This is a genomic window from Streptomyces longisporus, from assembly GCF_039532765.1.
Lineage (GTDB): Bacteria > Actinomycetota > Actinomycetes > Streptomycetales > Streptomycetaceae > Streptomyces > Streptomyces longisporus.
Map to the genome: position 1 here is coordinate 1 of NZ_BAAASG010000007.1, position 115,343 is coordinate 115,343.

The 115,343-nt window shown below is 70.1% G+C and carries 95 protein-coding genes, 1 tRNA gene and 3 pseudogenes (1 of these 99 running past the window's edge); 53 read left to right on the forward strand and 46 right to left on the reverse strand.

What is annotated here, in order from left to right; all coding sequences use genetic code 11:
- A partial coding sequence (locus tag ABD355_RS11595) for a cellulose binding domain-containing protein (protein ID WP_344400116.1) occupies positions 1-408 on the reverse strand: 408 nt, incomplete at its 3' end.
- Between the two features lie 281 nt (positions 409-689).
- Between ABD355_RS11595 and ABD355_RS11600 the strand changes: the two genes are divergently transcribed.
- Both ABD355_RS11600 and ABD355_RS11605 read left to right on the forward strand, forming a co-directional pair.
- The gene (locus ABD355_RS11600; protein ID WP_344400117.1) at positions 690-2,159 is read left to right on the forward strand and encodes a cellulase family glycosylhydrolase; all 1,470 of its coding nucleotides are present in this window, start codon (positions 690-692) and stop codon (positions 2,157-2,159) included.
- Positions 2,160-2,204: 45 nt separating this feature from the next.
- Entirely contained in the window at positions 2,205-3,917 is a 1,713-nt protein-coding gene (locus ABD355_RS11605; protein WP_344400118.1) for a glycoside hydrolase family 6 protein, read from the forward strand.
- Between the two features lie 116 nt (positions 3,918-4,033).
- On the opposite strand, the gene ABD355_RS11610 is transcribed toward ABD355_RS11605, so the two are convergent.
- Entirely contained in the window at positions 4,034-4,810 is a 777-nt protein-coding gene (locus ABD355_RS11610) for a phytanoyl-CoA dioxygenase family protein (protein WP_344400119.1), read from the reverse strand.
- Positions 4,811-4,946: 136 nt separating this feature from the next.
- Between ABD355_RS11610 and ABD355_RS11615 the strand changes: the two genes are divergently transcribed.
- Positions 4,947-5,858: a class I SAM-dependent methyltransferase gene (locus ABD355_RS11615; RefSeq protein ID WP_344400120.1), complete on the forward strand. Its 912-nt coding sequence runs from the start codon at positions 4,947-4,949 to the stop codon at positions 5,856-5,858.
- A 68-nt stretch (positions 5,859-5,926) separates the two neighbouring features.
- On the opposite strand, the gene ABD355_RS11620 is transcribed toward ABD355_RS11615, so the two are convergent.
- Entirely contained in the window at positions 5,927-6,622 is a 696-nt protein-coding gene (locus ABD355_RS11620) for a glycoside hydrolase family 75 protein (RefSeq protein WP_344400121.1), read from the reverse strand.
- Between the two features lie 214 nt (positions 6,623-6,836).
- On the opposite strand from ABD355_RS11620, the gene ABD355_RS11625 reads away from it, so the two are divergent.
- Complete coding sequence (locus tag ABD355_RS11625; RefSeq protein WP_344400122.1) at positions 6,837-7,448, forward strand: hypothetical protein; 612 nt, start codon at positions 6,837-6,839, stop codon at positions 7,446-7,448.
- 94 nt (positions 7,449-7,542) lie between these two features.
- Here ABD355_RS11625 and ABD355_RS11630 read toward each other — a convergent pair whose 3' ends face one another.
- A complete protein-coding gene (locus ABD355_RS11630; protein ID WP_344400123.1) occupies positions 7,543-8,379 on the reverse strand; it encodes an aldo/keto reductase in 837 nt (278 codons plus the stop codon).
- Between the two features lie 300 nt (positions 8,380-8,679).
- On the opposite strand from ABD355_RS11630, the gene ABD355_RS11635 reads away from it, so the two are divergent.
- The 7 genes from ABD355_RS11635 to ABD355_RS11665 are packed head-to-tail and all read left to right on the forward strand — an operon-like array spanning position 8,680 to position 18,073.
- Entirely contained in the window at positions 8,680-8,829 is a 150-nt protein-coding gene (locus tag ABD355_RS11635) for a pyrroloquinoline quinone precursor peptide PqqA (RefSeq protein ID WP_344400124.1), read from the forward strand.
- A 22-nt stretch (positions 8,830-8,851) separates the two neighbouring features.
- Positions 8,852-9,568, forward strand: coding sequence for a pyrroloquinoline-quinone synthase PqqC (gene pqqC, locus ABD355_RS11640; protein WP_344400125.1), 717 nt, complete (start codon positions 8,852-8,854; stop codon positions 9,566-9,568).
- Positions 9,565-9,819 carry a pyrroloquinoline quinone biosynthesis peptide chaperone PqqD gene (pqqD, locus tag ABD355_RS11645; protein ID WP_344400126.1) on the forward strand — a complete coding sequence of 85 codons (255 nt, stop codon included), beginning with the start codon at positions 9,565-9,567 and terminating at the stop codon, positions 9,817-9,819. The genes pqqC and pqqD overlap by 4 nt, the downstream gene beginning before the upstream one ends.
- Complete coding sequence (pqqE, locus tag ABD355_RS11650) at positions 9,816-10,892, forward strand: pyrroloquinoline quinone biosynthesis protein PqqE (RefSeq protein WP_344400128.1); 1,077 nt, start codon at positions 9,816-9,818, stop codon at positions 10,890-10,892. Before pqqD ends, pqqE begins: the two co-directional genes overlap by 4 nt.
- The gene (locus ABD355_RS11655; protein ID WP_344400129.1) at positions 10,889-12,076 is read left to right on the forward strand and encodes a glycoside hydrolase family 88/105 protein; all 1,188 of its coding nucleotides are present in this window, start codon (positions 10,889-10,891) and stop codon (positions 12,074-12,076) included. Before pqqE ends, ABD355_RS11655 begins: the two co-directional genes overlap by 4 nt.
- Before the next feature lie 4 nt (positions 12,077-12,080).
- Positions 12,081-12,869, forward strand: coding sequence for a polysaccharide lyase family protein (locus ABD355_RS11660; RefSeq protein ID WP_344400130.1), 789 nt, complete (start codon positions 12,081-12,083; stop codon positions 12,867-12,869).
- Between the two features lie 11 nt (positions 12,870-12,880).
- Complete coding sequence (locus tag ABD355_RS11665) at positions 12,881-18,073, forward strand: PQQ-dependent sugar dehydrogenase (RefSeq protein ID WP_344400131.1); 5,193 nt, start codon at positions 12,881-12,883, stop codon at positions 18,071-18,073.
- 18 nt (positions 18,074-18,091) lie between these two features.
- Here the strand turns inward: ABD355_RS11665 and ABD355_RS11670 are convergent, their stop codons facing one another.
- Together ABD355_RS11670 and ABD355_RS11675 are read right to left on the reverse strand one after the other, a co-directional pair.
- Positions 18,092-19,918: an AMP-dependent synthetase/ligase gene (locus tag ABD355_RS11670; RefSeq protein WP_344400132.1), complete on the reverse strand. Its 1,827-nt coding sequence runs from the start codon at positions 19,916-19,918 to the stop codon at positions 18,092-18,094.
- 241 nt (positions 19,919-20,159) lie between these two features.
- Positions 20,160-21,668, reverse strand: coding sequence for an MFS transporter (locus ABD355_RS11675; protein WP_344400133.1), 1,509 nt, complete (start codon positions 21,666-21,668; stop codon positions 20,160-20,162).
- 120 nt (positions 21,669-21,788) lie between these two features.
- Here ABD355_RS11675 and ABD355_RS11680 point away from each other — a divergent pair, with 120 nt between their 5' ends.
- Entirely contained in the window at positions 21,789-22,769 is a 981-nt protein-coding gene (locus ABD355_RS11680) for an Lrp/AsnC family transcriptional regulator (protein WP_344400134.1), read from the forward strand.
- On the opposite strand, the gene ABD355_RS11685 is transcribed toward ABD355_RS11680, so the two are convergent.
- Positions 22,766-23,638, reverse strand: a complete 873-nt coding sequence (locus ABD355_RS11685) for a LysR substrate-binding domain-containing protein (protein WP_344400135.1) — start codon at positions 23,636-23,638, stop codon at positions 22,766-22,768. The genes ABD355_RS11680 and ABD355_RS11685 overlap by 4 nt on opposite strands.
- Before the next feature lie 141 nt (positions 23,639-23,779).
- Here ABD355_RS11685 and ABD355_RS11690 point away from each other — a divergent pair, with 141 nt between their 5' ends.
- A complete protein-coding gene (locus ABD355_RS11690) occupies positions 23,780-24,829 on the forward strand; it encodes a bile acid:sodium symporter family protein (RefSeq protein ID WP_344400137.1) in 1,050 nt (349 codons plus the stop codon).
- Here ABD355_RS11690 and ABD355_RS11695 read toward each other — a convergent pair.
- Positions 24,765-25,976, reverse strand: coding sequence for a DUF4185 domain-containing protein (locus ABD355_RS11695; protein ID WP_344400138.1), 1,212 nt, complete (start codon positions 25,974-25,976; stop codon positions 24,765-24,767). The genes ABD355_RS11690 and ABD355_RS11695 overlap by 65 nt on opposite strands.
- Before the next feature lie 114 nt (positions 25,977-26,090).
- A complete protein-coding gene (locus tag ABD355_RS11700) occupies positions 26,091-27,008 on the reverse strand; it encodes a quinone oxidoreductase family protein (RefSeq protein WP_344400139.1) in 918 nt (305 codons plus the stop codon).
- 104 nt (positions 27,009-27,112) lie between these two features.
- Between ABD355_RS11700 and ABD355_RS11705 the strand changes: the two genes are divergently transcribed.
- Both ABD355_RS11705 and ABD355_RS11710 read left to right on the forward strand, forming a co-directional pair.
- Entirely contained in the window at positions 27,113-27,550 is a 438-nt protein-coding gene (locus ABD355_RS11705) for a MarR family winged helix-turn-helix transcriptional regulator (protein WP_344400141.1), read from the forward strand.
- A gap of 19 nt (positions 27,551-27,569) precedes the next feature.
- Positions 27,570-28,097 (forward strand): isochorismatase family protein, encoded by a 528-nt coding sequence (locus ABD355_RS11710; protein WP_344400142.1) that lies wholly within the window; start codon positions 27,570-27,572, stop codon positions 28,095-28,097.
- Positions 28,098-28,194: 97 nt separating this feature from the next.
- Here the strand turns inward: ABD355_RS11710 and fdhD are convergent, their stop codons facing one another.
- Genes fdhD through ABD355_RS11735 form a run of 5 tightly spaced genes read right to left on the reverse strand, consistent with a single transcriptional unit; the run spans position 28,195 to position 34,645 of the window.
- Entirely contained in the window at positions 28,195-29,043 is an 849-nt protein-coding gene (fdhD, locus tag ABD355_RS11715; RefSeq protein WP_344400143.1) for a formate dehydrogenase accessory sulfurtransferase FdhD, read from the reverse strand.
- An 8-nt stretch (positions 29,044-29,051) separates the two neighbouring features.
- Positions 29,052-29,912 (reverse strand): 2Fe-2S iron-sulfur cluster-binding protein, encoded by an 861-nt coding sequence (locus tag ABD355_RS11720; RefSeq protein WP_344400144.1) that lies wholly within the window; start codon positions 29,910-29,912, stop codon positions 29,052-29,054.
- Positions 29,909-31,732 carry an NADH-ubiquinone oxidoreductase-F iron-sulfur binding region domain-containing protein gene (locus ABD355_RS11725; protein WP_344401176.1) on the reverse strand — a complete coding sequence of 608 codons (1,824 nt, stop codon included), beginning with the start codon at positions 31,730-31,732 and terminating at the stop codon, positions 29,909-29,911. The genes ABD355_RS11720 and ABD355_RS11725 overlap by 4 nt, the downstream gene beginning before the upstream one ends.
- Positions 31,733-31,737: 5 nt before the next feature.
- A complete protein-coding gene (locus ABD355_RS11730) occupies positions 31,738-33,663 on the reverse strand; it encodes a molybdopterin oxidoreductase family protein (protein ID WP_344400145.1) in 1,926 nt (641 codons plus the stop codon).
- Between the two features lie 10 nt (positions 33,664-33,673).
- Positions 33,674-34,645 carry a 2-dehydropantoate 2-reductase gene (locus ABD355_RS11735; RefSeq protein ID WP_344400146.1) on the reverse strand — a complete coding sequence of 324 codons (972 nt, stop codon included), beginning with the start codon at positions 34,643-34,645 and terminating at the stop codon, positions 33,674-33,676.
- Between the two features lie 226 nt (positions 34,646-34,871).
- Between ABD355_RS11735 and ABD355_RS11740 the strand changes: the two genes are divergently transcribed.
- From ABD355_RS11740 to ABD355_RS11755, 4 genes are all read left to right on the forward strand, one after another.
- Complete coding sequence (locus ABD355_RS11740; protein ID WP_344400148.1) at positions 34,872-36,206, forward strand: OFA family MFS transporter; 1,335 nt, start codon at positions 34,872-34,874, stop codon at positions 36,204-36,206.
- Positions 36,175-36,309 (forward strand): MFS transporter small subunit, encoded by a 135-nt coding sequence (locus tag ABD355_RS11745; RefSeq protein WP_266962832.1) that lies wholly within the window; start codon positions 36,175-36,177, stop codon positions 36,307-36,309. Before ABD355_RS11740 ends, ABD355_RS11745 begins: the two co-directional genes overlap by 32 nt.
- Before the next feature lie 150 nt (positions 36,310-36,459).
- The gene (locus ABD355_RS11750) at positions 36,460-37,398 is read left to right on the forward strand and encodes a beta-ketoacyl-ACP synthase III (protein ID WP_344400150.1); all 939 of its coding nucleotides are present in this window, start codon (positions 36,460-36,462) and stop codon (positions 37,396-37,398) included.
- A 138-nt stretch (positions 37,399-37,536) separates the two neighbouring features.
- On the forward strand, positions 37,537-38,214 hold the full coding sequence (locus ABD355_RS11755; protein WP_344400151.1) for a GntR family transcriptional regulator: 678 nt from the start codon (positions 37,537-37,539) through the stop codon (positions 38,212-38,214).
- Here ABD355_RS11755 and ABD355_RS11760 read toward each other — a convergent pair.
- Complete coding sequence (locus ABD355_RS11760; RefSeq protein WP_344400152.1) at positions 38,193-39,374, reverse strand: low temperature requirement protein A; 1,182 nt, start codon at positions 39,372-39,374, stop codon at positions 38,193-38,195. The two genes, ABD355_RS11755 and ABD355_RS11760, sit on opposite strands and share 22 nt — an antisense overlap.
- A 91-nt stretch (positions 39,375-39,465) precedes the next feature.
- Between ABD355_RS11760 and ABD355_RS11765 the strand changes: the two are divergent.
- Positions 39,466-39,729, forward strand: a pseudogene (locus ABD355_RS11765) (TatD family hydrolase); the annotation flags it as partial.
- A gap of 142 nt (positions 39,730-39,871) precedes the next feature.
- Here the strand turns inward: ABD355_RS11765 and ABD355_RS11770 are convergent.
- From ABD355_RS11770 to ABD355_RS11790, 5 genes are all read right to left on the reverse strand, one after another.
- Complete coding sequence (locus tag ABD355_RS11770; RefSeq protein WP_344400153.1) at positions 39,872-41,263, reverse strand: OFA family MFS transporter; 1,392 nt, start codon at positions 41,261-41,263, stop codon at positions 39,872-39,874.
- Complete coding sequence (locus ABD355_RS11775) at positions 41,260-42,654, reverse strand: OFA family MFS transporter (RefSeq protein WP_344400154.1); 1,395 nt, start codon at positions 42,652-42,654, stop codon at positions 41,260-41,262. The genes ABD355_RS11770 and ABD355_RS11775 overlap by 4 nt, the downstream gene beginning before the upstream one ends.
- A 224-nt stretch (positions 42,655-42,878) precedes the next feature.
- The gene (locus ABD355_RS11780) at positions 42,879-45,011 is read right to left on the reverse strand and encodes an acetate--CoA ligase family protein (protein ID WP_344401177.1); all 2,133 of its coding nucleotides are present in this window, start codon (positions 45,009-45,011) and stop codon (positions 42,879-42,881) included.
- 4 nt (positions 45,012-45,015) lie between these two features.
- A complete protein-coding gene (gene frc, locus ABD355_RS11785; RefSeq protein WP_344400155.1) occupies positions 45,016-46,257 on the reverse strand; it encodes a formyl-CoA transferase in 1,242 nt (413 codons plus the stop codon).
- 10 nt (positions 46,258-46,267) lie between these two features.
- Positions 46,268-47,950 carry a thiamine pyrophosphate-binding protein gene (locus ABD355_RS11790; protein WP_344400156.1) on the reverse strand — a complete coding sequence of 561 codons (1,683 nt, stop codon included), beginning with the start codon at positions 47,948-47,950 and terminating at the stop codon, positions 46,268-46,270.
- A 144-nt stretch (positions 47,951-48,094) separates the two neighbouring features.
- Here ABD355_RS11790 and sucC point away from each other — a divergent pair, with 144 nt between their 5' ends.
- The 7 genes and pseudogenes from sucC (at position 48,095) to ABD355_RS11825 (ending at position 54,324) form a co-directional block, all read left to right on the forward strand.
- Positions 48,095-49,225: an ADP-forming succinate--CoA ligase subunit beta gene (sucC, locus tag ABD355_RS11795; protein ID WP_344400157.1), complete on the forward strand. Its 1,131-nt coding sequence runs from the start codon at positions 48,095-48,097 to the stop codon at positions 49,223-49,225.
- Between the two features lie 11 nt (positions 49,226-49,236).
- Positions 49,237-50,136 (forward strand): succinate--CoA ligase subunit alpha, encoded by a 900-nt coding sequence (sucD, locus tag ABD355_RS11800; protein WP_344400158.1) that lies wholly within the window; start codon positions 49,237-49,239, stop codon positions 50,134-50,136.
- 137 nt (positions 50,137-50,273) lie between these two features.
- Positions 50,274-51,815: an aldehyde dehydrogenase family protein gene (locus ABD355_RS11805; RefSeq protein WP_344400159.1), complete on the forward strand. Its 1,542-nt coding sequence runs from the start codon at positions 50,274-50,276 to the stop codon at positions 51,813-51,815.
- A gap of 255 nt (positions 51,816-52,070) precedes the next feature.
- Positions 52,071-52,155 (forward strand) — tRNA-Leu (locus ABD355_RS11810).
- Between the two features lie 712 nt (positions 52,156-52,867).
- Positions 52,868-53,296, forward strand: a pseudogene (locus ABD355_RS11815) (integrase core domain-containing protein); the annotation flags it as partial.
- Positions 53,297-53,467: 171 nt separating this feature from the next.
- Positions 53,468-54,103: a nucleotide-binding protein gene (locus ABD355_RS11820; protein WP_344400160.1), complete on the forward strand. Its 636-nt coding sequence runs from the start codon at positions 53,468-53,470 to the stop codon at positions 54,101-54,103.
- The gene (locus ABD355_RS11825) at positions 54,100-54,324 is read left to right on the forward strand and encodes a hypothetical protein (RefSeq protein ID WP_344400161.1); all 225 of its coding nucleotides are present in this window, start codon (positions 54,100-54,102) and stop codon (positions 54,322-54,324) included. The genes ABD355_RS11820 and ABD355_RS11825 overlap by 4 nt, the downstream gene beginning before the upstream one ends.
- A 350-nt stretch (positions 54,325-54,674) precedes the next feature.
- Here ABD355_RS11825 and ABD355_RS11830 read toward each other — a convergent pair whose 3' ends face one another.
- From ABD355_RS11830 to ABD355_RS11840, 3 genes are all read right to left on the reverse strand, one after another.
- On the reverse strand, positions 54,675-55,607 hold the full coding sequence (locus tag ABD355_RS11830; protein WP_344400162.1) for a YihY/virulence factor BrkB family protein: 933 nt from the start codon (positions 55,605-55,607) through the stop codon (positions 54,675-54,677).
- Between the two features lie 43 nt (positions 55,608-55,650).
- Positions 55,651-57,210, reverse strand: a complete 1,560-nt coding sequence (locus tag ABD355_RS11835) for an FMN-binding glutamate synthase family protein (protein WP_344401178.1) — start codon at positions 57,208-57,210, stop codon at positions 55,651-55,653.
- Between the two features lie 299 nt (positions 57,211-57,509).
- Complete coding sequence (locus tag ABD355_RS11840) at positions 57,510-57,995, reverse strand: MarR family winged helix-turn-helix transcriptional regulator (RefSeq protein WP_344400163.1); 486 nt, start codon at positions 57,993-57,995, stop codon at positions 57,510-57,512.
- A gap of 145 nt (positions 57,996-58,140) precedes the next feature.
- On the opposite strand from ABD355_RS11840, the gene ABD355_RS11845 reads away from it, so the two are divergent.
- The 6 genes from ABD355_RS11845 (at position 58,141) to ABD355_RS11870 (ending at position 63,980) form a co-directional block, all read left to right on the forward strand.
- A complete protein-coding gene (locus ABD355_RS11845; RefSeq protein ID WP_344400164.1) occupies positions 58,141-59,301 on the forward strand; it encodes a PP2C family protein-serine/threonine phosphatase in 1,161 nt (386 codons plus the stop codon).
- A gap of 142 nt (positions 59,302-59,443) precedes the next feature.
- Positions 59,444-60,328 carry an STAS domain-containing protein gene (locus ABD355_RS11850; RefSeq protein ID WP_344400166.1) on the forward strand — a complete coding sequence of 295 codons (885 nt, stop codon included), beginning with the start codon at positions 59,444-59,446 and terminating at the stop codon, positions 60,326-60,328.
- Positions 60,329-60,372: 44 nt separating this feature from the next.
- Positions 60,373-60,738 (forward strand): STAS domain-containing protein, encoded by a 366-nt coding sequence (locus ABD355_RS11855; protein ID WP_344401179.1) that lies wholly within the window; start codon positions 60,373-60,375, stop codon positions 60,736-60,738.
- The gene (locus ABD355_RS11860; RefSeq protein ID WP_344400167.1) at positions 60,738-61,181 is read left to right on the forward strand and encodes an anti-sigma regulatory factor; all 444 of its coding nucleotides are present in this window, start codon (positions 60,738-60,740) and stop codon (positions 61,179-61,181) included. The genes ABD355_RS11855 and ABD355_RS11860 overlap by 1 nt, the downstream gene beginning before the upstream one ends.
- The gene (locus ABD355_RS11865; protein WP_344401180.1) at positions 61,181-62,239 is read left to right on the forward strand and encodes a SpoIIE family protein phosphatase; all 1,059 of its coding nucleotides are present in this window, start codon (positions 61,181-61,183) and stop codon (positions 62,237-62,239) included. The genes ABD355_RS11860 and ABD355_RS11865 overlap by 1 nt, the downstream gene beginning before the upstream one ends.
- A complete protein-coding gene (locus ABD355_RS11870) occupies positions 62,226-63,980 on the forward strand; it encodes a PP2C family protein-serine/threonine phosphatase (protein WP_344400168.1) in 1,755 nt (584 codons plus the stop codon). The genes ABD355_RS11865 and ABD355_RS11870 overlap by 14 nt, the downstream gene beginning before the upstream one ends.
- Before the next feature lie 46 nt (positions 63,981-64,026).
- Here the strand turns inward: ABD355_RS11870 and ABD355_RS11875 are convergent, their stop codons facing one another.
- The 3 genes from ABD355_RS11875 to ABD355_RS11885 all read right to left on the reverse strand — a co-directional run bounded on the left by ABD355_RS11875 (position 64,027) and on the right by ABD355_RS11885 (position 66,361).
- The gene (locus ABD355_RS11875; protein WP_344400169.1) at positions 64,027-64,536 is read right to left on the reverse strand and encodes a MarR family winged helix-turn-helix transcriptional regulator; all 510 of its coding nucleotides are present in this window, start codon (positions 64,534-64,536) and stop codon (positions 64,027-64,029) included.
- Positions 64,537-64,690: 154 nt separating this feature from the next.
- Positions 64,691-65,824 carry an acyltransferase family protein gene (locus tag ABD355_RS11880; protein WP_344400171.1) on the reverse strand — a complete coding sequence of 378 codons (1,134 nt, stop codon included), beginning with the start codon at positions 65,822-65,824 and terminating at the stop codon, positions 64,691-64,693.
- A gap of 81 nt (positions 65,825-65,905) precedes the next feature.
- The gene (locus ABD355_RS11885; RefSeq protein WP_232650709.1) at positions 65,906-66,361 is read right to left on the reverse strand and encodes a tellurite resistance TerB family protein; all 456 of its coding nucleotides are present in this window, start codon (positions 66,359-66,361) and stop codon (positions 65,906-65,908) included.
- Between the two features lie 401 nt (positions 66,362-66,762).
- On the opposite strand from ABD355_RS11885, the gene fusA reads away from it, so the two are divergent.
- Positions 66,763-68,838 carry an elongation factor G gene (gene fusA, locus ABD355_RS11890; protein WP_425585729.1) on the forward strand — a complete coding sequence of 692 codons (2,076 nt, stop codon included), beginning with the start codon at positions 66,763-66,765 and terminating at the stop codon, positions 68,836-68,838.
- An 842-nt stretch (positions 68,839-69,680) separates the two neighbouring features.
- On the opposite strand, the gene ABD355_RS11895 is transcribed toward fusA, so the two are convergent.
- Entirely contained in the window at positions 69,681-71,468 is a 1,788-nt protein-coding gene (locus ABD355_RS11895; protein WP_344400172.1) for a coagulation factor 5/8 type domain-containing protein, read from the reverse strand.
- Positions 71,469-71,679: 211 nt separating this feature from the next.
- On the opposite strand from ABD355_RS11895, the gene ABD355_RS11900 reads away from it, so the two are divergent.
- The 5 genes from ABD355_RS11900 to ABD355_RS11920 all read left to right on the forward strand — a co-directional run bounded on the left by ABD355_RS11900 (position 71,680) and on the right by ABD355_RS11920 (position 78,064).
- Entirely contained in the window at positions 71,680-72,996 is a 1,317-nt protein-coding gene (locus ABD355_RS11900; protein WP_344400173.1) for an ABC transporter substrate-binding protein, read from the forward strand.
- A gap of 5 nt (positions 72,997-73,001) precedes the next feature.
- Positions 73,002-73,997 (forward strand): carbohydrate ABC transporter permease, encoded by a 996-nt coding sequence (locus tag ABD355_RS11905; protein WP_344400174.1) that lies wholly within the window; start codon positions 73,002-73,004, stop codon positions 73,995-73,997.
- Between the two features lie 22 nt (positions 73,998-74,019).
- Positions 74,020-74,859 carry a carbohydrate ABC transporter permease gene (locus ABD355_RS11910; protein ID WP_344401182.1) on the forward strand — a complete coding sequence of 280 codons (840 nt, stop codon included), beginning with the start codon at positions 74,020-74,022 and terminating at the stop codon, positions 74,857-74,859.
- Positions 74,860-74,888: 29 nt separating this feature from the next.
- Positions 74,889-76,253 (forward strand): GH1 family beta-glucosidase, encoded by a 1,365-nt coding sequence (locus ABD355_RS11915; protein WP_344400175.1) that lies wholly within the window; start codon positions 74,889-74,891, stop codon positions 76,251-76,253.
- 167 nt (positions 76,254-76,420) lie between these two features.
- Entirely contained in the window at positions 76,421-78,064 is a 1,644-nt protein-coding gene (locus ABD355_RS11920) for an APC family permease (protein WP_344400176.1), read from the forward strand.
- 42 nt (positions 78,065-78,106) lie between these two features.
- Here the strand turns inward: ABD355_RS11920 and ABD355_RS11925 are convergent, their stop codons facing one another.
- The 3 genes from ABD355_RS11925 to ABD355_RS11935 all read right to left on the reverse strand — a co-directional run bounded on the left by ABD355_RS11925 (position 78,107) and on the right by ABD355_RS11935 (position 80,690).
- Entirely contained in the window at positions 78,107-78,499 is a 393-nt protein-coding gene (locus tag ABD355_RS11925) for an SCO5389 family protein (protein WP_344400177.1), read from the reverse strand.
- Positions 78,500-78,553: 54 nt separating this feature from the next.
- Complete coding sequence (locus tag ABD355_RS11930) at positions 78,554-79,510, reverse strand: ATP-binding protein (RefSeq protein ID WP_344400178.1); 957 nt, start codon at positions 79,508-79,510, stop codon at positions 78,554-78,556.
- Positions 79,511-79,913: 403 nt separating this feature from the next.
- Positions 79,914-80,690, reverse strand: a complete 777-nt coding sequence (locus ABD355_RS11935; protein ID WP_344400179.1) for a CDP-alcohol phosphatidyltransferase family protein — start codon at positions 80,688-80,690, stop codon at positions 79,914-79,916.
- 108 nt (positions 80,691-80,798) lie between these two features.
- On the opposite strand from ABD355_RS11935, the gene ABD355_RS11940 reads away from it, so the two are divergent.
- The 5 genes and pseudogenes from ABD355_RS11940 to ABD355_RS11960 all read left to right on the forward strand — a co-directional run.
- A complete protein-coding gene (locus tag ABD355_RS11940) occupies positions 80,799-81,779 on the forward strand; it encodes a zinc-dependent alcohol dehydrogenase (RefSeq protein ID WP_344400180.1) in 981 nt (326 codons plus the stop codon).
- 116 nt (positions 81,780-81,895) lie between these two features.
- Positions 81,896-82,294, forward strand: coding sequence for a 6-carboxytetrahydropterin synthase (locus ABD355_RS11945; RefSeq protein ID WP_115910305.1), 399 nt, complete (start codon positions 81,896-81,898; stop codon positions 82,292-82,294).
- The gene (locus ABD355_RS11950; RefSeq protein ID WP_344400181.1) at positions 82,291-83,502 is read left to right on the forward strand and encodes a glycosyltransferase family 4 protein; all 1,212 of its coding nucleotides are present in this window, start codon (positions 82,291-82,293) and stop codon (positions 83,500-83,502) included. Before ABD355_RS11945 ends, ABD355_RS11950 begins: the two co-directional genes overlap by 4 nt.
- On the forward strand, positions 83,499-84,488 hold the full coding sequence (locus tag ABD355_RS11955) for a class I SAM-dependent methyltransferase (protein ID WP_344400182.1): 990 nt from the start codon (positions 83,499-83,501) through the stop codon (positions 84,486-84,488). The genes ABD355_RS11950 and ABD355_RS11955 overlap by 4 nt, the downstream gene beginning before the upstream one ends.
- Positions 84,485-85,762, forward strand: a pseudogene (locus ABD355_RS11960) (lysylphosphatidylglycerol synthase transmembrane domain-containing protein); the annotation flags it as partial. The gene ABD355_RS11955 and the pseudogene ABD355_RS11960, both read left to right, overlap by 4 nt.
- 155 nt (positions 85,763-85,917) lie before the next feature.
- Here the strand turns inward: ABD355_RS11960 and ABD355_RS11965 are convergent.
- Entirely contained in the window at positions 85,918-86,724 is an 807-nt protein-coding gene (locus tag ABD355_RS11965; RefSeq protein WP_344400183.1) for a creatininase family protein, read from the reverse strand.
- A gap of 38 nt (positions 86,725-86,762) precedes the next feature.
- On the opposite strand from ABD355_RS11965, the gene ribA reads away from it, so the two are divergent.
- Positions 86,763-87,422 (forward strand): GTP cyclohydrolase II, encoded by a 660-nt coding sequence (gene ribA / locus ABD355_RS11970; RefSeq protein ID WP_344400184.1) that lies wholly within the window; start codon positions 86,763-86,765, stop codon positions 87,420-87,422.
- A gap of 70 nt (positions 87,423-87,492) precedes the next feature.
- On the opposite strand, the gene ABD355_RS11975 is transcribed toward ribA, so the two are convergent.
- The 3 genes from ABD355_RS11975 to ABD355_RS11985 all read right to left on the reverse strand — a co-directional run bounded on the left by ABD355_RS11975 (position 87,493) and on the right by ABD355_RS11985 (position 90,842).
- Complete coding sequence (locus ABD355_RS11975) at positions 87,493-88,722, reverse strand: serine hydrolase domain-containing protein (RefSeq protein ID WP_344400185.1); 1,230 nt, start codon at positions 88,720-88,722, stop codon at positions 87,493-87,495.
- A gap of 171 nt (positions 88,723-88,893) precedes the next feature.
- Positions 88,894-90,270: an MFS transporter gene (locus ABD355_RS11980; RefSeq protein ID WP_344400186.1), complete on the reverse strand. Its 1,377-nt coding sequence runs from the start codon at positions 90,268-90,270 to the stop codon at positions 88,894-88,896.
- Positions 90,267-90,842 (reverse strand): TetR/AcrR family transcriptional regulator, encoded by a 576-nt coding sequence (locus ABD355_RS11985; RefSeq protein ID WP_344400187.1) that lies wholly within the window; start codon positions 90,840-90,842, stop codon positions 90,267-90,269. Before ABD355_RS11985 ends, ABD355_RS11980 begins: the two co-directional genes overlap by 4 nt.
- Positions 90,843-90,932: 90 nt before the next feature.
- On the opposite strand from ABD355_RS11985, the gene ABD355_RS11990 reads away from it, so the two are divergent.
- Together ABD355_RS11990 and ABD355_RS11995 are read left to right on the forward strand one after the other, a co-directional pair.
- Positions 90,933-91,370: a PPOX class F420-dependent oxidoreductase gene (locus ABD355_RS11990; RefSeq protein WP_344400188.1), complete on the forward strand. Its 438-nt coding sequence runs from the start codon at positions 90,933-90,935 to the stop codon at positions 91,368-91,370.
- Between the two features lie 133 nt (positions 91,371-91,503).
- On the forward strand, positions 91,504-93,594 hold the full coding sequence (locus ABD355_RS11995; protein ID WP_344400189.1) for a tetratricopeptide repeat protein: 2,091 nt from the start codon (positions 91,504-91,506) through the stop codon (positions 93,592-93,594).
- Positions 93,595-95,039: 1,445 nt separating this feature from the next.
- Here the strand turns inward: ABD355_RS11995 and ABD355_RS12000 are convergent.
- The gene (locus ABD355_RS12000) at positions 95,040-96,815 is read right to left on the reverse strand and encodes a hypothetical protein (RefSeq protein ID WP_344400190.1); all 1,776 of its coding nucleotides are present in this window, start codon (positions 96,813-96,815) and stop codon (positions 95,040-95,042) included.
- Positions 96,816-97,054: 239 nt separating this feature from the next.
- Here ABD355_RS12000 and ABD355_RS12005 point away from each other — a divergent pair, with 239 nt between their 5' ends.
- From ABD355_RS12005 to ABD355_RS12015, 3 genes are read left to right on the forward strand one after another with little or no spacing between them, the layout of a single operon-like run.
- Positions 97,055-97,465, forward strand: coding sequence for a VOC family protein (locus ABD355_RS12005; RefSeq protein WP_266962899.1), 411 nt, complete (start codon positions 97,055-97,057; stop codon positions 97,463-97,465).
- 51 nt (positions 97,466-97,516) lie between these two features.
- On the forward strand, positions 97,517-97,951 hold the full coding sequence (locus ABD355_RS12010; RefSeq protein WP_344400191.1) for a VOC family protein: 435 nt from the start codon (positions 97,517-97,519) through the stop codon (positions 97,949-97,951).
- 54 nt (positions 97,952-98,005) lie between these two features.
- Positions 98,006-98,347, forward strand: a complete 342-nt coding sequence (locus ABD355_RS12015) for a VOC family protein (protein ID WP_344400192.1) — start codon at positions 98,006-98,008, stop codon at positions 98,345-98,347.
- 398 nt (positions 98,348-98,745) lie between these two features.
- On the opposite strand, the gene ABD355_RS12020 is transcribed toward ABD355_RS12015, so the two are convergent.
- A complete protein-coding gene (locus ABD355_RS12020; protein ID WP_344400193.1) occupies positions 98,746-100,104 on the reverse strand; it encodes an MFS transporter in 1,359 nt (452 codons plus the stop codon).
- Positions 100,105-100,294: 190 nt separating this feature from the next.
- Positions 100,295-100,960, reverse strand: coding sequence for a TetR family transcriptional regulator (locus tag ABD355_RS12025; protein WP_115910319.1), 666 nt, complete (start codon positions 100,958-100,960; stop codon positions 100,295-100,297).
- A 141-nt stretch (positions 100,961-101,101) separates the two neighbouring features.
- Between ABD355_RS12025 and ABD355_RS12030 the strand changes: the two genes are divergently transcribed.
- Complete coding sequence (locus tag ABD355_RS12030) at positions 101,102-101,983, forward strand: shikimate dehydrogenase (protein WP_344400195.1); 882 nt, start codon at positions 101,102-101,104, stop codon at positions 101,981-101,983.
- Positions 101,984-102,069: 86 nt separating this feature from the next.
- Entirely contained in the window at positions 102,070-103,869 is a 1,800-nt protein-coding gene (locus ABD355_RS12035; protein WP_344400197.1) for a bifunctional sugar phosphate isomerase/epimerase/4-hydroxyphenylpyruvate dioxygenase family protein, read from the forward strand.
- Here ABD355_RS12035 and ABD355_RS12040 read toward each other — a convergent pair.
- The 8 genes from ABD355_RS12040 to tkt form a co-directional block, all read right to left on the reverse strand.
- Positions 103,856-105,322, reverse strand: a complete 1,467-nt coding sequence (locus tag ABD355_RS12040; protein WP_344400198.1) for a membrane-associated oxidoreductase — start codon at positions 105,320-105,322, stop codon at positions 103,856-103,858. The genes ABD355_RS12035 and ABD355_RS12040 overlap by 14 nt on opposite strands.
- Before the next feature lie 82 nt (positions 105,323-105,404).
- Entirely contained in the window at positions 105,405-105,992 is a 588-nt protein-coding gene (locus ABD355_RS12045; RefSeq protein WP_344400199.1) for a histidine phosphatase family protein, read from the reverse strand.
- A 7-nt stretch (positions 105,993-105,999) separates the two neighbouring features.
- Positions 106,000-106,878: a phosphogluconate dehydrogenase (NAD(+)-dependent, decarboxylating) gene (gene gnd / locus ABD355_RS12050; RefSeq protein ID WP_344400200.1), complete on the reverse strand. Its 879-nt coding sequence runs from the start codon at positions 106,876-106,878 to the stop codon at positions 106,000-106,002.
- Between the two features lie 2 nt (positions 106,879-106,880).
- Positions 106,881-108,545: a glucose-6-phosphate isomerase gene (pgi, locus tag ABD355_RS12055; protein WP_344400201.1), complete on the reverse strand. Its 1,665-nt coding sequence runs from the start codon at positions 108,543-108,545 to the stop codon at positions 106,881-106,883.
- A complete protein-coding gene (gene opcA / locus ABD355_RS12060) occupies positions 108,538-109,473 on the reverse strand; it encodes a glucose-6-phosphate dehydrogenase assembly protein OpcA (RefSeq protein ID WP_344400203.1) in 936 nt (311 codons plus the stop codon). The genes pgi and opcA overlap by 8 nt, the downstream gene beginning before the upstream one ends.
- Positions 109,470-111,023, reverse strand: a complete 1,554-nt coding sequence (gene zwf / locus ABD355_RS12065; RefSeq protein WP_344400204.1) for a glucose-6-phosphate dehydrogenase — start codon at positions 111,021-111,023, stop codon at positions 109,470-109,472. The genes opcA and zwf overlap by 4 nt, the downstream gene beginning before the upstream one ends.
- Positions 111,020-112,165 (reverse strand): transaldolase, encoded by a 1,146-nt coding sequence (gene tal / locus ABD355_RS12070; protein WP_344400205.1) that lies wholly within the window; start codon positions 112,163-112,165, stop codon positions 111,020-111,022. Before tal ends, zwf begins: the two co-directional genes overlap by 4 nt.
- A gap of 19 nt (positions 112,166-112,184) precedes the next feature.
- Positions 112,185-114,260 (reverse strand): transketolase, encoded by a 2,076-nt coding sequence (gene tkt, locus ABD355_RS12075; RefSeq protein WP_344400206.1) that lies wholly within the window; start codon positions 114,258-114,260, stop codon positions 112,185-112,187.
- Between the two features lie 146 nt (positions 114,261-114,406).
- Here tkt and ABD355_RS12080 point away from each other — a divergent pair, with 146 nt between their 5' ends.
- A complete protein-coding gene (locus ABD355_RS12080; RefSeq protein WP_344400208.1) occupies positions 114,407-115,312 on the forward strand; it encodes a helix-turn-helix domain-containing protein in 906 nt (301 codons plus the stop codon).
- Between the two features lies 1 nt (position 115,313).
- Here ABD355_RS12080 and ABD355_RS12085 read toward each other — a convergent pair whose 3' ends face one another.
- A protein-coding gene (locus tag ABD355_RS12085; protein WP_344401183.1) for a MerR family transcriptional regulator crosses the window boundary here: on the reverse strand, positions 115,314-115,343 show its final stretch. It continues 345 nt past the right edge of the window; the window shows 30 of its 375 coding nt (coding positions 346-375); its start codon lies beyond the right edge, outside the window; its stop codon occupies positions 115,314-115,316.

Sequence of the window (115,343 nt, forward strand, 5' to 3'; positions counted from 1 at the left end):
GATCGCGAAGCTGGTGGGGGCGGTGTTGGTGCCGCTGTAACTGAACTGCGCACCGGTGGAGACCGCGGCGCCCGCGGCGATCTTCGCGTTGTACCCGGCGTCCTTCACGGTGACCGACTGGCCCGACTGGGACCAGGTGCCGTTCCATCCGTTGCCGAGCTTCTGGTTGCCGCTGTAGGCGTACGTCAGGGTCCAGCCGTCGATGGAGTCCGTGCCGCGGTTGGTGAGCGTCAGATCCGCGGTGAAGCCGGAGCCCCAGTCGTTCGTCTTGTAGTCGACACTGCACTGAAGTGCCGCCGCATGGGCGGGAGTTGTACCGGTGCCGAGCATGGTGAGCGGCAGAGCTAGGGCCGCCACCACGGCGGTCCACAACCGCCGTGCCGCTCTGTGTCTCCTTCTGGGCTGCATGTGCTGGTTCCTCCTTGCGGCTCGGAAAAGAGTGGGGGAGGGGAGGAGCAACAAGCCTTGAACCAGTGGGAGCGCTCCCATAGTGGGGACGGGGGTGGGGGTGGTCAAGGTGCTTGAAGAGTCGAAAAGATTCGACACGTTTTAGCTGAGGGAAAGTCAGGAAAGTCTGCGACTCCCCTGTCCTTTGCTGTCACTTGGCGCTAGCTTCATGGACACCAGTGGGAGCGATTCCATCAGTCGACGCGTCCGTCACGGCGCGCCCGAACTGCAAGGAGTCGCTCATGCGACACCCCCCGCGTTCAGTACTTTTAGCCGTTGCCGCCGCCGTTGCCCTGGTGGGCACCGCGGTCGCACCGGTCGTCACGGCACAGGGAGCCACCCCCGCCTGCTTGGTGGAGTACTCCGTCACCAGCCAGTGGGACAACGGCTTCCAGGGCGCCCTGAGGATCACCAACAACTCGGCGGCCGTGAGCAGTTGGAGTGTCAGCTTCGACTTCGGAGGCGGCCAGAAGGTCAGCCAGGGCTGGAACGCCAAGTGGTCCCAGTCCGGTACGACGGTGACCGCGGCCAACGAGAGCTACAACGGCTCGCTGGCCACCGGCGCGAGCGTCAGTGCCGGGTTCCTCGCCTCCTGGTCGGGGGCGAACGCCGTACCGACGTCGTTCAAGCTCAACGGGACGACGTGCAACGTCGATACGGAGCCGTCCCCGCCGCCGACCGAGCCGCCTGCCGGTGGTGCCGCACCCGCCCTGCACGTCTCCGGGAACAAGCTCGTGGACGCCGACGGCAAAGACCGCCGGCTGCTCGGCGTCAACCGTTCCGGCGGCGAGTTCATGTGCGTGCAGGGCCGGGGCCTGTGGGACGGCCCGGTCGACGACGCCGCGATCAAGGCGATCGCCGACTGGAAGGCGAACGCCGTCCGCATCCCGCTCAACGAGGAGTGCTGGCTGGGGCTTCCCGACGTCAAGCCCGAGTACGCGGGCGCCAACTACATCGCGGCCGTCAAGGACCTGGTGGCCGAGGTGGAGGCGCACGGCATGACGCCGATCCTCGATCTGCACTGGACCTACGGCCAGTACACCGGCAACTCGGCGGGCTGTTCCGACGTGCACGCCACCTGCCAGAAGCCGATGCCCGACCTGCAGTACACGCCCTCGTTCTGGTCGTCGGCGGCGAGCACCTTCAAGGCCGACCCGGCGGTCGTGTTCGACCTGTTCAACGAGCCGTATCCGGACCGGGCGACCTCCACCACCACCCAGGCGTGGCAGTGCTGGAAGGACGGAGGCACCTGCCCCGGCATCGGCTACCAGGTCGCCGGGATGCAGGACCTCGTCGACGCCGTGCGCGGCACCGGCGCCAGGAACGTCGTCATGGCCGGGGGTCTGGCGTACTCGAACGACCTCGGCCAGTGGCTGACGTACAAGCCCAACGACCCGACGGGCAATCTGGTCGCCGCCTACCACGTCTACAACTTCAACACCTGTGCGAACGAGAGCTGCTGGAACTCCACCCTCGCCCCGGTCGCGGCCCAGGTGCCGCTGGTGGCCGGGGAGATCGGCGAGAACACCTGCTCGCACTCCTTCACCGACCAGGTCATGAGGTGGTTCGACGACCGGGGCCTGTCCTATCTCGGCTGGACCTGGAACACCTGGGACTGCTCCTCCGGTCCCTCCCTGATCTCCAACTACGACGGAACCCCCACGTCGTACGGCACCGGGCTGCGTGATCACCTGCGCGCCCTCAACCCGTAAGTCCCGTATCCCGTAATTCCCGCATCGGAGAAGGAACCCGCACTCATGAGTCGTACCAGAACAGCGTTACTCGCCGCCCTGGCGCTGGTCGCCGGGACCGCCGGGACCGCGACGGCCGTCGTACCCGGCGGCGTCTCGGCGGCCTCCGTCCCCTGCACCGTCGACTACAAGGTGCAGAACGACTGGGGCTCCGGCTTCACCGCCGCCGTCACGGTCACCAACAACAGTGCCGCCAAGAGCAGTTGGGCGGTGAAGTGGTCGTACGCAGGCAATCAGAAGGTCACCAACTTCTGGAACACCAAGCTCACCCAGAGCGGGACGGCCGTCACCGCCGCCAACGAGACCTACAACGGCCAGCTCGCAACCGGCGGCTCGGTCAGCTTCGGCTTCCAGGGCTCCTACAGCGGCACCAACGCGGTGCCGACCTCGTTCACGCTCGACGGCGTGACCTGCAACGTCGCTGACGGCAGCGGCGGAGGCGGCGGGGGCGGCGGCACCAACCCGGGCGGCCGCGTCGACAACCCGTACGCCGGCGCCAAGGTGTACGTGAACCCCGAGTGGTCCGCGCATGCCGCCGCGGAGCCGGGCGGCAGCAGGGTCTCCAACCAGCCCACCGGCGTGTGGATCGACCGCATCGCCGCCATCAACGGAGTGAACGGAGGCATGGGCCTGCGCGACCACCTCGACGCAGCCCTGCAGCAGAAGGGCAGCGGCGAGGAAGTCGTCCAGCTCGTCATCTACGACCTTCCCGGACGCGACTGCTCGGCCCTCGCCTCCAACGGCGAGCTCGGTCCGACGGAGATCGACAAGTACAAGACCCAGTTCATCGACCCGATCGCCGCGATCCTCGCGGACAGCAAGTACAGCTCGCTGCGGATCGTCACCACCGTCGAGCTCGACTCGCTGCCCAACCTCGTCACCAACACCGGCAGCCGCGCCACCGCCACCCCCAACTGCGACACCATGCTCGCCAACGGCAACTACGTGAAGGGCGTCGGCTACGCGCTCGCCAAGCTCGGCGCCATCCCGAACGTCTACAACTACGTCGACGCCGGTCACCACGGCTGGCTCGGCTGGGACGACAACTTCGCGGCCTCCGCCAACGTGCTCAAGCAGGCGGCGACCAGCGAGGGCGCGACCGTCGACGACGTGCAGGGCTTCATCACCAACACGGCGAACTACAGCGCCCTCAAGGAGAACAACTTCACCATCAACGACACGGTGAACGGCACGTCCGTGCGCCAGTCCAAGTGGGTCGACTGGAACCGGTACGTGGACGAGCTGTCGTACGCGCAGGCCTTCCGCAACGAGCTGGTCTCCGTCGGCTTCAACTCCAACATCGGCATGCTGATCGACACCTCCAGGAACGGCTGGGGCGGCACCGCCCGGCCGGCCGGTCCCGGCCCGACGACCAGTGTGGACGCGTATGTCGACGGCGGGCGCTACGACCGCCGTATCCACGTCGGCAACTGGTGCAACCAGTCCGGGGCCGGCCTCGGTGAGCGTCCGCAGGCCAGTCCGGCGGCCGGGATCGACGCGTATGTATGGATGAAGCCTCCGGGTGAGTCCGACGGGTCCAGCTCCGCCATTCCGAACGACGAGGGCAAGGGGTTCGACCGCATGTGCGACCCGACGTATACGGGCAACGCCCGGAACAACAACAACATGTCGGGTGCGCTGCCCAACGCTCCGCTGTCGGGGCACTGGTTCTCGGCGGAGTTCCAGCAGCTGATGCAGAATGCGTACCCGCCGTTGTAGGAAGTGGGTTGCGCTGAGATGGGAACTGCAGGCCGTCTGTTGCCGGTCGCGCCCACGCGGCGGTAGCCGCACATCAAACACAGCCCCGCGCCCCTGAAGGCACAGGCCGCCCGGGGTCAGCCCCCGTTGGCCAGACCCCGGCGGATTGCCGACTCCACCGGCGAGTAGTCGCCGTCCGGCCGTTCCAGTTCATAGGGGACGGCCGGCATCAGTGGTGGCTGGGCCATGAAGCGGGGGCGGGTGCCGTGGTTCGGCTGGGCCGCGTGGACCAGGAAGGGGTGGCAGAGGTAGACGTCGCCCGGGCGGCCGGTGGCGTGTGCGACGGGGCGGTGTGCGGAGGCCTCGACGACCTGGGGGGCGATCTCCAGCATGGAGACGCCCTCCTCGCCGTACGGCTCCAGGACGGGAGGTATGTCGAGGTGGGAGCCGACCCGGATGCGGGTGGGCGCGTCCTGTTCGGTGACCTCGGAGAAGAGGAACAGCATCAGCAGGGCGCGATCGCGTGAGCGCAGGTTGGTGTGGTACCAGCGGGACTCGACCCCGTCGGGCAGATAGCTCCCCTCGATGTGCCAGCCCGCGTCGTCCGGCTCCTCCTCGTGCGGGAACCGCAGCGGGAAGCTGCCCAGGGAGTAGCGCGGCAGCCAGCGGCCCTCGCCCACCAGCAGATCGAACGCCTCATGCAGAACATGGGAGTTGACGGCTGCGGCGAACGGTCCCTGGGCCATGCCGCCCACCCAGACCACCGGGTCCTTCCAGGTTGCGGGGTCCTCGGAGTCGTACCCCGTCTCCTTCCACAGCAGCCGAGCGCAGTCCTCGGCGACCCGTGGCGGAAACGCCCCCTCGATCCTCACGAACCCGTCCGCGAGGAACCTCTCCACCAGTGCGTCGTCCATCGGGCCATCGTGGGTGACACGGTCGGCCGTACGCATCTGATTTTTGCCGCCGCTTTTTGCCATGACGGCAACAGCACTGGCCCTCACACGGTGCGTCGGCGCACTCTGGGCGGCACCCGGAGAGAGGCTGACCACCATGGCGCACGGACACCACCAGCACGGCACGCACGGCCACGGCACGCACGGCCACGGCCACCACGACCACACCGACATCGACTGGGCCGAGATGGCCCCGATGCTGGAGTCGCAGGCGGAGCTGTTCACGTCCCTGTACGAGCGGGCCATGACCTGGCTGACCGACAAGCAGACCGAACCCGGGCTGATCGTCGACGCGGGCAGCGGGCCCGGTGTCGTCGCCTGTCTGCTCGCCGAGGCATTCCCGGGGGCCCGGGTCGTTGCGGTCGACGGCTCGGCGCCGCTCCTGGAGCGGGCCCGTGCCCGGGCCGACCGGGTGGGGGTGGGCGATCGCTTCGGCACGCTCACCGGTGAACTGCCCGGCGTACTGGACGAGTTGGACTACCCCGCCGATCTGCTGTGGGCCAGCCGCAGCCTGCACCACATCGGCGACCAGCGGGCCGCCCTGGCCGCCTTCGCCGCGCGGCTCGCGCCCGGCGGCACACTCGCGCTCATGGAGGGCGGACTGCCCGCGCGGTTCCTGCCGCGCGACATCGGGATCGGCCGCCCCGGTCTGCAGGCCCGCCTCGACGTGCTGGAGGAGGAGTGGTTCGCCGAGATGCGGTCCAGCCTGCCCGGTGCGGTCGCCGAGACCGAGGACTGGCCGGCCCTGATGGCCGCCGCCGGCCTCAGGCCCACCGGCACCCGGACCTTCCTGCTGGACCTGCCGGCCCCGGCCAAGGACCGCGCCCGCGCCTATGTCGCCGCCTCCCTCTCCCGCCTCCGCGACAGCCTCGGCGACCACCTCGACGCCACCGACCGCGCCACCCTCGACCAGCTCCTCGACCCCGACGACAAGGCGAGCGTCCACCACCGCCCGGACGTGTTCGTCCTGGCGGCCCACACGGTGCACACGGCGGCCCATGTCATGTGAGGGTGCGGCCCAACTAGCCGTAGCGAACGGCCAGTTGGGCTGCCTGGAAGCTTGAGCGCCCCCGTTTTCTAGTTGTTCTGCAAGAACTTCTTCGCCAGCTGGTCCCCCAGCGAGACCGCCGCGCTGTGGCTCTCGATGGGGGACACCTGCGAGTTCTTGAAGAGGATGTAGGTCACGCCGGAGTCGGCGCCGCCGGTCTCGGGGTTGCTGTCTATGCCGAGGGCCTGGGCGGTGGCGTACGAGGCCTCACCGATGATCTTTGTGGGGCCGGTGTCGCCGACGACGGCGTACTCGACCTTGTTGTTGTAGATCACGGCGACCACGCCGCCGCCCTTGATGCCGGAGTTGGAGTAGTTCCAGATGCTGCTGGAGCTGGGCACGACCACGTACGGCAGTGAATCGGCCTTCAGCGGCTTGCCGTTGGACTGGTGGAACGCCGTGTCGTCCTGGTACCAGGGGTCGGTGTTCTCGTTGCACTTCGAGGTGCGCTGTCCGTCGCAGTCGATGTCCATGTCGGCCTTCCAGAAGACCGCGCCGTTCTTGCCGCAGACGGGGATCGTGGCCGAGGTCTCGTCGTCCGTCTTGTACTTGCCGTTGGAGATCTGCTGACACGAGGTCACCTTGGCGAGCAGGTCGGCCGCGCTGACCGAGCCCTCCCGGGTGGACGCCGGTGCTGCCGTGGAGGAGGCGTTCGCGGGGAGCACTCCGGCGGCGAGCAGAGCGGCCCCGGAGGCCGCGGCGAGGGTCAGTGTTCGTAGGCGCACTGTGGGGGACCCTTCTGTTAGGAAAGTTTCCTTACTTGGGTGCCGTACAAGGTGGCCCTCTTTACGTGTCCTCGTCAACCCCTTGGTTCGGACGGGTCCGGACTTTCGCCGCACGGCGTCGTACCCGACCCTGATTGCAGCGGTTTGCCCGGAGGAGAAGACTGGATGGACGCAATATCCAGATATGCGCCCGACTTCCGGGAGGCGAGGCGTCATGTTCGTTCGCACGGTGTATGCGACCGGGGATCCCACGAAGGTCGACACGGCCATCAGGGCCCTGAACTCGCAGGGGCGGGATCTGCTGGAGGAGCGTCCGGGCTATCGCGGGGCCGGCATCTTCGTGGACCGGGAGCTCGGCAAGCTGCTGACGGCGAGTTGGTGGCAGTCGGAGGAGGCCCGGCGCAACAGTGACCAGGTCATGCGGGAACGGCGCGGCGGGCTGCTGGAGCCGTTCGCGGCGACGACCGCGGTGGAGAACTACGAGGCGGTGGTCGTCCATCAGGTGCGGCAGCCGGAGGCGGGCGGCGGACTGCGGCTCACCAGGCTGGAGTTCGACCCGATGGACGCGGATCTGCTCACCGAGACCTTCCGCGCGTCCGTGGTCCCCCGGCTCGACAGCCTGGCCGGGCTGGCCAGGACGTCCCTGCTGGTCGACCGGGAGCGCGGACGCGGTCTGGTCGGCGCGCTGTTCACGGACCGTCAGGCCCTCAGTGCGTCCCGCGGGGCCCAGGCGTCGGCGCGGCACGAGGGCGCGGCCAAGGCGCATGTGACCGTGATCGGACTGGAGGAGTTCGAGGTCGTGTACACGGAGGTGCGCAGCAACTGACGTTGCCCGTACGGCAGTCTGCCGGAGCTCCGGCTCCGGGCACAGGTCGGCCCCCGCCGCACGGCGGGGGCCGACCTGTGTACCGCGGCAGCCGTCAGGCCATGTTGAACGTCGACGGGTCCGGCCCCAGGCGCCGGTCCTCGTTGAGCGCGCTGATCGCCGCGAGGTCCTCGGTGTCCAGGCTGAAGTCGAAGACCTCGATGTTCTCCTTGATCCGGGACGGGGTCACGGACTTGGGGATCACGATGTTGCCGAGCTGCAGGTGCCAGCGCAGCACGATCTGGGCCGGGGTGCGGCCGTGCTTCTGGGCGATGGCGACGATCGCCGGGACCTCCAGCAGGCCCTTGCCCTGGCCGAGCGGCGACCAGGCCTCGGTGGCGATGCCCTGCTCCGCGTGGTACTCGCGGGCGGCGTGCTGCTGCAGGTGCGGGTGCAGCTCGATCTGGTCGACCGCCGGGATGACCGACGTCTCGGCGATCAGCCGCCGAAGGTGCTCGGGCTCGAAGTTGGAGACACCGATCGCGCGGATACGGCCGTCGGCGTGCAGCTTCTCGAACGCCTTGTACGTGTCGACGTAGTTGTCCCGGGCGGGGGTCGGCCAGTGGATCAGGTACAGGTCGACGTAGTCCACGCCGAGCTTGTCGAGCGACGCGTCGAAGGCGCGCAGCGTGGAGTCGTAGCCGTGGTCGCTGTTCCAGAGCTTGGTGGTGAGGAAGATGTCCTCGCGGGGGACGCCGGAGGCTGCGATCGCCTTGCCGGTGCCCTCTTCGTTGCCGTAGATCGCCGCTGTGTCGATGCTGCGGTACCCGGCCTCCAGCGCGGTGGCGACGGCCCGCTCCGCCTCGTCGTCCGGCACCTGCCAGACGCCGAAGCCCAGCTGGGGCATCTCGACGCCGTTGTTGAGGATGATCGGGGGGACCTTGCTGCTCACGAGCTCTTGATCCTTACGGTTGTCGTCAGGTGGTACTCCCATCGTCAACGATCACAGGCGGTCATGCATTCCTGACGGCAGAATCCATAGGAACTGACTGATGAGTCAGTTGACGGATCCAGGGATTGTCCGGAAATGCATCCGACGTCTTCGGTCCGGACCATTGACGCGGGCTCTTCCTCCCGCAACTCTGGATCGCGCCACCGAACGAGTGCATGAACTCGGTGCACGCATGTGAACACCTCGCACCTGTCTGGGCCTCCCCGACCCCCCACCCCTCAGGAAAGCAGGTACGGCCACATGAACGAGACCCTTCGGTATGTCCTCCGTGCGGAACAGCTTCTCCCGGAAGAGCGGGATACATCGGATGAAAACGTCTGGCAAAGCCCTGGTTATGCCGTGGTGGAGACCGCTCTCGAAGTGACCGCCTACGCCCTCGCCGACCGCTGACCGGCCGTACGGCGACCGCACCGTGACCGCGACGACCGTCCGTGCCGACGGTGCCACCGCCCGGGGAACCGACGAGTTCACCGAGCGGCTGCGCGCCGTGGCCGCGGACCGCTACCACGACCGCCACCCCTTCAACCTGCGGATGCACCGCGGTGAACTGAGCCCGGCCGAGCTGCGCCGCTGGATCGCCAACCGTTTCCACTACCAGCGCCACATCCCCGTCAAGGACGCCCTGATCCTCGCCGGGCTGGACCGGCCCGAGCTGCGCAGGTCCTGGCTGCGCCGTATCCAGGACCACGACGGCACGGCCGAGGGGGAGGGCGGGATCGAACGCTGGCTGCGCCTGGGCGAGGCGGCCGGCCTGCATCGTGACGAACTGTGGGACGGCTCCCGCGTACTGCCCGGCGTCCGCCTCGCGGTCGACGGATACGTCAACTTCTGCCGCCTGCACCCGGTCCTGGACGCGATCGCCGCCTCGCTGACGGAACTCGCCGCACCCGACCTCATGCGCACCCGTATCGCCGCCTTCGAGCGGCACTATCCCTGGATCGACCCCGACGGCCTCGCCTACTTCCGCACCCGCATCGACCAGGGCGGCCGCGACGGAGCCGAGGCCCTCTCCCTGGTCCTCGATCTGGCCCGCACCCCCGAGCAGCAGCAACGCGCGCTGACCGCCCTGGAGTTCAAGTGCGAGGTGCTGTGGTCGCTGCTGGACGCGGTGGACGGAGGCGATCCATGACCTGGCGTCCGGCACTGTCCCGCGGTGTCGTGCTGCACCACGACCGGGTGCGGGAGGCCGATCTGCTGCTGCTCCCCGAGCGGGTGGTCGTCCTGCACGGCAGCGCGGGCCCCGTCCTGCGCCTCTGCGATGGCACGCGCACGGTGGACGCCATCGTCGCGGAACTCGGCGAACGGTACCCGACCGCGCCCGTCACCGCCGAAGTCCCCGGCTTCCTCGCCGCGTTGCGAAAGGAGGGCTGGCTCGTATGACCGTGGACGCCCCCTGGGCACTGCTCGCCGAACTCACCCACGGCTGTCCGCTGCGCTGCGGGTACTGCTCCAACCCCGTCGAACTGATCGGTCGGTCAAGGGAGCTGGACGCCGGGCGGTGGTTGGACGTGTTCCGCCAGGCCGCCGAGCTCGGCGTCGTGCAGACACACCTGTCCGGCGGCGAACCCCTGCTCCGGCGCGACCTGCCCCGTATCGTCGCGGCCGCCGCCACCGCGGGCCTCTACACCCAGCTGGTCACCAGTGGCGTGGGCCTGAGCGAGCGGCGCACGGCGCAGCTCGCCGAGGCCGGGCTGCGCAGCGTCCAGCTCTCGGTGCAGCACGCCGATCCGGGGGCCTCGGAGCGCATCGCGGGCGCCCGCTCGTTCGTGGCCAAGGAGCGGGCCGCCCGGCTGATCCGCGCCTGCGGACTCCCCTTCGGCCTCAACATCGTGCTCCACCGCGCCAATCTCGACGCCCTCGACGACCTGATCGCCCTCGGCCTCGCGTGGGGCGCCGACCGTATCGAACTCGCCCACGCGCAGTTCCACGGCTGGGCCCTGCGCAACCGCGCGGCCCTGCTGCCCACCCGAGAACAGGTCGAGCGAGCCCGCGCCTCGGTCTCCCGCTGGCGCCAACTCCTCGACGGAGCAGTGGAGTTGGTGTGGGTCGCCCCCGACTGGGTGGACGCCACCGCGAAACCCTGCATGGGCGGCTGGGGCGCGGTCTCGCTCACCGTCGCCCCGGACGGCACGGTCCTGCCCTGCCCGGCCGCGGCCGCCCTGCCGGACCTCGACCCGCCGAACGTGCGCGAGCACCCACTGGCGTGGATCTGGCGGGAGTCGAAGGCCTTCAACGCCTACCGCGGCCGGTCCTGGATGCCCAAGCCCTGCCGCGGCTGCGCCCTGCGCTCCACCGACCACGGCGGCTGCCGCTGCCAGGCCCACGCGCTCACCGGAGACGCGGGCCGTACCGACCCCGCCTGCCGGCACGCCCCCGACCACCACCTCGTACGCGATCTCGTCGAGGGGCCGCGCGGCGACCTCGCGTACGCCTACCGAGAGGGAGGAACATGAGCCCCAGACGTCTGCGGACGGCACTGACGACCCTCGCCCTCGTCACCGCCGGCCTCGTCACCCTGCCGGCGGCGACACCGGCTCCGCCCGCCGCCCCCGCACCCGCCCACCTCAGGGCCGCCGCCCCCGACTGGTCCGTGGCCGTCGTCGACTCCACCATGGCCCGCTACACCCCGAGCACCCTCGGCGGCTGGTCCTACCCGGTCGGCCTCTACCTCTACGGCCAGTACCTCACGTACCAGCGCACCCACGACGCCCGCTTTCTGGCCTACATCAAGGACTACGTCGACCGTTTCGTGAAGAGCGACGGCTCCATCGACCAGTCCTTCAACAGCCTGGACAGCATGCAGGCCGGCCGGCTGCTGGTGATCCTGCACCACGAGACCGGCCAGGACCGCTACCGCAAGGCGGCCAAGAAGATCGTCGACCGCCTGAGCAGCTACCCGCGCACCGCCGACGGCGGCTTCTGGCACGCGGACTCCGCCGCCCGCGCCCACCAGCTCTGGTCGGACGGCACCTACATGGTGAACCCGTTCCTCGTCGAGTACGGCAAGGAGTTCGGCGACAGCGCCTACACCGACGACGAGGCGGCCGGGCAGCTGTACGTGTACGGCAGCCATCTGCAGGTGGCCAACGGTCTGCTCAGGCACGCATACGACGAGTCGAAGAGCGCGAGCTGGGCCGACCCGCAGACCGGGCTCGCCCCCGAGCACTGGTGCCGCGCGGTCGGCTGGTACTCCATGGCGATCGTCAATGTGCTGGACGCGCTCCCCGCGAACCATCCGCGACGGACCCAACTACTCGACATCTTCCGGAAGTTGGCGGCAGGCCTGGAGAAGTACCAGGACCCGGCGACCGGACGCTGGTTCCAGGTCATCGACAAGGGCGGCCGGAGCGGCAACTGGACCGAGACGTCCTGTTCCAGCATGTTCACCTACGCCCTGTCGCGCGGGGCTCAGCAGCACTACCTCGACCCGCACTACGCCGACGTCGCCCACCGGGGCTACCAGGGTGTGCTCGCCGAGCTCTCGACCGGCCCTGACGGCCGTACCGACCTCGCCGACATCTCCGTCGGCACGAACGTCGGCGACTACGCGTACTACGTCGCCCGCACCCGGGCCACCAACGACTTCCACGGCCTGGGCGCCTTCCTGATCATGAACGAGCAGCTGCGAGGTGATTAGTGTCATGAGCACATCCAGAAGGGTGCTGCTGGGCGCCGCTCTCGGTGGCGCGGCCACGGCGGCGGTCGGCCTGCCGGCCACCGCCGCCCACGCCGCCTCCTGGCAGCAGAAGTGGGCGCCGTCCGCGAGCGGTGACGGCCTCGGTGCCTTCGAGACGGTCGAGGACGACCGCGCCGACTCGCACCCCGCCGGTCATCCGCACATCTTCGCCACCGGCAACAACTGGCGCTTCAACATGCACACCGTCGACCGCGACACCTCGACGGACCGCCAGCGCCAGGAGGTCACCGGTCTGCGCAACGGCAGCGGCGGCAACTACCTCAAGTGGACCGAGGGCCAGACCTGGCGGGTCACGTACTCGATGTTCATCCCGGGCTCGCTGAAGGCCACGACCACCTTCACGCACATCATGCAGATGAAGCAGCCGGGCAACGGCACCTCGCCGATCGTCGTGCAGTCCCTGCGCCGGGTGAACGGCAAGCAGGCCATCGAGCTGAAGCTGGCCGTCGACGACATCCTCGTCGGCCGCACCGACCTGGACCCACTGCACGACAAGTGGACCGACGTCGACTTCCAGATCAAGGTCGGCAACGGCTCGGCGGGCTCGGTCCGCTGGATCCTCAAGTCCGGCGGCTCCACCGTCGTCGACGCGTCGAAGACCGGCGTCGACACCTTCCTGGCCGACCGGGTGCGCCCGAAGTGGGGCATCTACCGCTCCCTCGGCGACACCTCCGGGTCCCTGCAGGACACCTACCTGCTGCTCACCAATCTCCGCGGCTACCAACTCGTCTGAGGAACCGTCATATGAGACCCCCCACCGCACAGCGGACGGGGGCGGCGGCGATCGTGTTCTTCGTCGTCGCCGTCGTCCTCGGACTCGCCCACCCCGCCGCCCTCGCGGCCCCGCACCCCACCCCGCACACCGCCGCCGTCTACGACGTCCGTGACTACGGAGCCAGGGCCGACGGCTCCGCCAACGACACCCCTGCCATCAACAAGGCCATCACGGCGGCGAGTTCTGCCTCCGGTGGTGGCACCGTCCGCTTCCCCGCCGGCGTCTACAAGTCCCAGAACACCATCCACATGAAGAGCCATGTGACGCTCCAGCTCGACAAGGGCGCCACGATCCAGGGCTCCGGTGCCGACACCTACGACAAGGCCGAGGCCAACCCGTACGACGCCTACCAGGACTACGGGCACAGCCACTTCCACGACGCGATGATCTACGGCGACGGGCTGACCGACATCGGCTTCGTAGGGCAGGGTGTCATCGACGGCATGGGCGATCTGATCACCGGCAACCCGAAGTCCGGCGAGGCCGACAAGATCATCTCGCTGACACGGTGTGACGGACTCCGTATCGGCGACGGGCTCACCCTCCGCCGTGGCGGCCACTTCGCGGCCCTCGTCAACGGCTGCAAGAACGTGACGTCGGACCATCTCACCATCGACACCGCGAGCGACCGCGACGGCTGGAACGTCATCTCGACGACCGACGTCACGATCACCAACGCGACCATCCACGCCAACGACGACGCCCTGGTCTTCAAGAGCGACTACGCCCTCGGCGCCAAGCTGCCCAACGGCCATGTGCGGGTGAGCGATTCGACGCTCGGTGCGCGGTGCTGCAACGCCCTCATGTTCGGCTCCGAGACCTGCGGGGACTTCTCGGACTACCAGTTCGAGAAGATCCGCATCGACGGCGCGGACAAGTCCGGCCTCGGCATGGTGTCGATGGACGGCGCGAAGATCTCCGACGTCCACTACCGCGACATCACCATGACGAACGTCCACTCGCCGATCATGCAGAAGATCGGCACCCGGAAGCGCTGCGGCAACCATCCCGGCGTCGGATCGATCAGCGACATCACCTACGACAACATCACGGCCACCGGCAACAGCCCGTCCTTCAGCCCGACCCTGTGGGGCGAGACCGGCCACCGGATCAACGGCGTCACCTTCCACGACGTCCACATCACCGTGCCCGGCGGACACGCCCCCATGTCCACCTCGGTGCCCAGCAACGACCCGGGCGACTACAACCCGAAGGCCATCGGCACCCGCCCGGCCTACGGCTGGTATCTCCACAACGCCGACCACGTGCAGTTCGCCGACAGCTCGGTCGAGTTCGCGGCGGACGACGGCCGCCCCGCGGTCATCGCCAACGCGGCGAGCGACATCCGCTTCACCGGCTTCACCGCCGGGCGCGGCTCCGCCTCGCCGTACGACCTGGGCTTCCAGGACGTCGACGGGTACTGCCTGAGCGGCGTGACACTGCGGGTGTCGAGCAGTGGATCCACCGAGAACTGCACGAACGCCGTACGGCCCCGCGACCTCGAGAACCCCCGCCAGGACTTCCTCCGCAACTCCGTCGGCGGCCTCTTCCTGCACTGGGGCCTGCGCACCGCACCGGCCCACACCAGCTGCACCGCCTGGGAGAACGACGTCACGAGCGGCGGCTGGACACCGCAGTACTGGGTGAACGAGGCGCAGAAACTGCACACCCAGTACCTCGTCCTCGCCACCTTCCACAGCCGCCTCGGCTATGCCCGCCCCTGGCCGTCGAAGATCCCCGGATCCTGCTCCACCAAGCGGGACTTCCTCGGCGAGCTGATCACGGCCGCCAAGGCCAAGGGCATGAAGGTCATCCTCTACATGACCAACGACCCCCAGTGGCACGACGAGGGCGGCCACGAGTGGCTCGACTCGGCCGCGTACTCCGCCTACAAGGGCAAGAACGTCGACCTGACCACCAACGACGGCTTCGGGCAGTTCAGCTACGACAACTTCTTCGAGGTCATGGACCGTTACCCCGAGCTCGGTGGCTTCTGGATCGACAACGACAACTCCTACTGGGAGAGCCACAACCTCTACCAGCAGATCTACGACAAGCGCCCGAACTACACGCTCAGCAACAACAACGAAGACACACCGATCATGGACATGATCAGCAATGAGCAGAAGACGGGGATGACACCCGCCTACGACTATCCGCAGGCGATCTACACCGCCCAACCCCGCCTGACCGAGGCCGACTTCAAGCTGCCCTCGACCGGTGCCTGGTGGTACGACGGCACCGACCCGGTGGTGGACAAGAAGCTCACCCTGGGCCGGCTGATCACCAACGCAGGCTCCTCGGTGAAGGCCCTGATGGCCGAGACCGCCCAGGTCAACGGCAGGTTCCCGGCCAACCAGGCCGCCTTCAACACCTTCGCCGACTCCTACCTCGACCCCATCTGGGAGTCCCTGCACGACACCGAGGGCGGCGGCTACATGTACGGCGGACTGGGGCCCGGCTTCTGGAACGACGGCGCGCACGGCGTCACCACGATCAGCAAGAGCGACCCGAACCTGCAGTACGTCCATGTCCTGACGCCGCCCAGCACCAGCACCCTGCGCATCCGCGACAACGGCTACCGCATCGCCTCCGTCACCAACCTCCGTACCGGAAAAGCGGTTTCGTGGTCGCAGTCGGGCGGCGTGCTGACGCTGAGCGGCCTCGGCGACTGGGACCCGTACGACACCGTCTTCAAGGTCGCCGCCGCCGGCCGTCAGGGCATCCTCACCGGCGTCAAGGTGACCGCGAGCGCCTCCGCGAGCGGACACGCGGGATCGGCCGCGGGCGACGGCAACTACCTCACCTACTGGGACAACGACAAAACCCTGCCGGTCAGCCTCACCTTCGACCTCGGCTCGGCCAGGAAGGTGCAGTACATCGGGCTCAACCAGCGCGAGGACTCCGTCGCCTACGCCCGCTCGGACACCGAGCAGTCGGCGCGGATCAAGGACTACAAGGTGTACCTGAGCAACGACGGCACGACCTGGGGGAGCGCGGTCAAGACCGGCCGGCTCCCAAGCCACCGCGGAGTCCAGGACATCGATCTCACCGCGGCCGACGCCCGCTACGTCCGCCTGGAGGTGGACACCACCTGGGCCGCCTCCACCGACACCACCCGCTACCGGCGGCTGCGGATCGACGAGGCGTGGATCGGCACCTCGTACGCCGCACCGGCGGCGGCCCTCCCACGACTGAGCCGGGGCAGCGCGCTCGCCGGCACCGACTACCAGGCCGAGGACGCGGCCATCTCGCAGGGCACGGTGGCCACCAACCACACCGGATACACGGGCACCGGCTTCGTCGACTACACCAACGTCAAGGGCTCCTGGGTGGAGTTCACGGTGAGCGCGGCCTCCGCGGGAACCGCCGCACTCACCTTGCGCTACGCCAACGGGACCGCCACCGACCGTCCGATGGACCTGTCCGTGGACGGCACGGTGGTCGCCTCCGCCGTGTCCTTCCCGGCCACCGCCGACTGGAACACCTGGGCCACCAAGACCGTCGACATCCCGCTGACCGCGGGCACCCACAAGATCCGCGCCACCGCGACCACGGCCAACGGCGGCCCCAACCTCGACCGCATCACCCTCGGCACGGCACCCGACACCGAGGCCCCGACCCGCCCCGGCCAACCCGCCTGCTCGGCCATCGGCGAGGACAACCTCACCCTGGCCTGGGGCGCCTCCACCGACAACGTGGGCGTCACCGCGTACGACATCTACGAACACGGCAACAAGATCAGTGAGGCACCGGGCAGTTCGACCAGCAAGGCCCTCACCGGACTCACCCCCGACACCACCTACAACCTCACCGTCATCGCCCGCGACGCGGCAGGCAACACCTCCGCCGCCAGCCCGGTGGTCGACTGCACCACCAAACCCAGCTCCGACACCACCCCGCCGACCAAACCGGGCACTCTGTCCGCCTCCGACGTCAGCGCGAACAGCGCCCAACTGACCTGGGGCGCCTCGACCGACGACAAGGCGGTCGTCGCATACGACGTGCGCAGCGACACCACGGTCTACAAGACGGTCACGAGCGGTACGTCGACCACGCTCACCGGGCTCGCCTGCAACAGCCCGTACACGCTGAACGTCGTGGCCCGCGACGCGGCGGGCAACACCTCCGAGCCGAGCAACACCGTCACCTTCACGACCAAGGCGTGCGCGACCGACGGTGGCGTCCCCAGCTCCATCTCCACGCTGTCGACGGGCTGGACCATCCCCTGGGGCACCTACTGGATGCCCGACGGGCAGAGCGCACTGGTCACCGAGCGGGACGACTTCCGGGTCTGGAAGGTCACCAAGGACGGCACGAGGACCCAGGTGGGAACGGTCCCGAACGCCGTCACCACCAACGGCGAGGGCGGGCTGCTCGGCGTCGCCGTCGACCCGAAGTGGGCGACCAACCACTACGTGTACTTCATGCACACCGCCGACGAAGGCAACCGCGTGGTCCGCATGACCTACGACGGTACCCAGCTCAGCGACTACAGGATCCTGCTCCAGGGCATCAAGAAGAACCGCTACCACAACGGCGGCCGCCTCGTCTTCGGCCCGGACGGCTACCTCTACGTCTCCACCGGCGAGGCCCAGACACCCGACCTGGCACAGGACAAGAACTCCCTCAACGGCAAGATCCTGCGCATGACGACGGACGGGAAGCCGGCCCCCGGCAACCCCTTCGGCAACTACGTCTACAGCCTCGGCCACCGCAACCCGCAGGGTCTCGCCTTCGACCGCAACGGCCGCCTGTGGGAGGCGGAGTTCGGCAACAGCTCCAAGGACGAACTCAACCTCATCAAGCCGGGCGCCAACTACGGCTGGCCGATCTGCGAGGGCACCTGCAGCACCGCCGGGATGAGCAACCCCAAGGCCACCTGGAACGTCTCGGAGGCCTCGCCCAGCGGTATCGCCATCGTCCGCAACGTCGTCTACATGGCGTCCCTGCGCGGCGAGCGGCTGTGGCGGATCCCGATCAACGGGGACGAAGAGAGCGTCGGCACACCGACCGCGTACTACGTGGGCACGTACGGCCGTCTGCGGACCGTGACCAAGGTGCCGGGCGCCGACCAGCTGTGGCTGTCGACCACCAACTGCGACAACAACGGAAACCAGCCGGACGGATCGGACAAACTCTTCCGCATCGACATCAGTTGACGAAGGGTCAGGGCCTGCTCAGGCCCGGTAGAGCGCCTCGACCTCGTTGGCGTAGGCGTTCTCGATGGCCTTGCGCTTCAGCTTCAGGGACGGGGTCAGCAGACCGTGTTCCTCGGTGAACGGCTGGGCCAGTATCCGGAAGGTGCGGATCGACTCGGCCTGCGAGACGAGGGTGTTGGCGGCGACGACCGAGCGCCGCACCTCCGTCTCCAGGTCGGCGTCCCGCACCAGCTCGGCCGGCGACATCTGCGGCTTGCCGCGCATGGTCAGCCAGTGCTCGACGGCCTCCTGGTCGAGGGTGACCAGGGCGGCGATGTACGGGCGGTCGTTGCCGACGACGATGCACTGGTTGACCAGCGGGTGGTCGCGCACCCGCTCCTCCAGCAGACCGGGGGAGACGCTCTTGCCGCCGGAGGTCACGAGGATCTCCTTCTTGCGGCCGGTGATGGTGAGGTAGCCGTCCTCGTCGAGGGAACCCAGGTCACCGGTGGCGAGCCAGCCGTCGTGCAGGGTCTCGTCGGTGGCCTTCTGGTTGTTGAGGTAGCCCTGGAAGATGTTCGGGCCGTGCAGCCAGATCTCGCCGTCGTCCGCGATGTGCACGGTGGTGCCCGGGATGGGCTGGCCGACGGTGCCGTAGCGGGTGCGTCCGGGCGGGTTGGCGGTCGCGGCCGCCGTCGACTCCGTGAGGCCGTAACCCTCGTAGATCTGCACGCCCGCCCCCGCGAAGAACAGGCCGAGCCGCCGGTCCATCGCGGAGCCGCCCGTGATGGCGTTGCGGATGCGGCCGCCCATCGCGGCCCGCACCTTGGAGTAGACGAGCTTGTCGAACAGCTGGTGCTGCACGCGCAGACCGGCCGACGGGCCGGGACCGAGGCCCCAGGCCTTCGCCTCGACGGCGTCCGCGTACTTCACGGCGATGTCGATGGCCTTCTCGAACGGCCCGGCCTTGCCCTCCTTCTCGGCCTTGCGGCGGGAGGCGTTGAAGACCTTCTCGAAGATGTACGGCACCCCGAGGATGAACGTCGGCTTGAACGCCTGCAGATCCGGCAGCAGCGCGGCCGCGTTCAGCTGCGGCTGATGGCCGAAACGCACCCCTCCGCGGATCGCCGCGACCTCCACCATCCGCCCGAAGACGTGCGCGAGCGGCAGGAACAGCAGCGTCGCCGCCTCGTCGCCCTTCTTGGAGTGGAACACCGGATCCCAGCGCTGGGCGACCGTGTCCGCCTCCCACATGAAGCTGCCGTGGGTGATCACACAGCCCTTGGGCCGGCCCGTGGTGCCGGAGGTGTAGATGATCGTCGCGGTCGATTCGGGGGTGACCGCCTGCCGGTGCCGGTGCACCACGTCGTCGTCGATGTACGCGCCCGCGTCGTACAGCTCCTGTACGGCCCCGATGTCGAGCTGCCACAACTGGTGCAGCTGCGGCAGCCGGTCGATGACGCTGGCGATCGTCATCGCGTGGTCCTCGTGCTCCACGATCGCCGCCGAACACTCGGCGTCGTAGAGCATCCAGAAACACTGCTCGGCCGAGGACGTGGGATAGATCGGCACCACCTGGGCGCCGATCGTCCACAGCGCGAAGTCGAACAGCGTCCACTCGTAGCGGGTACGGGACATGATCGCGACGCGGTCGCCGAAGCGGATGCCGCGGGCCAGCAGCCCCTTGGCCAGGGCCAGCACCTCGTCCCGGAACTCCGCCGCCGTCACATCACGCCACTGCCCCTGGTCGTCCTTGCGGCCCAGGCTGATGTGCAGCGGGTCTTCCTGGGCACGCTCGAAGACGACGTCGGCCAGACCGCCCACCGGCGGTGACAACGTCAACGGAGGGTTGGTGAACTCGCGCAAACCCGCTCCCCGCTCCTCAGTGCCCGATTTAGTGCTACCCCGCACAGGGCGTGAAAGCTACCCCAGACGGCGACAGGGCGGGAGGGGGGCCGAATCCGAGCAGTGCTCGGGTACACGCTGGTCACGGCCGGAAAATGCGCTCACATCCGGAAGGGTCGGACAGAAAACTGACGGTTGAGTAAGTTTCGGTCCCGTAATCTCCACCGAATCTGTACGACCTGGTAACCGCCCCCGGCGCCCGTCAACGGGCCTGCCCGAGGGGGGCCGTCCCCTCCTCTGTCAGCGTCGGAGCGGAGGTTTCCGTTACTTCCGTCCGAGCGGGGCGCGCCGTCCTGACCAGGACGATCACCAGTGCTCCGGCGACCGTCGCGGTCAGCCCCGCCGCCACCGCCGCCGTGTTCAGCCCCGACGCGAACGCCGACCGCAGCGCATGCTCGGAGAAACCCCCGCGCAGGGCCCCGGCGGCGCCGCCGGCCAGCGCATGGGCCGCGTCGTGCGGCAGCGTGCTTTGCATGCGCGACGTGAGAACGGTGCCGTAGACGGCGATGCCGAGCGCGAGGCCGAGCTGCCGGAACGTGTTGATCGCGCCGCCCGCCATACCGGACCGCTCCGGCGGTACGGCGGCCAGCGCCGCGCCCGCGATCCCGGGCGCCGCCAGCCCCGTACCGACACCGACCAGCACCATGCCCGGCGCCAGCGCGGACGCCGTCGACCCCGCGTCCAGCACCGTCATGCAGAACTGCCCCGAGCCGATCAGCAGCAGACCGCCGCCGACCGTGATCCGCGCCGGCACCCCGTGCAGCAGCCGTCCGCCGGCCGCCGCCACCACGAACGCCGACAGCGACATCCACAGGAACACCACGCCGCCGCGCACCGGGCTCAATCCGAGCAGCGACTGCATCCATATCGAGTCGTACGCCATGAGACCGAACGCCCCCGCGTTGAAGGCCAGCGCGCCCAGCATCACCACGGAGAACGCGGGCTTGAGGAACAGCCGTGGGTCCAGCAACGGGTCGGCGCCGCGCCGCTCCACGGCCACGAAACAGACCAGAGCCACCACCGCCGCAGCGAACGTCACGAGGGTGCCCGTCTCGCCCCAGCCGTGCTCCCCGGCCCGCACCGCCCCGTACGTCAGCCCGCCCGCGAAGGCCACGAAGGTCACCGTGCCCGCCCAGTCGACCCGCCGCTCACGCGAGCCGTGCGACTCCGGTACGGCCTTCAGCGTCAGCCACACCGCGGCCACGCTCACCGGCAGATTGACGTAGAAGATCCACCGCCAGCCCGGCCCGTCCGTCAGCACCCCGCCGAGCACCGGCCCCACCGCGGCCGCCGCGCCGCTGACCGCGCCCCACACGCCGAGCGCCACCGAACGCCGCCTGCCCTGGTAGACGGAGCCCAGCAGCGGCAGCGTGGTCGCGAGCATCGCCGCCCCGCCGAGACCCTGCAGTGCGCGCGAGGCGATCAGCATCCCCGGCCCGCCCGCAAGACCGCACAGCAGCGAGGCCGTCGCGAACACCACCACGCCCACCACGTGCACCCGCCGCCGGCCCAGGATGTCGGCCGCGGCGCCCGTCCCGAGCAGCAGCGCGGCCAGTGCCAGCGCATACCCGTCCATCACCCACTGCAGATCGCTCAGCGACGCATGCAGCGACCCCGCCATGTCCGGCAGCGCGACCACCGCGATGGTCACATCCAGCAACAACATGAACGTGCTCAGGCACACGGCCGTGAGCGGCCCCCATGTACGCATGTCCTCAACTCCTGTGGTTCGTGTACGTCGGATGCGTATATCTCCGTACGATGGAGGATGAGCGGCAGATCGCAACGGAAGTCAGGCGTCTGTCGACGGAATCCGACGGGAGTTGCCGGGATGGAGATGGAATCCGATGTCTTCGACAAGCTCGACCTGCAACTGCTGAGTGCGCTGGAGGTCAACGGCCGGGCCTCCTTCAGCCGGATCGGCGCCGTGCTCGGGGTCTCCGACCAGACCGTCGCGCGCCGCTACCGGCGGCTGTGCGCCGAGGGCGGCCTGCGCGTCGTCGCACTCCGGGACGGCGATGCGCTCGGCCTGGACCACTGGACGCTGCGGCTGCGCTGCGTCCCCGACAGCGCCCAGGCCGTCGCGGAGGCGCTCGCCAAACGGCCCGACACCACCTGGATCGGGCTCGCCTCCGGCGGCACCGAGATCGTGCTCGGCACCCGGCCGCGCAACGCGGGCGACCGCGACGACCTGCTGCTGGGCAAACTCCCGCGCACTCCCCGCGTGCTGGAGATCCGCGCCTACCAGAAGCTGCACCGCTTCTTCGGCGGCCCGCAGGGCTGGTTGCAGAAGTTCTCGGCGCTCGCGCCGGAGCAGATCGAGGCCCTCACCCCCGGTCCCGTGCCCGACCCCGGCCCCGCCCGGATCGACCCGGACGACGAGCCGCTGCTCGCCGTCCTCGAACGAGACGGCCGCGCCACCTACCCCGAGCTCCAGCGCGCCACCGGCCGCTCGGAATCCGCCGTCAAACGACGCCTGGCCACTTTGATCGCCTCCGGGGCGATCCACCTCGACTGCGAGTACGACACCGAGATCGTCGGCTACCCCTATATGGCGGCCCTCTGGCTCACCGTCGCCCCCGCGGCACTCCACTCCGTCGGCGAGGCCCTCGCCGTCCATGCCCCGATCGCCCACGTCTCCGCGACCGCGGGCCCCACCAACCTCACGGCGACGGCGGTCGTCAGGAACACCTCTGATCTCTACGACTACCTCAGCGGCCCCCTCGGTCATCTGGAGGGCGTCCAGCACGTCGAGGCGACGCCGTACCTGCGCAACGTAAAGCAGCTGACGTACCGGCCGAGGCCTCGCTAACCACTGCGTCTGCGTTGCAGCCGGACCCCGCCCGCCAGGATCGTCGACGCCAGGGCGTCCGCGGCGCTCTGGGCGGCGGTGCGGCGGACGCCGTGGTCCAGGACGAAGTCGACACGGCCGAGTTCGGGCAGGCCGAAGCGGTCGGGGACGCGGACCAGGCCCGGCGGGATCAGGCCGCGGGAGTGCGCCATGACGCCGAGGCCGGCCCGGGCCGCCGCGATCAGGGCGCTCAGGCTGCCGCTGGTGCAGGCGATGCGCCACGGCCGGCCCTGCCGCTCCAGGGACTCGAAGGCGAGCGCGCGCGTGATCCCCGGCGGCGGGAAGACGATCAGCGGCACCGGCCGGTCCGCGTCCAGACGCAGCCGCTCGGCACCGATCCACACCAGCTCGTCGTGCCAGACCAGCTCGCCCCGCGGGTCCTCCGGGCGCCGCTTGGCGAGCACCAGGTCCAGCTTCCCGGCGGCCAGCTGCTCGTGCAGGATGCCCGACAGCTCGACCGTCAGCTCCAGATCGACCTCCGGATGGTCGTGCCGGAAGCCCTCCAGGATCTCCGGCAGCCGGGTCAGCACGAAGTCCTCCGAGGCGCCGAAGCGCAGCCGGCCGCGCAGCCGCGTGCCCGTGAAGAACGCCGAGGCCTGCTCCTGCACCTCCAGGATCCGCCGCGCGAACCCGAGCATCGCCTCGCCGTCCTCCGTCAGCTCCACGGAGTGGGTGTCCCGGGAGAACAGCTGCCGCCCGGTGGCGTCCTCCAGGCGACGCACGTGCTGGCTGACGGTGGACTGCCGCAGCCCCAGCCGCCGGGCGGCCTGCGTGAAGCTCAACGTCTGGGCCACGGCAAGGAAGGTCCGCAGATGGGAGGGGTCGTACATGGGATCAACGGTAGTGGCTCATCGTGAAACGCGATGACAGTCAGAGCGGTATGACGGATTCCCGATCGGCTGCCGGAGGAGGACGATGAACGGGGGCCCTCCGGCCCCGGACCCGCCGACCGCAACAGCAAGTGGAGCACCGTGAAGCGCCTGCGATGGCCGAGCTGGATACCGATCGACCCGTACATCCTGCTGCTGCTCGGGACGGTGGGCCTCGCGGCCCTGGTCCCGGCGCGCGGGACGGGCGCCGACGTGGCCTCGGGCGCCTCCACGGCTGCGATCGCCTTCCTCTTCTTCCTGTACGGCGCCCGGCTCTCCACCCGGGAGGCGCTGGACGGACTCAAGCACTGGCGACTGCACGGCACGGTCCTCGCCTGTACGTTCGTGATCTTCCCGCTGCTGGGCCTGGCCGCCCGCGGTCTCGTCCCGGTCCTGCTGACCCACCCGCTCTACCAGGGCCTGCTCTTCCTCACCCTCGTCCCGTCCACCATCCAGTCGTCGATCGCCTTCACGTCGATCGCCCGGGGAAACGTTCCGGCGGCGATCTGCGCCGGCTCCTTCTCCTCCCTCGTCGGCATCGTGATCACCCCGCTCCTGGCGGCGGCCCTGCTGGGCAGCAGCGCCGGCGGGTTCTCGGCCGACTCGCTCGTCCAGATCGTGCTCCAGCTGCTGGTGCCGTTCCTCGCCGGGCAGTTGCTGCGCCGGTGGATCGGCGGCTTCGTCGCCCGGCACAAGAAGGTGCTCGGGCTGGTCGACCGCGGCTCCATCCTGCTGGTCGTCTACACCGCGTTCAGCGAGGGCATGGTCCAGGGCATCTGGCACCAGGTGAGCCCGATCCGGCTCGGCGGACTGCTGGTCGTCGAAGCCGTCCTGCTCGCCGTGATGCTGGCCCTGACCTGGTACGGGGGCAAGGCGCTGCGCTTCGACCGCGAGGACCGGATCGCCATCCAGTTCGCCGGCTCCAAGAAGTCACTGGCCTCCGGACTGCCCATGGCGAGCGTCCTGTTCGGCGCCCACGCCTCGCTGGCCGTGCTGCCGCTGATGCTCTTCCACCAGATGCAGCTGATGGTCTGCGCGGTGATCGCCAAGCGCCGCTCGCACGACCCCGCTGCGGAAGCCGCCGAGGTCACTGCGACCGGGTCATCCGCACCGTCACGAACCGCGGTCGGTACAGGGTCACGTTCGCGTTGATGCTCGCCGAAGCGCCGCTCGTCTCCAGCCAGTTGACGTCATAGCTCAGCACCAGCCGCCCGTCGCCGCTCAGCTCGGGATGCACCTGCGGGTTGTACGCGGCGACGCCCGCCGTCGGCAGCGAGGGGCTGAAGTTCCTCGTCGGGCCGTGCCAGGGCCCGACGGGGGAGCACGCCCAGTACGAGGTCACGGTGGTCAGCCCCGCCGTCCCCGCGGCCATGGTGAACAGCACATACGCTCCGCCCGTCCGCGCCACCGAGAACGCGCTGCCCACCTTCGCCCCGCTCACCGGCCGCGGACGCAGACCCCACCCCGAACCGTCCCAGTACCGCCAGGCGGCCGCGTCCGCGAGTCGTCCCTCCGGCACCCGCGCCACATATGCCGACGAGGCCGGCCGGGAGGCGGCCTGTCCGTCGTCGCCGCCGAAGACGTACGTCCAACCGCCCTTGTCCACCAGCGTCGTACCGAACAGGATCCGACGCGAGGGATCGGGCACCAGGCTCTGGTCGAGCACCTTCACCACCGACTCGACCCGCAGCTTTGGCAGGGAGAGCGTGGCGACCTCGGTCGCGGTGGGCACCCCGTAGATCCACGGGGACTGCCCGGCAGCCCGCACCCACAACAGCACCCGGACGACCTTCTCGGAGGAACCGGGGGAGCGCGGCTCGACCCGGGCCGCGACCGGCCAGCGCCACTGGTTCTGGGCGGGATCGGGGAAGAGCGGCGCGGGAAGCGTGCTCTCCAGGCGCCCCCTGCCGTCCATCACCACGGCCGAGTTGCGCACCAGCGGGGCCGTCGTGTCCCGCCAGGCGTACGACTCGCCGACCGGGTTGGGCGGGCGGTGCACCTGGCCGAGATAGGTGTCCGAGAACAGCCACAGCACCCGCCCGTCCGGCAGCCGCACCGAGTGGGTGCCGTCGCCGCCGGTCCAGTCGTCGGTACGGCTCGCGTCGTCGCCGTAGCGCGCGAACTCGCGCGTGAGACGGTCGTCGGCCGACCACGAGGAGACCGTGTGCGGTGTGCACGTGCCGCCCTCCCGTCGGCCGTGCTGAGGGAGGGCGGTGAGCAGCACGGCCCCGAGAACCAGGGCCAGCAGCAGGCCGAGGCCGGTTCCCGTCCGCTGTCGTGCTCGTACGTCGTCGGGCACCCACGGGACGTTAGTGGCTCTTGCTCACCTGGTCCATGGGCAACCACAGCACCGCGTCCTTCGAGCAGGTCCTGGACCGCCGCGGACGGGTCGGCCGACGCACGGATGCAGACTTCAGGGGCGCAGCACCACCTTGCCCAGATTGGTCCGCGACTCGATCACCGCGTGCGCCTTCGCCGCGTCCTCCAGGGCGAACTCCCCGTGCACGGCGGGCTTCAGCGTGCCCGCCCCGAACAGTTGCCACAGCTCCTGACGCCAGCGCTCGTACAACTCCGGCTTGCCGCGGGCGATCCGCGCCATCTGGAAGCCGATCACGGACTTGGCGCCCACGAGCAGGTCGTACGCCTGGATCGTCCCGCCGCCCGAGCTGTACGCCACCAGCCGTCCGCCCGGAGCGAGCGCGGCGAGGGCAGGGGCGAGCAGTTCGCCGCCGACGGCGTCCAAGGCGTAGTCGACGGGATCGCCCCAGCTGTCGTCGCCGTACGCGACGACGTCGTCCGCGCCGAGGGAGCGCACGAAGTCCGCCTTCCCCGCATCGGACACTGCGCCCACCACCCGGGCCGCGCCCCGCACCTTCGCCAACTGCACGGCCAGCTGGCCGACTCCGCTGGCGGCGGCCGTGACCAGCGCCGTCTCGCCCGGTTCCGGGCGGGCGGCCGCCAGGGCGCCCAGGGCGACGAGGCCGCTGCGGACGAGGGCGAGCGCGTCGACCGCCGAGGCACCGTCCGGCACCGGGGAGGCCATGGCCTCGTGCAGGAGGGCGAAGTCGGCGTAGCCGTGCCCGAAGCACAGCCCGGTCACGCGGTCGCCGGTGCGGAAGCGGGCGACTTGCTCGCCGACGGCCACCACCTCACCCGCGATCTCACCGCCCAGCGGGATCGGCTCGGCGGCCTCGGTGACCTTGCGGACGACGGGGAGCGTGACGCCCACGGCCTCGCAGCGGACGAGGAGTTCGCCGGGGCCGGGCTCGGGGACCGGGGCTTCCTCCAGCAGCAAAGGGCCGCCGGTGGACTCGTAGCGGATGCGGCGCATCACACCTCCAGGGGGCGTCAGGACTCCCGACGGATTCATTGGGGCTCCCAACGATAATCCGAACTTCATTGGGAAGTCCAATGACTTTTCGCTAGGCTGTCCGCATGCCCGAAGCGCCCCTTGCCGCGATCCGCTCCCTGCCCAGCTGGCTGCTCGGCCGTGCCGCCGCGCGTGGCCGGACCCTGGTGTCCGAGGCGCTGGCCGTGGAGGGCCAGAAGATGTGGCACCACGTGGTGCTCTCCGCCGTCCGCGAGCTCGGCCCCGTCGCCCAGGCCGACCTCGGGCGCAGCGTGCAGCTCGACCCGAAGGACCTGGTCGGCGTCCTCAACGACCTGCAGTCCGCCGGTCTCGTCGTGCGCGAACCGGATCCCAAGGACCGCCGTAAGAACGCGGTGTCGCTCACCGGGGCCGGCGCGCGGCTGCTCAAGCGCTGCGAGCGGGCGGCGCGCACGGCCAACGACGAGCTGCTCGCGCCGCTCTCCGCGGCCGAACGCGACCAGTTCATGGATCTGTTGATCCGGATTTCCGGTACGGAGAGCTGACGGCGGATAACGTTCCGTCATGGCCGTATCCCTCGCCCTCGATCCCGCGCGCAGCGCCCTCGTCCTCGTCGATCTGATGGACCGGATCGTCGCGCTGCCCCTGGAGCCCCGCAAGGGCACCGAAGTCCTGTCCGCCGCCGAGGAGTTGGCGACCGCGTTCCGCTCGGTGGGCGCGACCGTCGTCCTCGTCCGGGTCGAACGCCCAGGTGTCACCGAACAGCCCCCCGGAAGCGGCTTGGTGGCCGGGCTGGCCAGGGACGGTGATCTGGAGGTCGTGAAGCGGACCATCGGCGGCTTCCAGGGCACGGGTCTTGACGACCTGCTGCGTGACCGGGGCGTCAACACGCTCGTCTTCGGTGGCATCGCCACCAACCTCGGGGTCGAGTCCACCGCCCGGGCCGCCGGAGACCTCGGCTACGACCTGGTCTTCGTCGAGGACGCGATGGCCGCGCTCACGGCGGCCGAGCACGAGGCGTCGGTGCGGCTGGACTTCCCGCGGCTGGGAACCGTGGTGACCACGGCCGAGGTGCGGTTCGTGGCGGGCTGATCCCGCAGGGCGGCGGGCGCAGCTGAGGCGGGGCCCCTGCGGCGCAGGGGGCGCTCCCCGCCGGCCGGAGCCCCGCCGCCGTGTCGCGGAGAGCCGGTCACCCCTGGGCGGCCGCGGTCCGCAGAGCGATGCGGTTCTCGCCCGCGTACACGTTCATGGAGCTGCCCCGCAGAAAGCCCACGAGGGTCAGGCCGGTCTCCGCGGCCAGGTCGACGGCGAGCGACGAGGGCGCCGAGACCGCCGCCAGGACCGGGATCCCGGCCATGACCGCCTTCTGCGCCAGCTCGAAGGAGGCGCGGCCCGAGACCAGCAGGATCGTGCGGGACAGCGGCAGGTCGCCGTTCTGCAGGGCGCGGCCCACCAGCTTGTCGACCGCGTTGTGCCGGCCCACGTCCTCCCGTATGTCCAGCAGCTCGCCGGCCTCCGTGAACAGGGCCGCCGCGTGCAGACCCCCGGTCCGGTCGAAGACCCGCTGGGCCGCGCGCAGCCGGTCGGGGAGGCTCGCGAGCAGCTCGGGTCCGACGCGGACCGGGGGAGTGTCGGCGATCGGCCAGCGGGCCGTCGTGCGGACCGCGTCGAGGCTCGCCTTGCCGCACAGACCACAGGACGAGGTCGTGTAGACGTTCCGTTCGAGGGTGATGTCGGGGATCTGCACACCCGGCGCGGTCCGCACGTCCACCACGTTGTACGTGTTCGATCCGTCGACCGTGGCACCCGCGCAGTACACGATGTTCTGCAGGTCGCCCTGTTCGGCGAGCACGCCCTCGCTGACCAGGAAACCCGCGGCCAGCGCGAAGTCGTCGCCCGGGGTGCGCATGGTGATCGCGAGCGGCTTGCCGTTCAGCCTGATCTCCAGCGGTTCCTCGGCGACGAGCGTGTCCGGGCGGGAGGAGACCGCCCCGTCGCGGATGCGGATCACCTTGCGTCGTTCCGTGACTCGTCCCATGTCGTGTCTCAGTCCCGGTTCTGTACGTGCTGGTAGCCGAAGCGGCCCTTGATGCAGAGGTTGCCGTGGGTCACCGGGTTGTCGTGCGGTGAGGTGACCTTCACGATTTCATTGTCCTGCACGTGGAGAGTGAGGTTGCAGCCCACTCCGCAGTACGCGCAGACCGTCGTCGTCTCCGTCTGTGCCGATTCGTTCCAGGTACCCGCCGCGCGCATGTCGAACTCCGACTTGAACGACAGGGCCCCCGTCGGGCACACCTCGATGCAGTTGCCGCAGTACACGCACGCCGAGTCGGTGAGCGGCGCGTCGTGCTCGACGGCGATCCGTGCGTCGAAGCCGCGGCCGGAGACCGAGATCGCGAAGGTGTTCTGCCACTGGTCGCCGCAGGCGTCCACGCACTTGTAGCAGAGGATGCACTTGTCGTAGTCGCGCACATACAGATCGTTGTCGACCTTGGGTTCCTCGTTGAGGCGGGCCGCGGTCCGGCCGAAGCGGTCCGGCTTCGCCTCGTACTCCTTGATCCATTCAGCGACTTGTGGGGTCGTCGACAAGTCGACCGAGGAGGCGAGGAGTTCGAGGACGACCTTGCGGCTGTGACGGGCGCGCTCGGTGTCGGTCTGTACGACCATGCCGGGCTCGGCCCTGCGGGAGCAGGCCGGGACCAGTGTCCTGGATCCCTCCACCTCGACCATGCAGACGCGGCACGCGTTCTTGGGCCGCAGCGTGTCCCCCTGGCAGAGGGTCGGGATCTCCTTCCCCGCCGCCCGGCAGGCATCGAGGATCGTCGAACCCTCGGGAGCGCGCACCGGCTCCCCGTCGATCGTGAACTCCAGCAGCCGGCGCGGGATCCCCAGCGGTGTCACGGTCATTCGTACGCCCCCAGACGGTCGATGGCGGATTCCACGGCGTTCCACGCGGTCTGTCCCAGACCGCAGATCGAGGCGTCCCGCATCGCGCGGCCGACCTCCCTGAGCAGGGCGATGTCGTCGGCCGCGGCGGCGCCCGTGCGCTCCGCGATCCGGTGCAGCGCCTCCTCCTGGCGCACGGTCCCGACCCGGCAGGGCACGCACTGGCCGCACGACTCGTCGCGGAAGAACTCGGCGATGCGCAGCAGCAGCCGGGGCAGCGGGACCGTGTCGTCGAAGGCCATGACGACACCCGAGCCCAGCGTGGTGCCCGCCTCACGGGTGCCTTCGAAGGTGAGCGGGATCTCCAGTTCGTCCGGTCGTACGAAGCCGCCCGCCGCGCCGCCGAGGAGCACCGCCCGCAGCCGGTCCCGCACCCCGGCCCGGGTGAGCAGGTCGCCGAGCGTCGCCCCGAACGGCAGCTCGTAGATGCCGGGCCGGTCCACGCTGCCCGAGACGCAGAACAGCTTCGGCCCGGTGGACCCGGCGGTGCCGATCGCCGCGTAGGCCGGGGCGCCCATGGTGAGGATCGGCAGGACGTTGACCAGCGTCTCCACGTTGTTCTCGACCGTGGGCTTGCCGAACAGGCCCTTCTCCACCGGGAAGGGCGGCTTCGAGCGCGGCTCGCCGCGGTAGCCCTCGATGGAGTTGAACAGGGCCGTCTCCTCGCCACAGATGTAGGCGCCCGCGCCGCGCCGGATCTCGATGTCGAAGGCGTACCCCTGGCCGAGGACGTCCTCGCCGAGGAAGCCACGCGCGCGTGCCTGCGCGATCGCCCGCTCCAGGCGGCGCAGCGCTCGCGGGTACTCGCCGCGCAGGTAGAGGTAGCCCTTATGGGCGCCGGTCGCGTATCCGGCGATCGTCATCGCCTCGACCAGCGCGTACGGGTCTCCCTCCATGATCACGCGGTCCTTGAAGGTGCCCGGCTCGGATTCGTCGGCGTTGCAGACGAGGTAGTGGGGGTGGTCGGGCTGCGACGCCGTGGCCTGCCATTTGCGGCCGGTGGGGAAGGCGGCGCCGCCGCGCCCGACCAGGCCGGAGTCGCTGACCTCGCGGACGACCCCGGCGGGGCCCAGCTCGAAGGCCCGGCGCAGGGCGGTGTAGCCGCCGTGGGCCCGGTAGTCGTCGAGACTTTCCGGGTCCACCACGCCGACCCGCCGCAGCAGGACAAGGCCGTCCTGTCCCACCTGGGGCACCGCCATCGCCGCCGGCGGTTCCTCCGGCGCCGAGTCGGGCGCACTCGCGGCGAGTACGGCCGCCTCCACCGTCGCCGGTGCCGACACGGCCGTACGCACCGGGTCGCCCGCCTTGATCGCGAGGGCCGCCGGGGCCCGCTCGCACAGGCCGAGGCAGGGACTGCGCTGGACGCTGACCCCGCTGCCCGGGCCCAGCCGCGCCTCGATCCCGGCGCACAGCTCGGGCGCCCCGGCGCCGGCGCAGGCCAGGTCCGTGCACACGTGGAGCACGGTGGCGGGACGGGGCCGCACCGAGAACATGGCGTAGAAGGTGGCGACGCCGTACGCCTCCGCCGGCGGTACGGTCAGCCGCCGGCACAGGTAGTCGAGGGCGCCCTCGCTGATCCAGCCGATCCGGTCGTTGACGGCGTGCAGCCCCGGCAACAGCAGGTCGCGCCTCTCCCGGGCGGCGCGACCGCCGCGGGCCCACCGCAGGTCGGCGTCGGAGCGGTCCGCGCCCTCCCAGGAGGACTCCGGGGGGCCCAACAGGGCGTCCACCGCGGCCCGTTCGTCGTCCGTCGGCTTGCTGTCGCCGAAGTGCAGATCCACTTGTGTCACCTCACGATGGTCGCGACGGGGAGCTTCTCGATCCGGATGGCCGACGCCTTGAACTCCGCCGTCCCCGCGATCGGGCAGTTCGCCTCGATCGTCAGCTGGTTGGTGTCCACCTCGTCGGGAAAGTGCATGGTCATGAAGGCGAGCCCGGGCCGCAGCGCCGTGTCCACCCACACGGGAGCCACCACGGAACCCCGCCGCGAGGACACCTGGACCTCCTCGCCGACCACGACCCCGTAGCGCTCGGCGTCCTCGGGGCACAGCTCGATGTACTCGCCGCGCCGGAGCGGGGAGGCGAAACCGCCGCTCTGCACACCGGTGTTGTACGAGTCGAGGCGCCGCCCGGTCGTCAGCCGGATCGGGTACTCCTCGTCGGTGAGGTCGACCGGCGGATCGTGCTGGACGATCCCGAAGGGCGCGGGCATTCCGCGCCGGGCCGGATCCTTCTCCCACAACCGGCCGTGCAGATAAGTGGGTTCGAGCTCGTCGGTGCTCGGGCACGGCCACTGGATGCCCTGGTGCTCCTCCAGGCGTTGGTACGTCATCCCGTAGTGGTCCGGGGAGACCGAGCGCAGCTCGTTCCAGACCGCCTCGGCGTCGGCGTACTTCCAGTCGTGGCCGAGGCGGGCCGCCAGTTCGCAGATGATGTCGATGTCCTCGCGCGCCTCGCCGGGCGGGGTGACCGCCCGGCGCACGCGCTGCACCCGCCGCTCGCTGTTGGTGGTCGTGCCGTCGGTCTCCGCCCAGCCGGCGGTGGCGGGCAGGACGACGTCAGCCAGCTCGGCGGTCCTGGTGAGGAAGATGTCCTGGACGACGAGGAAGTCCAGCTGCCGCATCCGGCGTACGGCCTGCTCGCTGTCGGCCTCCGACTGCGCGGGGTTCTCGCCGATGCAGTAGACGGCCTTGAGGGAGCCCTCCTCCATCGCCTCGAACATCTCCGTCAGGTTCAGCCCGTAGTGCGGCTGGATGACGGTGTCCCAGGCCGACTCGAACTTCAGCCGGGAGTCCGGGTCGAGGATGTCCTGGAAGCCGGGCAGGCGGTTGGGGATGGCGCCCATGTCGCCGCCGCCCTGCACGTTGTTCTGGCCACGCAGCGGCTGCAGCCCGGCGCCGTAGCGGCCGACCTGGCCGGTCAGCAGGGAGAGGTTGATCAGCGCGCGGACGTTGTCGGTGCCGTTGTGGTGCTCGGTGATGCCGAGGGTCCAGCACAGCTGGGCGCGCTCGGCGCGGGCGTAGGCGTGCGCCAACTCCCGTATGGCACGCGCCGGTACACCCGTCACCTTCTCGGCGAGGGACAGCGTCCACGGCTCGACGAGCGCCTTGTACTCCTCGAAGCCGGTCGTCGCCCGTTCGATGAACGCCTCGTTCGCCAGGCCCGCGTGGATGATCTCGCGGCCGATCGCGTGCGCCATCGGGATGTCGGTGCCGACGTTGAGGCCGAGCCAGCTCTCCGCCCACTCGGCGGTGGAAGTGCGGCGCGGATCGACGGCGTACATCCGGGCGCCGTTCCTGATCCCCTTCAGGACGTGCTGGAAGAAGATCGGGTGGGCGAAGCGGGCGTTGGAGCCCCACATCACGATGACGTCGGTGTGCTCGATCTCCTCGTACGACGACGTCCCGCCGCCCGAGCCGAAGGCGGCGGACAGGCCGGCCACGCTGGGGGCGTGGCATGTGCGGTTGCAGGAGTCGACGTTGTTGGTGCCCATCACGACCCGCGCGAACTTCTGCGCCACGTAGTTCATCTCGTTGGTGGCCCGGGCGCAGGAGAACATGCCGAACGCGCCGCGGTTGCGTTCGAGGCCGCGGGCCGCGCGGTCCAGTGCCTCCTCCCAGCTCGCCTGCCGGAACGGCTCGGCACGGGAGTCGCGGACCAGCGGGTGGGTGAGCCGGGTGTAGGTCTTCGGGGTCCGGTCGCGTTTCCTCATACGACACTCCTCATGCGGCGCTCCCCAGTGCGAGCAGGTCCGAGATGGCGTGCACGGTGCGCAGGGTGGGCACCTGGACGCCGGTGATCTCCGCCAACTCGACGACGGCCGCGAGCAGGACGTCGAGTTCGAGCGGTTTGCCGCGCTCCAGGTCCTGGAGCGTGGAGGTGCGGTGGTCGCCGACGCGTTCGGCGCCGGCGAGACGGCGTTCGATGGAGACGCCGACCTCGCAGCCGAGTGCCTCGGCGACGGCAAGGGTCTCGGCCATCATGGTCTCGATGACCCTGCGGGTGCCGCCGTGCAGACACATCTGCCGCATGGTGGCGCGGGCCAGCGCGCTGATCGGGTTGAAGGAGATGTTGCCGAGCAGCTTGACCCAGATGTCGCCCCGCAGCTCCGGCTCCACCGGGCACTTCAGGCCACCGGCGACCATGGCCTCGCTGAAGGCCAGGCAGCGCCTGGACACGCTGCGGTCGGGCTCGCCGATGGAGAACCGGGTGCCTTCCAAGTGCCGTACGACGCCGGGTCCTTCGAGCTCGGTTGCCGCGTAGACGACACAGCCGACGGCCCGTTCGGGCGCGAGCACCGCACTGACCGCGCCGTCCGGGTCCACGCTCTCGATGCGGTGGCCGTCGTGGGGGCCGCCGTGCCGGTGGAAGTACCACCAGGGGATGCCGTTCTGGGCGGCGATCACCGCCGTGGTGTCGTGCAGAAGGGGCTCGATCAGCGGCCCGCACGCCGCGTACGAGTTGGCCTTCAGGCCCAGGAAGACGTAGTCGACCGGGCCGATCTCGGCCGGGTCGTCGGTGGCGTGGGCGTGCGCGGTGAAGTCACCGCGCGGGCTGAGCACCCGTACTCCGTGCTGCCTCATGGCCGCCACGTGCGGTCCACGGGCGACGAGATGCACATCGGCGCCGGCGCGATGGAGCGCGGCACCGACGTAGGCGCCGATCGCACCGGCGCCGAGAACTGCGACTTTCATGACGAGGGAGCTCCGTTCGGTTCGAGGGATACCGCGGAGATGGCCGAACTGCCGAACACTGTCGACTGAATATTGTCTACAGTATGGTGACCGGGGCCACAAGCCTCCGTGCAGGGGTGGGAAAACCGGGCGGTCCGACCGTTCGGCGCTCGCCGCATACCGCTCATCGCATACGGTCGACGCGCCGCCTTCTCAACTCCCTTGCCGTTCCCTTACGTTCGGGATCATGAGTCCCCCTGTCGCACCGGCCGGCTGGAGCCGCTGGCTGGTTCCCCCCGCCGCTCTCTCCGTCCATCTCTCCATCGGCCAGGCCTACGCCTGGAGCGTCTTCAAGCCGCCCCTGGAGTCCTCGCTCGGCCTCAGCGGAACGCAGAGCGCGCTGCCCTTCCAGCTCGCCATCGTCATGCTCGGTCTGTCGGCCGCGTTCGGCGGCACGCTGGTGGAGCGCAACGGGCCGCGCTGGGCGATGACCGTCGCCCTGGTCTGCTTCTCGTCCGGCTTCCTGATCTCCGCGCTGGGCGCGGCCACCGAGCAGTACTGGCTGATCGTCCTCGGCTACGGCTTCGTCGGCGGCATCGGCCTCGGCATCGGCTACATCTCACCCGTCTCCACACTGATCAAGTGGTTCCCGGACCGGCCCGGCATGGCCACGGGCATCGCGATCATGGGCTTCGGCGGTGGCGCGCTCATCGCCTCGCCGTGGTCCACGCAGATGCTGGAGTCGTTCGGCACCGACAGCTCCGGGATCGCGCTCGCTTTCCTCGTGCACGGGCTGTCGTACGCCGTCTTCATGGCGCTCGGCGTGCTGCTGGTGCGGGTGCCGCGCAGCGAGCGGCCGGTCGAGGGAGCGCCCAGCGCCTTCCAGGGGCCGCAGGTCTCCGCCCGCACGGCCATCCGCACCCCGCAGTTCTGGTGTCTGTGGGTCGTGCTCTGCATGAACGTGACCGCGGGCATCGGCATCCTGGAGAAGGCCGCCCCGATGATCCAGGACTTCTTCAAGAACACCTCCGCCCCCGTGTCCGTCTCGGCCTCGGCCGGTTTCGTCGCGCTGCTCTCCGCCGCCAACATGGCGGGCCGCATCGGCTGGTCGTCCACCTCCGACCTGATCGGACGCAAGAACATCTACCGCGTCTATCTGGGCTTCGGTGCGCTGATGTACGCGCTGATCGCGCTGTTCGGCGACTCCTCCAAGCCGCTGTTCGTCCTGTGCGCGATGGTGATCCTGTCCTTCTACGGCGGCGGTTTCGCCACCATCCCGGCCTACCTGAAAGACCTGTTCGGCACGTACCAGGTCGGTGCCATCCACGGTCGGCTGCTCACCGCCTGGTCCACGGCCGGCGTCCTCGGGCCGCTGATCGTGAACTGGATCGCCGACCACCAGAAGGAGGCCGGCAAGAGCGGCGCGTCCCTGTACGGGCTCTCCTTCATCATCATGATCGGGCTGCTCGTCGTCGGCTTCGTCGCCAACGAACTCGTCCGGCCCGTCAACGCCCGCCACCACATCCCCGCCCCCAGGGAGGAGACCGTCGATGTCGAACGACAGCAGCCAGAGTCCGCCTGACCGGCGCCCGCTGATCGCCTTCGCCTGGCTGTGGGTGGGGGCACCGCTCGCCTACGGGGTGTACGAGCTCGTACAGAAGGCGACGAAGCTGTTCACCGGGTGACTGTTCGGAAAGTGTTCGGGCGTCCGAAGGCCTGACAGAAGCCGACAACGCCGGCGCCCGAATCCTGTCGTCTTGGCTGCCGTCGTACCCGTGAGTCACTGATCAGACTGGTGGATCCCGCTACCCAAGGCAACGAGGGGGACCACCTCAATGAACGGCTCGCGCATCGCCGCTGTCGGCCACTACCAGCCCGCCAAGGTGCTCACCAACGAGGACCTGGCGGGCCTGGTCGACACCAGTGACGAGTGGATCACGTCCCGGGTGGGCATCCGCACACGCCACATCGCCGGACCGGACGAGCCGGTCGACGAGCTGGCCGCGCACGCCGCCGCCAAGGCGCTCGCGGCGGCCGGTCTCGCGCCCCGTGACATCGACCTGGTCCTGGTCGCCACCTCCACCGCCGTGGACCGCTCGCCCAACATGGCCGCCCGGGTCGCCGCCCGGCTCGGCATCCCCTCGCCCGCCGCGATGGACGTCAACGTGGTGTGCGCCGGGTTCACCCACGCCCTGGCCACCGCCGACCACGCGGTCCGGGCGGGTGCCTCGGTGCGTGCGCTGGTCATCGGCGCCGACAAGATGTCCGACGTGACCGACTGGAGCGACCGCACCACCTGTGTGCTCGTCGGGGACGGGGCGGGGGCCGCCGTCGTGGAGGCCGCGGAGGAGCCCGGTATCGGACCCGTGCTGTGGGGCTCCGTGCCCGAGATGGGGCATGCGGTACGCATCGAGGGCACGCCCGCGCGGTTCGCGCAGGAGGGGCAGAGCGTCTACCGCTGGGCCACCACCCAGCTGCCGCCCATCGCCCGCAGGGCCTGCGAGCGCGCCGGACTCGCCCCCGAGGACCTCGCCGGAGTCGTACTGCACCAGGCGAACCTGCGCATCATCGAGCCCCTCGCCGAGAAGATCGGCGCCGTCAACGCGGTCGTCGCGCGGGACGTCGCCGAGTCCGGCAACACCTCGGCCGCGAGCATCCCGCTCGCCTTCTCCAAGCTCGTCGAGCAGGGCGCCATCTCCACGGGGGACCCGGTGCTGCTGTTCGGCTTCGGCGGAAACCTGTCGTACGCCGGACAGGTCGTCCGCTGCCCGTGACCTGCGCGTACGGTCCCATGCGACGCACTCGACCCCCCGTACCCCGGCCCCTGCGCGCCGTAGACTGTAGACGAAAGACAATCCATACTGGCTTTCCGGCTGCAGTTGCTCCGCGCTGCTCAGGAGGGGGACCGACCGATGTTGTCGACAGGACTGCCGCAGGGTGCGGTACCCAAGCTCGAACGGCCCGGCCCACTGCGTGACCGCGTCTACGAGGCGCTCCTCGAACTGATCACCACGCGCGCCCTGCAGCCCGGCCAGCACCTCGTCGAGAGCGAACTCGCAGGCCACCTCGGCGTGTCCCGGCAGCCCGTACGGGAGGCGCTGCAGCGGCTGAACACCGAGGGGTGGGTCGATCTGCGGCCCGCCCAGGGCGCGTTCGTGCACGAACCCACGGAGGAGGAGGCCGACCAGCTCCTCACCGTCCGCACGCTGCTGGAGGCCGAGGCGGCCCGGCTCGCCGCCGCCAACGCGGGCAGCGCCGGCATCGCGGTGCTGGAGGAGCTGTGCGCGGAGGGCGAGAAGGCCGTCGCCGCGGACGACGTGGACGGCGCCGTCACGATGAACGCCCGCTTCCACGCGAAGATCATGGAACTGGCGGGCAACGCGGTCCTCGCCGAGCTCGCCGCCCAGGTCGACCGCCGGGTGCGCTGGTACTACACACCCATCGCCCGCCAGCGCGGGCAGCAGTCCTGGATCGAGCACCGGGAGCTGATCGCCGCCATCTCGGACCGTGACGAGCAGCGCGCCACCCAGCTGATGCGGGAGCACACGGAGCACACCCGGCGGTCGTATCACGACCGTGCGAAGTCCTGAGGCCCCGAGCTTCTGCCGCCGCACCAGCGAGCCTCCACCGCCAGCATTGCCACCAACACGCCCACCAGGGCGAGGAGTTCGGCGACCGCTGAGACGTGGACGCCGATCAGCGTGGCGGCGAGGGCGACCGGTGCCGCGGTGGCCCGGAAGCCGACCGGACGCAGGCGCAGGACCGCGCGGAAGATCACGTCCCCGGCGAGGAAGAGCGCCACGCCGCCCGCGAGGGCCAGCGCCGGCCCCGTGTGCAGGTGCTCGGTCAGGTGGCCCAGCGTCTTCTTCACACCCGCGGCCAGGTAGGCGATGCCGAGCAGCATCGGCAGAAAGGCGTAGTAGTACGCGTTCATCGCCAGACGCCAGCGGTTCGGCGCCGGCGTGGCACGGAACGCATCCTCGGCGACCTCCTCGTCACGCACGAAGTACGTCCACCACAGCGCGATCGCGAGCGCCAGCGAGAGAAAGGCGCCGCCGAACACCCCGGCTGTGAGCGGCAGTCGGCCGATCCCGGTGCCGATCGCGATGACTGACTCACCGAACGCGACGATCAGCAGCAGACCGTGCCGCTCCACGAAGTGCGCCGGGTCCAGGCTGCCCAGCTGAACACGTATGACGGCGGCCGACCGTCCGTCCGCCCTGCCCGGTCCGTGCTCGGCCAGGAGCGGTGTCACGGACTGCAGGACCAGCGCCAGCAGCCACAGTGCGTCCGCGGCCGGCCCGTCGAAGAAGCCCGCCGCCGTCACCGACAGCGCGGCCAGCCCGTTCGGGACGCCGTACCAGATCGCGTCCCGGCCGTGGCTGCGGGTGTAGAGCGCGGTGTGCACGACCACGACCGCCAGGAAGCCCAGCCCGAAGATCACGCCGGTGTCGTCGAAGACACGCGGGATGGCCAGCGCACACACCAGGAAGGCACCCATGCCGAGCATCAGCGACAGGCGGCGGGAGGGCCGATCGGGCGGCACCTGGTTCGTCAGGTACGCGTAGGCGCCGTACATCCAGAACAGCACCACGAAGATCAGCGCGACCCGGCCCGCCGTCGCGAGCGTCAGATCGCCGGCGAGCAGGACGGTGAGCTGGGTGAGCGTGAAGACGAAGACGAGGTCGAAGAAGAGCTCAAGGGTGGTGACCCGGCGGCCTTCTTCCTGCTTCGCGGTGCTCTCCGGCATGGCGATGTCCACGTGTCCCCCCTGGACCGACGTTGATCAGATGGTATGCGGCACCCATGGGTCGAGCGGGGGACGGTGGACGTACCGTCCTTTGTCCTGGGAGTGGAGAAAACAACGCCGCGCCGTCCTGTACGCCCTGCCCCACCTCGTCACAGGCCCGGACGCTCTGGCGGTCGTCGACAAGGAGGCGAACGATCCGCGCTGCGTGCCCGGCGAACTGTCCGCCGAGGACACCGCCCTCGCCGCTCAGCTCAAGCTGGCCGCGGACCACGAACTGCCCGCGCTCGTCCACACCCCGCACCGCGACAAGCTCATCGGCCTGCGCCGCACCCTCGACGTCGTACGACCAGCCGACCCAGTCGTTCACCTTCGCACGCCGCTCCAGCGCTCACCTGCCCTCACTGCGCGAGAAATGCTGACGCAGACATGGGCGCGCACCCGTGAGGCGGCCCTCCCATCCCGGGGAGGGCCGCCTCACGCGCGCGTGCCGTCAACTGTCAGCCCGCGGGCTGCGGTTGCTGAGTCGGCGCATCCGAGCTGCTGCGCCCGGGCTGGCGCAGCAGAAGGGCGATCGCCGCCGCGACCATCGAGACGCCGCCGGCCAGCGCGTACGCCCCGTTGTAGCCCCAGGCCGCGACCACCATGGAGCCCAGGCCGCCGCCGAACAGGCCGCTGACCAGCTTTCCGCTGTACACCAGGCCGTAGTTGCTGGCGTTGTAGTTCTCCCCGAAGTAGTCCGGGGTGAGCGCCGCGAACATCGGGTAGAACGCGCCACCGCCGAAGCCGGAGAGGAAGGCGAAGAACAGGAAGAGCCACTCGCTCTTCATCTCGCCCGCCAGGATCACACCGAACTGGGCCAGTCCCAGGACGACGATGACGAACACCAGGGTCGACTTGCGGCCCCACTTGTCGGACAGCCAGCCCACCACACCGCGTCCGATGCCGTTGATGACCGCCATGACACCCATGGAGGACGCCGCCACCAGGGGGCCGAAGCCGACCTGCTTGGCGTAGTCGACCTGGAAGGAGATCCCGAAGATGGACACGCCGGCGGTCATCACGATGGAGATCCACATCAGGGGCAGCATGCCCGTCCTGATGGCCTCCTTGGGCGTGTACTGCTTCGTCGCGGGCGGGTTCTTGGCGAGGCTCTCCGCGCTCTTTCGGGCCCCGGAGAAAGTCAGCGGGTCGATGTCCGCGGGCCACCAGTTCTTCGGCGGGTCCTTGAAGAAGAACGCACAGCCGAACACCACGATCATGATGTAGCAGCCGATCAGGTCCAGCACGCGGTGGTAGTTCCCGGTGTCGAAGGCGTAGTTGAAGATGAAGATGAACGGCAGCGACCCGTAGGCGAAGCCGCCGTTGACGAAGCCGGTGCGGGCGCCGCGGCGCTCGGGGAACCACTTGCCGACCATGTTGATGCAGGTCGCGTAGACCAGGCCGGCACCGAGCCCGCCGATGACACCGAAGCCAAGGATCGCCGGCCACACGTCGCTCAGGTGTGACAGGGCGAGGAATCCGACCAGGCACATCCCGGAGCCGGTGTACATGGCCTTGCGGGCCGTCAGGATGCCCCTCTCGCGCAGCCAGCCCGCCGGGAAGGCGATGCCGGCCTGGAAGAACACCCAGACGCTGAGGATCCAGAAGGTGTTGGACTGCGTCCAGCCGTGCGCATGGGACAACGTGTCCTCCGCGGAGCCGTACGCGTATTCGAAGACACTGATGGCCATCATGGCGATCCACGGGAGGTACACCATGAGTTTGCGGGAGTGGCCGAGGATGTCCCGGTCGGTCTCGCCGATGCGGTAGACGCGCCCTCGGGCGTCGGTCACTTCACGGTAGGGACGGTTCGCGGCCGTCAGATCGGCCGAGAGCGGGTCTGCTGTCATGCTTGTGCCATCTCCTCGCCGAGCGGGTGCGGGTTGGGGACGATGCGCCGGGCCTTCGGCCGGCCCGGGGACTTCAGGAAGAGCGCCAGTACCGCGGAGGCCAGGCCGATGGAACCCGCCAGCACGAACGCGCCGTGGTAGTCCCACGCGCCGACGACGACCGCGCCCAGGCCGGAGCCGACGAGCCCGGAGACCAGCTTCGAGCTGTAGACCATGCCGTAGTTGGTGGCGTTGTTGTTCTCGCCGAAGTAGTCCGCCGTCATGGCCGCGAACAGCGGGAAGATGGCCCCGCCGCCGAAACCGGAGACCATGGAGCAGAAGAGGAAGAAGGGCATGCTGCCCATCTGGCCGGAGACCAGCACGCCGAACTGCGCCGTGCCGAGCACGATGCAGACGACGATCAGAGTGTTGCGGCGGCCGTAGCGGTCGGAGATCCAGCCGATGACACCGCGTCCGGTGCCGTTGACGACGGCCTTCAGGGACATCGCGGTGGCCACGACCCCGCCCGCGAACCCCATGTCCTTGCCGAACGGCACCTGGAAGGCGATGCCGAAGATATTGATGCCGGCCGTGCACAGCAGACAGAACCACATCATCCACAGGACGGGCGTACGGGCGGCCTCCCTCGGGGTGTACTGCTTGACCGCCGGCGGGTTCTTCTCCAGCGCCCGGCGGATCTTCGGGTCGTCGGTCAGCCTGAGCGGGTCGACGTGCGCGGGCCACCAGTTCTCCGGCGGGTCCTTGAAGAACCAGCCCGCCGAGGCCACCAGCAGACACAGGCCGACGCCCACCGTGGCGAGCACGGTCCGGTAGTTGCCCAGGTCCATGTACGAGGTGAACAGGAAGACGAAGGGCACCGATCCATAGGCGAAACCGCCGTTGACGAAGCCCGTCTTGCCGCCCTTGCGCTCCGGATACCACTTGCCGACCATGTTCACGCAGGTCGCGTAGACGAGTCCGGCGCCGATGCCGCTGCACATGCCGAAGCCGAAATACGCGACGGCCACGTTCGGCGCGTACGCCAGCGACAGATAGCCCAGCATCGTGCCGACGGCGCCGATCATCATCCCCGTACGGGCCGGCAGCCTGCCGCTCTCGCGCAGCTGCCCGGCGGGGAAGGCCACGGCCGCCTGGAAGAACACCCAGACGCCCATCAGCCAGAAGATGTGTCCGCTGCTCCACAGATGCGCCTCGTGGAGCGTGTCCTCCGCCGAGGTGAACGCGTACTCGGCGGAGCTGATGCCCATCATGCCCACCCAGGGCAGGATGACCATCCACTTGCGTGTCCGGCCCATGATGTCGACGTCTGACTCGCCGATCCGGTACACGCGGCCGTTGCGATCCCTCACCTCCCGGTACGGGACGGAGGCCGAACAGTCGGTCGTTGTCATCGTTCAGTGCCCCTTGCGTCGAAAGCTCTGGCCAGCGCCCCCTGTCCAATGCCTTTCGCGTGCGCACGGGTCCCGGGGCCGGCGGACCGCACTGTCGGCCGGCCCCGCGCTTCGCTCACCTCATGAACCGCCCCCCAACAACCCCGCCGCCCGCGCCCACCGGGCTGCGTCACGCCCGGGGGACAACCCCCGGACCCCCGGCCGCTCCAGCTCACGCGCCGGCATCACAGCAGCCCTGCCGCCCGCGCCCACCGGTACTTCGCGCCGAGCACCGCCACCGGCTTCTCGGTCGTGTACGGGTAGGCCACGACCCCTCGCTCGTAGAGGTACTGGCAGGCCTCCTCGACCTCGACATCGCCCGCCAGGGAGGCCACCACGGGCTTCTCGATGCCGCGTTCGCGGAACTCGGCCACCACGCGCGCGGTGAGCTCCGCGAAGACCATCGGGGGAGTGACGATGGTGTGCCAGTAGCCGAGGACGAGCGCGTGGATGCGCGGGTCCTCCAGGCCGAGCCGGATCGTCGCCTCGTACGTCGACGGCGGCTCGCCGCCGGTGATGTCCACCGGGTTGCCCGCGGCCCCGAAGGGCGGGATGAACTTCCGGAAGGCCTCGTCCAGGTCCGGCGGGATCTCCATCAGGGACAGGCCGTTGTCGGTCACCGCGTCGGACAGCAGCACACCGCTGCCGCCGGCCCCGGTGATGATCACGACGTTGTCGCCCTGGGGAGCCGGAAGCACCGGCAACGCGCGCGCGTACTCCAGCATGTCGTTCAGCCCCGGCGCCCTGATGACACCCGCCTGCCTGAGGATGTCGTCGTACACGGCGTCGTCGCCCGCCAGCGCCCCGGTGTGCGAACCGGCGGCCTTCGCACCCGCCGCCGTACGGCCCGCCTTGAGCACCACGACCGGCTTCTTCGGCACGGTCGCCCGTGCGGCCTCCACGAACGCGCGCCCGTCCTTGAGGTCCTCCAGGTGCATCGCGATGCACTCGGTGTGCGGGTCCTCGCCGAACCAGGTCAGCAGGTCGTCCTCGTCCAGGTCCGACTTGTTGCCCAGGCCCACGATCGCCGACACACCCGTCTTCGTGGTACGCGCGAAGCCCAGGATGGCCATCCCGATGCCACCGGACTGCGAGGTCAGCGCGACACCGCCCTTGACGTCGTACGGCGTGCAGAACGTCGCGCACAGGTCCTGCCACGTCGAGTAGTAGCCGTAGATGTTCGGCCCGAGGAGGCGCACGCCGTGCCGCTCGGCGATCGCGACGATCTCCTCCTGGAGTTCGTGCTCGCCGGTCTCCGCGAACCCGGAGGGGATCAGCACGGCGTTCGGGATCTTCTTGCGTCCCACTTCCTCCAGGGCCGAGGCCACGAACTTGGCGGGGATCGCGAAGACCGCCACATCCACCTCACCGGGAACGTCCGTGACACTCTTGTACGCCTTGCGGCCCAGAATGTCATCGGCCTTGGGGTTCACCGGATGGATCTCTCCGGCGAAGCCGCCGTCGACGAGGTTGCGCATCACCGAGTTGCCGATCTTGCCCTGCTCGCTCGAGGCACCGATCACGGCGACCGACGAGGGCTGCATCAGGCGGCGCATGGAGGTGAGGATCTCCTCGCGGGTGTACGTGCGCCGCCGCTTCGGCACCGACTCGGCGAGGATCACGCGGATGTCCGCCGCGACCGCGCCCTCGGGGGTGGCGATCACGGGGTTGAGGTCGACCTCCGCGATCTCCGGGAAGTCCGCGACCAGTTGGGAGACCCGGCGGATCTGCTCGGCGATCGCCCACCGGTCCACGCCCGCCTGCCCGCGCACCCCGTGCAGGATTGCCGCCGAGCGGATCGAGTCCAGCATCGACAGGGCCTCGTCCGCGCTCACGGGCGCCAGCCGGAACGTGACGTCCTTGAGGACCTCGACGAGCACCCCGCCCAGCCCGAAGGCGACGACCTTCCCGAACGTCGGGTCCGTCACCGCGCCGACGATGACCTCCTGCCCCTGTGGGAGCAGTTCCTGGACCTGTACGCCCTCGATGCGCGCGGATGCGTCGTACGCGCGCGCGTTCTCGACGATTTCGTGGAACGCGGCCCGGACGTCCGCGGCGCCCTCGACGCCGACGATCACACCGCCTGCATCGGTCTTGTGCAAAATGTCCGGGGAGACGATCTTCATCACCACGGGTCCGCCGAAGCGCGCGGCGTACGAGACGGCCTCCTCGACGTCGGTCGCCAGTTCCTCGCCGGGTACGGCGATCCCGTACGCGTCGGCGATCACCTTGCCCTCGGGCGCGGTGAGCGCGGTGCGCCCCTCGGCCCGCACGGTGTCGAGGAGCGACCGCACCCTCAGCTCCCGGTCTTCGGCCATCACGTCAGATCACTCCGTTCGACTTGAGCAGGCGCAGTTCCTCGTCGCCGAGGCCGAGTTCGCCGATATAGACCTCTTCGTTGTGCTCGCCGAGCAGGGGTGAACTGGTCACCTCGACGGGGGAGTCGGAGAGCTTGAGCGGGCTGCCCACGGTCGTGAACTCGCCGCGCTCCGGGTGCGGGACGGTGACGACCATCTCGTTGGCGATCAGCGAGTCGTCCTCGATGATCTCCTTGGTGGAGAGGATCGGCCCGCACGGGATGTTGTGGGCGTTGAGCCGCTCCAGCACCTCCCACTTGGGAAGCGTCGAGGACCACTCCTCGATCAGCTGGAACATCTTGTTGAGCTTGGGCAGCCGGGCCTGAGGCGTCGCCCACTCGGGGTCCTCGGCCAGCTCCGGCCGGCCGATGAGCTCGCTGATCGGCTTCCAGCCGACGGGCTGCACGATGACGTACACGTAGTCGTTGGGGCCGCCCGGCGCGCACTTGACCGCCCAACCGGGCTGGCCGCCGCCGGACGCGTTCCCGGACCGGGGAACTTCCGTGCCGAAGTCGTCGTTGGGATATTCAGCGAGCGGGCCGTGGGCCAGGCGCTGCTGATCGCGCAGCTTCACCCGGCAGAGGTTGAGCACAGCGTGCTGCATGGCCACGTTCACCCGCTGACCGCGCCCGGTGTGCTCCCGCTGGAACAGCGCCGCGAGTATCCCCGCCACGGCGTGGACGCCCGTCCCCGAGTCCCCGATCTGGGCCCCCGTCGCCAGCGGCGGCCCGTCCTCGAAACCGGTGGTCGACATCGACCCGCCCATGGCCTGCGCGACGACCTCGTACGCCTTGAAGTCGGTGTACGGGCCCTCCCCGAACCCCTTGATGGAGGCATAGACGATCCGCGGATTGATCTCCTGGATGCGGTCCCAGGTGAAGCCCATGCGGTCGACCGCGCCCGGTCCGAAGTTCTCGACCATGACGTCGGAGCGCCGGATGAGCTCGGTGAGGATCTCCTTGCCGCGCTCGGTCTTGGTGTTCAGGGTGATGCTCCGCTTGTTGCAGTTGAGCATCGTGAAGTAGAGGGAGTCGACGTCCGGGAGGTCGCGCAGCTGCCCCCGCGTGATGTCACCGGTCGGCGCCTCCAGCTTGACCACGTCCGCCCCGAGCCAGGCGAGCAGCTGGGTGGCGGAGGGCCCGGACTGGACGTGGGTCATGTCGAGGACGCGGATGCCTGCGAGGGCCTTGGCGGGCGTTCCAGTCATGCGGGCCACCTCACTTGTACATCGTCTGGTTCATGGTTCCGGGGGCGTACGCGTCCGGGTCGACCCAGACGTTGATCAGCGACGGCTTGCCCGACTCCCGGGCACGCTGCAGCGCCGGGCCGATGTCGGCGGGGTCGCGGACCTCTTCGCCGTAACCGCCCAGCAGTTGCGCGAACTTGTCGTAGTGGACGTCGCCGAGGGTGTTGCCGACCCGCTCGCGCTCCCGGCCGTACTTCTGGGCCTGGCCGTAGCGGATCTGGTTCATGGAGGAGTTGTTGCCGACGATGCCGACGAAGGGGAGGTCGTAGCGGACGAGGGTTTCGAAGTCCCAGCCGGTGAGGGAGAAGGCGCCGTCGCCGAAGAGGGCGACGACCTCCTTGTCGGGCCGTGCCTGCTTGGCCGCGAGCACGAAGGGGACGCCGACGCCGAGGGTGCCGAGCGGGCCCGGGTCCATCCAGTGCCCGGGTGACTTGGGCTGAACGACCTGCCCGGAGAAGGTGACGATGTCGCCGCCGTCACCGATGTAGATGGAGTCCTCGGTGAGGAAGTCGTTGATCTCGCTGACCAGTCGGTACGGGTGGATCGGTGAGGCGTTCGACTTCAGGCTCGGCAGCCGCTTGTCGAGCGCGGTCTGCTCGGCGGCACGCAGCTCGTCGAGCCACTCCTTGCGCTTGGCGGCCCCACCGTCGATGCGCCCGGAGGCGGCCTCGGCCACCGACTTGAGCACCAGCCCGGCGTCGCCCACGATCCCCAGGTCGATGTCGCGGTTCTTGCCCACCGTCCGGTAGTCGAGGTCGATCTGCACGACGGTCGCGTCCGGGGAGAGCCGCTTGCCGTAGCCCATGCGGAAGTCGAAGGGCGTGCCGACGATCACGATGACGTCCGCGTTGGAGAAGGCGTACCGGCGCGACAGCTGGAAGTGGTGCGGGTCGCCGGGCGGGAGGGTGCCGCGGCCCGCCCCGTTCATATAGGCGGGGATGTTGAGGGTCCGTACGAGGTCGATGGCCGCCTCGGTGCCGCGGGTCGTCCACACCTGGCTGCCGAGCAGGATGGCCGGCTTCTCGGCGTGCATCAGCAGATCGGCGAGTTTCTCGATGGCCTCGGGATCGCCGGCCGAGCGGGTCGAGGCGCGGTAGGCGCCGGACTTCGGCACGCGCGCCTTGCTCACCGGCACCTTGGCATCCAGCACGTCACGCGGGATCTCCAGGAAGGAGGGGCCCGGCGCGCCGTGGTAGCACTCGCGGAACGCCATGGACACCATGTCCGCCGCGCGGGCCGTGTCCGGCACGGCCGCCGCGAACTTGGTGATCGGCGTCATCATGTCGACGTGCGGCAGGTCCTGCAGGGACCCCATCTTGTGCTGGGTGAGGGCCCCTTGGCCGCCGATCAGCAGCATCGGGGACTCCGCGCGGAAGGCGTTGGCGACACCGGTGACGGCGTCCGTCGTGCCCGGGCCGGCGGTGACGACCGCGCAGCCGGGTTTGCCGGTGAGGCGGGCGTAGCCGTCGGCGGCATGGGCGGCGACCTGCTCATGGCGGACGTCGACGACCTCTATGCCCTCATCGACGCAGCCGTCGTAGATGTCGATGATGTGGCCGCCGCACAAGGTGTAGATGCGGTCGACCCCCTCGGCCTTGAGTGCCTTGGCAACGAGATGACCACCGGAAATCACGTCCTGGGTGTCGTCGGGCATGGCGAAGTCCTGTCCCTTCGTAGGGGTTCGAACTGCTCTCGCGGTACATTGCATACAGTCGACGAATACTGTATGAACCTTGTTATCCCGCATCCAGTGGGCGGTGTCCAGGGGGCGTGCGGCACTTTTGAGTCAGGAGCCGAAATGGACCTGTACGAACACCAGGCAAGGGAACTCTTCGAGGAGCACGGCATCGTGGTGCCGAGGGCCGAGGTCACCGACTCGCCCAAGGAAGCACGTGAGATCGCCCGCAGGTTCGGCGGTCGCGTTGTCGTCAAGGCGCAGGTCAAGACCGGTGGACGCGGCAAGGCCGGCGGTGTGAGGCTCGCCGCGGACCCGGCCTCCGCGGAGCTCACCGCACGTCAGATTCTCGGCATGGACATCAAGGGGCACACGGTCGGCAAGGTGATGCTGGCTCAACCGGTCGACATCGAGAGCGAGTTCTACGTCTCCTATGTGCTCGACCGCGCGGCGGGCCGCTTCCTCGCCATCGCCTCCGCCGAGGGAGGCATGGAGATCGAGGAGGTCGCCGCAAGCCGGCCGGAGGCGGTGGCCCGCATCCACATCGACCCCTTCGAGGGGGTCACCTCGGCGAAGGCGAACGAGATCGCCGAGGCGGCCGGACTGCCCGCGCAGACCGCCGACGTCCTCGTACGGCTCTGGGAGGTCCTGGTCCGCGAGGACGCCGTCCTCGTCGAGGTCAACCCGCTCGTACGGACCGTGCAGGGCCAGATCCTCGCCCTCGACGGCAAGGTCACCCTCGACGACAACGCCCGCTTCCGGCAGGCCCGTTGGGGCGCCGAGGGCGTGGAGCACGACGACCCGCTGGAGGCGGCGGCCGCCGCCAAGGGCCTCAACTACGTCAAGCTGGACGGCGAGGTCGGCATCATTGGCAACGGCGCGGGCCTGGTCATGTCGACCCTCGACGTCGTCGCGGGCTGCGGCGCCCGCCCGGCCAACTTCCTCGACATCGGCGGCGGAGCCTCCGCCCAGATCATGGCCGACGGCCTCGCGGTCATCCTGTCCGATCCGGCCGTCAGGTCGGTCTTCGTCAACGTATTCGGTGGGATCACCGCCTGCGACGCGGTCGCCGAGGGCATCGTGCAGGCCCTGGACAGCGTGCAGCTGACCAAACCTCTGGTCGTGCGGCTCGACGGCAACAACGCCGCCCGCGGGCGCGCCATCCTCGACGAGCGCGCGCATCCGCTGCTCCAGCAGGCCACCACCATGGACGGCGCCGCCGGCCGTGCCGCCCAACTCGCCACCAGCGGCTGAAGGAGCCCGACATGGCCATCTACCTCACCAAGGAGAGCAAGGTCCTCGTCCAGGGCATGACCGGCGGCGAAGGCATGAAGCACACCCGACGCATGCTCGCGGCCGGCACGAACGTCGTCGGCGGAGTCAACCCGCGCAAGGCGGGCCGCACCGTCGACTTCGACGGCCGCGGCGTCCCCGTCTTCGGCTCCGTCGCCGAGGGCATCCACGCGACCGGCGCCGACGTCACCGTCGTCTTCGTGCCGCCCGCCTTCGCTAAGACGGCCGTTGTCGAGGCCGCCGACGCCGGCATCGGCCTCGCGGTCGTCATCACCGAGGGCATCCCCGTCCACGACACCGTCGCCTTCCACGCCCACGCCCAGGAGAAGGGCACGCGCGTCATCGGCCCCAACTGCCCGGGACTGATCACCCCCGGCCAGTCCAACGCGGGCATCATCCCGTCCGACATCACCAAGCCGGGCCGCATCGGCCTGGTGTCCAAGTCCGGCACACTCACCTACCAACTCATGTACGAACTCCGCGAGATCGGCTTCTCGACCTGTGTCGGAATCGGCGGCGACCCGGTCGTCGGCACCACCCACATCGACTGCCTGGCCGCCTTCCAGGACGACCCCGACACCGATCTGGTCGTCCTCATCGGCGAGATCGGCGGCGACGCCGAGGAACGCGCCGCCGCATACGTCCGTGACCACGTCACCAAGCCCGTCGTCGGCTACATCGCCGGTTTCACCGCCCCCGAGGGCAGGACGATGGGGCACGCGGGCGCGATCGTGTCCGGCTCCTCCGGCACCGCACAGGGGAAGAAAGAGGCTCTGGAGGCCGCCGGGGTGAGTGTGGGAAACACACCGACCGAGACGGCGAAACTCGCGCTCGCATGTCTCGAACGTGGGCGCGCGTCCGCTCATAGTTGATGTGAGGCGACTGTGGCGCACCACCGCGTGCGTCACGGCGTCCTTCGTACGACGTCCGCGCACGGCAGTGCGAGCCGGCGCGCGACGAGCCATGCACCCCCCGCCCCCGACTGTGCACCGAGAGCGGAGAAACCCCTATGGCAACAACCCTCACCCTCAAATCAGGCACCTCCTGGGCCCACGCCTGGCAGCGCTGCCTGTCCGTCGCCCCGGAGGCCTTCCGGGACGATCGCGTCCTCAACCTCTGGAATTCCGCCTGGCAGGCCGACGGCCGGGCCCTGCCCGCCAGCAGCCCTGTCGACGGCAGCCCCATCGCCGGCCCGCCCCGCCTCGACCGCGACACCGCACACCAGGCCGTGCGCGCCTCGCTCGACCAGCACCGCGCCTGGCGGCACGTCCCCCTCGACGAGCGCCGCGCCCGCGTCGCGGCCACGCTCGACGCCCTCACCGAACACCGGGAACTGCTCGCCCTGCTCCTGGTGTGGGAGATCGGCAAGCCCTGGCGGCTCGCGCAGGCGGACGTCGACCGGGCCATCGACGGCGTGCGCTGGTACGTCGACGGCATCGATCCGATGCTCGACGGGCGCACCCCGCTGGACGGCCCGGTGTCCAACATCGCGAGCTGGAACTATCCGATGAGCGTGCTCGTTCACGCCATGCTGGTCCAGACACTGGCAGGCAACGCGGTGATCGCCAAGACCCCGACCGACGGCGGCCTCGCCTGTCTGACCCTGGCCTGTGCGCTCGCCGCCCGCGAGGGGATCCCCGCCACCCTCGTCAGCGGCAGCGGGGGCGAGCTGTCCCAGGCGCTGGTACGGGCGCCCGAGATCGGCTGCGTCTCCTTCGTCGGCGGCCGGGACACCGGCGCGGCGGTCGCCACGGCCGTCGCCGACCTCGGCAAGCGCCATGTGCTCGAACAGGAAGGACTCAACACCTGGGGCATCTGGAACCACTCGGACTGGGACGCGCTCACCGCGGTGATCCCGAAGCTCTTCGACTACGGCAAGCAGCGCTGCACGGCGTACCCGCGCTTCGTCGTCCAGCGGCAGCTGTTCGACGAGTTCCTGGCGGCGTACCTCCCGGCAGTGCGCACGCTGAAGGTGGGACACCCGCTGGCGGTCGAGCACGCCGACGACCCGTATCCGCAGCTGGACTTCGGGCCGGTCATCAACGCGGCCAAGGCCAAGGAACTGCGCGACCAGGTCGCCGAGGCCATCGACCGGGGCGCGGTCCCGCTGCACCGCGGCAGCGAGTCCGACGGCAGGTTCCTGCCCGGCCAGGACACCTCGGCGTACGTCCATCCGGTGACGCTCCTCAACCCGCCGCCGTCCTCACCCCTGCACCACGCGGAACCGTTCGGCCCGGTCGACAGCATCGTCCTGGTCGACACGGAGGCGGAGCTGCTGGCCGCGATGAACGCGTCCAACGGCGCGCTGGTGGCCACCCTCTCCACGGACGACAGGGCGACCTTCGACCGGCTGGCCCCGCAGATCCGGGCCTTCAAGGTCGGCCACGGCAAGCCGCGCTCCCGCGGCGACCGCGACGAGCTGTTCGGCGGCTTCGGCGCGTCCTGGCGCGGCGCCTTCGTCGGCGGCGAGCTGCTGGTGCGTGCCGTGACCCGGGGCCCGGCGGGAGAGCGGCTGCCGGGGAACTTCCCGGACTACCACCTCATGCCGTGACAGACGCTCGGGTGGCGCCCCCAGGGGCGCCACCCGGCGATCACCTCGGCATGGCGCGATCCCGCTGAAGGTGCCGCGCTGGACCTCGCGGCCGTAGTCGTGCGGTCACCTCGCGTGGCGGGCTCTGCTGCCCGCGCCCGGCCGTCCGGAGCCGCTGCCCGAGGGGCGGATATGCAGGTGAAGGGCACTCCGAAAGCTTGGTATTGTTGTCCATGTCGCCGCGGGGAACACCCCCGGCCAGGCGGCAGACACCTGGTCCGGGTGGCGGAATGGCAGACGCGCTAGCTTGAGGTGCTAGTGCCCTTTATCGGGCGTGGGGGTTCAAGTCCCCCCTCGGACACTCGCTACAGCGATACGCGGACAAGGGCCGCGACCTTACGGTCGCGGCCCTATCTGCGTGTTCGTAACTGATCGTGATCCCGAAGGCTTCGTAGAGTGGGTTCTTCTTCTCTTTCCTTCTTTCGAGTGGCGGCAGGTGGCGTGTCGAGCTTCTTGCGTGCCGCCTGCTTGTCTGCCTGCGCTTCGTTGATCCATTGAGTGACGACGGCGGGGCAACGGATCGGACAGGGCCCACTTGGGGTCCGTTTTTGACGTATGCGCATCAAGTTGCACTCAAGTCCTGGTGATTCTTTTGTTTTTCCTGTGGAGAGGCTTTGCTTCTCGTGTTGATCTCGGGACCTAGCGTGATGATTAGCGGGGGCCTTGACCGACCTATGCCTCCGCTCTGATGCGCACTCAAATCGCTCCGATCCAGGAGTCTTGAGCGGTTTGAAGGGGAGGGGGAGGCACATCGTGGCGAGGACGACGAGGTGGAGACACGGCCGGGCCGCGTGGAGTGGCCGGCGGATCCGTCGTACGGCGGTGGTGACGGCCGGGGTACTGATGGCGGGACTGCTGCCCGCCTCGGTCGCCACGGCGGCCCCTTCGACGCAGCGGCATGTGACGGTTCCAGCCGCTCCCCGTGACAAGCGGATCCCGTTCACCTACGCCACACCGAAGCGGCACTCCGCTCCCAAGCGGTTCAGGCACTTCGATCCCACCGGGCACGCGAAGCTGCGCTCGGACGCAACCTCCTCATGGACCTCGAGGACGCTGGCAGCAAGGCCAAGTTCCTCATCCGCGACCGCGACTCAAAGTTCACGGCCGCCTTCGACGACCTGCTTGCCGACGCAGGACTGAAGGTCGTCACCACCGGCATCCGGATACCCCTAATGAACTCGCTCACGGAGCGGTGGATACAGACATGCCGCAGGGAGCTCCTCGACCGCACCTTGATCTGGAACCGGAGCCACCTGCTCCACTCACTCCGGGAGTTCGAGGCCCATTACAACCAGCACCGGCCGCACCGAACGCTGAAGCAAGCCGCTCCGTTCCGCCCGCTACCCGAACCGAGCAGCCTGCCAGAGACGAGCAGGGACCTGGAGGTGCGCCGACGGGACCGGCTGGGTGGAACCCTACGTGAGTACGAACATGCGGCTTGACCAGGCCGGATGATTAATCGGCACCCGCAGGTCCCGCTCCCCGTGGCGCCCGAAGAGGACGACATCTGTACTGGCCCATACGAATGATTCACCAGCGCCGCAGGGTGAACGATGGCACTGTGTGGCCCGAGTCGGCGGTCGGCGGCCGCGCGCGACCCTACGTTGACTCGTGTGACGCTGAGTTACGCCTTTGTGAACCTGAAGCCCGGAGTGGGAAAGACGACCAGCGCGGTCTGGTTGGCCCACGCACTTCACGAGTTGGGCATCCCGCCGTTGCTGGTCGACAGTGACCCCGCTTCCTCCGCGTTGCGCTGGAGCGAATTGGCAGGTGGCTTCCCGTTGCCCGTGGTCGCCCTGCCGGTGGGCGATGTGCACCGGCGCGTGAATGACTTCCTGGGCGAGCGGCAGGCCGTCGTGTTCGACGCTCCGCAGATGGAGGACCACTCGCACATCGCCCGCAGCATCATGAGATACGCGAGCGAATGGATCGTGCCGGTCACTCCGGCCCCTATCGAGCTGGACCGCATGGCGCCCATCGGGGGCGAGATGGGCGACGTACAGTCCCTGCGCGCCCACCCGGCCCACGCCGCCGTCCTGCTGAACCGAACGAACCGGGCCGACGCCACGCGGACCGGTCCCGACGCCGACGCCCGCGAAGCTCTCACCGAGCGGGGTTTCGACGTGCTGTCCACCCACATCCCGCGGCTCGACCTGTACGCCCAGTCATTCGGAAGTCCGGTGGTGGCCAAAGGCTCGGCGTACATGGATCTCGCAGAAGAACTCGTCAAGCGACAGGACACGGCATGAACCAGCGCAAGGACACCTACCGGGCCGCATTGCAGCGCGGCCCGGAGGCGGTCGTACCGCGTCTCGTCGAAGTCGCTCGGCTGGACACCCGATACGTCCGGGTGAGCGTCGAGCTCGACACCGGCCTGCCGCGTGACCTCGTGCAATGGGCGAGGTCACCGGTGGCCGCGATGATGCGGGCAGGCGCCGCCGCACTGCGACCCCCGAGGAGCGACCCGTAGGCCGGATGACGCAGTCGTGCGTGCACAGGCCTCCGCTCGCCCACTGGTTTTGACTGCGTTGGTGGCCTCGTTGGATGGCGGAGGCCAGGAAGTATGCGTCCGCTAGATGCCGGTTCTCATGGGGAGGCAGTGAGAGCGCCCGGCTCTTGGAGCTTGAGCCGCCCCTGCGCCGGCACGAGCGTATCGTCAGTGGTCGACTCGCCCCTCGGACACCAGTGAGGGACGATCACGAGATCGTCCCTGTACTTTCACGAATTACCGGTCGAGTCACGTTACTCGCCGGTATTTCGTCGTTTCTGGGCCAAGGGGCAGGCCGACGCAAACCCGCCGCACCTTCATGAAGCAGACGATCAGTTGGGAGGTTGTGGGGTCGGCGACGCTGAGGCAGTAATCGCTGCCGATCGACGCGGGGCCGGTTTCGCCAGCTCCACGTTGAACTGAGCGCCGATCAAGAGGGCCAGATTGGACAGCCACAACCAGACGAGAAAGACCACCACGCCCGCCAGTGAACCGTACAGACGGTGGTAGGTGCTCACATGCGAGGCGTAGAGGGTGAAGCCGTAAGAGATGGTCAGCACAAGCGCGACCGCCAGCCCACCACCCGGCGCCATTTTCCGCACCCGTCTCGAGGGAGCGGGACCTGACCGGTAGAGCACCAGGACCAGGGCGACCGCCACCGCAGCCAGGGCGGGCCAGCGCAACGCGTCCCACGCGGTCTGGGGGACGGTGCCCAGGTCGAAGGCCCGGCCCAGGCGCCTGGCCAGGCTTCCGCTCACCAACAGCGCGAGGGTCGTGGTGAGCAGGAGGCTGATCAGTACGATCGCCGTGATGACGATACGCGGGGCGGTGCGCCATGCCGGCCGGTGTGCGTCGGCGCGATGGATCGCGTGCAGGGCCCTGCGGAAGACACTCAGATAGCTGCAGCCCGACCACAACGCCCCCGCGACGCCGAAGAAGACCAGCATCCAAGCCGCGGACGACTGTTGGGTCATCTGCAGAAGAGCATCGCGCAGCAGCCCGCGGGAGGTGAGCGGGACGACCCCGGTCACCCGGTCGATCACCTCAGGCGTCGTAGCGGGCATGGTCAGCCCCAGAACCGAGAGAATCACCAACAGGACGGGGAACAGGGCGAGAACGGCGTAGTAGGTCAGAGCGGCGGCCCAGTCGGTGACGTCATCGTTCCAGACCGCCACCGGTGTGCGGCACAGCGCCGCCCACCACTCTTGCTTACGGCCGTCAGTGTCATCCATGATCGTCTCTTCCCGCAGGGATTGACCGGGCATCCTCATAGCTGCCCGCCCATCCGCTGCCGCGCGCGATTCCGCTCTACACGGCGAAGTGGTCGGGGTCGGCCGCGGCCCAATCCGCGGCCCAGCTCGGCGGCGGTTCGGCGAGCAACTGCCCCGGCTGGAGCAGGCCGTACAGCTGGTCGCCGGGCAGGACGGTGGTCGGGCTCACGCGCCGGCGCAGCATGTTCGGGCGCAGCTCCGTGGGGTCGCCGACACCCATGGAGGCCATGATCTGCAGGGCGCTGCGCACGGTCGCCTCCTGGAAGCGGCGCACCCGCTCGGCCTTGTCGGCGACGTCCAGGGCGCGGGCCCGGCGGGGATCCTGCGTGGTCACCCCGGTCGGGCAGGTGTTGGTGTGACAGCGCTGGGCCTGGATGCAGCCGAGTGCGAACATCATGGCGCGGGCGGCGTTGGTGTAGTCCGCGCCCTGGACGAGGCGCTTGACGATGTCGGCGCCCGTGGCGACCTTGCCGCTCGCGCCGATCTTGATCCGGTCCCGCAGACCGGTACCGACCAGGGCGGCATGCACGGTGGTCAGGCCCTCGGTCAGCGGGGTGCCGAGGTGGTCGGCGAACTCCAGGGGTGCCGCGCCCGTACCGCCCTCGGCGCCGTCCACCACGATGAAGTCCGGGGTGACGTCCTCGGCCAGCATCGCCTTGCACACCGCCAGGAACTGCATCCGGGATGTCAGGCAGAGTTTGAACCCGGTGGGCTTGCCGCCGGCCAGCTCTCTCATGCGGGCGATGAACTGCACCAGTTCCCGCGGGGTTGCGAAGACGCGATGGTACGGCGGTGAGATCACCGTCCGTCCCTGCGGCACCTCGCGGACACGGGCGATCTCGGCGTTGACCTTGCCGCCGGGCAGAACTCCGCCGATGCCCGGCTTGGCGCCCTGCGAGAGCTTCAGTGAGACGCACTTGACCTGGGGATGGGCGGCCTTGTCCGCGAACTCCCCCTCGGAGAAGTCGCCGTCCTTCGTACGGCAGCCGAAGTACCCGGTGCCGATCTCCCAGATGAGGTCGCCACCGGGCCCGAGATGGTATTCGGACAGGCCGCCCTCGCCGGTGTCGTGGGCGAACCCACCGCGTGCGGCGCCCTGGTTCAACGCCAGGATCGCGCGGGTGGACAGGGCGCCGAAGCTCATGGCCGACACGTTCAACAGCGCCATGTCGTAGGGCTGGGTACAGCCGGGCCCGCCGATCCGCGCCTTCGGTGGACGATCGGCGACCGGTTTCGGTGCCATCGACGGAACCAGGTACTCGTACCCGATGGCGTCCACATCACGGTCCGTGCCGAACGGCTCTTCCGCGTCCGTTCCCTTGGCCCGCTCGTAGACGATGGAGCGCACGTCACGGTCGTAGGGTCGGCCGTCGAAGTTGCGCTCGATGAAGTACTGCTGGAGTTCCGGCCGTACGGCTTCCAGCAGAAACCGCAGGTGTCCGAGGATCGGGTAGTTGCGGAGGATGGAGTGCCGACGCTGCAGCAGATCGCTCACGCCGACCGCCGTCAGCACCAGCAGCACCGCGGCCGGCACCCAGCACCACGCGGTGACGAGCAGCGAGAGAACCACGAAGACGATGGCGCCGCAAGTCACCATCGCGAAGAACAGCAACCGGGCCAAGCCCGAGATCAACGCCCGCACTCTTCACTCTCCTACGCGGCCCGCACCGCAAGGGCACTTTGCCCGCTTACCCGGAAACACTGAGATCAGACGCGTTCTCCGTCGAGGTGAGGCCCACAGTCGACCGATGGCGGTCTGGGGGTATTCGAAACCATGAAGGCCCTCAAGACGTTCATTGCCATTTGACAACAATGACCCTAGGCCAACAAAGTAACCGTGTCGTACCGCAGGGGGAAGGAAGTGGAATGTTCCGGTGGGCGGAGACCACTCGGCGTTCAGGCCGTGCGGTTTCCCGGCTCTGCCCCGTTCACGTGTATCTGCAGTGCCGCCGCGTCGCAGAACGCCTCCAACCCCTCCAGTAGCGCCGCGCGTTTGCCGACGGGCATGAGCTGCAGCACCGCCTGCAGCTCATGTTCCCTGCGCGCGCGCAGCTCGTCGAGGAAGGTGCGACCCCGGTTGCTGAGGTGCAACCTGACCTCGCGCCGGTCGGCCTTGCTGATCACGCGCTCGACGAAGCCGGCTGCGACCAGCCGGTCGCAGAGCCGACTGGTGGCGGGGGGCGTGGAGGCGAGCGCGTCACACAGCGTGCGCAGGTTGATGCCGTCCTGGTGCTCCAGGGTCAGCAGCACCCGCATTTGCGACGCCGACGCCGGCGCGGTGGATGCTCGGCCCCACAGGACTTCCAGCAACTCCCCAGCCGTCGCGGTCACTCGGGCGACCTCGACGGGTTTCTGGCGGGGGCGGAAGGCGGCCACTGTCACACTCTCGCAGGCACTGGGACGGGCGCCAGCGTACTAGGTGCCCGTAGGGGCAACAGATGGTTCGGACGGCTTGACGCGGCTATCGAGCGGCCTCGTCGCGAGCGAGGCCCGTAAGTGTCGCCCAAGGATAGGTGTGTTTACCACCGTGAACAGATATGTGATCGCTGAGCGGGCTCTGCGCGCAGCGGCACCCCACGAGTTGCTCGACGCCGTCCGTCGTGTGCTGGTCGAGCAGTACGCGGCGGAGTCGGTCGACCTCCTGATGGCCGACTACGGCCTCACCGTGCTTCAACCGGTCGCGGTGCTGCCGCAGACCGTGAAGCCGGTGTCCGTGCACAACAGCGCGGCGGGCCGTGCTTTCGGCGCCCAGGAGCCGGTCGTCGAAGCAGATCGCAACGGCCGCGCGCGGGTGCACCTTCCCGTCAGTGTGCGCGGGGACCGGCTGGGTGTGCTGTCCGTGACCCTGCCGCCCGACAGCGGGGTCCGGGAGCTGCTCGGTGAGCTCTCCGACATCGCGGAGGTGCTCGGCCACGAGGTGGTCGTCGCGGAGCGGGACACCGACATCTACCTCCAGGCCCGGCGCAAGGACCGGCTTACGCTGGCCGCCGAGATGCAGTGGCAACTGCTTCCAGGGCGCTCCTGCTCCCGCCCGGAATACGATCTGGCCGCGCAGTTGGAGCCGGCGTACGGGATCTTCGGTGACAACTTCGACTGGTCCGCCACGGCCGACCACCTGATGCTGTACGTCACCAACGGCATGGGTGAGGGGATAGAGGCCTCCCTGCTGACGAACCTGGCCATCAACGCCCTGCGCAACGCCCGGCGCGCCGGGCTCGCCATCGACGACCAGGCCGCCCTGGCCGACCAGGCGGTGTACGCCCACTACCGGGGCCGCTGCTACCTGTCGGTGCTGATGTTCGACTTCGACCTCACCACGGGCTGCGCCACGGTCGTGGACGCGGGCTCCCCGCGTCTGCTGCGGCTGCGTGACGGCGCGGTGGAACGCGTCACCTTCGAGGCGCAGCTCCCGTTGGGCATGTTCGAAGAGACCGACTACGTGGTCCAGGAGTTCCAGGTGGAGGCCGGTGACCGGCTCGTCTTCGTCAGTGACGGGGTCTACGCGGTCGCCGATCCCAAGGGGGAGGCGTACGGCGATGCCGCGCTGGCCCGGGCTGTCCAGGCCACCCGGCTGCTGCCGGCTGCCGAGGTCCCGCGCGCCATCCTCCGGGAATTGTCCGGTCACCGCGGTCGTTCGGTCGCCGACGACGACGCGCTCGTCGTCTGCCTCGACTGGCACGGAATCTGACCGAAGTCCGGAATCGCCCGGTCGCCCGTAGCGGTATGGCGATCCTGTGTTGTTTGCATCAGACCGCCGACGCTAACGTTTGCCATGAGGCAATAATTGCGTCTCAGATGCGGTCGATCGGTGACCCTGTACAGAGGAGACGATGAAGGTGTCGGAGCAAGAGGCGGTCGGGTCGACGGCCCGCCGACTGGGAACTTTCCTGGAGCGCCGCCGAGAGCAGATCGCTCAACGTTGGGCCGATGCGCCGCTCTTCCGGACCGTGTTCACCGTATCGCGGGAGGAAGCGGTCGACGCGTGCAAAGCCGTCGTGGACGCGCTGTCCGACGTCGCCTCGGCCGGACGCCTGGAGGACATCGCCTCGCCCGGCTTCGACAGCGTGCGCGACCAACTGGGAGGCATGTCCGGTACCCGGACCCGGGCGGGTTCGAGCCCGGCCCGGATCGCGGACGAGGTGGCCGCCCTGCGGGAGCCGGTCGCCGAGTTGCTGAGGGCTGAGTTCCCCGATCCCTCCTCGCCCGAGGCGGCCGAGGGCCTGCTGGCGTTGACCGTCCTGATGGGTACTCTGCGGCTGGTGGTGATGCAGGCGGCGCTGAGCTCGGGCGAGGAGCTGATCGCACGGCAGCGGCAGCAACTGCTCGAAGTCGCCACGCCGGTCATCAGTCTGTGGGAGGGCGTCGTCGCCGTACCGCTCATCGGTACGTTGGACAGCGCCCGCAGCCAGGTCGTCATGGAGTCCCTGCTGGAGGGCATCGTGGAACAGCGTGCCCGGTACGCGATCCTCGACATCACCGGTGTCCCCACGGTCGACTCGCTCGTCGCTCAGCACCTGATGAAGACGGTGGCCGCGGCACGACTGATGGGCGCCGAGTGCATCGTCTCCGGCATCCGTCCGGCCATCGCACAGACCATCGTGCAACTCGGCATCGATCTCGGCTCGGTCCTCACCCGCGCCTCACTCGCCGACGCCCTGGCCTACGCCCTCAGCCGGCTGGGCATCGAAGTCTCTCCCCGTGCGAGCATGCGGTGACCGCTCCCTTCCCGGGCCACACGAGCGTGGTGCCGGTCCTGGTGATGGGGGAGACTCTGCTGGTCACCCTTCAGGGGGAGCTGCACGACGGCACGGCCGAGCAACTCCAGCAGGACATCAGCCATCGCATCGCCGGCAGCGGGGCGAACGGTGTGATCATCGACATCTCCGGTGTGGAGACCGTCGACTCCTTCCTGGGACGGATCCTCGCGGAGATCGCGGCGAGCGCCGGCTTGCTGGCGGCCCGCACGGTCCTCGTCGGCATGCGGCCGGCCGTGGCGATCACTCTGGTCGAGCTGGGCCTCACCCTGCCGGGGCTGGCCACCGCGCTCGACATCGACCGCGCGCTGGAACTCCTCGCCCGGACGTCCACACCGAGCGCCCCTGACGGACACGAGAGGGCGACGTGATGCCGGCCTCCGACCCCGCCGTCGAAACCAGCCTGCCGATCCGCTCGGACGTGGACCTCGCGTGGGTCCGTCAGCAGGTACGCCAGAGCGCGGCCGACCTCGGATTCGGGCTGGTGCAGCAGACGAAGCTGGTCACCGCCGCCAGCGAGCTGGCCCGCAACACCCTGGTCCACGGAGGTGGCGGGCACGTGGAAATCGTGCGATTGACTGCAGGCATGGCTCAGGGGCTGAGGCTGTCCTTCGTCGACAGAGGCCCCGGCATCCGCGACGTCGAGCTCGCCATGACCGACGGGTACACCAGTGGTGGTGGTCTGGGACTGGGTCTCAGCGGTGCCAAACGCCTCGTCGACGAGTTCGAGATCGACACCGAACCCGGTCGCGGCACCACTGTCACGGTCATCTCGTGGACCACAGGCGTACCCGCGGCACGGTCGGGGGCGTGATGGCGCGGGTCTGGGACATCCCGGTGCACGACTCCACCCGAGTACGGGACGTCCGGGTGGCGGTCGAGGCGGCCAGCTCACATGTACGTCTCGACTCCCACCGCACCGCGGTCGCTGCCCTGGTCGCCACCGAGCTGGCCACCAACCTGGTCAAGCACGCCCATGGTGGTCGCGTCCTGGTCGACCTCGTCGACCAGCCCGGAGTCACACGCACCTCCGGGGTGCAGGTGACAGCCATCGACTACGGTCCAGGCATCCAGGACATCACTGCGGCCATCCGTGACGGGTACACCACCAGCGAGGCGTCGCTGGGCGCCGGCCTGGGTACCTGCCTGCGCATATCCAGCGAATTCGACCTGCACAGCACCCCCCGCGGTACCGTCGCGGTCGCCCGTTTCGACCAGGAGCCCGCACGGCGTCGGGAACGGAGGGAGCAGGGCCCGAGGGCGGGCGGGATCAACGTACCGCTCGACCGGGCCGAGCACTCGGGAGACGCCTGGAGCTTCGCCCGGTCGGGCAGCCGCCTGACCCTGATGCTCGCCGACGGCCTCGGCCACGGCGCCAGGGCGGCGCAGGCGTCCGAGGCCGCCGTTGCTGAACTGCACCGCTCGGCACACCTGCCACCGGAGGAGATCCTGCGCCACATGCACCCGGCGCTTCGGCCCACCCGAGGCGCCGCGGTCGCCGTGGCACAAGTCGACACCGACAGCGGGCAACTGGCGTTCGCCGGCGTCGGCAACATCGGTGCCCGGCTGCATGTCGGCGCCTCCTGGGACCACTTGATCTCCCACCCGGGAATCGTCGGCGCCCAGTTTCCGGCGACCGTGCCCGTACGTCGCCTGCCCTGGCGGCCTGGGAGCCTGCTCGTCCTGCACAGCGACGGGTTGCCCAGTCGATGGGTGCCGTCCGACGACGCCGACCTCTTCACCCATGACCCGGCGGTGGTCGCGGCGACCTTCCTGCGTGATGCCAGCAGCGCTGCCAGCCCGGTGCGCGACGACACCAGCGTGGCCGTCCTGGCCTCCGACCCCGTGGACCGACACCATGACCTCGCCTGACGTCCGGAAGATCACCACAGCTGCGGAGGCCGCCCGAGCCCGGGCCTTCGTGGCGCACCTCGCGGCCTCCCTGGGCGCGCCCGAGATCGAAAGGGCGCGGTTCCTCACCGCGCTCACCGCACAGTTGCGGCAGTCTCTCGGGCAAGGCGGCGCAGAACTCACCCTCACCGTCCAGGAACCAGGCCCGGACGGGGGCGTGCAGGTACGGGCTGTCGTACAGCCGGTCACGCTGTCCCCGGAACCTGCCTCGTCGTGGCACCTGGCCCTGTCCTGCCCCGACCCGAATAGGGCGCAGGGCCCGTCCCTCCCGGCGCAGCGGGACGACACCGCGTTGGCCGAAGCCCTGCTGGCGGCGGACGAGGAGACGGCGGAGGTCCTGCAGAGGCTGGACGAGTCGGAGAACCTGCTCCGTCTCCACCGTGAGGAACTGCACCAGACCAACCAGGGCGTGCTGGCCCTGCACGCCGAACTGGACGCCGCCGCGCTGACGCAGCAGCAACTGCTCGACGCGGAACGGGCCGCGCGAGGCGAGGCCGAGAAGGCGCGACGCCTGCTGACCTTCCTCGCCAACGCCAGCGCGGTCGTCACCGCCTCGCTCGACCACGAAACCATCGTGCGCCGTCTGCCCGAACTGCTCATTCCGGAGTACGCGAGCGAGGTCGACGTCTGGCTCTTCGACAAGGAGGAACAAGCAGCCGGAAAGGGCCGCCACTCCGCCGCCGCAGTGGCCGCCGCCCGCACCGACCGCCCGCAGCACGCCGGACCGCACCCCGGTGACCTGCCCGGCACCGACGACCTCCCGCCCTCTGCCCTGTCGCCGGATCGTCCTCTGCTGTGCATCCCCCTCACCGTGCGGCGATCCCTCGGCGTCCTGACGCTCGCGGCACCCGGGGACCGTTTCGACGCCGACACCAGCCTCATGCTGTTCGAACTGGCTCGTCGTGTCGCCATCGGCCTGGACAACGCCCTGCGCTACGAACAGCATCGGGACACCGCCGAGGAACTGCAGCGCGCCCAGCTCACCGACCTCCCCACCGCCGACGGCCTGCACCTGGCGGCCCGGTACCTGCCCGCCACCCGCGGCCTCAACATCGGCGGCGACTGGTACGACGCCTTCTTCCAACCCGACGGCAGCCTGCTGACCGTCATAGGAGACGTCACCGGACACGGACTGCACGCCGCCGTCATCATGGGCCAGCTGCGCACGGCACTGCGCGCGTACGCGATCGAGGAGACCAGCCCCGCCCGGATCCTCACACGACTGCACCGCATGCTCTGCCACCAGCAGCCCAACCTCTACGCCACCGCCATGATCGCGCGCTTCAGGCCCGGCGACCTCCAGGTGACATGGGCCGCCGCCGGCCACCCGCCGGCCGTGCTGCGTGCTCCCGGCGGCGCCGTGCGTGTCCTGGACGACAGGCCGGGGGTGATGCTGGGGGTGCCGATCCCGTTCGAGTACACGGACCACACGACCGAGATCGAAGCGGGTTCGACTCTGGTGCTCTACACCGATGGTCTGATCGAGCGGCGCGCGCAGGGCATGGACGCCGGGATCGAGTTGCTCTCCGAGACCCTGGCGGCACTGCACGAGCCCGACCTCGAAGACCTGGACGCGTGCTCCGAGTCCCTCCTCAAACCCCTGGTCCACGAGTCCGAACGCGACGACGACGTCTGCCTCCTGCTGTGCCGCACCGCTCCGTTCGTGAGTTCCGGGCGGCCGACAGGGACGGACATGGACTGACGCCGATGCGTGGAGGTCCCGCCGCACCCGCCGGCAGTGCTCTTGGTCACCGCTCGCCAGGCCGCTCCTCCGGAGCGGGCGGCACCTCGCTGCGAGCGGCGAGGAAGGCCCTCATCCCGCGACTCAGAGCCGACCGCTCCGCCGGTTCCATGGCTGCCAACGCGAGCGTCAGTACGTCCGCCCGGCGCGACGCCACATCATCCAGTACTCGGCGTCCCTGCAGGGTGAGGCTCAGCCGGACCTCGCGGCGCTTCTGCGGGTGCAGAGTTCGTTCCAGCATCCCCGCCGCCTCCAGCCGGTCACACAGCCGGCTCGCCGTGGGAAGCCCTATGTCAAGGCGCTCGGCCAGCGTGGTGAGGTTCAGGCCAGGTGCCGTCTGCAGCGTCCGCAGCGCCCGAAGCTGGTGCAGGGACAGGCGCACGGCCGCCTCCTGGGCAGCCAGCGACCACAGGTTCGTCAGACTCTCCACAGCGTCGGCGATCTCCGACGCGACGGCGTCCGGGCCGTCGCCCGGCCTCTCCTCACGGTCGTCGCCTGGGCCGTCGAGACGGGTCACGAACACATCGCTTTCACTGGGTTTCGGACGCTGCAGAGACAATCCTCATTCAACCGCTGTACCCGAAGGCAAGGGGGGCAAGCCGCTCCCGGATCGGCCGGACGTCGCACGGACAGCGCCGGCGGCGCGGGACGGAAGCGGGCCCGCGGTCACCTCACTGACCCGCTACACCCTGCGCGCCGCGGCCCGGCACCACCCCGGCCGTGTCCCGTCGGAACGCCCACCCCATGGTCGGCTCCACCACGAAGCGGAAGACACGGCGGACGGGCGGTGTGCACAGCGCGGTCACGATCGCGGCGGCGACGAGGGTGACGGTGATCTCGCCGAGCGGACCGTGGATCCAGGCGGGGGAGTACCAGCCCCAGAACTTCGACCCCTGGGCGATGAAGCCGTGCAGCAGGTAGCCGTACAGCGTGCCCGCGCCCAGTGCGGTGAACCACAGGCGGCGACCCGGCACCCAGGCCAGGAAGCAGGCGACCAGGACCATCGAGCAGCCGAACGTGGCCAGGGTCATCACCGGCCCGTACCAGGCGGGAGCGCCCAGCTCCTGGGCGCTGTCGCGATGGAAGAACCAGGCACCGGTCATCCGAGGCACCGCCCAGTACGCGGCGGCGAGCGCACAGATGAACACCGGCACGGCCAGGATGCGCACCTTCCAGCGGCGTACCAGCCGGAAGTGCTCCGGCCGCAGGCACAGGCCGACCACGAAGTACGGCAGGAACTGCAGCACCCGCTGCAGATCGAGGTCGTTGCCGATGGACGGAGAGACGGTCGCCAGCATGGCGACGAGGAGCGCCACCGGCAGCGGCCGGCGCACCTTCTGCCAGAGCGGGGTGGTCAGCCGCCAGATGAACAGCGCCACCAGGAACCACGTCAGATACAAGGGGTCCAGGAGGGTGATCGGCCGGTCCGGAACGCCGTCTGTCCAGCGGGTGAAAAGGGTGTACGCCGTCTCGAAGACGACATACGGAACGGCGATGCCGGTCACGAGTCGTCTGATCTTCGCCGGGCTTGCGTCGAAACCGCGGGAGAAGTACCCGGAGATCACGATGAACGCCGGCATGTGGAAGGCATAGACGAGGTCGTAGAGCGCGGTGACGGTCCGGCTGCCGTCCCGCAGCGGCTCCCACGCGTGGCCCATCGCCACCAGCACGATCGCCAGATACTTCGCATTGTCGAAATAGGCGTCGCGCTGCTTCACCCGCCCTTGCCGCACACCGCCTGCGGAACCTGCGTCTTTTGATGGGTGTCTTGCCTGAGTCACGGCTGTGGTCTGGGGGTGGGACATCCTGCGCGCCTCACCGGTTCTGCGCGACGTAAACCAACCGGAGAAGTGAGCCAGGGCACCGCAGCTCAGGCAGACGCCGGATCAGAGGTCGAACTCGTGCGGCGGCAGGTCGAGGGTGAAGCAGGCCTCCCGCACCACGGCCTGCTCCGTCTTGTCGAAGTCGCCGTCGGCGCCCCCGATGACGATGCCGATCTGGACGACGGCCCGGGCCTCGGCGGGCTTCTTCTTCGCCTTGGCGATCTCCTGCAGCACACTGACCTTCCCGAACGCGAAGTCCGTCGTCAGCTTGTTCAGGTTCTCCTCGAAGCGGCGGCGCAGATCGTCGGCCGGGAAGTTCTGCAGGACCTCGTTGGTGGCGATCAACTGGGCCACGCGCTGCCGCTCGGCCGGGTCGATGGTGCCGTCGGCGGCGGCGACCAGGGCGCACATCGCCATGCTGGCGTCGCGGAACGCTCCGCTCTTCAGGTCGTTCTTCTTCGCCACGAGCTGGGTCTGCATCGTCGACGCGGATTCCTTGATGCGGTCCCACAGGGCCATGAGAACTCCATGTGTTCGGTGTCGTAAGAGATCTACAGCACCGTGGAAACTCGTGGCGCGGAGGATAAGTTCCGTCCGTTCCAGGAGAGTTCACCTGCTGCGTGCCGCCGGAAAAATCCGGTGCCGCGCCCGCTCCGACTTCCCTACACTCGCCACGCACCGTGCGTCGCCGTGACGCGCGGGGACGAGTGAGGAGGACGGCCGTGCGTTACCGCACCCATGTCGTCGTCCCCTGCTCGCAGTTCGAGGTGATCCTCGTGTCCTGGTCCGTCCGGTGCCCGCTGCGCGGCCGGTACCGGATGCCCGTGACGAACGTCTGACGCGGTCCGCCGTATTCACCGGCGCCGAGTGGTCGGAACCGTTCGCCCGGGAATCGCGCTGCCCTGTTCCGATCATCGCCGATGATCAGCGATCACCAGAAAGGCCAACGGGCCGTGCGCACCAACCTCAACGCCCTCGCCGTCGTCCGCAACCTCGGCATCCTCGCCCATGTCGACGCGGGCAAGACCACTGTCACCGAGCGGATCCTGTACGCCACCGGGACCACGCACCGGCGCGGTGAGGTCCACGACGGCACCACCGTCACCGACTTCGATCCGCAGGAGCGCGATCGCGGCATCACCATCTTCGCCGCGGCGGTCAGCTGCGCCTGGGACGGCCATCGGATCAACCTCATCGACACCCCCGGGCATGTGGACTTCGCCGACGAGGTGGAGCGCTCGCTGAGAGTGCTCGACGGGGCGGTCGCGGTGTTCGACGCCGTCGCCGGGGTCGAGCCGCAGAGCGAGTCCGTGTGGCGGCAGGCCGACCGGCACGGCGTGCCGAGGATCGCGTTCGTCAACAAGCTGGACCGTGCGGGCGCCGACCTCGACACGGCCGTCACGTCGATCCGCGAGCGGCTGCATCCGGCGCCGCTGGTCGTGCAGTTGCCGATCGGGGCGGAGGACGGGTTCCGCGGTGTCGTGGACCTCGTCCGCATGCGGGCGCTGGTCTGGGCCGACGGTGCCGACACGGCCGTAGAGGGTCCGGTGCCGGAGGAACTGCGGGCCGAGGCGGCGCGGCGTCGGCGGCTGCTGGAGGAGGCGGTGGCCGAGCTGCACGCCGGTGCGCTGGAGGAGTTCTGCCTGGTCGGGGCCCTCTCATCGGAGACGCTTGCCGCCGCGCTGCGCGAGCTGACGCGCAGCGGCGAGGGCGTCGTCGTGCTGTGCGGCTCGGCGTACCGCAACCGCGGGATCGAACCGTTGCTCGACGCCGTGGTCTCGTATCTGCCCTCGCCGCTCGACGTGCCCGCCGTACAAGGCACGTTCGACGGTACGGAGCAGGAGCGGACGGCCGATCCGGCGGCGCCGTTCGCGGCGCTGGCGTTCAAGGTGAATGCCACCCCGACGGGGCGGCTGACGTACGTACGCGTGTATTCGGGAACGATCGGGAAGGGAGACGCCGTGTGGGACGCGGGCGCGCGCCGCACCGAGCGGATCGGGCGGATCCTGCGGGTGCAGGCCGACCGGCACACGCACGTGGACCGTGCGGTTGCCGGGGACATCGTCGCCGTGGTCGGCCTGAAGTCCGCCCGCGCCGGCTCGACCCTGTGTGCCCCCGGCGCGCCGATCGTGCTCGAACCGCCGGGTGTCGCGGAGCCGGTGGTCTCCGTGGCCGTCGAGGCCCGCAGCTCCACCGACGCCGACAAGCTGGCCTCGGCGCTCGCACGGCTGGCCGAGGAGGACCCCTCGCTCGTGGTGCGCACGGACCCCGAGACCGGCCAGACGGTGCTGTCCGGGATGGGTGAGCTGCACCTCGAGGTCGCGGCGGAGAAGCTCCGGCGCGCCCACGGGGTCGAGGTCAACGTCGGCCGTCCGAGGGTGAGTTACCGCGAGACGGTCGGGCGCGGGGTGTCCGGGCTGGTCTTCCGGCATGTCAAACAGGACGGTGGAGCGGGCCAGTTCGCGCATGTCGTCCTCGACGTCGAGCCCTTGGAAGCCGGGTTCGAGTTCCGCTCGGCCGTAGTCGGCGGGCGGGTGCCGCAGGAGTACGTGCGGGCGGTCGAGGCCGGCTGCCGGGACGCCCTCGCCGAGGGACCGCTCGGCGGTCACCCGGTGACCGGGCTGCGCGTGACCCTGACCGACGGGGCGACCCATGTGAAGGACTCCTCGGAGACCGCCTTCCGCACGGCGGGCAGGCTCGGCCTCCGGGAGGCCCTGAGGGCCTGCGCGATGGTTCTCCTGGAACCCGTCGTCGAGGTCACGGTCACCGTCCCCGAGGACGCCGTCGGCGGCGTCCTCGGCGACCTGGCCGCCCGCCGCGGCCGCGTCTCGGGCTCGGCCACGCGCGGCGGCGCGGCGGTCGTCACGGCCACCGTGCCCCTGGCCGAACTCTTCGGCTACGCAACCCGCTTGCGCAGCCGGACACAGGGCCGCGGCACCTTCACGGCCCGACCCACGGGCTACGCACCGGCACCGACGGTGACACCGGTCCGGTAACCGAGAAGGCGGCCCCTGCCGTACGCGGGTAGGGGCCGCCCGCTGATCGGGGGGCACGGCACCGCCCGTGGACGCTACGGTCGACGTCCTGGCGTCCGGGCACCGGTGGCGAGCCCGTACGGCCGTTGTCACGCCGCACCCGGAGTCGCGCGGCCCGGCACTACGGGGGCTGCCTGCGCGTGCCGCCCCAAGCGGCACGATTGCCCGCAGGTTCGTGCCGGGTGACACTTGCGGCCCGTCCCACGGGACCTGTTGTATGCGGGCGGGCTCGCGCGGCCCGGCGCTATGGGGGGCTGCTTGCGCGTGTCGTCCCAAGCGGCACGGCTGCCTGCAGGTTCATGCCGGGTGACACTTGCGGCCCGTCCCACGGGACCTGTTGTACGCGGGCGGGCTCGCGCGGCCCGGCGCTATGGGGGGCTGCTTGCGCGTGCCGCCCCAAGCGGCACGGCTGCCGGCAGGTTCGTGCCGGGTGACACTTGCGGCCCGTCCCACGGGGCCTGTTGTATGCGGGCGGGGTCGCGCGGCCCGGTACTACGGGGGCTGCCCGCGCGTGCCGCCCCAAGCGGCACGCTGCCGGCAGGTTCGTGCCGGGTGACACTTGCGGCCCGTCCCACGGGACCTGCCCGGGCGTGGGCGCCCCGGCACGGCAGCGCCCGTGCGCGGTACGGCCGATCCCTGGACGTCGGGGCGCCGCGTCGGTGACAACACCGTACGGCCGTTGTCCGCCGCACGCAGGCCGCGGCACCTTCACGGCCCCTCCCACTGGCCGCGCGCCGGCCCGATCGCGGCCCAGTGACCGACACGGCGGCCCCTCCCGTGCACCGGCGGGGCCGCGCCCCCGCTCACGGATACGACACCACCGTTGACGGCACCGTCGACGTTCCCGACGTCGGGGTGCCCGTGTCGTTGATGACGTGTTCGTACTGGCCCTTTCCGCCCAGGGAGACCACCAGCAGGTCATGGAAGCGCACGCCGGGCCGGTTCGGGGCGGTGAAGCCGTTGTGCTGCACGATCGTCGGGTCGACGTCGTAGTAGCAGTAGCTGCCCAGGCCCCAGCCCTCGTGCGCGGTGACGCCGTCGCCGACCTTGTAGGCCGCGTAGCCCTTCACCGAGCCGTTCTGGATCGCGGCCTGGTCCGGGGCGTCGTAGGCCTTCTCGTTCTGGAAGAAGATCGTGCGGCCCCGCTCGCCGTACCACTGCACGTCGTACTTGTTGAAGTGCTCGACGAACAGGCCGGTGCACAGCACGTCGTCGCCGTTCACGACGATCCCGTAGTCGGCGCGGTTGGTGTCCCAGCCGACTCCGTCGCCGTGGTCGGCGCGCCAGACCCAGGTGTGGTCGACGATGGTGTGCCTGTTGTTGATGACCATGCTGGTGGTGGCCTTACCGGCGCCGGCGCCGCCGATCCGGACGAACACGTCCTGCACGGTGGTCGGGTTGGCGGAGTGGTCCCGCCAGGCGCCGCGCGGGCCGATCTCCAGCAGGGTGGGGGAGTTGACCGGTCCGGCGTCTATCAGGAGGCCCGCCAGGCGTACGCCGTCCACGTCGGCCACCCGCAGGACGGTAACTCCGTTGGTGGGCAGGAGAGTTGCGTAACCCAGACCCAGTACGACCGTGTTGGCGCGGTTCACCTGGATCGGCTGGTCGAGGTGGTAGATCCCCGGCGTCAGCAGGAGGTGAAGGCCCTGCTTGAGAGCCTGGTTGAGGGTGGCCGCGGAGACGCCCGGCTTGGCGACGTAGAACTGGGACAGGGGAAGTGAGGTGCCTCGCGGGGTGCCGTTGCCCCAGGTGACGCCTCGGGCGTTCGTCCGCTTCTCCGGCAGGAACACGCGGAGGCCAAAGGTGCCGTCGACGTACAGGAAGGGCTTCTCGCGGGAGACCGGGGTGGTGTCCAGCGTGGTGTACGGCGGGTTCGGGAAGCTCTGCGCGGGGGCGCCCTCGACGCCGGAGAAGACCATGTTCCAGACGCCGTTGAGCCAGCTGCCGATCGCGCTGTCCCGGGTGTACCACTGCTGCTGCGAGTACGGTCCGACCTGTCCGTCGATACGGCTGTCGGCGATGTAGCCGCCGCTCGCCCAGCCGTAGCCCGTGGGCGAGAGGTTGAGGCCGCCGCGCACATGCATACGGCGGAAGGGGGCCGCCTGTGCGACCGCCCACCGGTTGGTGCCGTTCGCGGGAACGAGGGCCAGGTTCTCCGCCGAACGCCAGAAGTTCTGCGTCGCGTTGCCGTTGAACCAGCCCGCGTCGACCGTGACGTCCCCGTTGATGGTGGTGTCGTCGGGGGAGAGGCCCAGGCCCATGATCGAGGTGTAGAAGCCGAGTTGGGCGTTGAGGCCGTTGTAGGTGCCCGGCTTGAACAGCAGCGCGTAGCGGCCGGTGCCGAACTGGGCTGACTCCTGCTGTTGGAACACCTCGTCCAGCTTGGCCTGGATGCCCGGGGTGGACGGGTCGAAGACCAGGACGTTGGGGCCGAGGTCGCCGCCGCCGGGGAGGAGTTTCGGCTTCCCCCGCGACGACGGGGCGGCGGACGCACGGGCGGACAGACCGAGCACCACGGGCGCGGATGCGGCGGCTGCACCGAGGACGGTTCTGCGGCCCACGGGGGGCAGGCCGGAGTCAGGCAGGGGCATGGGGCGGCTCTCCTGTTCAGAAAGTGAACGAGGCGGGGTTTGGGAGCGCTCTCTCGCCGGTGAATGCTTCAACTACCCGAACGGGTGCGTCAAGAGGTGCGACCGGAGTTCCGCAAGCGTTGCCGCACCCCTTGACGCGGCTATCCCTTGAGGTTTAACTCACGTCCTAAATTAAGCCATGAGTGCAATCCCCGAAGGGACACCGGGAGCCATGCGCAGCATCCGAGCCGCGGCCGTAGGCGCCGTCACCCTGTCACTCGCCCTTGCCGCCTCGGCCTGCGGAGGCGGTTCGTCGACCGGCGGCGGGTCCGACGACTCGCCGAAGACGCTCACCTACTGGGCCTCCAACCAGGGCGCGAGCATCGCCGTGGACAAGAAGGTCCTGCAGCCCGAACTCGACAAGTTCGAAAAGCAGACGGGCATCAAGGTGAACCTGGAGGTGGTCCCCTGGTCGGATCTGCTGAACCGGATCCTCACCGCGACCACCTCCGGCCAGGGCCCCGACGTCCTCAACATCGGCAACACCTGGAGCGCCTCTTTGCAGGCCACCGGCGCCCTGCTGCCGTGGGACGCCAAGAACTTCGCGAAGATCGGCGGCAAGGACCGCTTCGTCGACTCGGCGCTCGGCTCGACGGGCGCGCAGGGCAAGGACCCGGCGGCCGTACCGCTGTACTCGATGGCCTACGCCCTCTACTACAACAAGGCGATCTTCGCCGACGCCGGCATCTCCAAGCCCCCGGCCACCTGGGACGAACTGGTCGCGGACGGCAGGAAGATCAAGGCGAGGGGCAGGTCGCCGCTGGGTGCCGAGGGGGCGAACCTCTCGGAGAACATCCACCACGTCTTCGTCTTCGCCAAGCAGCACGGCGGCGACTTCTTCACCGCGGACGGCAAGCCCGACTTCACCAACCCCAAGGTGGTCGACGCCGTCGAGCAGTACGTCGACCTGATGGCCAAGGACAAGGTCATCCCGACCGGCGACGCCGAGTACGCGCAGAACCAGTCCGTGAGCGACTTCGCCAAGGGCAAGCAGGCCATGCTGCTGTGGCAGTCCGCCGCCGCCAACCTCAAGTCGCAGGGTATGAGCGCCAGTTCGTACGGCATCGCGCCCGTGCCCGTGCAGTCCGGCACGCCCGGCACCGGCACCCAAGTCAACTCGATGGTCGCGGGCATCAACCTCGCCGTCTTCAAGAACACCCACAACCTCGACGGCGCCACGAAGTTCGTGAAGTTCATGACCAGCGACGCCGAGCAGAAGATCCTCAACACGGCGTACAGCTCGATCCCGCCCGTGAAGACCGCCCAGTCGGATGCCGCGTTCAACAGCGCCTCCGACTCCGTGCTGAAGCAGACCCTTGCGACGAGCGCGGCCGCGCTGCCGCAGGTCGCCGACGAGTCGCAGTTCGAGACGGCGGTCGGTACGGCCGTCAAGGACCTGTTCGCGGACGCGGCGGCCGGGCGCGCGGTGACCGCCGAATCGGTGAAGGCGGCGCTCGAGAAGGCCCAGCAGCAGATGCCGGCGAAGTGAGCCCGATGACGACCACCGCCCTCAAGGAGCCCTCGGTGAGCGGGAGTTCCTCCGGAGCGGCGGCACGCGAGCCGCGTGGCCGCCGTCCCGGCCGGATCCGCCGTATCGGCCTCCCCTACCTGCTCCTGCTGCCCGCCCTGATCCTCGAACTCCTGGTCCACCTCGTGCCGATGGTCATCGGCATCGTGATGAGCTTCAAGGAACTCACGCAGTTCTACATCCGCGACTGGGGCACCGCGCCCTGGTCGGGCCTCGGCAACTACAAGGTGTCGGTCAACTTCGACGCCCCCGTCGGCGAGGCGCTGCTGCACTCCTTCTTCGTCACCGTCGGTTTCACCCTGCTGTCGGTCGGCCTGTGCTGGCTGATCGGCACCGCGGCCGCGGTGTTCATGCAGGACACCTTCCGCGGCCGCGGCCTGCTGCGGGCGCTGTTCCTGGTGCCGTACGCCCTGCCGGTGTACACGGCCGTCATCACCTGGGTGTTCATGTTCCAGCACGACAACGGCCTGGTGAACCACGTCCTGCACGACCAGCTGCACCTCACCGACAAGCCGTCCTTCTGGCTGATCGGCGACAACAGCTTCTACGCGCTGCTCACCGTGTCGGTGTGGAAGGGCTGGCCGTTCGCCTTCCTGATCGTCATGGCCGGACTGCAGAACATCCCGCGCGAGCTGTACGAGGCGGCCGCCCTGGACGGTGCCGGGATGTGGCAGCAGCTCCGCCGCATCACGCTGCCGTCCCTGCGCCCCGTGAACCAGGTCCTGGTCCTGGTTCTCTTCCTGTGGACCTTCAACGACTTCAACACGCCGTACGTGCTGTTCGGGAAGGCAGCCCCCGAGGCCGCGGACCTCATCTCGGTCCACATCTACCAGGCGTCCTTCGTCACCTGGAACTTCGGCACCGGATCCGCCATGTCCGTACTGCTGCTGCTGTTCCTGCTGGTGGTGACGGGCGGGTATCTGGCGCTCACCTCGCGTGGACGGAGGACGGCCGATGTCTGAGGCCCAGAGGTTCAAGTCGCCCATGGCTCCGCCGAGTTCGTTCCTGTGGTTCCGGCGGATCTTCCTCACCCTGCTCACCGGCTTCGTCCTGGTGCCGGTGTACGTCATGGTCTCCAGCTCGCTGAAGCCCCTCGCCGATGTCACGGGCGCGTTCCGCTGGCTGCCCAGCGGTCTGACGATCCGCCCGTACATCGACATCTGGTCGACGGTCCCGCTGGCGCGCTACTTCGTGAACTCGCTGATCGTGGCGGGCGCGGCGACCGTCTGCTCGGTGCTGATCGCGGTGTTCGCCGCCTACGCCGTCAGCCGCTACGACTTCCGCGGCAAACGTGTCTTCACGGTCACCGTCCTGTCCACGCAGATGTTCCCGGGCATCCTCTTCCTGCTCCCGCTGTTCCTCCTCTACGTCAACATCGGCAACGCCACCGGCATCGCCCTGTTCGGCTCCCGCGGCGGCCTGATCCTCACGTACCTCACCTTCTCCCTGCCCTTCTCCATCTGGATGCTGATCGGGTACTTCGACTCGGTGCCGCGCGACCTGGACGAGGCGGCGCTGGTGGACGGCTGCGGACCGCTGGGCGCGCTGCTGCGGATCGTCGTGCCGGCCGCCGTCCCCGGCATCGTCGCCGTCGCCGTCTACGCCTTCATGACCGCCTGGGGCGAGGTGCTCTTCGCCTCCGTCATGACCAACGACACCACTCGCACGCTCGCCGTCGGCCTCCAGGGCTACTCCACCCTCAACGACGTCTACTGGAACCAGATCATGGCCGCCTCGCTGGTCGTCAGCGTGCCCGTGGTGGCCGGCTTCCTGCTGCTGCAGCGCTATCTCGTCGCCGGGCTGACGGCAGGTGCCGTCAAGTGACCCGCTCCAGCCACTTCGAAGGGACTTCCGTGTCCGAGCGCATCGACCTCGCCGCCTTCCCGCCCGACTTCCTGTGGGGCACCGCCACAGCGGCGTACCAGATCGAGGGCGCCGTCGCGGAGGACGGCCGCTCCCCGTCGATCTGGGACACCTTCTCCCACACACCCGGCAAGGTGGCGGACAACGACAACGGCGATGTCGCATGCGACCACTACCACCGCTGGCGCGAGGACATCGGCCTGATGCGTCGACTGGGCACGAACGCCTACCGGTTGTCGATCGCGTGGCCGAGGGTGATGCCGGAGGGGAACGGACCGGTGAACCCCAAGGGCCTCGCCTTCTACGACGAGTTGATCGACGGCCTGCTGGCGGCGGGCATCACGCCGTTCGTCACCCTCTACCACTGGGACCTCCCGCAGATCCTCCAGGACCGCGGTGGCTGGCCCGAGCGGGACACCGCACTGGCTTTCGCCGAGTACGCCTCGGTCGTGGCGGAACGCCTCGGCGACCGCGTGTCGCACTGGGCCACCCTCAACGAGCCCCTGTGCTCGGCCTGGATCGGCCATCTGGAAGGCCGGATGGCCCCGGGCCTCACCGACCTGACGGCAGCCGTCCGCGCCTCCTACCACCTGCTCCTGGGCCACGGCCTCGCCGTCGGGGCGATCCGGGCCGCGGCCCCGTCCGCGCAGGTCGGCCTCGTCACGAACCTCTCCACGGTGCACGCCGCCACCGACCGCGACGAGGACGTACGGGCCGCCCGGCGACAGGACGGCCACGTCAACCGCTGGTGGCTGGACCCGGTGTACGGCCGCGGGTTCCCGGCCGACATGCGCGAGGTGTACGGAGTCGAACTCCCGGAGCGGGGCGGCGACTCGGCGACGATCGCCGCCCCGCTCGACTGGCACGGCCTGAACTACTACATGCCGGCGACCGTCGCCGACGACCCCTCGGCCCCGGCACCCCATGTGCGTACGGTCCGCCGCCTCGGCGTCCCGCGCACCGGCATGGACTGGGAGATCGACCCGAACGGCATCGAGACGCTCCTGCTCCGGCTCACCGAGGAGTACGGCGCCCGGCGCCTGTACGTCACCGAGAACGGCTCCGCCTACCCGGACGTCGTACGCCCGGACGGCACCGTCGAGGACCCCGAGCGCCAGGACTACCTGGAACGCCACCTCGCGGCCTGCGCCTCAGCCCTTCGCAAGGGCGCCCCGCTGGCCGGTTACTTCGCCTGGTCGCTGCTCGACAACTTCGAGTGGGCGTACGGCTACGACAAACGGTTCGGGCTGGTGCATGTGGACTACCAGACGCAGGTGCGGACGATCAAGGGCAGTGGACACCGCTACGCCGAGATGGTCCGCGCACACCGGGGACGTGCCCGTAGGGCGGCCTGAGTCAGGACCCTGTGCCGGACCCGGGCGCGGGAGCCCGGGTCCGGCACAGGCACGGTCGCCGGGCTCATGGGCATTTTGCCGAGTCGTGTACGCATGGGCGGCTGTCGCGAAAGCGTCGGCGTGGCACGATAATGTGACGAGGATCACCCTATGAGGGGGTGCATGTCATGGCCATATCGGAAAAGGCGCCTGGCGCGGGAACCAAACCGGGACTGCGGCGCGAGATCGGCTTCGTGGGCCTCATCTGGGCCTCGGAAGGATCGATCATCGGGTCGGGGTGGCTGTTCGGCGCCCAAGGGGCGCTGGCGGCGGCCGGGCCCGCGGCCATCATCTCCTGGGCCATCGGCGGCGTCGCGATTCTGATCCTGGCGCTGGTGCACGCCGAGCTCGGCGGGATGTACCCGGTGTCGGGCGGTACCGCCCGCTTCCCGCACTACGCCTACGGTGGCGCCGCGGGAGCTTCCTTCGGCTGGTTCTCCTGGCTGCAGGCGGCCACGGTGGCACCCATCGAGGTCCTGGCCATGATCACCTACGGCCAGCACTACTCCTGGGCGCACGGCTGGGAGAAGATCAAGGGCGGCCAGCACGTCCTCACCGGCTCCGGCATCGCCGTCGCGGTGGGCCTGATGGCGGTCATCACGGCCATCAACTTCCTCAGCATCCGGCTGCTGGCCCGCACCAACAGCGCGGCGACCTGGTGGAAGGTCGGCATCCCGCTGCTGACGATCTTCGTCTTCGCCATCGCGCAGTTCCACACCGGCAACTTCACGGCGGCCGACGGATTCAACCCCTACGGGGCCAAGGGCATCCTGTCCGCGGTCTCGACCAGCGGCATCATCTTCGCCCTGCTCGGCTTCGAGCAGGCCGACCAGCTCGCCGGTGAGAGCGCCAACCCCAAGCGGGACATCCCGCGCGCGGTGATCGGGTCGATCATCCTCGGCATCATCATCTACATCCTGCTCCAGGTCGTCTTCCTCGCGGCGCTGCCCGCGTCGCAGATCGGCCATACCTGGGCCAACTCCGCGTTCACCGCCCTGAGCGGGCCATTCGCGCAGGTCGCCACACTGATCAGCCTCGGCTGGCTGGCCACCGTCCTGTATCTCGACGCGGTGATCTCACCCGGCGGCACCGGCCTGATCTACATCACCGGCTCCTCCCGGGTGTCGTACGGCCTCAGCCGCAACGGCTATGTGCCGACCGCCTTCGAGCGGACCAACAAGCGCGGTGTCCCCTGGGTCGGCCTGCTCACCGCTTTCGTGATCGGCTGCATCTGCTTCCTGCCCTTCCCGAGCTGGCGCTCCCTGGTCGGGCTGATCACCAGCGCGAGCGTGCTGATGTACGCGGGAGCGCCGCTCTCGTTCGGTGTGTTCCGCAACCGTCTGCCCGACGCCCACCGCCCCTACCGGCTGCCCGGCGGCAGCTGGATGTCGCCGCTGGCGTTCATCGTCGCCAACCTGCTCATCCTGTGGTCGGGCTGGACCACCGACTGGAAGCTCGGCGTCGCCATCCTCATCGGCTACGTCATCCTGGTCGCCAACAGGGTGTTCAAGATGAACCCGATCACCCCGCAGCTGGACCTGCGCGCCGCGCAGTGGCTGCCGGTCTACCTGGTCGGCATGGGTCTGATCGTCTACCTGAGCGACTTCGGACCCCTGAAGCACCCATGGTTCCCGCTGTGGTGGGACATGGTCGCCACCGGCGTCTTCAGCCTGATCATCTACTACTGGGCCATGGCGGTCGCCCTGCCGGCCGAGCAGATCCAGTACATGATCGACCAGGTCGTCGTCCCCGAGGAGGAAGAAGTCCTCTGACCGGGGGCTTCGGCCGAGACGGCCGGCAGGGCGCGGGGCGCGTCAGCAGTCCCGGAACTCCGGCGACTGGTTCAGCACCTGCGACCGCAGTGAGGTGAACCGCCCGTACGTCTCGCCGTCCCGTGCCCCCGGCCGGAACGCCGCCACCCGGTGGCAGTTCTGGAAGGCCAGTTCCACCCCGAAGTGGCGTTCCAGGCTGCCGCGGATGGCGTCGCTCGCGAGGGCGCGCAGGAGCTGACCACGCTCCTGCTCGGAGGGGGGAGGGGTCTGATTGTCGGTGAACTCCGCCGTGCCGCCCTTGAGTTCGGTCGCGAGGGACGCGATCAGGTCGTAGGCGTACGGGAGGGACGTGCGGACCGTGTCCACGAAGTCCTCCTCGCGGATGTCACCGGACTCGGCTTCGGCGAGGAGCTTCGGGGAGACGTCGAGAGACATGAAAAGGGGCGTCCGTTCCAGGAGTCGGTGGATGTGCTGAATGGGGGGGAGTGGTCAGGTGAGCGCCGTCGGGCCCGGTACGAACTCCGGGTCCACCTGGGCGGCCAGGTCCAGGCCGGTCGCCTCGTCCGCCCATGCGCGGGCATTGCGCAGGTGGAACTCGACGGCGTGGCGGTGGAGGGCGGGCCAGTCCCTGGGGTGGGCGTCGACGGTCTCGCGCAGAATGGTCAGGGCGTGGCGGTTGTGCGGCTCCAGGGTGTCCAACCCGCCCTCCGCGCGGCCCTGTTCGGCCGCCCGCACCCACGGGGAGTGGACCAGGTGGGTCAGGAGGTCGTCGCCCACCTGCTCCTTGAGGAACAGCAGGTCGTCCTCGCCCGTCACCTTGTTGCCGATCACGGCGATACGGATGCCGAACTCGCGGGCGTGGTCGCGGTACTGGCGGTAGACCGAGACGCCCTTACGGGTCGGTTCCGCCACCAGGAACGTGATGTCGAACCGGGTGAACAGGCCGGAGGCGAAGGCGTCCGCGCCCGCCGTCATGTCGACCACCACGTACTCGCCGGGGCCGTCGACCAGGTGGTTGAGGTAGAGCTCGACGCCGCCGAGTTTGGAGTGATAGCAGGCCACCCCGAGGTCGCTCTCGTCGAACTCGCCCGTCACCATCAGCGGCACGTCGCCCACACGGCGCACGTGGCGCGCGTGGAGTGCGTCGTCGCCGAGAAGGCGCAGGAGACGGGAGCCGCGGCCGGGCGGGGTCGTCTTGATCATCGCCTCGCGGGAGGCGATGCGCGGGTTGGTGCCCCGCAGATACTCCTTGATCTGGGGCAGGTGGGCGCCGAGGGGCGGGGCGTCCAGATGGTCCTCGTCGTGTCCCAGCGCCTCGGCCAGGTGCTGGTTGATGTCGCCGTCGATGGCGAGTACCGGCGCGCCGGAGCGGGCCAGATGACGGGTGAAGAGCGCTGAGAGGGTGGTCTTGCCGCTGCCGCCCTTGCCGACGAACGCGACCCGCATTACCGGGCCGACCTCATTTTGAAAATGAATGTCATGTGGCTAGGTTTTAGGCAGCTTCCGACGGTCTGTCAAATCGGCGGCAGGGATCCCGGCGGCGGGGGCGGGCTTCGGGGCCGTGCCGGCGGCTGCGGTGGGGTTGTTGCCGCGGCGGTAGTGCTCTGCGGTGAGTGCCGCTGACGCGTTGTCGGTTGTCTGCCGGTCCGCTGTGGCTGGTCGCGCCCGCGCGGCGGAGCCGCAAATCGACACAGCCCCGAGCCCCTTGCAGGGCGCTGCCGACCGCTTCCTGACATGTGCCCGGCGGCCGGAGGCCCCGCGGCCCGACCGTGAGGCCGCCAACGCCCGACGAGCGGCTCGGGTCCGGGAGCCGACCCGGTACCGGTCCCACGCGAGGTGTGACCGTCGTTCAGGACGTCACCGGCTCGCGTTCCGACTCCAGGTCCAGCATCTCCTCCACCTCGCCGTCCCGGACCCGGGACGTGCGTCGCAGCCACAGGACGTCGCGGCCGAAGGACCAGATCAGGGTGGTCAGGGCCAGGACGACGACCCCGAGGGAGGCCATGGGGGGCAGGTAGCCCGAGGCGGCCAGGAGGAGGCAGATGCCCTGCATCGCGGCGACCGTCTTGCGGGCCGTGCTGGGCGGCAGTGAGGCGTTCAGCCACGGCCAGACGCGGGCCGCGGCGACGAAGGCGTAGCGCATGCCGCCGATGAGCAGGACCCACGGGCCGAGTTGCATGGAGACGTAGACGCTGAGCACCAGGATGAGGAACGCGTCGACCTCCATGTCGAAGCGTGCGCCCAGCGGGGTGGAGGTGCCCGTGGCGCGGGCGACCTTGCCGTCGACGCCGTCCAGGATGAGGGCGACCGCCGTGAGGCCGACGAGGGCGGTGACCGGCGGGGAGCTCTCGAAGGAGTCCGCAACCAGGGCGGTCACACCGCCCACCAGGGTCGCCCGGCCGAGGGTCACGCGGTTGGCCGGGCCGAACGAGCGCGGCCGGGTGCGGTGCAGTGCCCGCGAGAGCACCGCCCACATGGCGATGGCGAAGACGAGGCCGGTCAGCCAGCCCGCCGGCCCCATGCCGATCGCCGTGCCGAGCAGGGCCAGCAACAGGATCTGAACGCCCGCTCCCACAGCGGTCTCCTGCTGGACCAGCCTTGCGTCGTAAGTGTTGTTCAGGGCCACCGCACACCCTCCGGCCGTATGACAAAGTCGATCAACGCCGCGTACTGTGCGCGGCCTGTGCACACCTCGGTACGTGAACAACTTCCCGATCGTTCAGGAGGAGGCCGGATGAACCGCATCGCACGCGCGTTCTGGCTGAGTCGTCCGGGTCTCGGCGAGATCCGGACCGTCGACCTGCCCGAACCCGCTCAGGGCGAGGTGCTGGTGCGCTCGCTCTTCTCCGGGGTCAGCCGCGGCACCGAGACACTCGTCTTCCGCGGCGGCGTTCCGGAGAGTCAGCACGCGGCCATGCGGGCGCCGTTCCAGGAAGGTGAGTTCCCCGCACCCGTGAAGTATGGCTACCTCAGTGTCGGGAGGGTGGAGGAGGGGCCCGAGGAACTGGTCGGGCGTACGGTCTTCTGTCTGTATCCGCACCAGACGCGGTACGTGGTGCCGATTTCGGCCGTTACGGTCGTTCCGGACGCCATTCCTGCCGAACGGGCCGTCCTCGCCGGGACCGTGGAGACCGCCGTGAACGCCCTGTGGGACGCCGCGCCGCTGGTCGGCGACCGGATCGCGGTGGTCGGCGGCGGCATGGTCGGCTGCTCGGTGGCCGCCCTGCTGGCCCGCTTCCCGGGCGTACGCGTGCAACTCGTCGACGCCGACCCGGCCCGCGCCAAGACCGCCGAGGCCCTCGGAGTCGACTTCGCGCTGCCCGAGGACGCGCTCGGAGAAAGGGACCTCGTGGTGCATGCCAGCGCCACGGAACAGGGCCTCGGTCGGGCCCTGGAACTCCTGGCCGCCGAGGGCACCGTCGTGGAACTGAGCTGGTACGGCGACCGGAAGGTGAGCCTCCCGCTCGGCGAGGCCTTCCACTCCCGGCGGCTGACGATCCGCAGCAGCCAGGTCGGCACCGTCTCCCCGGCCCGCGCGAACCGCAGTTACGCCGACCGGCTCGCCCTCGCCCTCGACCTGCTCGCCGACCCGGCCCTCGACGCCCTCATCACAGGGGAAAGCGCGTTCGAGGAGCTGCCGGAGGTGATGCCCCGGCTGGCGAGCGGTGAGATTCCCGCGCTGTGTCACCGTGTGAGGTATCCCGAAACGGTCTGACCTGAGAAAAGAGTGAGACTCGGCTGAACGGGGGGAAGCGAAGAGCCGTACTACACGGCATCCTCCGGCGGCCAACGGCCGGAGGACCAGACGCGCCGCACCTGGAGGGTCGTCCGTTGTTCAGTGTCACCGTCCGCGATCACATCATGATCGCCCACAGCTTCCGCGGCGAGGTCTTCGGACCCGCGCAGCGCCTGCACGGAGCGACGTTCCTGGTGGACGCCACGTTCCGGCGCGAGCAGCTGGACGACGACAACATCGTCGTCGACATCGGACTCGCCACCCAGGAACTCGGCGCCGTCGTCAGCGAGCTGAACTACCGCAACCTCGACAACGAGCCCGAGTTCGCCGGCGTCAACACCTCCACGGAGTTCCTGGCGAAGGTCATCGCCGACCGGCTCGCCGAGCGGATCGAGAAGGGTGCGCTGGGCGAGGGTGCCAAGGGCATCGCGGGCATCTCGGTGACGCTGCACGAGTCGCACATCGCGTGGGCGAGTTACGAGCGTGCCCTGTGACCGACGTGACCTTGGAGAAGGTGGAGAACGCCCCCGGGGAGGCGGAGACGACCTCGCTCAGCTATGTGCCCGTGCAGCACTCCGCCCTGAAGAACGCCGAGATCATCCCCATGTCCCTGCGCTCCGTGCACTTCGTCATGCCGGGCGGCGTCGACGACCCGGCCGCGCCGAGCGGGGGCAACGCCTATGACCGGCGGGTCAGTCTGGACCTGCCCGGCTTCGGCTGGCAGGTGCACAAGCACGCCGTGGCCGGCGAGTGGCCGCGGCCGGGGGCGGCGGCCCGAGCGGAACTCGCGCGGACGCTGCGGGAGTTGCCGGAGGGCTCGGTCGTCCTGCTGGACGGGATCGTGGCCTGCGGGGTCCCGGAGATCGTCGTCCCGGAGACGGAGCGGCTGCATCTGGCGGTCCTCGTGCACCTTCCGCTCGGCGACGAGCGGGGCCTCGAGCCCGCCGTGGCCGCCGAGTTGGACGCCAAGGAGCGTGCCGTGCTGCGGGCCGTGCCCGCCGTGATCGCCACCAGCGACTGGGCGGTCCGCCGCCTCGTCGCCCACCACGGCCTCGCCCCCGAGCGGGTGCATGTCGCCGCACCCGGCGCAGACATCGCGCCCCTCGCCTCCGGCACCGACGGCGTCTCCCGGCTGCTGTGCGTCGCGTCGGTGACCCCGCGCAAGGGGCAGCACCGGCTGGTGCAGGCGCTGGCCGCGGCGGCCGACCTGCCGTGGAGCTGCGTGTGCGTCGGCGGGCTCGGGCACGACCCGGAGTACGTCGCCCATCTGCGGCTGCTGATCAAGGAGCACGGTCTGGAGGACCGGATCCACCTTGCCGGACCGCAGTCCGGTGCCGAGCTCGACGCCAGTTACAACGCCGCCGACCTCATGGTCCTCACCTCGTACGCGGAGACGTACGGCATGGCGGTGACGGAAGCCCTCGCGCGCGGCATTCCCGTGCTGGCCACGGATGTCGGCGGTCTCCCGGAGGCGGTCGGACGCGCCCCCGACGGCGGTGTGCCCGGCATCCTCGTGCCGCCGGAGGACCCCGCCGCCCTCGCCGCCGAACTGCGCGGCTGGTTCGGCGAGGCCGACGTACGACGCCGGCTGAAGGCCGCCGCCCGGGGCCGGCGGGCCGCCCTGGACGGATGGGCGACCACGGCCCGAAGCCTTGCCGGAGTACTGGGCCGGCTGCCGAGCGAACCCAGGAGGGCGGCATGAACAGGACGGTACCGGCGAAGGCCGGCGGGAAGATCCCGGCGCAGCCCGGGCCGCGCGGCGGCTCCGAGACGGAGGACTCCGTGATTCCCGGCGCGGGCCCCGCCCCGCGCCCCGGCGAGCGCGCCACCGTGCGGCTGCGGGACACCGGGCCCGAGGAGCCGCCCCGTTACGCGCCCGAGTGGCTGGAGCTGCGCGAGCCCGCCGACGCCGCCGCGCGGGCGCACGAACTGCTCGACCCGCTGCGGATCCGGCTGGCCAACCTGCCGGGCAAGGCCGGGCTGGTCATCCACGACCTGGGCTGCGGCACCGGCTCGATGGGCCGCTGGCTCGCACCCCGCCTGGACGGCGCCCAGCACTGGGTCCTGCACGACCGCGACCCGTACCTGCTGCACTTCGCGGCCGTCGCCTCCCCGCGGTCCGCCGCCGACGGCAGCCGGGTCAGCGTGGAGACGCGGCGCGGCGACGTCGCCCGGCTCACCCCGGACGCGCTCGCCGGCGCCTCGCTGGTGACGGCCTCAGCGCTCCTCGACGTCCTCACCCGCGAGGAGATCGAGGCCCTCGCCGCCGCCTGCACCGGGGCCGGCTGCCCCGCCCTGCTGACGCTCTCGGTGGCCGGACGCGTCGAACTCACCCCGTCCGACCCGATGGACGAGGAGATCACCGAGGCGTTCAACGCCCACCAGCGCCGCGGCGACCTGCTCGGCCCGGACGCGATCACGGTGGCCTGCGAGGCCTTCTCGGAACGGGGCGCGACGGTACGGGTCAACCCCAGCCCCTGGCGCCTCGGCCCCGACGAGGCCGCGCTGACGGCCCAGTGGCTGCGCGGCTGGGTGGGCGCGGCCGTCGAGGAACGCCCCGAGCTGAAGGCCCGCGCAGAACGGTATCTGCAGGACCGCCTGGCCGCCTGCGCCGCGGGCGAACTCCACGTCGTCGTCCACCACAGCGACCTGCTGGCCCTGTCCCGGCCGACGGGCGGCGCGTCATGAGCGTGGAGACGGTGCGGGCGGTCGTCGTACGACGTGACCCGAGCGGGCGAACGGCACGAGCGGTACGCGCCCTGCGTCGCGTACCCGCCCAGGGGCAGGCCGACGGTGTGACGTCGACGGAGGCGCCGGTGGACGCGCAGGCCGTCGGATCGGGCTCCACGACGGCGACCGGGGCGGTCGTTGAGGCGCGGGGCGTTGGTGTCGGATCTGCGTCCGCGCCGGGTGCGGCCGTTGAGGTGCGAGCCGGAGGTGCCGGGTCGACCGGGTTGACCGTTGAGGCGCGGGGCGGTGGTGTCGGTTCGGCGGGGGCGGCCGTCGGCGGCCGGCCCCGTGGGGTGCCGTCCCTCGCGCCCACCGGTGCTGCCGTCTCCGAGGCGCGCATCGGTGTGATCGTCTCCTCCCCCCGGTCCGAGGCGGGCGTGGGGCGGGGGTCGTGGTGGCGTGGCGTTGTGGCTCGGCTCAACTCTCGTGCCGTGAGGACCCACTTCGGTACGGTCGCCGGTGTCGTCATCCTCGGGGCGCTGCTGTGGCGCCTCGGGACCGGGGTGCTGCTGGACGGGCTGCGGCGGATCGACATGCCGACGCTGCTGGCGGCGCTGGGCATCGGGGTGGTCACCACCGTGCTCAGTGCGTGGCGGTGGGCGCTGGTCGCCCGGGGGCTCAGGATCCGGCTGCCGCTCGGGGCGGCCGTGGCCGACTACTACCGGGCGCTGTTCCTGAACGCCGCCCTGCCCGGCGGAGTCCTCGGCGATGTGCACCGTGCGGTACGGCACGGGCAGAGCGCCGGTGACATGGGCCGCGGCGTGCGCTCGGTGGTCCTGGAACGGGTCGCCGGGCAGGTCGCGCTGACGGTCCTCGGCGGAGCCGTGCTGCTGACGATGCCGTCCCCCGTGCTGGCGCAGACCCGGCACTTCGCGCCACTGGTGGGGCTCGCGGCGGTGGGCGCGCTCGCCGTCCTGGTCGCGCTGCGGATGAACGGCACGCCCTCCCGCCGCGGGCGGGCGCTGCGCGCGACGCTCGCCGAGGCGCGCGAGGGGCTGCTGTCGCGCCGCAACTGGCCGGGGGTCGTCGTCTCGTCGGTGCTCATACTGGCCGGCCACGTCGCGATGTTCGTGCTGGCAGCGCGGGTCGCCGGATCCGGCGCCTCCGTGGCCGCGCTGCTGCCGCTTGCGGTCCTCGCACTGATCGCGATGGGCCTGCCCCTGAACGTCGGCGGCTTCGGCCCCCGCGAGGGCGTCGCCGCCTGGGCGTTCGGAGCGGCGGGGCTCGGCGCGAGCAGCGGGGTGGCCGTCTCCGTGGTGTACGGGGTGCTCAGCTTCGTGGCGGCCCTGCCCGGCCTGGCCGTCCTCGTCGCCCGCTGGTACACGGGCCTGCGCGCAGGATCCGGAACGGCCGCGGAGGCAGCCCCGGAACCCGCACGCGAACCCAACTACCCGCGCGCGCTGCCGGCTTCCCCCGTATCTCCGGTTTCCGCGCCGGAATCGTCCGCCGAGGTGAGGAGTGAGAAATACGCTCCGAAGGAATCCGCGAGGGCGGCGAGCAGTTCCTTCCCCTTTTCCGCGGAACCGAGCGAAGGGCGTCCGATGACGCCCGAATCGGTATAGCCGGACATACCGAGGGTGAGCAGATGACGCCGGTCGTCCGCGACGAAATCGGAGGTCTCATAACCGGGGCGGAGCAATTCCGGGTGAGCGTGCAGAAGGATGGAGGTCTCGATTTCTCCCGCGTGCATGTCGGTCAGCAGCGAGGTGATCACCCCCGCCCGCTGCCGAGCCGCTTCCCAGTCCTCTGCCGCCGGAAACAGTGCCATGCGCTCGCCGCGGGCGGAGGATTCCTGAACGACGTTGCCCAGTACGTAGTTTCCGCCGTGCCCGTTGACCACCACCAGGACGTCGACGCCGGAGCGGCGCAGCGACTGTGCGATGTCACTCACCACCGAGTGAAGGGTCACGGAGGAGATGCTGACGGTCCCAGGCCAGGCCGCATGCTCGTGCGAGCAGGAGATCGTCACCGGCGGAAGGAGGTGCACCGGGTACGCCGCCGCGATCTCCCGGGCCACGGCACAGGCGACGAGCGTGTCGGTCGCCAGCGGAAGGAACGGACCGTGCTGCTCGAAGCTCCCGACCGGAAGGACGGCGACCTGCGTTGAGACACCCGCCGCCCTGGTCCGTACCTCTTCCGTAGTGTCCGCCGGCACCAGCCCGTATGCCGCCGTACGCGCGCCCGAAACACTCATTTCTTCACGGCCTTTCGTCTCTGCTTAGGAATCAGATCATGACAGATAAAATCGGCGTCCTCGGCAAGAAGTCCCCACAGCGCACGGGCGTGGAACGGATTGTGAATGCCCCACTGCCCACGGTGTACGGGCAATTCCGGGCGGTGGGTTACATGGATCACGATCGCGGCGACGAGCAAGTGGCCCTCGTCCACGGTGACATCGGCACGGACGGTGTTCTCACCCGGCTGCATTCCGAGTGCCTGACCGGTGACGCGTTCGGCTCCCAGCACTGCGAGTGCGGCGACCAGCTCGCCTCCGCGCTGAAGGCCGTCGTCGCCGAAGGCAGCGGCATAGTCGTCTACTTGAGGGGCCACGAGGGCCGCGGCATCGGTCTGCTCGCCAAGCTGCGGGCGATGGCGCTGCAGGCGGAGGGCCTGGACACCGTAGAGGCCAACCTCGCGCTGGGGCTGCCGGTGGACGCCCGCGACTACGGGGTCGCCGCCAAGATCCTTCAGGACCTGGGCGTGAACTCGGTGCGCCTGATGTCCAACAACCCGCGCAAACGGGAGGCGTTGGTGCAGCACGGCATCGAGGTGGCCGAGACCGTCCCGCTGCTGATCCCGCCGTGCGAGAGCAACATCACCTATCTGCGCACCAAGCGGGAACGGCTCGACCACGTCCTGCCGCATCTGGACGCGGTGGCCCACCTGTCCTGAGCAGGATCGCGCATCACCTCGCCGACGCCGGCGGTCGGCGAGGTGATCCGGTCGCGACCCCGGGGACCGTTCAGTCCGCGACCGCCTCGTGGACCAGCCGCTTGAGGTCCGGGAAGAGCCTGAGTGACGACTTCGGCCGGACCTGCGTCATGAACTGCACGGTCAGATCGCGGCCGGGGTCCACCCAGAAGGTCGTCGTCGCCACCCCGCTCCAGCCGAACGTGCCCGGGCCCGAGGGCGCCTGGGTGCGGTCGGGGTCGATGACGACGGAGACGCCGAGGCCGAAGCCGACGCCGTCGTTGCCGGGCTCGTCATGGGCCGGGCGGCTGCCGAAGGCGCGCAGGTCGGCGCCGCCGGGCAGCTGATTGCTGGTCATCAGGTCCACCGTCTCGGGGGCCAGCAGGCGGACCCCGTCGAGCTCGCCGCGGCGGCGCAGCAGCTCCATGAAACGGTGCACGTCGTACGCGGAGGCCACCATGCCGCCGCTGCCGGACAGGAAGCGGGGCCGCCCGCGCAGCGGCAGCCCGGCGATCGGCTCGATGCCGCCGGCGTCGGTCTCGCCGTACAACTCGGAAAGCCTCGGCACCTGTTCGTCCGTGACGCAGAACCCGGCGTCGGTCATGCCGAGCGGGCCGAGGACGCGCTCGGCGAAGAACACGTCGAGCGGCTGCCCGGACACGACCTCGATCACCCTGCCGAGGACATTGGTGGCGACCGAGTAGTTCCACTCGGTGCCCGGCTCGAACTGCAGCGGCAGGCGCGCGTACGCGTCCACGGTCCCGGCCAGGTCCGAGCCGGGCAGTACGGCCGAATCGAGGCCCGCCTCGCGGTAGAGGGCGTCGACGGGGTGCTGGTGGTAGAAGGCGAAGGTCAGGCCCGCCGTGTGGGTCAACAGGTGCCGGATCAGCGGGGGTTGGGCGGCCGGGCGGGTCCGGGTGTCGGAGCCGGATCCGCTCTCGTAGACCTGAGGGTCGGCGAAGGCCGGGAGATGGCGGGCGACCGGGTCGTCGAGCGACAGACGGCCCTCCTCCACCAGTATCAGTGCGGCGACCGAGGTGACCGGCTTGGTCATGGAGTAGATCCGCCACAGGGTGTCCGCCTCGACGGGCAGCCCCGCCGCGATGTCGCGCAGGCCGTGGGTGGTGAGGTGGGCGACGCGTCCGCCGCGGGCCACGGCCACCAGGTAGCCGGGCAGGCGGCCCTCGTCGACGTAGTGGGCGAAGTGCTGGTCGAGGCGGTCCAGCGCCTTGGCGTCCAGCCCGGCCTCACCGGGGTCGACCTCTTGTCGCAGCTCTGCCATTCGCTCTCCTCCGAAACGCGCTCCGCTGTGAGTGCCGCGAACGGACCGCAGATCGTCTGCGGCACCATCGTGGCTGGTCGGGCCCGCGCGGCGGAGCCGCACAACGATACGGACCCGCGCCCCTTCAGGGGCGTGCTGAACCACAGCGGACTGTGCCTGTTCTGCCTGGTCTCATCGTCGCTCAGGAACGCGGGCGTTGGCTCCCTGTTGACCATGATTGATCGTTTCGGTGGAACGTTCCGGCAGTGCGCGGCCCGCCACCGCCCCCGCCACGGCCACCATCGCGAGGACGACCAGCGGCAGCCCGTGCCCGTGGCCGAGCCCCATCAGCGTCGTCGCTACGGCCACGCCCAGCACCGGCCCGACGTTCATCGCGGTCTGCTGCAACCCGCCCGCCACCCCGGCCGACCCGACGGCGGCCTGGCGTACGACGACATGGGTGGCCGCCACCATCACCGTGCCGAACCCGGCCCCCACCAGTGCGAACCCGGTGCAGAAGCCGACCGTGCCGGAGGCCCGGGCCAGCACCAGGATCCCGGCGGCCAGAACGGTCATCGCCGCCACGCTCGTACGGCGGGCACCGGCGCGGCGCAGCAGCACCGCGCACCCCGGCGCGGCGACGATCATCAGTGCCGCGAGCGGCAGGCTGAGCAGGGCCATGTGCACCGGGTCGAGACCGAGCGTGTCCTGGAGCAGGAAGGTGGCGACGAACAGCGTGCCGTTCAGGGCGGCCGACGCGGCGACCAGCATGGCGAGCGCGGAACCGACGGCCGCCGAGCCCACGACGCCCGGCGGCACCAGGGGGCTCGCTGTCCGCCGCTCATGCTGTACGAAGGCGGCACCCGCGACCGCGGCCGCCACCAGGCCGAGCGCGCTCGCCGTCGTCCATCCATCGTTCGGCAGGGTGACCAGGGTGTGGACCAGACAGGCCAGGGTCACAGCGAGCAGCAGCGCGCCGGGCACGTCCAGGCGGACGGGGGAGGACTGCCGGTCGCGCGGGCCGCGCAGTGTGAGCGCGAGCAGGCCGAGGACGAGTGCCGGTACGACGTTGAGGAAGAACACCGCCCGCCAGCCCGGGCCGGCCACCAGCGCCCCTCCCAGTACGGGCCCCGCCGCGGCCGCGAGCCCGATCGCGCCGGTCCGCACGGCGATCGGCATCCGCAGCCGGTCGGGCGGGAAGGCGGCCCGCAGCATCCCCAGCGTGGCAGGCTGCAGCAACGCCCCGAACACACCTTGCAGGACCCGCAGACCGATCACCCAGCCGACACCGGGTGCCAGACCGATGCCCGCCGACGTCACGCCGAAGCCCAGCATCCCCAGGGCGAAGAGCCGTTGATGCCCGTACCGGTCGCCGAGCCGTCCGGAGAACACCAACAGGCCCGCCACCGCGATGAGATAGCCGGTGCTGGTCCACTGGACCTGTGCGAAGGACGCGCCCAGGTCGCGTTGCAGGGTGGGCTGCGCGACGGTGAGGACCGTGCCGTCCAGGGCGACGATCACCGCCCCGACCACACTGCACGTCAACGTCAGCGCGCGGTGCCCGCTCATGCGCCGTCCCCCAGGTGCGCGTCCAGGGCCGAACGCAGCACAGGTACGAAGTCGTCGGCGCCCGTGGCGAGTTGGAGGCTGCCCCAGCCCCACAGCTGGGCGATGCCGTGCAGGTTCGCCCACAGCGCGCCCGCGACGACCCGGGCGTCCGCGTCGGGCCGCACCCGCCCGACCAGCTCCACCAGCCGCCCGAACAGCGGCAGGCTGGTGTCACGCAGACCCAAGTGCCCACTTCTCAGCAGATCGTGACGGAACATCAACTCGTACATGCCGCGGCTGTCGACGGCGAACTCCAGGTAGACCCGCCCGAGGGCCGTGAGCTGCTCGCGGGGGGTCGCCGTGCCGTCGCCGGTCGCAGCCGTCGCCCGCTCGGCCAGTTCGGCGAAGCCGCGGCGGGCGATGGCGGACAGCAGCTCCAGGTGGGTGGGGAAGTAGCGGCGGGGCGCCCCGTGCGAGACGCCCGCCCGGCGCGCGATCTCCCGCAGGGTCAGCGCCTGCGCGCCTTCGTCGGCGACCAGCTCCACTCCGACGTCGACCAGCCGGTCCCGCAGTCCACTTTCCGATGCATCCATAGACACTGTCTACCAGCTGCTCGTAGACAGTGTCTACTCGCGAAGAGGGGGAGGGGAATGCGTAGATCGGTCCCGCGGGTTGATCCGGGTATGACTCACGACACACTGCTCGAGCTGCTCTCCGACGACCGCAGCGGCGTACTGGTCACCCTCAAGCGCGACGGCCGGCCCCAGCTGTCGAACGTCAGCCATCACTACTACCCGGACGAGGGCATCGTCCGGATCTCCGTCACCGACGACCGGGCCAAGACTCGCAACCTGCGCCGGGACGCGCGGGCGTCGTACCACGTGTCCACCCCTGACCGCCGCGCCTACACGGTCGTCGAGGGCACCGCCGAGCTCACACCCGTCGCCAAGGACCCGCACGACGACACGGTGGAGGAGCTGATCCGCCTGTACCGCGACGTCCTGGGTGAGCATCCGGACTGGGACGACTACCGTGCCGCGATGGTCCGCGACCGGCGCCTGGTGGTACGGCTGAAGGTGGAGCGGGCGTACGGCATTCCCAAGGGGGCCAACCAGGGCTGAAAAGCCATACGCCCGTCCGGCGGTTCGGGAGCCGACCTGCCGTGATGCCCTGTCATGTTCCGTCACTGCGGCTAGGGTTGATCACTGCGAGCGGCAGTGGAACGGCGGAGAGCGGAAGACGGGGAGTCGCGGCATGGTGGATCCGGTTTCGCTGGGCGCCATCGGCGCGGTGCTCGGAGCCGTCGGATCGGGCATGGCGAACGAGGCCGGCAAGTGGGCGTGGGAGTCGGCCGGCGGTCTGGTCCGCCGTATCGCCGGCGGCGAGGTGACGGCTCCCACCACCCCCGCCCAACTGGACGAGGTGGCCCGCCTGGTGCACGAACGCGTTCAGCGGGACCCTCAACTGGCGCAGGCGTGGGCGCAGTTCGCCGCGGGTGTACGAGCCCCCGGCACCGGATCGGGACCGCACCGCCCCTGTCTGCCCACCGCCCCGCACTTCTTCACGGACCGCCAAAAGGCCCTGAAGGCCCTGGACAAGGAGGCGACGCGCGCCTTCGCCGGACGCCCCCGGCTGGTCCTCCTCCACGGTCCCGAAGGCATCGGCACCAGCACCCTCGCCATCCACTGGGGCTGGCGGCAGACCGCCCGCTTCCCCGACGGCCAGCTCTACGCCGACCTGCGCGCCCGCGCGCCCGAAGCGGTTCTCGGCAGTCTGCTGCGCGGACTCGGCCTGCCGGACGAGGAGATACCCCCGGCAGCCGCCGACCGTGCGGAGCTCCTCAGGCGCTGTCTGGCCGACCGGCGGCTGCTGCTCGTGCTCGACCACGCCCGGTCCGCCGCCCAGCTGCGGCCGCTGCTGACCTCGGCGCCCGGGGTCTTCACGATCGTCGTCGCCCGGCAGCCGCTCACCGGCCTGGACGCCCTGCGCATCCCGGTCGGCCCGCTGGCCAGGCGGGACGCCGTACGGCTGCTCACCGACCTCGTCGGCAAACCGGCGATCAGCGCGGCCCGCGCCGGGCTGCCCGCGGTCCTCGACCGCTGCGCCGGCTCGCCCTACGCCCTGCGCGCCGCGGCACCCCGCCTGGCCGCGCGCACGGAGCCGCCCGCGGGGCCGGCGGGCGACCCCGTCCGCGCCGCCGCCGAGGACTCGTACCGTCTGCTCACACCGGCCGCGGCCCGTCTCTACCGGCTCGCCGCCCTGCGTGACTGGCCCGCGCTCGACCCCGCAGCGGCCGCCCGCGCCGCGGATCTCGACGAGACGGAAACCGCCCGCCACCTGGAGGAACTCGCCGAGGCGCTCCTCCTGGAACGCACCGACTCCGGCCGTTACCGCTACCGCCCCGCCGTTCGCGCCCACGCCGAGCACACGGCTGCCGCCCTCGACGGAATCGCGGCCTGCTCGGCCGCCGTCAGCCGCGTCGTCGCCGGCTACCGGGACCTCGCCGTCGGCGCGGCACGGGCCGCACTGCCCGAGAGCTGGCGGGTGCCCGCCGCCGAGTCGCCGGTGTCCTTCGTGGACCGGGGCACGGCCGTCGCCGCCCTGGCCGCCGAGGCGCCCGGTCTCGTCGAGGCGGTGCATGCCGCGGAGGACTTCCGGGACTGGGCCACGGTCGTCCTGCTCTGCCAGGCCCTGTGGCCGCTCCAGCTCAAGGCCGGCCACCACGACGTCCTGCTGCCCGCACTGCGCGCCGGAGCACGTACCGCCGACGAACACTTCCCCGGCACCCGCACGGCCGGCGCGCTGCACGCCCAACTCGCCCACACCCTCACGGAGTTGCGCCGCTGGGACGAAGCCGAACCCGAGGCGCTCGCCGCCGCCCGTGACGAGCGGACGGCCGGCCATGTGCGCGGTCACGCCTCCGCGGTCGAGTTCCTCGGCCTGCTACGGCTGCGCCAGTGGCGCTTCGCGGAGGCTTACGCCTGCTTCGAGGAGGCGTACGGCATCCTCGACGGCATCGGCCCCGACGACGAGGGCGCCGCCGACCTCCCGCGTGCCCGCGCCCTGCTGGAACGCCACCGGGGACGCGCCCTGCGCGGCCTCGGCCGCCGCGAGGAGGCGGTACAGCGCCTCGAACGCGCCCTCCACTTCTTCCGCGACACCGCCGAGGCCTACAACACGGCCCGCACGCTCACGGACCTCGCCGAAACCCACCTGTCCGCCGACGAGCCGCACCGCGCCCGCCCACTGATCGACGAGGCACTCACGGCCCTCGACCGGGAGAACGCCGAGTACCAGGTGGCCTGGCTACGGGTACTGCGGGAGCGGTGCGCCACGGCGGAGTGAACCGCTGGGGATGGCTGCCGTGCCCCTGCCCCGCCGGCGGTGGTTTGCCTGCTGCGAGCTGTGCGTATTGGGCGGGGGCTTGAGGGCCTCGGTGCGGAGATCGCCGAGTGTCAGGTGGCGTGGTTGGGGGTGTTGGGGGAGCGGTGTGTCAGGCCGGAGTGAGTCGGCCGGGGTGGGCTGTCGTCCCGGTCCGGATGGTCAGCGCTGTTCCGGGCTCGGTGGTTTGCCTGCTGCGAGCTGTGTCGATCGGCGAGGGGCTTGAGGGCCTTGGGTGGGGAGATCGCCGAGTGTCAGGTGGCGTGGTTGCGGGTGTTGCGGGAGCGGTGTGTCAGGCCGGAGTGAGTCGGCCGGGGTGGGCTGCCGTCCCGGTCCGGATGGTCAGCGCTGTTCCGGGCTCGGTGGTTTGCCTGCTGCGAGCTGTGTCGATCGGCGGGGGGCGTGAGGGCCTTGGTGGGGAGATCGCCGAGTGTCGGGTGGTTTGGTTGGGGGTGTTGCGGGAGCGGTGTGTCAGGCCGGAGTGAGTCGGCCGGGGTGGGCTGTCGTCCCGGTCCGGATGGTCAGCGTTGTTCCGGGCTCGGTGGTTTGCCTGCTGCGAGCTGTGTCGATCGGCGGGGGGCGTGAGGGCCTTGGTGGGGAGATCGCCGAGTGTCGGGTGGCGTGGTTGGGGGTGTTGCGGGAGCGGTGTGTCAGGCCGGAGTGAGTCGGCCGGGGTGGGCTGTCGTCCCGGTCCGGATGGTCAGCGCTGTTCCGGGCTCGGTGGTTTGCCTGCTGCGAGCTGTGTCGATCGGCGAGGGGCGTGAGGGCCTTGGGTGGGGAGATCGCCGAGTGTCGGGTGGCGTGGTTGGGGGTGTTGCGGGAGCGGTGTGTCAGGCCGGAGTGAGTCGGCCGGGGTGGGCTGTCGTCCCGGTCCGGATGGTCAGCGCTGTTCCGGGCTCGGCGTGGTTTGCCTGCTGCGAGCTGCGTCGATCGGCGAGGGGCTTGAGGGCCTTGGTGGGGAGATCGCCGAGTGTCAGGTGGCTTGGTTGCGGGCGTTGCGGGAGCGGTGTGTCGCGGCGGAGTGAGCTGCTGGTGGTGGCTGTCGTCCCGGGATGGTGAGCCCCTGTCCGGCCGGCGGCTTTCGTGCGTTGCCTGCTGTGAGCCGTGCGCCGTGGCGAGGCGCTTGAGGCCCTCGGGTGGGAGAACGCGAGTGTCACGTGGTGGGCGATCCGGACCGTGAGCGTCTTCCTGGTCGACGCCATCGGCGAGGCGATCGCGGCGCTCGATCCCTGGAACGCGCCGAGTACCAGGTGGCGTCACTGCGGGACCGGTGCGTCGGGTCGGGGTGAGCTGCACTCCCGGGAGGGGCAACCCCTGTCCGGCGGGCGGCTCGGTGGCTTGGCTGCTGCGAGGCGCTTGAGTGCCTGGGGGAGCCCGGTTCAGGGTGGCGTGGCTGCGGGAGCCGTGCGTTACGCCGGAGTGAGGCGCACAGGGTGGGCTGCCGTTCCGATTCGGGCCGTCAGCCCCTGCCCGGCCGCCTCCTCCAGCGACCTGCCCGCTGCGAGCCACGCATGCAGGGCGGAGGCGTACGCCGCCGGATCGGCGTCCGCGCCCGGAGCGGCGTCCAGGCGCATCGACGTGCCTGAACGGGTGCGGACGACACACGAGCCAGGGCCGGTGACATAGGCGGTCAGCGCGCAGTGCGGATGGCGGGTGAGGGCCTCCGCCGTCCAGTGCGCGGGGGAGACGAAGCGCGGGTCGTTTTCGTCGCCGTAGCGGAACACCACGTCCGCCAGGGCGAGTTGGTCCCTCTCGCGGGTGTCCTCGTGGACCGCCGTGTGCGCCTCGCCCTCCCCGCCCGCCGGTGGATGCGGGCCCGCGTACCGGGTGACCGAGACCTCGCCGGAGCCGAGCAGGCGGGTGAGGACCAGCAGCGGGACGGTGTGTGTCGCGGGTTCGTACGGCGGGAGAGGGAGTGGTTCCAGGCGGGCGGGGGCGTCCGGTTCGGGGATGCCGATGCGGTCGTAGAAGAGCCGTCGGAGGCGGGTCGCGGACTCGCCCGGTGCGGAGCTGACCGACTCGGCGGGTTCGGGGTGTGGTTGGTGGTTGTTGATGAGAGCGTCCAGTTGTGGGCGCAGGGGCCCGGCGGGGGCGAGGCGGGGTGCGGTACTGACGAATGCGTGGACCGGGGCCTCGGGGTCCAGGCCCGCGAGGGGCGCGGCGCCGAGGAGGACCGGTGTGCCGAGGGCGGCGGCGTAGTAGGTGACGGATCCGTGGTCGCCGATCACCGCGTCGGCGGCGAGCAGCGCCTGGCGCCAGCCCTCCAGTGGGTCGATCAGGGCCAGCCCGGCGCGGCGGGCGCGGTCCAGCCAGGCGCGGATCTGGCCGGGGCCGTGACCGTGCCAGACGTTGGGGTGCAGAACCGCCGCGAGACGGTACTCATCGGCCGGGAACTCCGAGGTCAGACGGGGGAGCAGAGAAGGGAGTACGTCATCGCCGCCGCCGTCGCCGAAGAGCGACTCGGGGTTCCAGGTGGAGTTGAGGACGATCAGGCGCTGGTCCCGGCCCACCCCGAGGGCGCGGCGGAAGCGGTCGCGGTACGGGCGGGCCGCCAGCAGACGGTCCCAGCAGGGATCCCCGGCGAGCACGGCCGTCGGCGCGGCCTCGGGGCAGACGGCGCGCAGCCGCTCGTACTGTTCGGGGTGGGAGAGGACGAGTGCGTCCGCGAGCGGTTTGCCGTTCTCGTCGAGGAGCCACTCCGGGGACATCCCGAAGACCGGATCCGACCGTTCCTGACCGCTGCCCGGTGTCGGGTGTCGGGTGTCGGGTGTCGCCAGTTTTTTAGTGTATCCGACACCGTGCGACAACACGGTCAATACACCGGAAAGTGATCGGAGTTGACCGCCGAAGCTCGCCGAGACGGCCAGCGCGACCGGCGTCTCGACCGCTTGTTCCCACGGCAGTACGGGCACCCCGGTCCCGTCCAGCAGTTCCGCGATGCCTGCCCGGAACGCCGACGAGCCCGGGCAGGTGGCCAGCAGCTGCACCCTGAAGTCGTCGTGGAACAGCGGCAGGACATCCAGCAGACGGGTCGCCGCGGTCACGTTGTGGACGACCAGCAGCACCTTGTGGCTGCGCCCGCGGGTGGCCCACCGTGCGGCGTCGTCGCCGACCGGCACCCGTATCCACCCGGCCCCCGCCACGTCCTCGTCCGCCTCTCGCCACCCGCTCGTGTGATCGGGCAACGATAGTCAACGTCGGTCCGCGCACCCCGGCCGCCCCTGAATCCGGCCGGAGCGCGCGGAGGTCCCTCATGATTACCGCAGTGCGCGCAATGCCTCAACAGCGCCTTTCGCCCGGAGGGTTCGGTATTGCGGCGGGTGGAGACCTAGGTCCCGGGGTGCAGGGCGGACGACCGATGGTTCGGGGATCACGGACTGCCTAGGCTGCGAGGAAAGACGCCGCAGCTCAGGAAGAGGTCATGATGCCGGTCGACGGCCGCAGCCACATCCGCATCGCCCGCCCGTCCCGGGACCTTGCGGTCGCCGAGCGGTTCTGGGCGCAGGGGCTCGGGCTGAGTGTGGTCTGGCGGGCCGAGGGCGGTTCCGAACCCGGCGAGCACGACCTGCTGATGCTCGGCTGGCCGGACGCGGGATGGCATCTGGAGCTCGTCCATGAGCCTGCGCGGCCCGTCGAGCCCCGGCCCACCGAGGAGGACCTCCTCGTCGTCTACGTCGACGGGCCGGTCCCGGACGACCTGGTGGCCCGGCTGGAGGAGCACGGCGGCAAGCGGGTGCCGTCGCCCAATCCGTACTGGAACCAGTGGGGGGTCACCGTCGAGGACCCGGACGGCTACCGGCTGGTGCTGTGCGAGCGGGGCTGGTCGAACGCCTGATCAGGCGCTGGTCGCGGCCCTGTTGTCAGTGGTGCGCAGTACGGTCCTGGTATGGCAGCCACCTTCGATCTCACGCTTGACTGCGCGGACGCGAAGCTCCTCGCCGATTTCTGGAAGACGGCGCTCGGCTATGTCGACGAGCCGCCGCCCGCACCCTTCACCACCCGCGAGGAGTGGCTCGCGCAGTTCGACCTGCCGGACGACGACTCGGCGGACGGCGGCGCGTGGCTCTGCGATCCCGACGGCGTGGGCCCCCGGCTGTCCATCCTGAAGGTCCCCGAGCCCAAGACGGCGAAGAACCGCCTCCATATGGACGTCCGGGTACCGGGAGGCGGGAGCCCCGACGAGCGGTGGGCTCGCATCCGGGCCGAGTCCGAGCGCCTGGTGAAGGCGGGCGGGAGCGTCCTGGAGGAGTCCGGCGGACACCACATCGTCATGGCCGACCCGGAGGGCAACGAGTTCTGTGTGGCCGCGGCCTCCGCATGAGGCACCCGCGCGCCGCCCTTGCCGTGCCCCGGGCCGGGGACCTAGCCTCCGCGCGTGATCAATGGTGCACATGTGGTGATCTACACCCGCGACGCCGAGGCGGACCGCGCCTTCTTCCGGGACGTCCTCGGCTGGGCCCACGTCGACGCCGGGCACGGCTGGCTCATCTTCAAGGCGCCGCCCGCCGAGGTCGCCTTCCACCCGGCCGAGGGCGATCCGTCGCACGAACTGATGCTGATGTGCGACGACCTCGACGCGACGACCGCCGAACTCACCGGGAAGGGCGTGGAGTTGACTCGGCCCTTGCAGGAGGCGCGCTGGGGTCGGCTGACCGGTTTCCGGCTGCCGGGCGGCGGCGAGGTCGGCCTCTACGAGCCGCGGCACCCCCGGGCGTAGGAGGCCCCGGACAGGCTGTCCGACCGAGGCCTACGGCAGTCGGGGACGTTGGCCGCGCCCGTGCCGCCGGTCGAGGCGGGTGCGGGCGTCCTCGCGGCCGCGGTGCGATGCACGCGGCAGTTCACGCCGGTCGGCGGGCGAGCCGTCCGCGATCTCGTTGGTCTGAGGGGGCGGCGGCCGGAACGCCGGACTCCGGCGCCGTACCCGCGGCCCGGCGCGGAGGAGATCTGCGGCTGGTGCCCGGAGGCCGGTGCGGTGGCGCGCGAGCAGCCTCGACAGCGGGAGTCACGCCCTCGTGGGTGGCCGAGGCGGCCCTGAGCGTGGGACGGGCACGCCGGAACCCCCGGGCGCCGGAACCAGTGCGGGTGTCCGGGGCCCGGGGGCGTGCGGGGGTGCCGTCAGGCGGTGACCGTCTCCGGCTGTGACGCTCCCTGTGCGGCCCGCTCGCCCAGGAGCTCCGTCGGGAGCCTGTGGGTCTCGCGGGCCGAGAGGCCGGTGATGACCGGCGGGACGCAGAGGGCCGCGGTGAACAGGGCGACCGAGGACCAGTCGGTGCCGTCGGGGCCCGCGATCTGCGCGGCGAACGTGACCGCGAAGCCGGCCACGGCGAAGCCGATCTGGGTGCCGATCGCCATGCCGGACAGGCGCACGCGGGTGGAGAACATCTCGCCGTAGAAGGAGGGCCAGACTCCGTTCGCGGCGCTGTAGACGATGCCGAAGGCCACGATGCCCAGGACCAGGGTCAGCGGGTAGTTGCCCGTCGAGATCGCCCACAGGTAGCCGAACATGGCGAGCGCGCTGCCCACCGCGCCGATCAGGAACACGGGACGGCGGCCGATGCGGTCCGACAGGGAGGCCCACAGGGGGATCGCGGCGAGGGCGACGAGGTTGGCGAGCGCGCCCACCCACAGCATCGAGGAGCGGGACATGCCCACCGAGTCGCTGGTGGCGTAGGCGAGGGCCCAGACCGTGAAGATCGTGGAGACCGAGGCGATGAGCGCGCCTCCGATCACCCGCAGCACGTCCGCCCAGTGCTCACGCAGCAGCACCGCAAGCGGCAGCTTGACGACACCCGCGCCGGCCGCCTGCTTCGCGAAGGCCGGCGTCTCCTGGAGCTTGCGGCGGATGACATAGCCGACGACGGCGACCGCGACACTCGCCCAGAACGGGACCCGCCAGCCCCAGGACAGCAGCTGGTCCTCGGGGAGCGCGGCCACCGGGATGAAGACCAGGGTGGCGATGAGCTGGCCGCCCTGTGTGCCGCTGAGGGTGAAGCTGGTGAAGAAGCCGCGCCTGTGCGGTGGCGCGTGTTCCAGGGTCATCGAGTTCGCGCTGGCCTGCTCGCCCGCCGCCGAGATGCCCTGCAGCACACGGCAGGCGACCAGCAGGACCGGGGCGAGGGTGCCGACCTGGGCGCGGGTGGGCAGACAGCCGATGAGGAAGGTCGACAGGCCCATCAGGATCAGCGTGAAGACCATGATCTTCTTGCGGCCGACACGGTCACCGAAGTGGCCGAGGAAGAGCGCGCCGATCGGCCGGGCCGCGTACGCGACACCGAACGTGGCCAGGGACAGCAGGGTCGCGGTGGCCGGGTCGGACTCGTCGAAGAAGACCTTCGGGAAGATCAGCGCGGCCGCGCTGCCGTAGATGAAGAAGTCGTAGTACTCCAGGGCGCTGCCGATCCAGGCGGCGGTGGCCGCCTTTTTCGGCTGCCCGACGGCTTCGGCAGGGTCGCGGGGTGCGACGGCATGGGACACGGCGTTGCTCCTTTGAGGGAACTCCAAGGTAGGCGGAGTGAGCGGCGGGGAGAAGTGCCGGATCCCTGGGGTGACGGGACGGCCGCGCCGGGTGCTACCCGGCTAATTAACGCACTGGATAGTTAGTAGCGGTTGGCTACGGATGTTGCGCCCACGTTTCCCGCGTGTCAAGGGGTACTGCGGAACGGGCTCAGTCCGTCGCGCGGTCCGCCGTCAGGTAGGCGATCACCATGTCGCCCAGCATCGTGCGGTAGTGCTCGCGCTGGGCCGGGTCGACCAGGTCGCGGCCGAACAGGGCGCCGAACGTATGCCGGTTGGAGACCCGGAAGAAGCAGAACGAGCTGATCATCGCGTGCAGGTCGACCGCGTCGACATCGGCCGTGAACAGGCCCGACTCCTGTCCGGCGGCCAGGATGCGGCGGATCACGTCCAGCGCGGGGGAGCCGATCCTGCCCAGCTTCTCGGAGGCGGCGATGTGCTCGGCGCCGTGGATGTTCTCGATGCTGACCAGGCGGATGAAGTCCGGGTGCTGCTCGTGGTGGTCGAAGGTCAGCTCGGCCAGCCGCCGGATGGCCGCCACCGGGTCCAGATGCTCGACGTCCAGCTTCTGCTCGGCCTCCCGGATCACGCCGTACGCCCGCTCCAGAACGGCCGTGAACAGCTGTTCCTTGCCGCCGAAGTAGTAGTAGATCATCCGCTTCGTGGTGCGGGTGCGGGCGGCGATCTCGTCGACCCGGGCGCCGTCGTAACCCGCCCGCGCGAACTCCTGTGTCGCCACGTCGAGGATCTCGGCCTGGGTGCGGGCGGCGTCGCGGATCCGCCCGTTGGGTCGTGCCGGTTCGTCGACGCTGGTCATCGGGTTCCTTCGGGAGTGCGGCCAGTGCCGCAGATTCTAGAAGGCGGGCCGGGTGGCGGCGGCGGGGTCTTCCCAGGGGCTGCCGGGGCTGATATAGCTAACGTACTAGTTCGTACATTAGCGCTCGGCTCAGGAGGTCCCGTGGTCAAGGACTCGTATCTCGTCGGACTGATCGGTTCCGGCATCGGTCCGTCGCTCAGCCCGGCGCTGCACGAGCGCGAGGCGGACCGGCAGGGCCTGCGCTATGTGTACCGGCTCATCGACATCGACACCCTCGGCGTGCCGCCGGAGGCGGTCGGCGACCTGGTGCGGGCCGCGCGGGACCTCGGCTTCGACGGGCTGAACATCACGCACCCGTGCAAGCAGCTGGTGATCGAGCACCTGGATGCGCTTGCTCCGCAGGCCGAGGCGTTGGGGGCGGTCAACACCGTCGTTTTCGAGGGCGGACGCGCGATCGGCCACAACACGGACGTCACCGGGTTCGCGGCTTCGTTCGCGCGCGGGCTGCCCGACGCTTCGCTGGAGCGCGTGGTGCAGCTGGGGGCCGGCGGGGCGGGGGCGGCCGTGGCTCACGCCACGCTCACGCTGGGGGCCGAGCGGGTCACCATTGTGGATGCGTTGGGTGATCGGGCTGCGGATCTCGCCGATGGGCTGAACCGGCACTTCGGTGTCGGCCGGGCGGCCGCCGGTACTCCCGATCAGCTCGGTCGGTTGCTCGGCTCGGCCGACGGGGTTGTACATGCCACGCCCACCGGGATGGCCGCGCATCCGGGGTTGCCCTTCGCTGCTGAGTTGCTTCATCCGGGGCTGTGGGTTGCCGAGGTGGTTTATCGGCCCCTGGAGACGGAGTTGCTGCGGGCTGCCCGGGGGGTTGGCTGCGCCACTTTGGACGGGGGTGGGATGGCTGTTTTCCAGGCTGCGGATGCGTTTCGGTTGTTCACGGGGCGGGAGCCCGGCAGTGGGCGGATGCTGGCGGACTTCTCGGAGATTGTTGCGGAGAGCTCGGTCGGTGAGGCCGTTTGACGGGTGCGGGTTTGTTGGTGGCTGGTCGCGCAGTTCCCCGCGCCCCTGAGGGGCGCTGCTGTAACGCAAGTTGAAAGGGCACCGTCGTGCGCACATCCGTTGCCACGGTTTCTCTCAGCGGATCTCTGACCGAGAAGCTCACCGCCGCCTCGCGGGCCGGGTTCGACGGGGTTGAGATCTTTGAGAACGATCTGCTGGCGAGTCCTCTCAGGCCCGAGGAGATCCGGGTCCGTTGTGCCGATCTCGGGCTCGGCATCGACCTCTACCAACCCATGCGGGACATCGAGGCCGTGCCCGAGGAGGAGTTCGCACGTAATCTGCGTCGGGCTCGGCACAAGTTCGAGGTCATGCGGCGGCTGGGGGCCGATACGGTCCTCGTCTGCTCCAGCGTTTCGCCGCTCGCCGTCGACGACGACGCCCTCGCCGCCGAGCAGCTGAGTCGACTCGCCGATCTGGCGCAGGACTTCGGGTTCCGTGTCGCCTACGAGGCGCTTGCCTGGGGGCGGCACGTCAGTACGTATGACCATGCCTGGCGGGTTGTCGAGATGGCGGACCATCCCGCGCTCGGTACCTGTCTCGACAGCTTTCACATTCTTTCCCGTGGGTCCGATCCCAAGGGGATCGAGGACATTCCGGGCGAGAAGATCTTCTTCCTGCAGCTCGCGGATGCTCCGCTGCTTGCGATGGACGTCCTGCAGTGGAGCCGCCACTACCGCTGCTTCCCGGGGCAGGGCGGCTTCGACGTCGCCGGGCTCGTGCGGCATGTGCTGCGCGCGGGATATGGCGGGCCGCTCTCCCTGGAGGTCTTCAACGACGTGTTCCGGCAGGCCGAGGCCGGGCCGACGGCGGTGGACGCGCACCGGTCGCTGCTGGTCCTCCAGGAGGCGGTGGGGCTGGCCGAGCTGCCCGCCCCTGTCGTTCCCACGGGGGTTGCCTTCGCCGAGCTGGTCACTCCCGATGCCGAGCCGGTCAGCGAGGTGCTGGGGGCCCTGGGGTTCGCCCGGACCGCGCGGCACCGCAGCAAGCCGGTCGATCTGTGGCAGGCGGGGGAGGCGCGGGTGCTCGTCAACACCGGGCCGGCCGCCCGGCGGGACGGGACCGGGCTCGCCGCGATCGGTCTGGAGTCCCCGGACCCTGCTGGCGCCGCCCGGCGCGCCGAGGCGCTGCTGGCGCCCGTACTGCCGCGCCGTCGGGCGAGCGAGGACGCGCCGCTGGATGCGGTGGCGGCCCCGGACGGCACGCAGTTGTTCTTCTGCGCGACCGGTCGGCCCGAACTGCCCGAGTGGCGCGGCGACTTCGCGGACGTCGAGCAGGCCGGACCGGCGGTTCCGGGCGTGCGGCGCATCGACCATCTCGCGCTCGTCCAGCCCTGGCACCACTTCGACGAGGCCACCCTCTTCCACCGCAGCGTGCTCGGCCTGTCCGCTCAGGAGAGCGTGGACGTCGCCGACCCGTACGGTCTGCTGCGCAGTCGTGCCGTCGCCGCCGCCGACGGCGGCGTCCGTATCGCCCTGTCCGTCGGCGCGGCGCCCGCCGACGACACCGTCCACGCCCAGCACATCGCACTGGCGACGGACGACGTGGTGGCCGCCGCGCGCCGCTTCCGCGAGGCGGGCGGGCCGCTGCTGGCGATGCCGGCGAACTACTACGACGACCTGGCGGCCCGGTTCGAGTTCGCCGAGGGAGAGTTGGAGACGTATCGCGAGCTCGGGATCCTCTACGACCGGGACCGGTACGGGGAGTTCCGGCACTGCTACACGCGGACCGTGGGCCGGGTCTTCTTCGAGCTCGTCCAGCGTGACGGCGGATACCAGGGGTACGGCGCCCAGAACGCGCCCGTGCGGCTGGCCGCGCAGCATGCCGCGCGGCGGCTCACTGGCGGCTGACGGTTCTGGTCACACCGGTGACGACCGTCGTGGCCAGGACCCAGCCGGTGATGATCAGGGCGTAGGCGAGGTACTGGTACCAGCCGTCCGGTGCGAACGCCTCCTCCTGGCCGAAGGAGATCACCGGCAGCAGCAGGTCGAGGGTGTAGAAGACCGGGTTGAAGTGCGGGGCCTCCGACGCCTTGAGCGCGTGCGGGTGGTGCAGGGCGTAGGCGGTCGAGCCGAGGGCGAGGAGCGACAGCAGCCAGACGGCTGCGCGCAGCGGGCGGAAGCCGTAGCCGACGGTGGCGTCCTGGACGTAGCCCCAGAGGCGGCCGTACCAGGCGCGGGTCGAGCGCAGGCGGCGCTGCTTGGCGAGCTGGACGAGGCGGGCGGCGTGGTCGTCGCCGACACGGCGGTAGGCGGTGGCCAACTGCTCGTAGGCGTGCGGCACATAGCCCTCGGCATCGCGTTCCAGCATGGGGAGGCGGCGCTCGGCGGGTTCGTGGGGAGTGAGAGTGGTGTACACGAGGCTGCTCAGATAGACCTCGTCGGGAACCACCTCCGGCTCCAGGAACAGGACGTCCACCTGCGCGCGGCGCAGGTTGAGCCGTCCGTCCAAGGGCGGCCCCTTGCGCAGCCAGAGTTCACCGATGGTGCAGCTGCTCGCCCGCAGGGCCGAGTCGTCCGGGTTCGACAGGCGGGAGTACGACAGGTCGAAGCGACCAGCGATGCGTGCGCCGCGCAGGCCGACCCAGCCCGTCGCCTCCACCCGCCGCATCAGGAGGTCCCCTTCCACGACGAGGGTCTGGGCGTCGAGGACGGCGTTGCCGGGGTGGTGGAGTTGGGCGTCGTTGAGGTCGACCGATCCGGCGACGGCGGCGCCGTCGAGTCGTATCTCGCCGTGGGTGCGCAGCCCGGGGGCGCACAGGTCGTCCTCGATGGTGACGTGGCTGAGCTTCAGGACCGGCCCGGTCTCCGGCACGGCGGCGAACTCGGCCCCTTCGAGGAACAGCACCCCGGATATGTGTGACCCGCCCAGGTGCACGACTCCGGAGAACCGGCACCGCGTCAGCCGGACGCTGCCGTCCACCCGGGCCCGCGCGATCATCAGGCCGGGCAGCGCGGAGTCACGCAGGTTGAGGTAGGGGAGGTGGGCGCCGGAGAGGTCCGGGGCCTCCGCGAAGTGACAGTGGCTCAGATGGACGATGCTGTCCACCGTCGCATGTCTCAGGTCCAGGGTGCCGGTGACCCGCGCCCCCCTGACCTTGAGCGCGGCCACTTCCCCCGGCACCCGGGGGCCGTTGAGGAGCAGAGCCCGCAACACCGTTGCTCTTATGCTCCGTTCAGGCCCCCACAGCGCACCCTCCGCCGTGTCCTCGTCGTCGCCCCCCTCCCGGAAGTCGACCACCGCCCCCGTCGCGAACGCCCGCCACACCTGCTGCTCGGCCGGCGTCAGATCGTTGATCTCCACAGACCGGGACTCTAATCCCACCGAAGGGGTGCGGCGGTCGGTACGGCCTCTGCCGGGGGCAGGGAACCGGGGCCCCAGGGTGTCAGGGCCGGGTGTTCCACTCGGCGATCACCGGGCGGTCGTGTTCGGTCGACAGCCGGCTGACCGTGCCCGTCGCCAGTTGGAAGAGGCGGCCGTCCGCGGGGGGCAGGCCCAGACGGCGGGCCGTCAGGACCCGCAGGAAATGGGCGTGGGCCACGAGGATCACGTCGCCGTCGGGGAGGGCCGCGTCCACGCGGGACAGGACGCGGTCGGCGCGTCGGCCGATCTGCTCGGGCGATTCGCCGGGGTGCCCGTCCGGGCCGGGCGGCACGCCGTCGGTCCACAGGTTCCAGTCGGGGCGGGTGCGGTGGATCTCGACGGTGGTGATGCCCTCGTAGTCGCCGTAGTCCCACTCGTGCAGGTCCGGTTCGACCACCGTGCCCGTGATGCCCGCGAGTTCGGCGGTGCGTATCGCGCGGCCGAGCGGGCTGGTCAGTGCAAGTGCGTAGGTCCGCTGCGAGAGGAGTGGAGCGAGCGACTTGGCCTGCTCCTCACCGTGCTGGGTGAGGGGCAGGTCGGTCCAGCTGGTGTGCTGTCCCGACACGCTCCACTCCGTCTCGCCGTGGCGGACCAGGAGAAGGTCCCCCACGGCTGCGTTACTCCTTCGACTCGACGGCGTGCCCGCCGAACTGGTTGCGCAGGGCCGCGATCATCTTCATCTGCGGGGAGTCGTCCTGGCGGGAGGCGAACCGCGCGAAGAGGGAGGCCGTGATGGCGGGCAGCGGCACCGCGTTGTCGATGGCCGCCTCGACCGTCCAGCGGCCCTCACCGGAGTCCTGCGCGAAGCCCTTCAGCTTGTCCAGGTGCTCGTCCTCGTCCAGGGCGTTGACCGCGAGGTCGAGCAGCCAGGAACGGATGACCGTGCCCTCCTGCCAGGAGCGGAACACCTCCCGGACGCTGTCCACCGACTCGATCTTCTCCAGCAGCTCCCAGCCCTCGGCGTAGGCCTGCATCATGGCGTACTCGATGCCGTTGTGGACCATCTTGGAGAAGTGCCCGGCGCCGACCTTGCCCGCGTGGACATAGCCGTACGGGCCCTCCGGCTTGAGCGCCTCGAAGATCGGCTGGAGCCGCTCGACGTGCTCCTTGTCGCCGCCGACCATCAGCGCGTAGCCGTTCTTGAGGCCCCACACACCGCCGGAGACACCCGCGTCGACGAAGCCGATGCCCTTGGCGCCCAGCTCCTCGGCGTGCTTCTCGTCGTCCGTCCAGCGGGAGTTGCCGCCGTCGACGACCGTGTCGCCGGGGGAGAGGAGGCCGCCGAGCTCGTCGACGACGGACTGGGTGGGGGCGCCCGCCGGGACCATCACCCACACCACGCGCGGTGCTTCGAGCTTGTCGACCAGTTCGGCGAGGCTCGCCGCGTCGGAGAGGTCGGGATTGCGGTCGTAGCCGATGACGGTGTGGCCGGCGCGGCGGATCCGCTCGCGCATGTTGCCGCCCATCTTGCCGAGCCCGATGAGTCCGATCTGCATGGTCAGTTCACTTCTTCCTGAGCGTTCTTGAGCTCGCGGTACGCGGCCACGAGAGCGGTGGTGGAGGGGTCGAGGCCGGGGACGTCGGCGCCTTCGGTGAGAGCCGGCTCGACGCGCTTGGCGAGGACCTTGCCGAGCTCGACGCCCCACTGGTCGAACGAGTCGATGTTCCAGATCGCGCCCTGGACGAACACCTTGTGCTCGTAGAGGGCGATCAGCTGGCCGAGCACCGACGGAGTCAGTTCCTTCGCCAGGATCGTCGTGGTGGGGTGGTTGCCGTGGAAGGTGCGGTGCGGCACCTGCTCCTCGGGGACCCCCTCCGCGCGCACCTCGTCGGCGGTCTTGCCGAAGGCCAGCGCCTGGCCCTGCGCGAACAGGTTGGCCATCAACAGGTCGTGCTGGGCGGCCAGTTCGTCGCCGAGCTCGGCCGCCGGACGTGCGAAGCCGATCAGGTCCGCGGGGATGAGCCGGGTGCCCTGGTGGATCAGCTGGTAGTAGGCGTGCTGCCCGTTGGTGCCGGGCGTTCCCCACACCACCGGGCCGGTCTCCCAGCCCACCACATGGCCGTCGCGGTCGACCGACTTGCCGTTGGACTCCATGTCCAGCTGCTGCAGATACGCCGTGAACTTCGACAGGTAGTGGCTGTACGGCAGTACCGCATGGGACTCGGCGCCGAAGAAATTGCCGTACCAGATGCCCAGCAGGCCGAGGATCAGCGGGGCGTTGGCCTCCGCGGGGGCGGTCCTGAAGTGCTCGTCGACGGTGTGGAAGCCGTCGAGCAGCTCCCGGAAGCGGTCCGGGCCGATCGCGATCATCAGCGACAGGCCGATGGCCGAGTCGAAGGAGTAGCGGCCGCCGACCCAGTCCCAGAACTCGAACATGTTGTCCGGGTCGATACCGAACTCGGTGACCTTGCCGGCGTTCGTGGACAGGGCCACGAAGTGCCGGGCGACCGCCTTCTCCTCGCCGAGCCCGCCGGGGCCGTTCAGCAGCCAGGAACGGGCCGAGGTGGCGTTGGTGATGGTCTCGATCGTGGTGAAGGTCTTGGAGGCGACGATGAACAGGGTCTCCGCCGGGTCCAGGTCCCGTACCGCCTCGTGCAGGTCGGCGCCGTCCACGTTGGAGACGAAGCGGAACGTCAGCTCGCGGGCCGTGAAGGTGCGCAGCGCCTCGTACGCCATCGCGGGGCCCAGGTCGGAGCCGCCGATGCCGATGTTGACGACGTTCTTGATGCGCCTGCCGGTGTGACCGGTCCAGGCGCCGGAGCGGACCCGCTCGGCGAAGTCGCTCATCTTGTCCAGGACGGCGTGCACCTGCGGCACCACGTTCTCGCCGTCGACCTCGATCACCGCGTCCCGCGGGGCGCGCAGCGCGGTGTGCAGCACGGCCCGGTCCTCGGTGACGTTGATCTTCTCGCCGCGGAACATGGCGTCGCGCAGCCCGAACACGTCGGTGGCGGCGGCCAGTTCCTGCAGCAGCGCCAGAGTCTCGTCGTTGACGAGGTGCTTGGAGTAGTCGATGCGCAGGTCGCCGACGCGCACGACATACCGCTCGGCGCGGCCGGGGTCGGCTGCGAACAGCTCACGCAGCACCGGCTGGCCCTGGGCGCGGTGGTCCTCCAGGGCGGTCCACTCGGGGCGCCGGGTGAGCTTCGGGGAGTCAGACATGAGAGACGGTCTCCTTGGCGGCCTCGCCCCGCAGGGCGACGGCGTACATCTCGTCGGCGTCGAGGCGGCGGAGCTCCTCGGCGATGAGTTCGGAGGTGGTGCGGACCTTCAGGGCGAGGGTGCGCGAGGGCTGGCCCGGCAGGGTGAGCGTGGCCAGCGGGCCCTCGGGGCGGTCGATGACGATCTCGCCGTCCGCGGTTCCCAGGCGCACGGCCGTGACGACCGGGCCCGCGGTGACCACGCGGTCGATCTTCACGTTCAGCCGTGCCTCCAGCCAGCGCGCCAGCAGTTCGGCCGCCGGGTTGTCGGCCTCGGCCTCCACGGCCCCCGACACGATCCGGGTGCGGGCCTGGTCCAGGGCCGCCGCCAGCATCGAGCGCCACGGCGTCAGCCGGGTCCAGGCGAGGTCGGTGTCGCCGGGGGCGTAGGAGCGGGCCCGCTGCTCCAGCGTCTCGGCGGGGTTCTCGACGGCGTACAGGTCGGTGATCCTGCGCTGCGCGAGGGCGCCCAGCGGGTCCTTGGCGGGCACCTCGGGCGCGTCCACCGGCCACCATACGACGACGGGCGCGTCCGGCAGCAGCAGCGGCAGGACGACCGAGTCGGCGTGGTCGGAGACCTCGCCGTAGGTGCGCAGCACGACCGTCTCGCCGGTGCCGGCGTCGGCGCCCACCCGGACCTCGGCGTCCAGCTTGGAGGCCATGCGGTCGCGCGGGGTGCGGGCATGCCGCTTGATGACGACCAGGGTGCGCGAGGGGTGCTCGTGCGAGGCCTCCTCGGCCGCCTTGATCGCGTCGTAGGCGTTCTCCTCGTCCGTGACGATGACCATCGTCAGGACCATGCCCACGGCCGGTGTGCCGATGGCGCGGCGGCCCTGCACCAGCGCCTTGTTGATCTTGCTTGCCGTGGTGTCGGTCAGGTCGATCTTCATGGCCTGCGCCAGCTCCGTCCGTCTCGTGCGAGCATCTCGTCGGCTTCTTCGGGTCCCCAGCTGCCCGAGGCGTACTGCGCGGGCTTGCCGTGCCGCGCCCAGTACTCCTCGATCGGGTCGAGGATCTTCCAGGACTCTTCCACTTCCTGGTGACGGGGGAACAGGTTGGCGTCGCCGAGCAGCACGTCCAGGATGAGCCGCTCGTACGCCTCCGGGCTGGACTCCGTGAAGGACTCGCCGTAGGCGAAGTCCATCGACACGTCCCGGATCTCCATCGAGGTGCCCGGCACCTTGGAGCCGAACCGGACCGTCATGCCCTCGTCGGGCTGGACGCGGATGACGATGGCGTTCTGCCCGAGCTCCTCGGTGGCGGTGGAGTCGAAGGGGGAGTGCGGCGCCCGCTTGAAGACCACCGCGATCTCGGTGACGCGACGGCCCAGGCGCTTGCCGGTGCGCAGATAGAAGGGGATGCCCGCCCAGCGGCGGTTGTCCACCTCCAGCTTGATGGCCGCGTAGGTGTCGGTCTTGGAGTTCGGGTCGATGCCGTCCTCCTGCAGGTAGCCGGCCACCTTCTCGCCGCCCTGCCAGCCCTCGGCGTACTGGGCGAGGACCGTGTGCTCACCCAGGTTCTCCGGCAGCCGCACGGACTTGAGGACCTTCAGCTTCTCGGTGAGCAGCGACTCCGCGTCGAACGCGATCGGCTCCTCCATCGCGGTGAGCGCCATCAGCTGCAGCAGGTGGTTCTGGATGACGTCACGGGCGGCACCGATGCCGTCGTAGTAGCCGGCGCGGCCGCCGATGCCGATGTCCTCTGCCATGGTGATCTGGATGTGGTCGACGTACGACCGGTTCCAGATGGGCTCGTACATCTGGTTGGCGAAGCGCAGCGCCAGGATGTTCTGGACGGTCTCCTTGCCCAGGTAGTGGTCGATGCGGAACACCTGGTCGGGCTCGAACACGTCGTGCACGATCGCGTTCAGCTCGCGGGCGCTCGCCAGGTCGCGCCCGAACGGCTTCTCGATCACCGCGCGCCGCCAGGAGCCCTTGCGCCCGTTCGCCAGCCCGTGCTTCTTGAGCTGCTGGACGACCTTGGGGAAGAACTTCGGCGGTACGGACAGATAGAAGGCGAAGTTGCCTCCGGTGCCGCGGGAGGCGTCCAGCTCGTCGACGGCCGACTTCAGCTGCTTGAACGCCGTGTCGTCGTCGAAGTCGCCGGGGATGAACCGCATGCCCTCGGCGAGCTGCTGCCAGACCTCCTCACGGAACTCTGTCCGGGCGTGCTCGCGGACCGCGTCATGCACGACCTGCGCGAAGTCCTGGTCCTCCCAGTCCCGGCGGGCGAACCCGACGAGCGAGAAGCCCGGCGGCAGCAGGCCGCGGTTGGCGAGGTCGTAGACGGCGGGCATCAGCTTCTTGCGGGACAGGTCGCCGGTGACGCCGAAGATGACGAGCCCGGACGGGCCCGCGATCCGCGGGAGCCGGCGGTCGCGGTCGTCGCGCAGGGGGTTGGTCCAGTCGAGCGCCGACCCGACCGTGGCGTGCTCGGTCATTCCGTCTCAACTCCCTTGCTGTCGAGGGACTTGGCGACGGCGTCCAGCAGGTCCTGCCAGGCCGTCTCGAACTTGGCGACGCCCTCGTCCTCGAGCTTCTGCACGACCTCGTCGTAGGAGATCCCGAGGGCCTCCACGGCGGCCAGGTCGGCGCGGGCCTGCGCATAGCCGCCGGTCACCGTGTCGCCGGTGATCTCGCCGTGGTCGGCGGTGGCGTTGAGGGTGGCCTCCGGCATGGTGTTGACGGTGCCGGGCGCGACGAGTTCGTCCACGTACAGGGTGTCCTTGTACGAGGGGTCCTTCACGCCGGTCGAGGCCCACAGGGGGCGCTGCTTGTTGGCCCTGGCGCTGCCGAGGGCGGTCCAGCGCCCACCGCCGAAGACCTCCTCGTACGCCTCGTAGGCGAGACGTGCGTTGGCGAGCGCCGCCTTGCCCTTGAGGACCGACGCCTCGGGGGAGCTGAGGCCGTCCAGCCGCTTGTCGATCTCGGAGTCGACGCGGGAGACGAAGAAGGAGGCGACGGAGTGGATGGCCGAGAGGTCGAGGCCCTTCGCGGCGGCCTTCTCCAGGCCGGCCAGGTAGGCGTCCATGACCTCGCGGTAGCGCTCCAGGGAGAAGATCAGCGTGACGTTGACGCTGATGCCCAGGCCGATGACCTCGGTGATGGCCGGCAGGCCCGCCCTGGTCGCCGGGATCTTGATCATGACGTTGGGCCGGTCGACCAGCCACGCCAGCTGCTTGGCCTCGGCGATCGTCGCCTTGGTGTCGTGGGCCAGACGCGGGTCGACCTCGATGGAGACCCGGCCGTCGCGGCCGCCGGTGGCGTCGTACACGGGCCGCAGGATGTCGGCGGCTGCACGGACGTCGGCGGTGGTCATCATCCGTACGGCCTCTTCGACCGTGACGCCGCGGACGGCCAGGTCGGCGAGCTGCTCCTCGTAGCCCTCGCCGGAGCCGATGGCGGCCTGGAAGATGGACGGGTTGGTGGTCACGCCGACCACGTTGCTGTTCTCGACGAGTTCGGCGAGGTTGCCGGACTCGATCCGCTTGCGGGAGAGGTCGTCCAGCCAGATGGAGACGCCCTCGTCGGACAGGCGCTTGAGTGCCCCCGCGGTCGCGGTTGCTTCGGTCACTTTGATCATCTTCTTTCTGGCGATCGGATCAACCGCGGGCGGCAGCGAGGGATTCCCGGGCTGCGGCGGCGACGTTCTCGGGGGTGAAGCCGAACTCGGCGAACAGGGTCTTGGCGTCGGCGGAGGCGCCGAAGTGCTCCAGGGAGACGATGCGTCCTGCGTCACCTGTGTAGCGGTACCACGTCAGACCGATCCCTGCCTCCACGGCGACACGGGCCCGCACGGACGGGGGAAGGACGCGCTCGCGGTACTCCCGCGGCTGCTGCTCGAACCACTCCACGGACGGCATCGACACCACCCGGGTGCCGATCCCCTCGGCCTCCAGCTGCTCGCGCGCGGCGACGGCGAGCTGGACCTCGGAGCCGGTGGCGATCAGCACGACGTCCGGGATCTCCTTCGAGGACTCCTTCAGGACGTAACCGCCCTTCGCCGCGTCCGGGTTGGGGGCGTAGGTCGGCACTCCCTGACGGGTGAGGGCGAGGCCGTGCGGGGCCGGGTCGGTGGCGTGCCGCTTGAGGATCTCGCCCCAGGCGATCGCGGTCTCGTTGGCGTCGGCCGGGCGGACGACGTTGAGGCCCGGGATGGCGCGCAGGGAGGCCAGGTGCTCGACCGGCTGGTGGGTCGGCCCGTCCTCGCCGAGTCCGATGGAGTCGTGCGTCCAGACGTACGTCACCGGGAGCTGCATGAGCGCAGACATCCGCACCGCGTTGCGCATGTAGTCGGAGAACACCAGGAAGGTGCCGCCGTAGATGCGGGTGTTGCCGTGCAGCGCGATGCCGTTCATCTCGGCGGCCATCGAGAACTCGCGGATGCCGAAGTGGACGGTGCGGCCGTAGGGGTCGGCCTCCGGGAGCGGGTTGCCCTTCGGCAGGAAGGACGACGTCTTGTCGATGGTGGTGTTGTTCGAGCCGGCCAGGTCGGCGGAGCCGCCCCACAGCTCGGGGACGATCGCGCCGAGCGCCTGCAGCACCTTGCCGGAGGCGGCACGCGTGGCGACGGACTTGCCCTCCTCGAAGACCGGCAGCGCGTCCTCCCAGCCCTCGGGCAGCTGGCCGGCCACGATCCGGTCGAACAGCTCGGCGCGCTCCGGGTTGGCGCCGCGCCACTTGTCGATCTGCTTGTCCCAGGCGGCGTGCGCCTCGGCACCGCGGTCCAGGGCCCCGCGGGCGTGGGCCAGCACATCGGCGTCGACCTGGAAGGACTGCTCGGGGTCGAAGCCGAGGATGCGCTTGGTGGCGGCGATCTCCTCGGCGCCGAGCGCGGAGCCGTGCGAGGCCTCGGTGTTCTGTGCGTTCGGGGCCGGCCAGGCGATGATCGTGCGCATCGCGATGATGGACGGGCGCTCGGTCTCGGCCTGCGCCGCCTTCAGGGCCGCGTAGAGGGCCGGTACGTCGATGTCGCCGCCGAGCGAGGGCTCGACACGCTGCACATGCCAGCCGTAGGCCTCGTAGCGCTTGAGGACGTCCTCGGAGAACGCCGTCGCGGTGTCGCCCTCGATGGAGATGTGGTTGTCGTCGTAGAGGAAGACCAGGTTGCCGAGCTTCTGGTGGCCGGCCAGCGAGGAGGCCTCGGCGGAGACGCCCTCCTCCAGGTCACCGTCGGAGACGATCGCCCAGATGGTGTGGTCGAAGGGGGAGGTGCCCTCGGGAGCCTCCGGGTCGAACAGGCCGCGCTCGTAGCGGGCGGCCATCGCCATGCCCACCGCGTTGGCGACACCCTGGCCGAGCGGCCCGGTGGTGGTCTCGACGCCGGCGGTGTGCCCGTACTCGGGGTGGCCGGGCGTCTTGGAACCGTGCGTACGGAACGCCTTCAGGTCATCCAGCTCGACCTCGTACCCGGCGAGGTACAGCTGCGTGTAGAGCGTCAGCGAGGTGTGCCCGGGGGACAGGACGAAACGGTCCCGGCCGGTCCACTCGGGGTCCGCGGGATCGTGACGCATCACCTTCTGAAAGATCGTGTACGCGGCCGGGGCCAGGCTCATCGCCGTGCCCGGGTGGCCGTTGCCCACCTTCTGCACGGCGTCGGCCGCGAGCAGACGAGCCGTGTCGACGGCACGCCGGTCGAGTTCGGTCCATTCGAAGCTGTCCGGAGTCTGCGTACTCATCTTCAAGAAGTCCTCGATCGAAGCGACTGAACTGCTCTGATGCCTTCAAACTTAAAAGTCTGACTTTTACGGGGGAAGGTCGCTGTGTGTCAGCCTGTGGTGAAAGTGGGACACCGACGGCACGACCGAGGCGGCACGAGTAGGACATGGCGGGCAGAACCATCCAAGGTGGAGACGGTGACGGTGGGGTGGACGGCATTCGAACGTTCCCTTTCCCGGTCGAGCTGAGTGTGGGCGGAGTCGGTATGCAGGTCGGCCCGATGGGGACCGGCCACACCTGGCACGCCGAGGCCCCGCTGGAGCGCGTCCACCGCATCGACTTCCATGTCGTGATGCTCTTCGACGGCGCCCCGGTCCGCCACATGATCGACTTCGCCGAGTACGAGGCGGCGGCCGGCGAACTGCTGTGGATCCGTCCCGGCCAGGTCCACCGCTTCTCGCGCACGAGCGGGTACCGCGGAACCGTGCTCACCATGCAACCCGGCTTTCTGCCGCGCGCCACGGTGGAGGCCACCGGTCTCTACCGCTACGACCTGCCACCCCTGCTCCACCCCGACGAGGCCCAGCTCACCGCCCTCAGAGCCGCCCTCGCCCAACTGCAACGCGAGTACGAGGACGACACGACCCTGCCGCTGAGCCTGCACACGGCGGTGCTGCGTCACTCGCTGACGGCGTTCCTGCTCCGCCTCGCCCATCTGGCGGCCAGCTCGGCGGAGGCGGTCCGCCGGCAGTCGGACACGACGTTCACCCTGTTCCGCGACGCCGTGGAGAAGGACTTCGCGACCAACCACAGCGTCAGCGCCTACGCCGATGCCCTCGGCTACTCCCGCCGCACACTCGTCCGTGCGGTCCGCGCCGCGACCGGTCAGACGCCGAAGGGCTTCATCGACAGGCGGGTCGTCCTGGAGGCGAAACGCCTGCTGGCCCACACGGACCTGCCGATCGGCCGGGTGGGCGCGGCGGTCGGCTTCCCCGACGCGGCGAACTTCTCCAAGTTCTTCCAGCAGCACACGGAGCTGACACCGGCGGCGTTCCGCGCGGAGCTGCGGTGACTCAGGAGGCGGCCGGGGCGCCCAGCCACGG

Excerpts from the sequence above, each read along its gene's own strand:
- ABD355_RS11600 (WP_344400117.1), top strand. The coding sequence starts at position 690 with ATGCGACACCCCCCGCGTTCAGTACTTTTAGCCGTTGCCGCCGCCGTT.
- ABD355_RS11605 (WP_344400118.1), top strand. The coding sequence starts at position 2,205 with ATGAGTCGTACCAGAACAGCGTTACTCGCCGCCCTGGCGCTGGTCGCC.
- ABD355_RS11610 (WP_344400119.1), bottom strand. The coding sequence starts at position 4,810 with ATGGACGACGCACTGGTGGAGAGGTTCCTCGCGGACGGGTTCGTGAGG.
- ABD355_RS11615 (WP_344400120.1), top strand. The coding sequence starts at position 4,947 with ATGGCGCACGGACACCACCAGCACGGCACGCACGGCCACGGCACGCAC.
- ABD355_RS11625 (WP_344400122.1), top strand. The coding sequence starts at position 6,837 with ATGTTCGTTCGCACGGTGTATGCGACCGGGGATCCCACGAAGGTCGAC.
- ABD355_RS11635 (WP_344400124.1), top strand. The coding sequence starts at position 8,680 with ATGAACGAGACCCTTCGGTATGTCCTCCGTGCGGAACAGCTTCTCCCG.
- pqqD (WP_344400126.1), top strand. The coding sequence starts at position 9,565 with ATGACCTGGCGTCCGGCACTGTCCCGCGGTGTCGTGCTGCACCACGAC.
- pqqE (WP_344400128.1), top strand. The coding sequence starts at position 9,816 with ATGACCGTGGACGCCCCCTGGGCACTGCTCGCCGAACTCACCCACGGC.
- ABD355_RS11655 (WP_344400129.1), top strand. The coding sequence starts at position 10,889 with ATGAGCCCCAGACGTCTGCGGACGGCACTGACGACCCTCGCCCTCGTC.
- ABD355_RS11660 (WP_344400130.1), top strand. The coding sequence starts at position 12,081 with ATGAGCACATCCAGAAGGGTGCTGCTGGGCGCCGCTCTCGGTGGCGCG.
- ABD355_RS11665 (WP_344400131.1), top strand. The coding sequence starts at position 12,881 with ATGAGACCCCCCACCGCACAGCGGACGGGGGCGGCGGCGATCGTGTTC.
- ABD355_RS11675 (WP_344400133.1), bottom strand. The coding sequence starts at position 21,668 with ATGCGTACATGGGGGCCGCTCACGGCCGTGTGCCTGAGCACGTTCATG.
- ABD355_RS11680 (WP_344400134.1), top strand. The coding sequence starts at position 21,789 with ATGGAGATGGAATCCGATGTCTTCGACAAGCTCGACCTGCAACTGCTG.
- ABD355_RS11685 (WP_344400135.1), bottom strand. The coding sequence starts at position 23,638 with ATGTACGACCCCTCCCATCTGCGGACCTTCCTTGCCGTGGCCCAGACG.
- ABD355_RS11700 (WP_344400139.1), bottom strand. The coding sequence starts at position 27,008 with ATGCGCCGCATCCGCTACGAGTCCACCGGCGGCCCTTTGCTGCTGGAG.
- ABD355_RS11705 (WP_344400141.1), top strand. The coding sequence starts at position 27,113 with ATGCCCGAAGCGCCCCTTGCCGCGATCCGCTCCCTGCCCAGCTGGCTG.
- ABD355_RS11710 (WP_344400142.1), top strand. The coding sequence starts at position 27,570 with ATGGCCGTATCCCTCGCCCTCGATCCCGCGCGCAGCGCCCTCGTCCTC.
- fdhD (WP_344400143.1), bottom strand. The coding sequence starts at position 29,043 with ATGGGACGAGTCACGGAACGACGCAAGGTGATCCGCATCCGCGACGGG.
- ABD355_RS11720 (WP_344400144.1), bottom strand. The coding sequence starts at position 29,912 with ATGACCGTGACACCGCTGGGGATCCCGCGCCGGCTGCTGGAGTTCACG.
- ABD355_RS11730 (WP_344400145.1), bottom strand. The coding sequence starts at position 33,663 with ATGAGGAAACGCGACCGGACCCCGAAGACCTACACCCGGCTCACCCAC.
- ABD355_RS11735 (WP_344400146.1), bottom strand. The coding sequence starts at position 34,645 with ATGAAAGTCGCAGTTCTCGGCGCCGGTGCGATCGGCGCCTACGTCGGT.
- ABD355_RS11740 (WP_344400148.1), top strand. The coding sequence starts at position 34,872 with ATGAGTCCCCCTGTCGCACCGGCCGGCTGGAGCCGCTGGCTGGTTCCC.
- ABD355_RS11745 (WP_266962832.1), top strand. The coding sequence starts at position 36,175 with ATGTCGAACGACAGCAGCCAGAGTCCGCCTGACCGGCGCCCGCTGATC.
- ABD355_RS11750 (WP_344400150.1), top strand. The coding sequence starts at position 36,460 with ATGAACGGCTCGCGCATCGCCGCTGTCGGCCACTACCAGCCCGCCAAG.
- ABD355_RS11755 (WP_344400151.1), top strand. The coding sequence starts at position 37,537 with ATGTTGTCGACAGGACTGCCGCAGGGTGCGGTACCCAAGCTCGAACGG.
- ABD355_RS11760 (WP_344400152.1), bottom strand. The coding sequence starts at position 39,374 with ATGCCGGAGAGCACCGCGAAGCAGGAAGAAGGCCGCCGGGTCACCACC.
- ABD355_RS11770 (WP_344400153.1), bottom strand. The coding sequence starts at position 41,263 with ATGACAGCAGACCCGCTCTCGGCCGATCTGACGGCCGCGAACCGTCCC.
- ABD355_RS11775 (WP_344400154.1), bottom strand. The coding sequence starts at position 42,654 with ATGACAACGACCGACTGTTCGGCCTCCGTCCCGTACCGGGAGGTGAGG.
- ABD355_RS11780 (WP_344401177.1), bottom strand. The coding sequence starts at position 45,011 with ATGGCCGAAGACCGGGAGCTGAGGGTGCGGTCGCTCCTCGACACCGTG.
- frc (WP_344400155.1), bottom strand. The coding sequence starts at position 46,257 with ATGACTGGAACGCCCGCCAAGGCCCTCGCAGGCATCCGCGTCCTCGAC.
- ABD355_RS11790 (WP_344400156.1), bottom strand. The coding sequence starts at position 47,950 with ATGCCCGACGACACCCAGGACGTGATTTCCGGTGGTCATCTCGTTGCC.
- sucC (WP_344400157.1), top strand. The coding sequence starts at position 48,095 with ATGGACCTGTACGAACACCAGGCAAGGGAACTCTTCGAGGAGCACGGC.
- sucD (WP_344400158.1), top strand. The coding sequence starts at position 49,237 with ATGGCCATCTACCTCACCAAGGAGAGCAAGGTCCTCGTCCAGGGCATG.
- ABD355_RS11805 (WP_344400159.1), top strand. The coding sequence starts at position 50,274 with ATGGCAACAACCCTCACCCTCAAATCAGGCACCTCCTGGGCCCACGCC.
- ABD355_RS11825 (WP_344400161.1), top strand. The coding sequence starts at position 54,100 with ATGAACCAGCGCAAGGACACCTACCGGGCCGCATTGCAGCGCGGCCCG.
- ABD355_RS11830 (WP_344400162.1), bottom strand. The coding sequence starts at position 55,607 with ATGCCCGGTCAATCCCTGCGGGAAGAGACGATCATGGATGACACTGAC.
- ABD355_RS11835 (WP_344401178.1), bottom strand. The coding sequence starts at position 57,210 with ATGGTGACTTGCGGCGCCATCGTCTTCGTGGTTCTCTCGCTGCTCGTC.
- ABD355_RS11850 (WP_344400166.1), top strand. The coding sequence starts at position 59,444 with ATGAAGGTGTCGGAGCAAGAGGCGGTCGGGTCGACGGCCCGCCGACTG.
- ABD355_RS11855 (WP_344401179.1), top strand. The coding sequence starts at position 60,373 with ATGGGGGAGACTCTGCTGGTCACCCTTCAGGGGGAGCTGCACGACGGC.
- ABD355_RS11860 (WP_344400167.1), top strand. The coding sequence starts at position 60,738 with ATGCCGGCCTCCGACCCCGCCGTCGAAACCAGCCTGCCGATCCGCTCG.
- ABD355_RS11865 (WP_344401180.1), top strand. The coding sequence starts at position 61,181 with ATGGCGCGGGTCTGGGACATCCCGGTGCACGACTCCACCCGAGTACGG.
- ABD355_RS11870 (WP_344400168.1), top strand. The coding sequence starts at position 62,226 with ATGACCTCGCCTGACGTCCGGAAGATCACCACAGCTGCGGAGGCCGCC.
- ABD355_RS11880 (WP_344400171.1), bottom strand. The coding sequence starts at position 65,824 with ATGTCCCACCCCCAGACCACAGCCGTGACTCAGGCAAGACACCCATCA.
- ABD355_RS11885 (WP_232650709.1), bottom strand. The coding sequence starts at position 66,361 with ATGGCCCTGTGGGACCGCATCAAGGAATCCGCGTCGACGATGCAGACC.
- fusA (WP_425585729.1), top strand. The coding sequence starts at position 66,763 with ATGATCAGCGATCACCAGAAAGGCCAACGGGCCGTGCGCACCAACCTC.
- ABD355_RS11895 (WP_344400172.1), bottom strand. The coding sequence starts at position 71,468 with ATGCCCCTGCCTGACTCCGGCCTGCCCCCCGTGGGCCGCAGAACCGTC.
- ABD355_RS11900 (WP_344400173.1), top strand. The coding sequence starts at position 71,680 with ATGCGCAGCATCCGAGCCGCGGCCGTAGGCGCCGTCACCCTGTCACTC.
- ABD355_RS11905 (WP_344400174.1), top strand. The coding sequence starts at position 73,002 with ATGACGACCACCGCCCTCAAGGAGCCCTCGGTGAGCGGGAGTTCCTCC.
- ABD355_RS11910 (WP_344401182.1), top strand. The coding sequence starts at position 74,020 with ATGGCTCCGCCGAGTTCGTTCCTGTGGTTCCGGCGGATCTTCCTCACC.
- ABD355_RS11920 (WP_344400176.1), top strand. The coding sequence starts at position 76,421 with ATGGCCATATCGGAAAAGGCGCCTGGCGCGGGAACCAAACCGGGACTG.
- ABD355_RS11925 (WP_344400177.1), bottom strand. The coding sequence starts at position 78,499 with ATGTCTCTCGACGTCTCCCCGAAGCTCCTCGCCGAAGCCGAGTCCGGT.
- ABD355_RS11930 (WP_344400178.1), bottom strand. The coding sequence starts at position 79,510 with ATGCGGGTCGCGTTCGTCGGCAAGGGCGGCAGCGGCAAGACCACCCTC.
- ABD355_RS11940 (WP_344400180.1), top strand. The coding sequence starts at position 80,799 with ATGAACCGCATCGCACGCGCGTTCTGGCTGAGTCGTCCGGGTCTCGGC.
- ABD355_RS11955 (WP_344400182.1), top strand. The coding sequence starts at position 83,499 with ATGAACAGGACGGTACCGGCGAAGGCCGGCGGGAAGATCCCGGCGCAG.
- ABD355_RS11965 (WP_344400183.1), bottom strand. The coding sequence starts at position 86,724 with ATGAGTGTTTCGGGCGCGCGTACGGCGGCATACGGGCTGGTGCCGGCG.
- ribA (WP_344400184.1), top strand. The coding sequence starts at position 86,763 with ATGACAGATAAAATCGGCGTCCTCGGCAAGAAGTCCCCACAGCGCACG.
- ABD355_RS11975 (WP_344400185.1), bottom strand. The coding sequence starts at position 88,722 with ATGGCAGAGCTGCGACAAGAGGTCGACCCCGGTGAGGCCGGGCTGGAC.
- ABD355_RS11980 (WP_344400186.1), bottom strand. The coding sequence starts at position 90,270 with ATGAGCGGGCACCGCGCGCTGACGTTGACGTGCAGTGTGGTCGGGGCG.
- ABD355_RS11985 (WP_344400187.1), bottom strand. The coding sequence starts at position 90,842 with ATGGATGCATCGGAAAGTGGACTGCGGGACCGGCTGGTCGACGTCGGA.
- ABD355_RS11990 (WP_344400188.1), top strand. The coding sequence starts at position 90,933 with ATGACTCACGACACACTGCTCGAGCTGCTCTCCGACGACCGCAGCGGC.
- ABD355_RS11995 (WP_344400189.1), top strand. The coding sequence starts at position 91,504 with ATGGTGGATCCGGTTTCGCTGGGCGCCATCGGCGCGGTGCTCGGAGCC.
- ABD355_RS12005 (WP_266962899.1), top strand. The coding sequence starts at position 97,055 with ATGCCGGTCGACGGCCGCAGCCACATCCGCATCGCCCGCCCGTCCCGG.
- ABD355_RS12010 (WP_344400191.1), top strand. The coding sequence starts at position 97,517 with ATGGCAGCCACCTTCGATCTCACGCTTGACTGCGCGGACGCGAAGCTC.
- ABD355_RS12025 (WP_115910319.1), bottom strand. The coding sequence starts at position 100,960 with ATGACCAGCGTCGACGAACCGGCACGACCCAACGGGCGGATCCGCGAC.
- gnd (WP_344400200.1), bottom strand. The coding sequence starts at position 106,878 with ATGCAGATCGGACTCATCGGGCTCGGCAAGATGGGCGGCAACATGCGC.
- pgi (WP_344400201.1), bottom strand. The coding sequence starts at position 108,545 with ATGTCTGACTCCCCGAAGCTCACCCGGCGCCCCGAGTGGACCGCCCTG.
- opcA (WP_344400203.1), bottom strand. The coding sequence starts at position 109,473 with ATGAAGATCGACCTGACCGACACCACGGCAAGCAAGATCAACAAGGCG.
- zwf (WP_344400204.1), bottom strand. The coding sequence starts at position 111,023 with ATGACCGAGCACGCCACGGTCGGGTCGGCGCTCGACTGGACCAACCCC.
- tal (WP_344400205.1), bottom strand. The coding sequence starts at position 112,165 with ATGATCAAAGTGACCGAAGCAACCGCGACCGCGGGGGCACTCAAGCGC.
- tkt (WP_344400206.1), bottom strand. The coding sequence starts at position 114,260 with ATGAGTACGCAGACTCCGGACAGCTTCGAATGGACCGAACTCGACCGG.
- ABD355_RS12080 (WP_344400208.1), top strand. The coding sequence starts at position 114,407 with ATGGCGGGCAGAACCATCCAAGGTGGAGACGGTGACGGTGGGGTGGAC.